Consider the following 115,343-nt stretch of genomic DNA (forward strand, 5'->3'; position numbering starts at 1 on the left):
AGCGTAATACTAACATCACCGGTTTCTTCTGAGACGATAATAGTCAATGCGTCACTGACTTCTGAAATCCCGACAGCCGCTCTATGGCGTGTCCCGAATTCTTTCGGAATCAGCGGACTTTCCGACAATGGCAAGTAGGCACTAGCAACAGCGATCTTATCATCTCTTAAAATGACTGCGCCATCATGAAGCGGTGTATTGGGAATAAAAATATTGATCAGCAATTCACCCGTCACATCCGCATCTAAAGGAATCCCGGTTTCGATATATTCTTCTAATCCCGTCGTCCGCTCGATCGTGATCAACGCACCGATCTTTCGTTTTGCCATATATTGAACAGCTTTGTCTAACGCTTGGACCAAAACTTCATCCCGTCGTTTTTCATTCTTAGAAGTCTTGAAGAAAGAGCTGCGTCCTAGATGCTCTAACCCTCGTCGAATTTCTGGTTGGAAAATAACAATTGCAGCAATCACACCATAAGTGATGACTTGATCCATCAACCAAGATAGCGTCTTTAATCCTACAATACCTGCCAAAAACCTTAGAACAATGAACAGGCCGACTCCTTTGAACAACTGGATCGCTTTTGTGCCTCGCACAAGCTGGATCAGCTTATAAACCAAGTACCAAACAACGATCACGTCTAAAACATTTACTAAAAATGACCAAGAAAATATATCAAATGAGAGCAATTCTCTCCAATAATCTAAATTAAAAAAATCCCTGAAATTTATCAACATAAACAGCCTTCCTTTATTCTTAAGACTTCAGATAATAGTATAACATAGGACTTCTTCAAAGATTTGAAAAAAAACAAATTTATGAAAAAGTTTTGAAAAAATAAAACAGCTCTTTTACTTAGTTTACCATTATCCTGAAATCATTGTTTGTCAAAGGTCTTCGAAGATTTCATCTAAGGAGTCATCGGCACCCATTTCATAGAAAAAAAAACAAACGACCCTGAAAAAACAGCACAAACCGTTTTTCAGGGTCGTTTCTCCGCAATCGATTGATTCCTCAAAGAGCGATTAAAACCACTTAGCTTACTCTTGCTGACGGCGTTTCGCGCGTGCCGCTCGCCGCGCAGCCCTTTCAGCTAACTGTTCTTCGCTTAGGGTCTGTCTTTCTCTACGCACACGAGTCGATTTTACAGCCGTTGTTTGTTCCGGGTGACCACATTCCAATGGGCTATTTTCGTCCGTAACGTCTGTTTTTTCAAGTTTTGCTCGTATTTTTTCTTCTTGACCTGCTAAACGGGCATAGTTATAGAAACGAGTTTTGGCATCTGAAACGGTTTTTTCAAACAATGCTTGCGCCGCATTGGGGTTGGCACTGTGTAAAGATGCAAAACGAACTTGGGTCTGCATAAAGGCGGGCATTTGGTCAAATGCCGGCTTTTTGAAATCAAGGGTCATTGGCTGTTTCCCTTTTTCTGCCAGAAGCGGGTTATAGCGGTAGAGACTCCAATACCCCGATGCAACTGCTTCTTGTGCTTCCTTCAAGGATTGACGCATTCCACCAGCAAGACCATGAGTGATACATGGTGTATAGGCAATAATGATTGACGGCCCAGGGAATCGCTCGGCTTCTTCAAAGGCTTTGATTGTTTGCATTTGATTGGCACCAGATGCGATTTGTGCGACATAAACGTGGCCATAGGTCATCGCCATCATTCCCAAGTCTTTTTTGGAAACAAACTTGCCACTCGCAGCGAATTTAGCAATTGCCGAAGTCGGTGTTGCTTTAGAGACTTGTCCCCCTGTATTAGAATAGACTTCATTATCTAACACGAGAATGTTGACATCTGCACCAGAAGCGAGGACATGATCAATACCACCAAATCCGATATCGTACGCCCAGCCATCCCCGCCAATCATCCATTGGCTTGGCTTAACGAATAAATCTTTCTCCTTCAAGATTGGAGCCAGCTGCGGAGTATCGAAGACTTCCGCTTCTAAGGCGGCGATCAGTTTCGCTGCTCGCTGCTGGGTCCCAGCACTTTCTTCTCGATGAAAGTCCCAATCCTCAATCAAAGCCTGCAATTCTTCTGATACAGCGGCTTTCAATGACTGCAACTGGGCTGCTAATTTCTCCCGTCTGGTTTGATTGGCTAAGAACATGCCGTAGCCATATTCGGCATTGTCTTCAAACAACGAGTTTGACCAAGCTGGACCTTGTCCTAAGTGATTGGTTGTATAAGGGGATACTGGTGAGGTTCCACCCCAAATCGAAGAACAGCCGGTCGCATTGGCGATCATCATGCGATCCCCAAACATTTGGGTCAATAATTTGACATAAGGGGTTTCCCCACAACCCGCACAAGCACCAGAGAACTCCAATAAAGGTTTATTGAATTGGGAGCCTAGGACCGTCCCAGGTTTTGCTGGATTTTCTTTTTGACGTAAAGTCATCGCAAAAGCCCAATTTAAAGCTTGTTCCTTTTGTTCTTCGTAAGGACGCATCGTCAAAGCTTTCCCTTTGGCGGGGCAGGCTTCCACACAAAGACCGCAACCTGTACAATCTTCAACGGAAACTTGAATTCGATATTTTTGCCCATTCGCGCCTCGCATCTCTCTGACGATAAAGCCTTCCGGCGCTTCGGCTAATTCATCTTCATCTGCCAAAAACGGACGGATCGCCGCATGAGGACAGACAAAGGCACACTCATTACACATGGTACAGCGATCTGATAACCACTCGGGGACTTCAACAGCGATCCCCCGCTTCTCAACCGCTGTGGTCCCGACAGGAATCACCCCTTCAGTCATTTGATTCCGTACGAGGGTACCCACGCTTAGTTGATTGCCTTCTTGACGGTTGATGGGTTCCACGATTTCTCGCACAAATTGTGTTGTCGCAGTGGATGTCCTTTCCGGCACTTCGATCGTTGCCCACTTGTTTGGAACAGGGATTTCTTGTAATAATTCGATGGTGCGATCAATGGCTGCTTGGTTTTTTTCAACGATCGCCATCGATTTGTGCCGATAACTTTTCAGCGCCTCTTCTTTTAAAATCGGCAAGATTTCCTCGGTCGGAATGATGTTTGCCAAGTAAAAGAAGGCTGTTTCCATCGCGGTATTGATCCGTCCACCTAAACCAACTTCCATTGCCAACTGCATGGCGTTGATGGTATAAAAACGGATCTCGTTTTCAGCAAGATAACGTTTCATCTTCTTCGGTAGATTTTTAAAGATTTGCTCTTGTGACCAGGTCGTATTTAATAAAAAGGTTCCGCCTTTTTTGAGTCCTTTCAGCAAATCATACGTATGCAAATACGCAGGCGTATGACATGCAACGAAATCCGCGTGTTCGATCAGATAGGTGGAACGAATGGGGGTATCCCCAAATCGCAGATGGGAAACCGTTAGACCACCAGATTTTTTCGAATCATAGTGGAAATAGCCTTGCACATATTTTTCGGTATGGTCACCGATGATTTTGATTGCTGACTTATTCGCCCCGACGGTCCCGTCAGAGCCGAATCCCCAGAATTTCGCTTGGAAGGTTGATGGATCAGTTAGATCTAGCGTTCCCTTTGATGGCAACGACAATTGCGTCACATCATCCGTGATCCCAATAGTGAAGCGTTTCTTTTGACTGGCTTTTGGCTTGAGCAATTCGTCATAGACAGCAACGATTTGATCAGGCGTCACATCTTTTGACCCCAGACCATAGCGTCCACCAATGATCGTCGGCCGCATCGCTGCATCATACATGGCACTTTGCACATCTAAAAGCAAAGACTCGCCATTGGCGCCAGGTTCTTTGCTGCGATCCAATACAGCGATACTTTTGACGGAAGCAGGCAGTTTTTCTAAGAAGACTTCTAATGGGAATGGTCGATACAAATGGATCGACAAGACCCCTACCTTGCGGCCTAAAGCGCACAGATGATCCACCGTTTGCTGGATCGTTTGCGTCGAGGAGCCCATCGAAACGATGACTTCTTCGGCGTCTGAAGCACCATAATAATCCACTAAATCATAGTTGGTCCCTCTTAAAGCATTGATTTTTTTCATGTAAAAACGAACGATCTCAGGCAATGTTTGATAATGCTGATTGATCGTTTCCCGCTGTTGAAAATGGATATCAGGGTTTTGATTCGTTCCACTCGTTGTTGGGTGATTCGGATTCATGGCTTTTTGACGAAAAGCAGCCAATTTTTCATGATTAACCAGTTGTGCGAGTTCTTCATAGTCCAAAACCTCGATTTTTTGAATCTCATGACTGGTTCGGAAACCATCAAAAAAATTTAAAAAAGGTATATTGGCTTCGATAGCTGCTAAATGAGCGACTGGCGCTAAATCCATTACTTCTTGAACACTGCTTTCCGCTAACATAGCAAAGCCTGTTTGTCGGGTGGCCATTACGTCGGTATGATCTCCGAAAATATTCAAGGCGTTGGTCGTCACTGCTCGGCTGGCGACATGAAAGACGCCTGGCAGCATTTCACCAGCAATCTTATACATATTAGGCACCATCAGTAAAAGTCCCTGTGACGCCGTATAGGTTGTCGTTAAGGCACCTGTTTTTAAAGAGCCGTGAACCACTCCAGCAGCCCCTGCTTCGGATTGCATCTCAACAACCTTCACCGGCTGCCCAAAAAGATTATGCTTTCCTTGAGCAGACCACTGATCCACTAATTCGGCCATGGTTGAACTAGGGGTTATCGGATAGATCGCCGCAAGTTCCGTAAAGGCATAGGAAATATAGGCAGCAGCCGTATTGCCATCCATTGTTTTTCTTTTTCTCATCTATATAACTTCCTTTAATCATCATTTTGCACAATAAAACACAATTCATTATAGCTGAAAATTAAGGAATATAAAAGCATTCCCAGTATAATTCTGTTAATTTCGTGAAACGAAATACATAGATTCTCGCTCTTTTTTACTCTCATTTCACAGAGTTTGATGAAAAGACCTGTGGCTTTTCTTTCAATAGAAACTTCGGTAAACTAAGAGAAAAAGGAGGAATTTAAATGGATATTTCAATTATCAAAGCACAAGAAACAAATGCGGTAACAGGGATACATATCGGAGACCCGTCTGCAAAACCAATCGTAGAATTTATGAATTTGCGCTGTCCTTATTGTCGGCAATGGTTTGAGGAATCGTTACCGATCTTAAGTGAAGCTGTCGCAGCTGGGAAACTACGCCGTGTCATCAAATTATTTGACAAAGAAAAAGAATCCTTGCAACGAGGCAATGTGATGCACCGCTTTGTTTCTAGTACAGACCCACAAGCAACGATCGCTGAGATCACAAAAATTTATCAAACACAAGACGAATGGGGTCATTTGTCTTTACCTGAAGTGGCAGAATATGCGAAAAATACCTTAGGGCTAGCTGAACAAAACCATCCTGCGATCGCCGGAGAAATTGTGGAAGAAGCGAAAAACGCCAACATTCAATTTGTGCCAACGATTATCTTAGGTGGGCACATTTTTGATGAATCGATCTCTGCTGAAGAATTAACTGCATTGATCAATGAATAACCTCTAACAAAAAAACAGGAGCTGATTTGACACTAAAATCCATGTCAAATGCAAGCTCCTGCTTTTTTGAATTCATTCACTACTTAGATTAACTCACTTGTTCACGCAAATGATCCGCAAATTCATTGATTTTGCGAATACGATGATTGATCCCTGATTTCGAGATCGCTCCTGATGGAATCATTTCTCCTAGTTCTTTCAAGCTGACCTCGGGATGTTCCAGTCGTAATTCGGCGATTTCTTGCAGCTTTTCAGGTAAAGCTTGCAAGCCAACTCGATCTTGAATAAATTCAATATTGTCGATCTGCTTCGAAGCAGCGTCGATCGTTTTGTTCATATTGGCGGTTTCACAATTCACCAAGCGGTTGACTGAGTTACGCATATCACGCACGATCCGCACGTCCTCAAATTTCAACATGGAATTGGTGGCACCGATCAGGGTCAAAAAATCAGCGATTTTCTCAGCGCCTTTCAAGTAAGAGATATACCCGTTTCTACGCTCTAATGCACGGGCATTCAATCCATATGCGTTTAGCATATCGCAAATATCTTGGTTATGCTCCTCATAGATGGAATAGATCTCTAAGTGATAGCGGCTGGTTTCTGGATTATTGATCGATCCAGATGCCATAAAAGCTCCTCGTAAATAGGAACGCATTTTTTGAGTATTGCCCATGATCTCATCAGAAACATGGCTTTGAAACATCAGCCCGTCCATGATATCTAAGTCCAAAAGCACGCGCTTTGTCTCTTGCTTCAAACGAACGATGTAGACGTTATTCTTTTTTAATTTCATTTTGCGACGGACCAGCAATTCGCTGCGCACGTCGTAATGATCTTTTAGTAAAGAATAGATGCGTCTGGCAATCGCCGCGTTTTCTGTTTGAACGTTTAAAACAAATTGCTGGTTGTTGATACTTAATGACCCATTCATCCGAATCAAAGCTGCCAATTCTGCCTTGGCATGTTCGCGATGAACTTCTAATGCAGTCAATTCTTTTTTCACTTCTGCTGCAAAGGACATAAAAAAATCCCTCCTTTCTTAGATTTTGGCCCCGTAAACGATACGTAGAAGTTCTTCAATCACTTTATCTCCGTCATGAAAAACTCCGCCATCTCTAAGCTCCAGAAAGTCAGCTGAAATGACACGGCTGGCTTCTTCTCGCAATCCTTGGAAATCGTGTTTCACTTGTACAAGATATTCATCATAAATCTCTGGGTCCATATACCCTTCTGGAACTTTCTCGGTATTAACTAACACCGTATCAATAAAGGGTTTGCCTAAATGCTTATGCAGGACCCGCACATGGTCGGCATCACTAAAGTGTTCGGTTTCACCTTTTTGGGTCATAATATTACAAATATAAACGGTTTCCGCTTGGGTTTCCAACATTGCTTGGCCAATCTCGCTGATCATGAGATTGGGCAAAATACTAGTAAAGAGACTACCAGGACCCAAGACGATCATATCTGCCTCCATAATTGAAGAAACAACTTTACGAGCTGCTTTCGGCTCATCATTATTTTCTTGATTACGAACAAAGACTCGATCGATTGTTTTGCGATCGACCGCGATCTTGGACTCGCCTACCGCTTCAGTGCCGTCTTTAAACACTGCATGTAAGACTAACGGCAGATCAGAGGAAGGAAAAACCCGTCCGTCGATATGCATGATTTTCGATAAAATCTGAATGGCTTCGTAGGTGCTGTTGCGCATTTCGGCAATCGCCGCAATAATCAAGTTCCCAAGGGCATGATTGGCTAAAAATTTGTCTTCTGCTTTAAAACGATATTGAAAAATATCGTTATACAGTTGCGGCATATCAGATAGAGCCGCCAAAACATTGCGCAGATCCCCCGGAGGTGAAATCGATGAGACCAAATTGCGGATTTCGCCGCTGCTGCCACCATCATCAGCGACCGTAACGATCGCTGTGATGTCAACACCTTGGTTTCGTAAACTTTTTAAAATGACTGGTAACCCAGTTCCGCCACCCACCACAACGATCTTCGGCTTTCTGATCCGGTATGTTTTCATTTTCATGAGCGATTCACCGTCTCTTTACGCTTATCTTTGTCACGATGGGTAATATTTACACGATAGTCTTCAGACAAAGTTGCCCCGATTCGCTCCGATAAAGCAACCGATCGGTGTTGCCCACCGGTACAACCAATGGCAACCGTCAAGCTGCTTTTTCCTTCCTTGACATACCCTGGCAAAATGGTTTGCAACAGCGTAGTAAATTGCTGATAGAATTCTTCCGTTTCCGGAAAAGACATAACGTAGTCATAAACCGGCTCATCTTTACCAGTTAAAGGACGCAACTCAGGAATGTAATGAGGATTTGGTAAGAAACGCACATCCATAACGATATCAGCATCGATCGGCAAACCGTACTTAAACCCAAAAGATACGATCTCAACACGAAAACCCGTCTCATGGGAAGCCCGAAACTCTTGATTGATTTTTTCTCTCAGTTGCCGTGGAGTTAACGTCGTTGTGTCGATAACGATACTGGCACGAGTCTTCAAATCATCCAAGATCGCACGCTCTTTGCGGATCCCTTCCGTAATTAAGCCATCCATCGCTAAAGGATGAGCTCTTCTCGTTTCTTTGTATCTTGATACCAGTTCATTGTCCGATGCATCTAAAAAGAGCATCCGGGTGTCGATAAAATTCGTATTTTCAATATCGATCAGCATACTCTGGATTTCTTCAAAAAACGATCTAGAGCGCAAATCGACAACTAAGGCAATTTTTGTCACTTTCCCTGATTCTTTGATCAGTTCCCAAAATTTAGGAATCAAGCTTGGGGGCATATTGTCGATACAAAAGTACCCCATATCTTCAAAACTCTGGATAGCGACCGTTTTGCCGGCTCCGCTCATCCCAGTAATAATAACCAATTCTAAATGATCCACTTCAGTCATAGGTAAAACTCCTTTCTGAAACAACTCTATTATATCATGCCGGGCGTATCATTGGAACACCGGCATAAAAAAAGACGTTAGCTCAAAAGATGCCGCTAACGTCGCTATCAGCTTTAGATTGCTTGGCGATCTGCCAATGCTTTTTCGATCGTCCGATCAACCAATATGGATTGAGCATCCACGACTGGATAAGGATTGTCAGTCACAAACTCATCCATCAAGGACAACTCGGTACATCCAAGCACTACGCTTTCACAGCCGATTCGTTCGGTAACTTCTTCCAATATCTCAAAGTAAAGCCCTTGATCAAGATGATCATTTTCTTTGATTCGATCATAGATCAATGTATTGACCTTTTTTTGGATCGCTGGCTCTGGCAGATAGACATCAAGTCCCAACTGGCGCAGTTCTTTCTCATAGATGCCGGCTTTGACACTGCCTTCTGTCCCAAGAAAGGCCACTTTTCCAGTGACGCCTTTTTCAAAAACGACTTTCGCCGCCTCCCGAGGCATATGCAGTATCTCAATCTCAGTGGCTGCTTGTAATTCATCAAAGAAATAATGAGCCGTGTTACAAGTCAGTACAATAAAATTGGGTTTTAATAGATTTTGCTTTTCGATATCATCCATTAAATAAGGAACCGGATTTTCTAACGTATTATCTAAAATATACGCGGTCCGATCTGGAACTGTCGCATGATTGAATAAAACATAGTTCAAATAGTCTTGGTCTTTATGGGTCTGCGTCCGTCGGTTTAAGATGCGAACAAAACTTTCCGTCGCTAACGTTCCCATGCCGCCTAAAATACTAAAAAAATTCTCCATCTTCTAGCCTTCTTTCGTATGGAAATACGTTTTGAATCGTTTGTTGTACAGATGGAACATCCTCTTTAATAGAATCCAACGCTTTAAAGATAAGTCTTCTTTGTAAAAAACAGTCGTTCCCCAACGATCTTCTGCTAATAATTTTTTTGCCCGTTCTTTTGCAGGATTTTCTTTTGCATAGGTCAAGAAGATGTTTTTTGGTACCCCTAGCCATAATTTCGCTTCTGGCGCGTCAGCTTTGCCATAAACCGTTTCTGTGTAAGGTTTTTCGAAGACTAAATCTTCTGTGATAAACTTCGCCAGATTCAATCCGCTTAAGGTAATAAAGAAACTGCTTCTTCCTTGACGCAAGTTGATTTCAAATAATTTGTATTGCCCGTCTCGTGCATCATATTTCAAGTCAAAATTGGCAAATCCAACATATTCGATCTCTTTTAGAAACTTGCGGATCATTTGATAAATTTGCTCATTTTCGTCTGGAATAATCACGACATAGTTCCCAACAGCACCTGGGGTTGGGTCTTCTAGTAACGGATGACCTAAGCCCATCACGCGAACTTCATGATTCTCATCAACATACGCATTTAAAACCCGCATGTTGCTGTCGTCACCAGGAATAAAATCTTGGACGATCATTTCATATTGATACCCCGCTTGATAAATGCGAGAAACGATTTCTTCAAATTCTGCTCGATCATCAATGATGAAAGCTTTTTTGCGACCTTCAAAATCAACCGAAAGCCACGCGACACTATTTGCAGGTTTCAAGGCTACAGGAAAATCAAACGGCAGCTCTCCTTTAAAGGTTCCTTCCGTCAACAGTTCAGGTGTTAAAATGAACGTCTTTGGATAAGGCAAACCATACTCCTCGCAAACTTCGTAAAAACTTACTTTATTGATCAACCGTTTTAATAAGGAATAATCATTGGCGATAAAGGTATAATAAGGTTGCAATTCTTCTTTGTGTTTTGCCAACAGTTCCGCATAGCCATCGCCGCAAGGAATCAACAAATACTTGATTGTAGGATCGTTGTAAGTGTTTTTCCCTAACTCGATCAGCGTCTCAGTGAATCCGGGATCATGCTCAAAACCTTCCACTTGATTGATTTTTACAATTTTACTAAAGCGGGTTGGCGCAAGTTCCGCACCAGCATAGGCAACTGATTGAATGCCATAAGCTTCGTGGAATGCTCTGGCCATACCATAAACATTCATATCGCTTCCTAATAATATGGGAAGAAAATTTTCCTGACTCATCAAAAATCACTCTCTCTTTTGAATACGAAAAACGACCGCTCTCGTTTCGTTTAATTACAATAGCATTATCATACCACAAAGAAAAAAGCAATCAAAGTATCTATCTTTGATTGCTTTCTCCCACTTTGAACGGATAGAACTTATAGGCAGTTTATTCAATGCGAATATACGTATACCTATTGCTATTCTATCAAATAAATTTTTGATTTCAAGCCTTTATCATGAAATTTACAGATATTTCAGGCTTCCTTAAACTTTAGCGAAACCTATTGACAGATAAGTAAAAAAGTGGAAGCTTTCCCTCTTGATCATAGGACTTTTTTCAAATAATGACCGGTATAGCTTTCTGGAACGGCAGCAATTTCTTCTGGTGTACCAGTTGCAATGATCGTTCCACCGCCTTCGCCACCTTCTGGACCTAAGTCAATCACATAATCCGCTGATTTGATGACATCCAAGTTGTGTTCGATCACTAAAACAGTATTGCCTGCGTCAACAAACCGTTCCAAGACTTTCAACAAACGGGCAATATCATCCGTATGCAGACCTGTTGTCGGTTCATCTAAGATATAAAAACTCTTACCATTAGAATTTTTGTGCAGTTCACTTGCAAGTTTCATCCGTTGCGCTTCCCCACCAGACAAAGTAGTGGCTGGTTGTCCCATAGTGACATAACCTAAACCGACATCAACGATCGTTTGCAATTTCCGATGAATTTTTGGAATATGTTGGAAAAATTCCACTGCATCTTCCACGGTCATATCTAAGATCTCAGAAATATTTTTTCCTTTGTAATGAACTTCTAAGGTTTCTGAGTTATAACGTTTGCCATGACAAACCTCACAAGGTACGTAGACATCAGGTAAGAAGTGCATCTCGATCTTGATAATTCCGTCCCCTTTACATGCTTCACAGCGTCCACCTTTTACATTAAAACTAAAGCGGCCTTTTTTATAACCACGGACTTTCGCCTCATTGGTTTTAGCAAATAAATCACGAATGTCATCAAAGACACTGGTATATGTTGCCGGATTGCTTCGAGGCGTCCGACCGATAGGGCTTTGATCGATATCAATCAATTTCTCGATAGCTTCATAACCAGTAATGGTTTTAAAGCGACCAGGTTTGTTCGAATTCCGATTGATTTTTTGCGCTAACGCTTTTTTCAAAATTTCATTGACTAATGTTGATTTACCAGAGCCAGAGACCCCTGTAACTGCGACGAACTTTCCTAGTGGAAAATCGACTGAAATGTTTTTCAAGTTATTCTCAGAAGCACCGGTCACACGAATCTTTTCACCATTGCCTTTGCGGCGTTCTGCCGGTGTTGGGATTTGTCGTTTTCCAGATAAGTATTGGCCTGTTAAAGAAGACGCATTAGCTGCAACTTCATCTGGAGTGCCGGCAGCCACGATCTCACCGCCTGCGTGTCCCGCACCTGGACCAACATCAATCAAGTAGTCCGCTGCCCGCATCGTGTCTTCATCATGCTCAACGACAATCAGGGTATTCCCAAGATCACGCATTTTCCGTAATGAATCGAGCAAACGATCGTTGTCTCGTTGGTGAAGACCGATCGATGGCTCATCAAGAATGTAAAGCACTCCAGACAAATTGGAGCCGATTTGTGTTGCCAAACGAATCCGTTGCGCTTCCCCACCAGAGAGCGTGCCTGACGCACGGCTCAAGGTCAAATAGTCCAATCCGACATTTTTTAAGAAGCTTAAACGATCATCGACTTCTTTCACGATGGGACGTGCGATCATTTGCTCTTGTTCCGTTAGTTTCAATTCTTCGACAAAGTTCAAGGCATTGTTGATGGCCATCTCACTCATTTCACCAATGTGTTTTCCGTTGACTTGCACGCACAGCGCTTGAGGGTTCAAACGATAGCCATGACAAGTTTTACAAGTCAATTCCGTCATATACAAACGCATTTGATCCCGAGTGAAATCAGAGTTGGTTTCATGATAACGGCGTTTGATATTTGGTAAGATCCCTTCAAAAGCGACCTCAACATCACGTACCCCACCAAAATCATTCTCATAATGGAAATGGAAAATTTCTCCATTCGAACCATTCAAAATAATGTCTTTGTGTTCTTCTGGCAGTTCTTCAAAGGGTGTGTCCATATCGATATTAAATTCTTGGCAAGCCTGTTCTAGCATTTGCGGATAATATTGAGAACTGATTGGGTTCCATGGCAATATGGCACCTTCACGTAAGGTTTTGGTTTGATCGGGAATCACTAAGTCTACATCGACTTCGAGCTTCACACCAAGACCATCACAGTCTGGACAAGCACCAAAAGGCGCATTGAATGAAAAGAGCCGTGGTTCTAATTCCCCAACTGTAAAGCCACAATACGGACAAGAATAATGCTCACTGAAAAGCATCTCTTCTTGACCAATCACATCGACTACCGCATAGCCATCCGCTAAACGTAATGCCGCTTCAAAGGAATCAAACAGACGAGAACGGATGCCTTCCTTTACAACGATTCGGTCAATGATGATAGCAATATCATGCTTTTTATTTTTTTCCAATTCAGGCGCTTCGGAGACATCATAGACTTCGCCATCCACCCGCATCCGAACATAACCTTCTCTTTGGATACGTTCGAAGACTTTTTTGTGCTGCCCTTTCTTTTGATAAACGATCGGTGCCAACAATTGGATCTTGGTGCGTTCTGGTAATGCCAAAACTTCATCCACCATCTGCTCAACCGACTGACTAGTAATCTCAATATGATCATTGGGACAAATCGGGTGACCGATTCTGGCGTAAAGAAGCCGCAGATAATCATTGATTTCAGTAACCGTTCCTACTGTTGATCGCGGGTTCTTGCTGGTGGTTTTTTGATCGATAGAAATCGCTGGACTAAGTCCATCAATGCTATCTACGTCGGGTTTATCCATTTGCCCTAAAAACTGACGGGCATACGCCGATAGACTTTCGACATATCGGCGCTGTCCTTCGGCATACAATGTATCAAATGCTAAGGAGCTTTTCCCTGAACCCGAAAGACCAGTTACCACAACGAGCTGGTCTCTGGGAATCGTCACATCGATATTTTTTAAATTATGGGCCCGTGCCCCATGGATCACAATTTTATCATTTGCCATATTGTTTCTCCTTCTAATCAGCAGCCTTCAGCTCAAGAATAGTATCTCTTAAGGTAGCAGCCGTTTCAAAATCCAATGCTTTTGCAGCATCTTTCATTTCTTTTTCTAATTTCAGCAACAAGGTTGCTTTTTCTTCACGACTTAGTTCTTCATAAGATGTCGTAGTGTATTCACCGGTCTCTTCCGCCACTTTCGTGATCGCAATCAGATCGCGAATCTCTTTAATAATAGTTTTCGGTACGATCCCATGTTCTTTATTGTACGCTTCTTGAATACCACGGCGTCTGGCTGTTTCATCGATTGCTCGCTGCATCGAATCCGTCATTTTATCGGCGTACATGATTACTTTTCCTTCTGAGTTACGAGCTGCCCGTCCAATAGTTTGGACTAATGAACGTTCGCTTCGTAGGAAACCTTCTTTATCGGCATCAAGAATCGCAACCAGAGAAACTTCCGGTACGTCAAGACCTTCCCGTAGCAAGTTGATCCCCACTAGTACATCAAATTCACCGAGACGTAGATCGCGAATGATTTCTGTTCGTTCCAACGTTTTGATATCACTGTGTAAATACTTGACTTTGATTCCTAATTCTTTGAAGTAATCCGTCAAATCTTCTGACATTTTTTTCGTCAAGGTCGTAACAAAGACCCGTTCGTTTCGCTCAACGCGCTCATTAATTTCTCCCACGAGATCATCGATTTGACCCATAATAGGTCGTACTTCGATTACCGGATCTAACAGACCAGTTGGACGAATGATTTGTTGAACGACGGTATCGGTTTGATCGTACTCATAAGGACCAGGCGTGGCCGAAACATAGACGATTTGATTGACATGTTTCTCGAATTCTTCCAAACGCAACGGACGGTTATCCAGCGCAGAAGGCAAGCGGAAACCGTAGTCCACTAGCATTTGTTTTCTCGCCCGGTCACCGTTATACATCCCACGAACTTGCGGCATCGTTACGTGTGATTCGTCGATTACTAATAGAAAATCATCTGGGAAGAAATCCAATAACGTATAGGGCGGTTCCCCTTCTTTTCGTCCATCCATGTGGCGAGAGTAGTTTTCGATCCCTGAGGTGTACCCCATTTCCCGCATCATTTCAATATCATAATTGGTTCGCTGCTCTAAACGCTGTGCTTCTAGCAGCTTATTTTCCGCTCGCAAGACTTCCAGTCGGGCATCCAGCTCACTTTGAATCGAGGCGATCGCATGTTCCATATGGTCTTCATTGGTCACAAAGTGGGTTGCCGGAAAGATCGACACATGTTCGGTGTCACTCATGATCTCACCCGTCAAGGCATCGACTTCACGGATCCGATCGATTTCATCCCCAAAAAACTCAATGCGTAATGCTCGCTCGTCACGAGAAGCTGGAAAAATCTCCACAACATCGCCACGCACGCGAAAACGTCCCCGTTGAAAATCGATGTCGTTTCGCTCAAATTGGATCTCGATCAATTCTTTTAATAGTTGGTCTCGAGACTTTTCCATCCCTACTCGTAAAGAAACAACTTGTCTCGCATACTCAATCGGCGAACCTAAACCGAAAATACAGGAGACGGACGCTACAACGATCACATCGTTTCTTTCTAATAAAGAACTGGTTGCCGAATGCCGTAGCTTGTCGATTTCATCATTAATACTGGAGTCTTTTTCAATGTATGTATCACTGGAAGGAACATACGCTTCTGGTTGATAGTAATCATAGTAACTGACAAAGTACTCGACCGCATTATTTGGAAAAAAGTCTTTGAACTCGCCATATAATTGTCCAGCCAATGTTTTATTATGGGCAATGATCAATGTCGGTTTATTGACTTCCTTGATTAGATTAGAAATCGTATAAGTCTTACCAGTACCAGTGGCTCCCAACAAAATCTGTGCTTTTTTACCACCGACCACCCCGTCAACCAACTGACGTATCGCTTCCGGCTGATCACCTGCTGGTTGATATTTTGATACTAAGTCAAATTCATGGGAAGTTGTTCTTTCGATCATCTTCATTCCCCCTCGATTATTCTAAACGACAACAAAAAAAGAAAAACTCGCTGTCGCTTTTCCATAAATAAGTATATCATAGCGAACATACTTTCGCCATCATTTGCTATGAAAGTTTCATGCGATTTAGCATAACTTAACATGTTCGTTTTTCTAACATCCGATGTGAGGTTTGAAGGAATTTGTCACATTTTTAAAGAGAAAGACTTGTGTGTTGAAGAAAAAATCCATATAATTTATAGATACGTTATATCTAAAGGAGGAATTTTCTTGAAAAGAAAACACATGACCTTCGCTATAATCGCGCTGATTGTCAGCTTTTTTACTTTTTCGGTAAAGTCAGCGAATGCGGAGGAAACTACGTATAAGATAGGAACAGATTTAACATTTGCGCCTTTCGAATTTCAAAATGAAAACAATGAATATGTTGGGATCGATATAGATTTATTAAACGCGATCGCTGAAGATCAAGGTTTCGCAGTCGATTTACGTCCTTTAGGTTTTGACGCCTCCATTCAAGGAGTGCAATCAAATCAGCTAGATGGCATGATCGCTGGGATGAGTATTACAGAGGAACGTAAAGAAACCTTTGATTTCTCTGACCCTTATTTTGATAGCGGGATCCAAATGGCTGTAGCTGCAGATAATGACAGCATTACTAGCTATGAAGATCTTGAGGGCGAAACGGTCGGTGCAAAGGTTGGTACCGAAAGTGCCCGCTTTCTAGAAAGCAATAAAGACCAATATGGCTACGACATCAAATTATATGATGACGCTACTGGACTATATGGCGCTGTACGCAATGGTACTGTGGCAGCCGCTTTCGATGATTTTCCAGTGCTTGGCTATGCTATTAACAATGGCGAACCGATGAAACTTGTCGGCGAACCTGAAAAAGGTGCTTCTTACGGATTCGCTGTCAGAAAAGGCCAAAATCAAGAGCTACTTGAAAAATTCAATGCTGGTTTAGCCAATATGAAAGCTTCCGGCAAATACGATGAAATCGTCAATACTTACATCACAACGTCTGATTCAGATGCAGACACTAGCGAAATGGTGAAAGTCGAACCAAAGAAAGATGTTTACCGCATTGCCAGTGACTCCGCTTTTGCCCCATTCGAGTTTCAAAACGAAGACAACGAATATGTGGGAATCGATGTTGATTTAATGAATCGGGCTGCAGAATTGCAAGGATTCAACATTGAATTCAATTTCATCGGTTTTTCAGGAGCTTTGCAAGCGTTGGACGGTAACCAAGCAGATGGGATGATTGCTGGGATGACAATCACTGATGAGCGTCGTCAATCCTATGACTTTTCTGATTCTTACTTTGAAAGTGGTATTCAGATTGCTGTAAAAGAAGGCAATGATTCCATCAAATCTTATGAAGATTTAGATGGGAAAACCGTCGGTGCGAAAGTTGGGACAGAAAGTGCAGACTTCCTGATCGCCAACGAAGAGAAATATGGCTATTCCATCAAATATTATGATGCCGCCGATCAATTATATGCGGCTGTTAACGGTGGGCAAATTGATGCCATGATGGATGATTATCCAGTGATTGGTTATGCCATCAGCCAAGGACAAAAACTAATGACACCGATTGAAAAAGAATCTGGCGGTCAGTACGGATTTGCGGTGAAAAAAGGCCAAAATCCTGAATTGATCCAAATGTTTAATGAAGCATTGAAAGAAATGAAACGTACTGGGGAGTACGATCAAATCATCAACAAATACATTGAAGATGGTTCTGCCACAGAAAAACGAGTAGATGAATCAACGATCACTGGTTTGATCAGCAACAACTATAACGTCTTATTAAAAGGATTATGGAATACCCTTTTACTAGCCTTGATTTCATTTGCTTTAGCATTAGTGATCGGGATCATTTTTGGACTATTTAGTGTCGCACCAATCAAAGCTTTACGGGTTTTTGCTGGAATCTATGTAGATATCATTCGTGGTATCCCAATGATGGTATTGGCTTTCTTCATCTTCTTCGGTCTTTCCGATGCGATTGGTATCACAATTCCGGACTTTGCAGCCGGGGTCATTACATTGACCTTAAATGCCAGTGCTTATATCGCTGAGATCGTTCGTGGCGGGATCAATGCGGTGCCAAAAGGTCAGATGGAAGCTTCTCGAAGTTTGGGGATGACCTACACTCGGACGATGCAGAAAATCATTTTACCGCAAGCGATCAAAATCATGATTCCATCTTTCGTTAACCAATTCGTTATCTCGCTGAAAGATACAACGATCATCTCGGTTATCGGAGTCGTAGAATTATTGCAAACCGGGAAAATCATCGTTGCTCGGACCACGCAAAGTACCTATGTTTACTTGATCATCGCGATTATTTACTTAGTCGTGATCACAGCTTTAACGAAACTTGCAAAAGTTTTAGAAAAGAAGGTGAAATAGCATGAAAGAAAAAATCTTAGTTGAAAATCTTGTGAAAAAATACGGAGACAATACCGTATTGAACAATATCAATGTTTCCATCGCTGAAGGAGAAGTTGTTTGCGTGATCGGTCCTTCAGGATCTGGAAAATCGACGTTCTTACGCTGTTTGAACCGCTTAGAAGAACCAACCAGCGGTGATATTATCATTGATGGCGCGCATCTGATGGATAAAAACACCAACATCAATGCTGTACGACAACATATCGGCATGGTGTTTCAGCATTTCAATCTCTTCCCGCACTTGTCAGTTTTAGAAAACATCATTCTAGCCCCGATGGATCTAAAAAATGCTTCTCGGCAAGAAGCGGAACAAAACGCGATTCGTTTATTAGAGACGGTAGGTCTGGCTGATAAAAAGACATGTACCCTGACAATCTATCTGGAGGACAAAAACAACGGGTGGCGATCGCGAGAGCTTTAGCCATGAATCCCGATGTGATGCTTTTCGATGAACCAACCTCCGCACTCGATCCCGAAATGGTTGGGGATGTACTGAATGTTATGAAAGACCTAGCCAAACAAGGAATGACCATGGTGATCGTCACTCATGAGATGGGCTTTGCCAAAGAAGTAGCGAACCGCGTGATGTTTATTGATGGCGGTAATTTCTTAGAAGACGGCACACCTGAGCAAATTTTTACCAATCCTAAGCATGATCGTACGAAAGATTTCTTAGACAAAGTATTGAATATCTAAAAAAATCCTCTGGAACAGCTCTTTTCTCGGACTGTTGCAGAGGTCTTTTTTCATTGATTTTTTCTTTTTGTTTCTTCTGAGATCCGTTTTTGATTTTCACCTAAAAATACTTTTGTATCGATCGGGTTTGCTTTGTTTGCCCCACCGATGCCGGTATCAACCATCTTTCCCCAACCTTTCAATGGCTCTTTTCCTTGCGCACGAAGCCTCGCATTTTTTAAACGTAACGCTTGTTTTTTCGCTTCTTTTTTCGCTTGATGTTTTGCTTGCCATTGCTTTAAGATGCTCATCTTCTTTTCTTCCTCTCCTTCTTTATTAAAAAAAGATTTGCTTACATACATTCTTGGCAAACCGCGTGCTACTTCCTACCGACCTGGTAAGAGCCACTAGGATTCACCTTTGATATAGCACATTTTTATTGAGTAGTTAATTCTATTATAACATTTCCTTTTCACCCGCGTAAGCTGCAGCTCATAATTTATTAAAACTATCAAATAATATTTGAAATCCAGTGAGCAGATCAGAAGCGACATATTACACTTATTTACTAACGTTCACCCCAAAACTAATACGCCTTACAAAAAGATAACAAAAATGCAGCTTATCACTTTGAAGAACCCCAAATATTGAATCCTCTTCTTATTGCTTAGTCATCAAAAAAAGTGCCCGTGTATACAAACACAGGCACTTTTTTCTATGATCTTTTTCGTTTAGGCAAAAACGGTCGACCAATTGTCACGTTCATCAAGAAATTCTTGCGCTAATTTTTGCGCACCTTCTAAGGTATGGTTCGCCGCCCAACCGCATTGCACTTCATTGCTGGCAGGTACTTCAGTTGCTTGCAAAACATCCTTCATGGTTTTTTCAAGGACTGTCAAAATCTCTTCATAATCGTCATGATTCAAGACAGTCAAATAAAAGCCGGTTTGGCAGCCCATTGGTGACCAATCCACGATATAATCTGCATGATTACGAATCAATTCTGCCGTCAAATGTTCTAAAGAATGCAGACTTGCCATATCCATATGCGCTTGGTTCGGCTGCTTCAAACGGACATCATATTTGATAATGGTATCATTCGTTCCTTGTTTTTTATCGGCAACCCGTACATAAGGTGCTTTGACTTTCGTATGATCCAAATTAAAGCTTTCAACGTTCATTTTCATTGTACTTCTCTCCTACTCTCTTTGTGCTTCCACAAGCCAAACATACTCATTGATTTGCTTAAAACGACTGGTAAACCCCTGTTGGCGAAAGTACCGTTCGATATCCGCAGTAACTGGATAGTACTCCCGTTCCAGATCAGCGGCTAGTCGCTGGTGACCAGCTTGACGCGCTTCGTCGATTAGTTCCATTTTGCGGGCTAAAGAAAGAAACATCGTATCACCGAAAAGCACTTTCCCGCCTTTTGGCAGCATCGCTGCATATTTGCCGATCACCCGTTGTTTTTTCGTCCTCCGTAAGATGATGAAAAACATAGGTAGAAACGATCGTATCAATCGCATCCGTGATCTCAGGAAAAACCTCCATATCACCATCAACAAAAGTCACTTTAGAAAGACTGGGTTTTGACTTGGCGATCCGCCGCATCTCTGGCGATGGCTCGATCGCCAGCACATTTTTTCCTTGATCAAGTAGAGCTTGTGTTAGATTTCCAGTTCCACTACCAAATTCTACCACAGACCGCCCTGCCTTTTCAGCAATTTCTGCTAGTAACTGTTCATATTTTAAAAAAACTGCTCGATATTCTTCATCCTTACCTGCAACTGTTTCATCGTACTCAGCTGCCCAGTCTGAAAAAATTGGAATAAACTCTCTCCCCATCACTAGTTACCTGCCTTTTCAAACGCTTGCTCTAAATCTGCTTGTAGATCCTCACCGTCTTCGATGCCGACCGACAATCGAATCAAGCCATCTTTGATCCCAGATTGCTGGCGAATTTCTTTAGGGATTGAGGCATGGGTCATCACGGCTGGCACTTCTACCAAACTTTCCACGCCACCTAAACTTTCTGCTAAAGTAAAAATCTTTAATGCTTCAACAAAGCCGGCTGTTTTCGTTTCATCGGTTAGTTCAAAAGATATCATACCGCTATACCCAGACATCTGTGATTTGGCGATTTCATGTCCTTCATGGTCAATCAATCCTGGATAATAAACCTTTGCGACAGCTGGATGTGCTTGCAAGTAGTGGGCAATTTTCATCGCGTTGTTTTGATGTGCTTCCATCCGCAAAGCAAGTGTTTTGATGCTTCGTTGAATCAACCAGCTATCATGAGGCCCCAATACACCACCAATGGCGTTTTGTAAAAAAGCAATTCTTTTGGCGATTTGTAGCTCTTTGGCAACCGCTAACCCAGCTACTACATCACTGTGTCCACCGAGATACTTGGTAGCGCTGTGAATCACAATATCTGCGCCTAATTGTAGCGGCTTTTGAAAATATGGCGTCGCAAAGGTATTATCCACGATCGTCAAAATGTCCTGTTTTTTAGCTAGTTGGGCAACGATTGCGATGTCCGTAATCTTCAATAATGGATTCGTCGGTGTTTCTAGAAAAATCGCTTTGGTCTCAGGAAGAATTGCTGCTTCTATAGCAGCTAAATCATCGGTTTTGACTAGCGAATATGTCAACCCGCTTTTTTCTAATACTTGATGAAGCAAACGAAACGTCCCGCCATATACATCATCCCCTAAAATGACGTGATCTCCTGTCTGAAACAATGAGAAGACCGCATGGGTGGCTGCTAATCCAGAGGCAAAAGCAAACCCTTGGGCGCCTTCTTCAAGATCCGCAATCAATTCTTCTACGGCAAAACGAGTTGGATTGCCTGAACGACTGTATTCATATTGCTTTGGCTGACCAAGTGCGTTTTGCTTGTAAGTTGATGTTTGATAGATCGGCACACTGACCGCCCCAGTCGTTTCGTCTTCACTGATACCACCGTGGATTACTTTTGTATTAAAGTGCATTGTATTCTCCTCCTGTAAATGGTGTAATTGTGGATTCGCCAGCATAAATTTGTTTTGATAGATAGCGGTCGCCACCATCGGGAAAAACTGTGACGATCGAGCTGCCCGTTGGCAAAACAAAACTTTCTTTGACGGCTGCTGCCATGGCGGCTCCACTTGAACTCCCAATAAGCAGACCATAGTTTTTTGCCAAGTAACGAGTAAAGGCAAAGCCTTCCGCATCACTGATCGTATAAATTTGATCAATACGTAAATCGTCGAAAAATTGTGGAATGAACTCAACACCGATCCCTTCAATCTCATGGCCGTGGGCAGGACCGCCATTCAAGATTGATCCTTCTGGTTCAACAACAGCAAGACGAGTACTTGATTTTTGTTTCTTTAAGTATGTTGCGACACCTGCGAAGGTTCCCCCGCTACCAGCGCCGGCAACAAAGCTATCAATTTTTCCAGATAGCTCCTGAGAGATCTCTGGGCCTAAGGTTGCTTGGTAGGCTGCAGGGTTGTTTTGATTGTGAAATTGCATTGGCATAAAACTATTTGGCACCTGTTTTGCTAGTTCCTTTGCTTTTTCAATCGCCCCTTGAATGCCTGCTTCAGTGGGCGTATGAACGATGGTCCCGCCTAATGCTTCAATCAATTGCTGCTTTTCAAGGCTGAATTTTTCAGGAATGACAAAAATCATTTTTAAGCCATACTCGATCCCGGCTAAAGCCAAACCAATTCCAGTATTTCCCGCTGTCGGTTCGATAACGGTTGTCTCATGATCGATCACATGCTCACGAAACGCTTCATCGATCAAATATTTCCTAATCGGTCCTTGATACTTCCACCAGGACTTAAATACTCAAGTTTTGCGTAGATGGTACTTCCCTTTTTGCCGCCAAATGCTGCGGCATCAAATTCAAAGAATGGGGTTTGCCCAATCAATGCTTTTATGTTATTAACGATCATCGCTCGACTCCTCGCTCAAGTTTTTGGTACAACTCGTATGCTTCATGTACTCATTTTCGTTTGCAATCATCAGCCGTCGCCAATGAAAGCGGTGAAAAATAGCAAAAGAAAAAGGGGTACTGACTATTACATCAGTACCCCAAGAATGTCGTCTTATCCGGATAGAAGCGAATCACTAAAAAACTCAGCGATCTGCTGCGACAAAGGAACTAATAATAGGCATGACAAATGGGTATGCTGCTTTTTGCACCATACAACAACAACATGTAGTTTGTGTGTTGAAGTTCGTCATGTCTTGTTCCCTCCTTTAATTTGCTTGTTAACAAAATAGCACGACTCTTTTTCATTGTCAAACGTTTTTTTTTAATCAACAAGTATCGATCAATGAACGTTAATAAAATAACATCATAGAGGATAATAAGCGGTCACATAGGCATCCACGGCTTTGATCGCGGCTACAACATCTTCTGCAGATACCGTGAACGGCATATTGTGGATCGTCTCCCCTTCGATGGTTGCTTGTTTGCCGACTTTCATAAGGTCTGCATCACTGACATCCGCAAGATGCATTTCAGCTAATGTCGTTGGTAATTCCAACGCCTGATACAACTCAATATATTGGTCAATTTCATCAGGATCCGCGTTTTCCAGCATCAATTGTGTAAGTGTCCCGTAAGCAACTTTCTCTCCATGAGTCAAATCATGGACGTCTCCTTCAAGGGCTGTCAAGCCATTATGGATCGCATGAGCTGCTGCCAGACCAGCACTTTCAAAACCTAAACCACTTAACAGAGTGTTGGCTTCCACGATTTGTTCAAACGCTTCGGTAACGACTTGTTTTTTATTTGCTTGATAGGCTTTCAGCGCATTCTCAAAAAGGATCTCTTCGCATTTTTCAGCGATCGCCATGCCGGCAATTGGTTGAATGCCGCCAACCATATTCTGACTATGGCTTCGGGCAACGGCGCGTGCTTCGACATAGGTTGCGAGTGCATCCGCAATACCCGCTGCCAATAACTTGGCAGGCGCTTTCGCAATAACAGCTGTATCCACTAAGACAAGTTCAGGATTTTTGTTATAAAAACGATACTTTTCAAAGCGACCTTCATCTGTATAAATAACAGAAAGTGCAGAAGTTGGTGCATCAGTAGAAGCGATCGTTGGCAAAACGGCAATCGGTATGTTTAATTCATCTGCAACAGCTTTCCCAGTATCGATGGCTTTCCCGCCACCTAATGCAGCAATCACTTCAATGGATTCGCTTTTGGCTTTAGAGACGATACGATCGATTTCATTTGCAGAAGCTTCTCCACCAAAAATTTCTTTTACCGGATCTAAATCAGCTGCTTTGAGATTATCAAATAAGTCTTCACCGGCAATTTTCCAAACTGTTTCATCGGTCAAAAGCAGCACTTTCTTCCCTAGATCTTTAATGTGGGATAAACCATCTTTCAATACACCTTTTCCTTGAACGTATCGTGACGGACTCGCAAATATTCTTTCCATTGTATCTCCTCCTTTAATTGGTCTACTTTCATTGTGACATACTAAGCAAGCGATTTCAAAGGAAAAGAAAAAAGATGGACAAGAAGATTCGATTCTCGTCCATACTGCACATTTATATTCTTTCAACCACTCATGCTGATAAAACGGATGGTTTTATCAGGGCATGAATTGGATTATTGACTTGTTATTTCTTTTTCCCACCAAAAGCATCTTTCATTTTATCAAAAAATCCTTCTGGTTGTTGTTCGGTGGTTTCATGTCCACTAGCTTTTGCATAAGCCCGCAATGCTTCTTTTTGTTCCTCATTTAAGTTCTTCGGTGTGATCAGCTTCACTTTGACTTGTTGATCGCCATTGCCGCCTCCCCGTAAGCGAGGGGCTCCTTTACCGCGTAAGCGGAAGTTTGTACCTGTTTGGGTCCCAGCTGGGATTTTTAACTTCACATTCCCGTGAACCGTTGGTACATTGACTTCGTCACCTAAAGCAGCTTGGACAAAGTTCAGCGGTAGCTCGTAATAAATCTCAGAACCGTCACGATCAAAAATATCACTTTCTTCCACACGGAAAACAACGTATAAGTCCCCGTAAGGACCACCGTTGGTCCCAGCTTCTCCCTGGCCAGATAAACGCATTTGTTGTCCATCTTCGACACCTGCAGGCACGTTGACTTTTACATTATGTTTTTTCTTTTCATGGCCAGTACCATGACATGTTGTACATGGTTCCTTGATTTCTTTCCCAGTTCCATGACAAACATCACAGGTTTGACGGCTCATCACACGACCAAGTGGTGTTTGACGTTCAACATTGATAGTACCTGCACCATGACATTTATGACAGGTTTCTGGTGAAGTACCTGGTTTTGCCCCGTTCCCACCGCAGGTATGGCAGGTTTCTTCACGATTGTATTGAACAGTTTTTTCCACTCCGAAAATCGCTTCTTCAAAGGAAAGATCGACCGCATATTGCAAGTCCGCTCCTTGTCGAGGTGCATTAGGATTGGCTGCTCTGCCGCCTCCACCCCCGAAAAATGATTCGAAAATGTCTTCAAATCCACCAAAACCGCCTCCGGAGAATCCGCCACTGTTAAAGCCGCCGAATCCACCGCCATAACCGCCTCCGTAGTTCGGATCGGTACCAGCATGACCATACTGATCATAAGCAGCTCTTTTTTGGGAATCACTTAATATTTCATAGGCCTCAGAAATCTCTTTAAACTTTGCTTCTGCATCAGGTTCTTTATTGATGTCTGGATGATATTGTTTTGAAAGCTTACGATAAGCTTTTTTGATTTCGTCATCCGAAGCCCCTTTTTGTAGACCTAAGACCTCATAATAATCTCTTTTGTCTGCCATTGGCTTCCCTCCACTCTATTCTTGCGTCTCTCGTATTTTAGCATATAATTCGCTCTAGAAAAATACGTTTCGCAAATTCATAAGAAAAAGCCAAAGCGGTGACTTTGGCTTTTTCACAAACAGCGATTATTTATCGTCACCGTCTACTTCTTCAAAGTCGGCGTCAACCACATCGTCTGCGCCGCCTTGTGCAGCTTCTGGATTTTCTTGTGCTTGTTGTTGTGCTGCTTGTTCGTATAATTTAACGGTTAAGTTTTGTACGATTTCATTCAAAGCATCACGTTTGGTTTTCATTTCTTCTAAGTTGTTTGCTTCAACCGCAGCTTTCAACTCATCACGAGCTTCTTCCGCTTTTTTGACTTCGTCTGCATCCACTTTGCCTTCAAGCTCTTTCAATGTTTTATCAACAGTGAACAACAATGCATCGACGTCATTGCGTAGATCAACTTCTTCTTTGCGCTGTTTGTCGGCTTCAGCGTTTGCTTCAGCATCTTTTACCATGCGTTCGATTTCTTCATCTGATAAACCTGAAGATGATTTGATCGTGATTTTTTGTTCTTTTTGTGTACCTAAATCTTTTGCAGAAACATTGACGATCCCATTTTTATCGATATCAAATGTTACTTCGATTTGAGGGATGCCACGAGGTGCTGGTGGAATATCCGTCAATTGGAATCTTCCTAATGTTTTGTTGTCAGCAGCCATTGGACGTTCCCCTTGCAAGACATGGATATCAACGGCAGGTTGATTGTCTGCTGCAGTTGAGAAGACTTGTGATTTACTTGTAGGGATCGTTGTGTTACGATCGATCAGTTTTGTAAAGACAGCACCCATCGTTTCGATACCTAATGATAATGGTGTAACGTCTAGTAAGACAACATCTTTCACATCCCCAGTGATCACGCCACCTTGGATCGCAGCACCCATCGCTACCACTTCATCTGGGTTTACTGATTTGTTTGGTTCTTTATTGGTTTCTTTACGTACAGCATCAACTACTGCCGGAATACGAGTTGAACCACCAACTAAGATCACTTCATCGATTTCTGATTGTGATAAGCCAGCATCTTTCAAAGCTTGGCGTACTGGAATTTTTGTACGCTCTACTAAGTCTGCTGTTAATTCATCAAATTTCGCACGAGTCAAGGTCATTTCCAAGTGCAATGGACCAGCATCGCCAGCTGTGATAAACGGTAAGCTGATTTGGGTACTTGTTACACCTGACAAGTCTTTTTTCGCTTTTTCAGCCGCATCTTTCAAACGTTGCAAAGCCATTTTGTCTTTTCCAAGATCAATGCCGTTTTCTTTTTTGAATTCTGCTACCATGTAATCGATGATTTTGTTATCAAAGTCATCCCCACCTAGGTTGTTGTCCCCAGCAGTTGACAATACGTCAAAGACGCCATCGCCTAATTCAAGGATCGATACGTCGAAAGTACCGCCACCTAAGTCAAAGACTAGGATTTTTTCATCTTTATCTGTTTTATCTAACCCATAAGCTAAAGCTGCAGCAGTTGGTTCATTGACGATTCGTTCTACTTCAAGACCGGCAATTTTACCAGCATCTTTAGTTGCTTGACGTTGTGCATCGTTGAAGTATGCAGGAACAGTGATGACTGCTTTTTCAACTTTTTCACCTAAATAGTCTTCAGCAAATCCTTTGATGTATTGAAGAACCATTGCGGAAACTTCTTGTGGTGTATAAGATTTGCCTTCAACTTCTACTTTGTATCCTGCTTCACCCATATGGCGTTTAATAGAAGAAATCGTATTCGGGTTTGTCACTGCTTGGCGTTTTGCAACTTCCCCTACTTGGATCTCACCATTTTTGAATGAAACAACAGAAGGTGTGGTACGGTTTCCTTCTGGATTCGTAATGATTTTTGCTTCGCCGCCTTCAAGGACAGCAACAGCTGAGTTTGTTGTTCCTAAGTCGATACCGATAATTTTACTCATAAGTAATACACTCCCTTTTTTAATTTAAACATCTACTTATAGATAGAAAGAACTATTGTGCAACGATGACCATGCTTGCACGCAAGACACGATCATGCAATTTATACCCTTTTTGCAAGACAGTAACGATTGTGTCTGCCGGTGTTTCATCAGAGGCAGGTACAGTCTGCACCGCTTGATGCAAGTTCGGATCGAACATTGCACCTTCAGCAGGAATCTCTTCGATTCCCTCTTCTTTTAAGGCTTGACGCAGACTTTCAAGAACCATTTCAACGCCTTTTTTCAAATTCGCCGCTTGGTCTTGATCGACATCTGCTGCCATCGCTCGTTCCAAATTGTCGATTGCTGGCAACAGTTTTTTGCCAAGATCTTGCGAGCGGTATTTTTGTAAAAGTTCCCGCTCATTGCGGTTACGTGAAGTGATATTTGCGATCTCTGCACGAGCACGCAGGAATTGATCTTCCAATTCGTTATTCTTTTCTTGCAAAAGTTCCAGTTCGCTTTTTTCCACTGCTTCTTCCTCTGGTTGAGGAGTCTGTGCTTCAGTTTCAGTTGATTCATTTGAAGATTCAGGTGTTTCTGCGGTTTCTTCAGCAGTTTTAGCTAATTCTTCATCTAAACGCTCTTCTTTTTCCGTCACGTTTCAACCATCCCTTCTACGATTTGTTTCATTGCCGCTTATTCATTGGCAGCGTCTAATGCGCGATAATAATCGGCCAATTTTTTTGCTAACTCGCCTCGAAAAACTTCCATCAGTCCAAACATCCGTGAATACGGCATACTTGATGGACCTAATAAAGCGATCGTTCCTTGTCCATGACCTTCGATTTCATAGCTGGCTTGGATCAAACTCATATTTTGTAACAAGTCATTGCCAAGCTCAGAGCCGATTCTGATTTGAATCGCAGAATCTCTTGGCGCCAGCAGCTGTGTCAGCTGATCTGCGTTTTTCATAAATGAATACATCGATTTGAACTGACTAACATCTTGCGTCGGTTCAAAATCCAGAAGATTCATTCGCCCGCCGACGAAGATTTTTTCTTCAAAAATATGGCTCAGCATCGTATCAAAGAGATCAACGATTCCGTCAGTCGTTTGAAAATACTTATGCAGAATCATCGGAATCTCGGTTCTTAATCGATGGTAGACCGTCATTAGAGGTTCACCGATCAATTTGTCGTTGATGATCCTTACCATTTTTTCCAAATCTTCGCTGCTCATCGATTCAGGAAGGGTAAAGACTTGATTTTCGACATTCCCTTTATCCGTCACGATGATCGCGATGATCTGTCGTGCATTCAAAGGGACGATTCGAAAGCCCGTCAATTTCCTTTCCTTCATATCTGGCCCTAGAGACAACGCTGTATAGCTAGTCAAGTTGGACAAGATCGTGGCAGACTGCTGGATGATTTCATTGATTTCATGAAAATCTTTTCCAAAAGAATGACGAATGGTTTGAATTTCGTTTTGGTCAACTTCAGATGGCTTCAATAAGTGATCAACGTAATAGCGATACCCTTTTATTGATGGCACACGCCCTGAAGATGAATGTGTCTTTAATAGAAGTCCAGCTTCTTCCAGCGCCTTCATCTCATTGCGAATGGTGGCAGAGCTAGCTTCAACCCCATCTTCCATCAATCGCTTCGAGCCCGTGGGCTGACCAGTATTCGTATAGTTTTGGATGATGAGGTGTAAAATCATTTGTTGTCTAGGTGTCAACATTTTATCCACTCCTCCGTTAGCACTCATTCCTATTAAGTGCTAACACGATTATAAATATACCATATTTGCTAGGAATGTCAAGTATTTGCATCACTTTTTTAGCACTCTTTCTAAGAGAGTGCTAAAAAAAGAAAGCAAAAAAGAAGCAGCGCGAAATGGCTACTTCTCTTCCTTGTTCTTTCTTATTTTTCTCCATCCAAGAGAAATGCTTCAAACACTTCGTTGCCAATGAACATCCCAGCTTTCGTTAAAAAGACACGATCACCTTGACTAGCCAACCAGCCTTTTTGAATCAACTGTTCGCTAGTTGAACCATAGATTTCCTGAAAAGACTTCCCAAATTTTTCAGCAAAGCGTATTTTTGAAATGCCAGCCTTTTTACGGAGGCCTAAAAAAAGTTCCTCTTCCATTTGATTGCTGGTTGTCAATTCTTCGATTTCGTGGATTGGCAACTGATTTTCCTGCAATGGTTTCAAATAATGCTGGATCGGTCCTTTATTCTTGTAGCGAGACTGTCCAAGATAACCACTAGCGCCTGCCCCAAAGCCAAAATAATGTTCATTGTTCCAATACACTAGATTGTGCAGGGACTCATACCCTGGTCGGGCAAAATTACTGATTTCATATTGGGTCAAGCCAGCTTTGTTCATCGCAGCGATTGCTTCGTCAAACATCTGCGTTTCCGCTTCTTGAGAAGGTAGTGCCATTCTTCCTTGGCGAACCCAGTTCATAAACATGGTTTTGTTTTCTAAGATTAAGGAATACATGGCATAATGAGGCAACCCGAGATCAATCGCTCGCGTCAGCGTATCGCGGAAGCTTTCAATGCTTTGTCCCGGAAGTGCATAAATCAAATCGATCGTCACATTCTGAAAATCATGTTTTTCTAGCAGTTGGATGGTTGAATAAACATCTTCAGCAGTATGCTTGCGACCAATTTTTTTTAGCAAGCGATTATCAAAGGTCTGGACCCCCATAGACAATCGATTGACTTGGTGGTTTTTCAACACCAGCATTTTGTCTTCGCTCAAATCACCAGGATTTGCTTCCACTGTAAACTCTTTCGTTGTGTGAGTCGGCAATAATTCGTGTACGCCTGACAGCAATCGATCCAGCTGGCTTGCCGAAAGCGACGTTGGCGTCCCACCGCCAATGTAAATCGTTTCCGCTTCGCTGACTGGCTGGTGGAAAAGAGTCAACTCAATTTCCTTCAACAGTGCTTCGATGTATTCATCCACTGGCTGGCCTTCTAAAAACACTTTGTTGAAGTCACAGTAGTAGCAAATATGTTCACAGAAAGGGATATGTAGATACGCGGAAATATTTCCTGCGCTTTTTGTAGATGGATCGTTTATTGTTTGACCTTCAAGCATTACTAAGTGATTCTCCTCTATCTTCGTTTTCACTCGCATTGCTGAGAGTATCGGCACTTATTGTAGCACAGATCTGTGAATTCTCCTATCACTTGAAATAGCAATAAGCAAAAAAACACCACTTCAAGAAAGTGATGTTTCAGAACAATCATAGAAAAAAACCAAGAGGACTACTCTTATTAAGTACGGTAAACTACCGTTTTTGTTCTTATGGCAAACAGAAAAATTGCGGTCTGCTACAAGAACTAACACTTCCCCCAAATTGTTAGCGCCACAAAAAATAAGCTGTTGTCGGCGGCTTACTGAATAAGAGTAGCTCTCTTCTTGAAAGACAATCGCTTGCCTTATCTGACTCTAGTATACCTTGATTTAAAAATTAAGTCCTATCATCTTTTTCATCAGTCTATGAAAACAGTGAGGAATGTAAGGACGCTTGATCGATTAAAAAACATGAAGTAAGATGTCGATCAAGTAACGGATCAACCGATAGGCGATAAATAAGAAAAAAATATTTCCTAGCAAAAACTGAAAAACATTTCCGATAGATCCTTTAAAGGAGCGAAAACTGAAATACCGGGACCAACGACTGAACCCATTTTGGCGATTTCGCTTTAATCGATACGCTTCATCATACTTCATCTCTAAGAGGTCATAATAAAAGATCATTAGGGGTTGTCGCACAAAAAACACTTTCTTATACCCTGCCATCAGCGTGTACTGCTTATTATTGGAAGGAAAGTTGCGATTGCCGTTTTTCTTCACGCGCATCGTCGTTCCATCCTTCATGTGGAATGCATAATGATCCTCGAATTCTGTCAGTTGATAAATTTGCGGCACCTGATTTTCTTCTTCGAAAGCAAGTACGACCTCACTCGCTCGCTGATAAAGTGAAACTAACCATGCCATCATCCCTAGCAAAATAACCAACAAAATGATATTTAAAAGCAAACTTTCTTGTAACAAAAATAGGTAACCTAAGATAATCAAAATCGCCACGCCAAGAGCAATCATTCTTCTACGGAAATAACTACGATACATCAACTCAAAAGAGCGCCGATAGTAGGCAAAATCTTCTTTTACAAAATCCATTCTTACCACATCTTTCCAGGTTGAGGTTGCTGCTACTGTATCAAAGATCCCTTTGAAAGTCAATTTACCGAAAAAGTTTCAGCGTCAGATTTGTATCAAATAAGAAAACGTTTTATAATAAATGATGTAACTAAAAAAAGCGACGAAAGTAGGTTGAAATACGTGATATTACAAGAAACATTTACTTTGCAGAACAAACTGACGATTCCTAAGATCGGCCTTGGGACCTGGCAATCTTCGCCAGAAGATGCTTACAATGCAACAAAATTTGCCATCCAAGATGGTTATCGACATGTCGATACAGCTGCTGCTTATAAAAATGAAGAAGCAGTTGGGAAAGCTGTCCGCGATTCAGGCGTTGCTCGTGAAGAGATTTTTGTTACCACGAAAGTACCTGCTGAGTTAAAAACTTATCAAGAAGCGGTTGATAGCATTGATGCTTCTCTAAAAAAACTTGACTTAGGGTATATCGATTTGATTTTGATCCATGCCCCTCGTCCTTGGAAAATCATGGGAAACAATCCAGAAAATAAAGATTTTTATCTTGAAAACATCGATGTTTGGAAAGCATTAGAAGAAGCCTACTTAAGTGGAAAAGTAAAATCGATCGGTGTTTCAAACTTCGATCAAAAAGATTTACAAAATATTTTCGATCATTGCGATGTGAAACCAATGGTCAATCAGTTTATTTACCATATTGGTCGCACAAATGAAGAATTATTGGCATTTTGCAAAGAGCACGAAATTTTAGTGGAAGGCTATTCACCAATCGCTACTGGTCGTTTACTAGACAACGATGCGGTCAAAACGATTGCGGAAGCCTATGGAAAATCGATTCCACAGCTTTCTATTCGTTACCTACTACAAAAAGATATTTTGCCATTGCCAAAATCAGTTCATGAAGAATACATTTCAGATAATGCCAAAGTTGACTTTGAAATTTCTGAAGAAGACATGAAGAAATTAGATGAGCTGCAAGCATAAGAATTCTTGCATTTAAGTGAAAAAAGCAGCCCGATCAAGTCCAGCAAATGCTGGTCATAGATCGGGCTGTTTTTTTGTCTTTTACAACTCTGTTTAGAAAAACAACCGACTCTTAGTCTGCCAGAATTGGCTTCTTTTTACGCTAGTTGCTCAAAGGTACCCCATACTTTCACTTCTTGTTTTTCTACCATCGTTTTGCCTTTTGCTAGAACTGTTTCTACAGCGAATGATTCTTTGTTAAGCAAGCAAATATCAGCATCCATCCCTGCTGCAAGGCGCCCCTTTTGATCAAGCTTCAATACTTTCGCTGGATTGGAAGTGATTGCACGAATGGCGATCTCCAATGGAATCTGCTCTTTTTGGACTGCTTCTTTAATGCCTACCATCAGTGCTCGCGAACTGCCGACACCCAGACCTATGAATTGATTGTTTTCATCAAAGTAAGGGAGACTGCCTTGCCCATCAGAGGTCATGGTAAATTGATCCAGCCCGATCCCTTCTGCTAACAAACGTTTCAATCCTTTACTGAAGCGAACCTCATCGTCTTCTTTTTCCCAGAAATCAGGATCTTCACTCGCCGTAAAATCGATCGTTCCACCCATTTTTGCAAAAGCAATACTCGCTTCGAAAAGCTCACTGGTCCGATTGGCATGTGTAGGTAAAAATTGGCTGATTGGAATCTCTGTCTCTTCGATGGTTCGTAAAAGCAGCTCATATTTTTTCTTCCCTCCACCTAAGTGGACGTTCACGATGCCTGCTTTTCCAGAAAGCATCCCACCGACACGAGCATCCGCAACCGCGCGGGTAAATTCTTCGAAACTTGGTTGTGAAGAACGATGGTCAGAAACGGCTATTTCACCGATACCAATAATTTTATCGATAGTCAAAAAATCTTGGATGATGGAATCCGTGACAGGCGTCAATGGCAATCGATAAGAACCGTCATACAAGTAAGTCGTGATGCCTTCCGCCTCTAGTCCACGGGCCTTACTGATCAAGGCAGTCATATCTCTGCCTACTCCGTCAGTACCTAAACAGCCAACCACTGTCGTTACCCCCGCAGAGGTCAGCTGAGACAATTTCACTTCAGGTGTCCGGTTTTGAAAACCACCTTCCCCGCCACCTCCTAAGATATGAAAGTGACAGTCAATAAAACCGGGCACAGCAAGCAACCCTCTGCCATCGATTTCTTCAAGAGCAACGCCTGAGAATCCTCCTTGAATCGAATCTTGAATGGCAATAATCTTGTCTTCATTTAATAAAATATCTTTTATTCCTAAATAGTCAGGAGCGTAAACCTCCGCTTGTCGTATCACCTTCATGAGTGCTTCCTCCTTGTGCCTAATTACTTCTTATTGCAAGCCGATTGCGACCGCAATAAAGATGAAGATCGTTCCTAATACAAATAAGAACCCTTGCATTTTGATCTGGAATTTCGCCCATTTCACCCATTCGATTCTTGCGACACCCAGGACACCGATTAGACTTGCTGATACTGGCGTGAAGGCATCCATAAAGCCTGAGCCCAATTGGTAAGCCAAGACAGCGATCTGTCTAGATACACCCAAAAGATCGGCTAACGGTGCCATGATCGGCATGGTTAATGCAGCCTGACCTGAATTTGAAGTCACGATCAAATTGAAGAAACTTTGGAAAATGTACATGAACCAAGCCCCAATAAATGCTGGAACATTGCTTAACAAACCGCCGATGCTATGCAAAATCGTATTCAACGCTGACGGCACGTTGGCATCAGAACCGCCGAGAACCAGAAGAATCCCTTTGGCCATCCCTACAACGATTGCAGTTCCTGCCAATTCTGAGGCACCTGATTGAAAAGCACTCGCCACGTCATTCAAGCCCATATTTTCTAATTTGAAGAGAACTGCTATGATTCCTGCCCCTAAGCCCATAACAAAGAATTGGGAAGCAATCTCAGGAATATAATAGCCTTTTTGTGTCACACCCCAAACGATCCAGATCAAGACTGCTAGCATTTCAACCAAGATCAATTTATGACCTAATAGAAAGGGTTTTTGCTCACTAGAGGTTTTCTCAAGATGATTTCTAAAATATGCATCCGATTGATAGGTTAGTGACTTCTCCGGATTCTTGCGGATTCTTTCGGCATAGATCATGAGGTATGCTGCAGATAATGCGGTAACCACGACCCACATGATGATTCGGAACGTTGCCCCTGAAAGAACCGGAATACCTGCGATCCCTTGAGCCACTGCCACACTAAATGGACTCATCCACGAGGTGGCATTCCCAATCTGGGAGGCGACATAGGTGACAGTGACCGCTACGATCGAGTCATACCCTAATGCGATCACGAAAGGCACCATGACCATCGAAAACGGAATGACTTCTTCTGCCATCCCAAAAGTAGCACCCCCAAATGAAAAAGCAAAGAACAATAACGGCAATGCCAAACGTTCTAATCCACGGGTTTTGCTGATAAACGCAAAGATCCCTGCATCGATCGCTCCGGTTTGCATGATAATACCAAATGCACCCCCGACCACTAAGATCAGCGCTGCAATCCCTACTGCTGAGCCGTATTTGTCGCCAGAAACCAACCCTTCAAAAACAAAATTTAAAAAGCCGAAACCGTTAAAGTCATCAGTTCCCCAAACCTTGGCTGTTTTATGCAGTTTTTCAGAAGTATCATAAATTTTTTCCCCGTAAAGACTGTAAAGCGTATCATCGGTTAGTCCCACCTCATCTAATTGACTCTGGGATATCTCTTTAGGACCTTCAGCCAGAACAGCTGCTAAAGCCTCAGGATCGACATCTAATTCTTCCAGCTCTTGTGGATCGTCTTCCAATTGATTCAACTGTTGATAGACGTATTCGTTATCTAACGGGTAGGCATAACGAAACGAATCTTGCATTAAGACCGTTCTGGTACTGATTTCCCCATTTGCATCGGTATACTCGATTTCTTGTGTACTAAATTTCCCAGCGGGAACTAAGAAAGTCAGCAACCATGCCAACAGCACAACCCCAAAGATGATGACATACGTATGCGGCGTTTTCATTTTGGTTAAATCTTTCTTTTCTTTCCCCTTTTTTACTTTTTTTCCAATTGTCACTTTTTCTCTCCCTTTCCCTTTGCAGCGTACTGCATAAATTATCATTTTAGCCTATTTTTTAGTATATCGAAAAACGTTTTTTCCTCATGGGGAAAGCATTAGAATTCAAATAAACTACGTTATAAAAAGAGAGAAAAAGAAAAAGTGAAAAGAAGCCAGAAGCGCTTCTTTTCACTACGAATGATTAGTTTTCTTCTTAAAGGCCATCAAAATAAGCTTCAGTGTCTCGTTCGTCTTGCTTTAATTGTTCGATCAATGCTTGCGCACCATTGAAAGCCACTTGATCACGCAAGAAATGATGCCAGCGGATTGCCACAGTTTCCCCATAGATATCTTGGTGAAAATCGAGAATATAGATTTCAACTGTTAACTGGCGCCCTTGACCAAAGGTGTCATTGTGACCAATCGATCCCATCGATGGATACCACTTGTCACCGACTTTGATTTCCGTCACATAGACACCTTCTTTTGGCAACCGAACAGTGCTCTTCACTTTGATATTCGCGGTTGGAAACCCAAGTTCTCGTCCTCTAGCATCACCGTGAACGACGGTTCCTTCAAATTCATAAATATACCCTAACAAGCGATTGACTTGCGCCATATCGCCATTTTGTAGCGCAGAGCGAATGCGTGTGGAGCTAACCTTTTCTTCATCAAACGATTCTTGCGCGACAGTCACAACTTCAAAACGTCCTTCTGCATAGGTTGGCAACAGCGCCATGTTGGCAATTTCCTTCTTGCCATAGGTATAGTCAAAACCTGCAACAACAACTTTTGCATGCAGTCCGACCATGTATTCATCTACAAATACTTGCGGTGCCAAATTTGCAAAAGCAGAAGTAAATTCAATGATATAAAGAATGTCTACCCCAAGTTGTTCCATATGCGCTTCCTTTTGAGCCAAACTGGTCAGGTATTGCATTTTTTCAGGATCGACTTTTTGAAACACGATCGAGGGATGTTGATTAAAGGTCATCAACGCCAATTTTAACCCTTTTTCCTCTGCAATCTTGCGCCCTGTTTCAATGACTTTCTGATGGCCTAGATGCACGCCATCGAAAAAGCCTAAAACTAAGACGATCTCCTCTTCAGGAATCGTTGCGTGATCATAAGGGTGTCTCATTTCAATGATTTCCATGTTCATTCTCCTATTTCTGTACGGATGACTTTTACCGGTTTCATCATATCGTGGTATTTGTCATGAGCTTTATAAATACTAATTAATTGTTCTTGATAGAAAATCGCCACTAACTCTTCTGGGTGCTCTTGTAATCCAAATGCACGAAACGGCAAACGCATGCCATTTTTTACTTTCTGCCAGAGGTCCGCATCGATCGTCACTTGAACAAACTCCGATACCCCGTATTCTAAAGGTAGTAGTAGTTCCGAAACACGTTGTTCATCGACTGCCTTTTGAACCTCTGCAATCGTGTAAGATTGTTCTTTAGAAAAACCACCGCTTTTTAGGCGAGTCAAATCAGACATATGCGCGGGTACGCCCAGCAATTTCCCTGTGTCGACCGCTAATGTGCGAACATAAGTCCCTTTTCCACAAGAAACTTCAAAACGCCAGCTTTGCGTATTGTCCTCATGAGTAACCGGCTCTGAAATTCGTTCAAAGGAATAAATTTCGGCTTTGCGTTGTGGCCGCTCGACAGTTTCATTGTTGCGGGCATATTCGTAAAGTCGTTTGCCATTGACTTTGACCGCCGAATACATCGGGGGGATCTGGGTAATCGTCCCCGTCAACTGTTTCATTGCCTGATCGATCTCTTCCTTCGTAAAAGGACGAGTTAGTGCTTGTTGTTCAACGATATCCCCCGACCGATCTTCTGTAGTGGTACTGAAGCCCAAAGTGATTTCCCCGGTGTAGACTTTTCCAGAATCAACCAAGTATTCGACGATCTTCGTTCCTTTTCCGATACAAATGGGCAAGACACCATCCACGTCAGGATCTAGTGTGCCGCTGTGTCCGATTTTTTTTGTCTTTAATATTTTTCGTAATTTAAACACGCAGTCGTGACTTGTTTGTCCACGCTCTTTCCATAATGGTAAAATCCCGTCCATCGTATTCCTCCATTTCACTTCAACTTGCTTATTATAACATATAAAAAAAATTCATTGCACGACAAAATCCTTTTCGCACCTTCTCATTACATGATAAACTAAGCATATAAGGAGGTCCTAAAATGGTTGTTTTAACGATAGGGTCATTTATTGGATTTGCCATTTTTTTGATCATGATTCAGCTCGGCACGATGCAGCGTTGGGAAGAAGCGTTTGCTTTGCAGATCATCCAAAGCCGTACGCCCTCTTTGACGCGCATGATGCACTTTTTTACCAATTTAGGAAAAGCCTTTCCGACAGTTGCGATTGCTTTACTGTTGTTTGCCTTTCCATCATCGCGGGCGGATCTTGCACCAAAAACAGCAGTCAGTATCTTCATAGTATCAGCAGCTGCTTACTTGATCAAACGAATCGTCCGACGAGATCGTCCTATTGATCATCGTTTAGTTGAAGAAAAAGATCACAGCTTTCCTAGTGCTCATGCTGCCACATCCGCTGCCATGTATGGAACGATCGCCTTGAATCTTGGACAATTGGTTCCCTCAGCTGTCATCCCGATGACCTTACTGGCAATTTTGCTTAGCTTTATGATTGGCTTTAGCAGAGTCTACTTAGGGATCCACTTTTTAACAGATGTGATCGGTGGTTGGCTCTTAGGGGCAGGTGTTGCTGGACTGGTTACTTTACTGATGAATTCCTGATGCTTTTTCCAAATAAAAAAGAACAGCTTCGACTGGAAGCTGTTCTTTTTTTTATTCTTCTGAGTGCAATGCGCGAATCATTTCATCAATTTTATTCCCGTATTGTACAGATTCATCCAACTCGAATTGGATTTCTGGAACTTTGTAGAGCGTTAGCGCTTGGCCTAGTTCACGACGAACCAACCCAGTTGCTTTTTCCAGTCCTGCTTGGGCTTTTTGCTTATCTGAAGCCAAGTCCGTCAAGGTGCTGTAAAAGATCGTTGCTTGCTGCAAATCTCCAGTTACTCGTACATCTGTGATCGTCACATCTTGCACGCGAGGATCACGAACTTTTTTACGAAGAATTTGATTGACTTCTTTTAAGATTTCTTGTGCCACTCGGCGATCTCGATAATTAGCCATTCAAAAAGCCTCCTTGTATAGTTGTCATTCCGTTATTTTGTTGGTACTTCTTCCATCACATAGCCTTCGATCACGTCATCAACTTTAAGATCGTTGAATTTCTCGATCATCGCGCCACATTCAAACCCTAGCTTCACTTCTTTGACATCGTCTTTGAAGCGTTTCAAGCTGGCAAGTTTGCCTTCATAGATAACGATACCGTCGCGGATCACGCGGACGCCACTGTCACGACGAATGCTGCCTTCCGTCACATAGCAACCAGCAATCGTACCCACTTTAGAAACTTTGTATGTTTCACGAACGATCATTTGACCAGTGATTTTTTCTTCGAATTCAGGATCAAGCATCCCTTTCATCGCAGTTTCGATTTCTTCGATCGCTTTGTAGATGATGCGATGCAAACGAATATCGACTTTTTCCGCTTCCGCTTGCTGTTTGGCTTGCGGTGTTGGACGGACGTTAAATCCGATGATGATGGCATTGCTTGCCGCTGCTAGCGTTACATCACTTTCATTGATGGCGCCAACGGCTGAATGGACGATGTTTACTCGCACACCTTCCACATCGATTTTCTTCAATGACGCAGCTAATGCTTCAGCTGAACCCTGTACGTCTGCTTTGATGATGACATTTACTTCTTTCAGTTCGCCTTCTTTTAGACTTTCAAACAAGTTATCTAATGTCACACGACTACTTGATGCGCGTTGCTCCATTAAAGCACGTTTTGCCCGTTCTTCCCCTGCTGCCCGAGCTGTTTTCTCGTCTTCAAAAGTAACGAAACGATCACCTGCTTGAGGGACATCGTTCAATCCTGTGATTTCGACAGGTGTAGCAGGTCCTGCTGTTTTATCACGACGACCTAAGTCATTCGTCATTACCCGAACACGACCGAAGGTATTCCCTACAACGATTGGATCACCTACATGAAGCGTTCCTTGTTGAACCAATAGGGTAGCCACAGGTCCTTTTCCTTTATCAAGGCGTGCTTCAATGACGGTACCGATTGCCCGTTGGGTAGGATCAGCTTTCAAATCTTCCACTTCTGCTACTAAAAGAATCATTTCAAGCAATTCTTCAATGTTTTGCCCAAATTTCGCTGAGATTTCAACGAAGATCGTATCGCCACCCCAGGCTTCTGGGATCAACTCATGTTCACTTAATTCTTGCATCACGTGTTGTGGGTTGGCACCTGGCTTATCGATTTTGTTTACTGCAACGATGATCGGCACTTTTGCTGCTTTCGCATGGTTGATTGCTTCCACCGTCTGTGGCATCACACCATCATCAGCTGCGACAACTAAAATCGTGATATCGGTGATACTTGCTCCCCGTGCACGCATACTGGTAAAGGCCGCGTGTCCAGGAGTATCTAAGAAAGTGATTGGTTTGCCATTGATGTCGATTTGGTAAGCCCCAATATGCTGGGTGATTCCTCCAGCTTCACCACTCGTCACTCGTGAATGGCGTAAAGTATCAAGCAAGGTTGTCTTCCCATGGTCAACGTGTCCCATGATCGTCACAACAGGTGGTCGTGACACCAAGTTCTCTTCGACTTGTTCTTCTTCTTCAAAGAATTTATCGATGTCTGCGATATCCACTTGGACTTTTTCTTGTGGTTCAATTCCGTAATCAGTAGCAAGCAGTTCAATCGTATCTTTATCTAAAGGTTGGTTTTGATTGACCATAACCCCCATCATAAAGAGTTTCTTGATGATTTCAGCTGGTTCACGGTAGATTTTTTTCGCGATATCCGCTACGTTCATGCCTTCTGTGTATTCCAATACTTCTGGTAACTCACGGAATTTACGTGCTGGAACTGGCGGTTTCTTTTCCGTCTGCTGACGGCCTTTTTTGCCTTTTTTGTTAAATTTGTTGCGATTGTTATTGTTGAAATTGTTATTGCGTCCACCGTAATTTGACTTGCCGCGGTTTTGATTTCCTCCACGGGAATCATTCGATCCTTGCGTACGGTTATTGTTACGGTCTGCCCCTTGCGTATTTCCTGCAGATTGAGCGGCCGGACGGTTTTGCTGCCCTTGATTGTTCGGACGGTTTTGTTGTCCTTGGTTTGTTGGGCGATTTTGTTGCCCTTGATTGTTACGATTCTCTTGGTTATTCACTCGATTATGACTTCCTTGGTTATTTGGTCTGTTACTTCCTTGACTGTTCGTGCGATCTACTTGTCCTTGACCAGCAGGACGGTTATTACTTTGCGCAGTTCGCTGTTGACTTTGATTGTTATGACGGTTTTGGAAGTTAGGATTATTTCTTTGCGTTTTAAATTTCTTTTGTTCTTGTTTTTCCGGCTGGTTGGCTGGTTTCTGATTTGCGGGATTTGAGTTTGCAGATGTTTTACCATTTGGATTGCCGCCTAACGACTGCTGCAATTTCTGCGCCTCTCCATCTGAGATCGCGCCCATATGATTTTTGACATCAAAGCCTAAAGATTGTGCTTTTTCGACAACCTCTTTGCTCGATTTGTTCCATTCTTTTGCAAGTTCATAAATTCTTTTTTTCCCCATGCAATCACCTTCCTAACCTAATATTAATTCCTGCACCTTCCTTGCAAATCCTTGATCTAAGATGCCAATGACCATTCTTGGTTTCCCAATGGCCGCACTGATTTCATCAGCAGAAAATGCATCTAGGAGCGGAATTTCGTAATAAGAACTTTTGTCCTTAATTTTCTTTTGTGTATTTTTACCAGCATCACTGGCGACAATGACCAAAGCAGCTTTCTCATTGCGAATCTCTTTTAAGGTCATTTCTTCACCAGTCACTAATTTCCCAGCACGCATGGCTAGTCCTAACATATTTAATGCTTTGGTTTTATTCATTTGCAAATAACTCTTTTCGCGCTTTTTGGTGCGTTACATAGTCCAATAGTTCTTGGTAAAATTCATCTGTCAATTTCGTTTCCAACACTCGATCTAAAATACGTTTATCCCAAGCTTTCTGGGCTTCAGCCGGTTCGATCGCTATATAGGCACCACGACCAGGCATTTTTCCGGTTGGATCAATAGAAACAACGCCTTCTTTTGAACGAGTGATACGAAGCATTTCTTTCTTAGGCAACATTTCACCTGAAATCACTGATTTTCGTAAAGGAATTTTTCGTTTTTTCATCACGATCTCACCTCAACTATTTCTCGTCAAACTCAACATTTTCGTAATCATCTGCAGTCATGTCTGATGAAAGGATTGCTTCATCGAGCGTTTCTGTAGATTCCGTTGCTTCTGTGCTGATTTCTTCAGCAGCTTCTGAAGCATTTGCATCATACTCATCGATATAGTCGCCTTCATCCAACTTCGCATAAAACTCTTCCATATCTGTTTCTGATTTGATATCGATTTTGAAGCCAGTCAATTTCGCTGCCAGGCGGGCATTTTGTCCCCGTTTACCGATCGCCAATGACAATTGGTAATCAGGCACGACAACGGTACAAGACTTCGGATTATCAACATCGAAAATAACGTCGCTAACTTCCGCCGGATTCAATGCATTGGCAATGAAGATCGCTGGATCTTCATTCCATTCCACGATGTCCATGTTTTCGCCTTTTAGTTCATTGACGATTGCTTGAACCCGTTGCCCTTTAGGACCTACACAAGTGCCGACAGGATCAACGTTAGCATCAAAAGAACGAACAGCCACTTTGGCACGATCCCCTGCTTCACGAGCGATACTTACGATCTCTACAGTACCATCATATACTTCTGGCACTTCTTGTTCAAATAATCGGCGTAGCAAATCTGGATGGCTACGGCTAACAAATACTTGAGGCCCTTTAGACGTATTTTCAACACGAGAAACGAATACTTTGATCCGATCATGGGGTTGATAAAACTCATTTGGCATTTGGTCTTGTTTTGAAAGCACTGCTTCAATTTTACCTAAGTTCACATAAATATAACGATTGTCTTGACGCTCTACGATTCCTTGTAGAATGTCTTTTTCATAAGCACTAAATTCGTTATAGATAATGTTTCTTTCCGCTTCACGGACCCGTTGCAAAATGACTTGTTTGGCCGTTTGCGCCGCAATACGACCAAAGTCTTTAGGTGTTACTTCAAAGCGGATTTTGTCGCCGATTTCATAAGCGGGGTTGATTGTCATCGCTTCTTTTAATGAAACCTCTAGTTGCGAGTCCATGACTTCTTCTGTCACTTCTTTGACTGCATATACGTGGATGTTGCCTTTTTTCTGATCAAATTCCACTTCCACATTTTGTGCTTGCCCGTAATGACGTTTGTACGCTGAAACCAATGCCGCTTCCAAGGCATCGATGACAATCTCTTTTGAAATGCCTTTCTCTGCTTCTAATGCATCCAATGCATTCAACATTTCTTTACTCATGATTCTTTCATTCCTCCGTGTTTAAAATTGAATGGCTAAACGAGCTTTGGCAATATTTTTCCGGTCGATCGTTCGTTCTTTTTCTCTGGTTTTGATTCGGGTCTTCATAACTAGCTGATTTTCGTCGAATGACTGTAAAAAGCCTTCGAACTGTTTTTCTCCATCAATCGGTTGATATAAAGAAACATGAATGTACTCGCCGACTGCCCGTTGATAATCTGCTTCTTTCTTCAATGGACGCTCGGCGCCAGGGGAAGAAACTTCCAAGAAATAGGCTTGTGGAATAGGATCAGGATCGCATTGGTCTAATTGTTCACTAAGTTGTTCACTGACAAAGGCACATTCCTCGATATCGATTCCGCCTTCTTTATCGATGAACACACGAAGAAACCAATTTTTCCCTTCCTTCACGAATTCTACTTCAACTAATTCAAATTTTTGCGCATCCAGAATAGGGGTCACTATATCTGTAACAGTTTCCACTACTGTACTCACAACATCGCCTCCTTTATTTCTCAACGAAACGAACTTCATTCCATTAAAAAGAGTGAGCGAAAAAACCGCTCACTCACTCTAAGTATCATTACATTGTAAATATAACACAATTTTCATAAAGATTCAACTACTGTCGCATGTTCCCTTCGCTTTCAGAAAAAAACAAAGCATTTTCTTAATGTTTTTTAATGCTTGGGTGAATGGATGTTAGTGAATCACTTGACCAATCCGACGTAGTAGTTGTGGGAAAATACTTTCTGGATCAAAGTCCATGGGCGCTTCATGTGGGAAATGAAGCCAGAGCCGACCGCCATAAACCACTAGTACTAAAAGTGTCAATGTCACCCACAGGTTTTGACTGTGGTAAAGTTTGCCGATTTTCGGATTTTTTTTGAATAAAACGATCCCGAATACGATCGGCACTAACCAAAACAAGGGATGAAAATGTAGCGCGCCTTGAAGATCGCCTTGGAATAAATGTAAATATGCGCGCGTCATGCCACAACCTGGACAAGGAACCCCCGTTATCCATTTAAACGGACAGATCAATAATCGACCCAATCATCTGAATCAAACGGATCATTTGAAGCATCAGATGATGTCATAGTATTTTGATCAGCTGCTTCCCACATTTGGTTCATGTCTCCTTGTAAAATCGCCATATTGATAAAATCAAAATTAAAGAGGCTTAAGACAACAAATAGAATTTTGTTGTCACTCAAACGAGGCATTTTCGCTCGTTGTTGCGCACTCATAAAGATATCCGCGATTCGATACCACCAATAAATTTGATACAACCCACAAGTAAGGATCGTTAATAAAATCGACGTCTCTGGTGAAAGACGATTGTCCCCACTGTACTCTGCTAGTTCTTTGGTTGTTTGGTACATCCAAAAGAATGTATAAATGCCACAAGTAATAAATGTTAATAGAATGACCGATACAACCGATTTTTTTCTTACTCCATAATTATAGTTCATCACATACCCCTTCTATTTTTCTCCTTGTTGCTACCTGTTAATTATATATGATTTTATTCACAAAAACAAAATTTTCTGCATTTTCCACAGTTTTTATAGAACAAAAATAGATAAACAGCACCTGCTAAAAAGCAGGTGCATATACTATAAGACAATTATCTTCTTTGTAACAAAAACTATGCGCGGCTATAATTTTTCACTTCTGCAGCCATAGCATCAACAAAAAGATTCAACTCTTCCACTTGAGTTTCTTTGCTGCCATAGCGACGGATATTGACTGTTGCGTCATTGACTTCTTGATCCCCAACAACGATTTGGTAAGGAATTTTTTGTGTTTGCGACGCACGGATCTTGTACCCCATTTTTTCATTGCGATCATCTACTTCCACTCGCAGACCTTGCGCTTGCAAACGTTCTTTGATTTCGTAGGCATAGTCGCTGTGGGCTTCGACTGAGACCGGAATGATCGATGCTTGGATTGGTGCCAACCAAGTTGGGAATGCGCCTTTATAGACTTCTGTCAAATAAGCCACAAAACGTTCCATCGTTGAAACGATCCCGCGGTGGATCACCACTGGACGGTGGTTGTTTTCGCCATCTTCACCAACGTATGTCAAATCAAAACGTTCTGGCAATAAGAAATCCAATTGGATCGTTGACAATGTTTCTTCCATACCTAAAGCTGTTTTCACTTGGACATCTAGTTTAGGTCCGTAGAAAGCTGCTTCACCGTCAGCTTCAAAATAATCCAATTCTAATTCATCCATGGCTGCTTTTAGCATTGTTTGCGCATTTTCCCACATCGCATCGTCATCAAAATATTTGTCTTTATTTTGTGGATCGCGATAGCTTAAACGGAAACGATAGTCAGTAATATTAAAGTCTTCGTAAACGCCCACCATAAGATCCAGTGTCCGTTTGAATTCTTCTTTGATTTGATCAGGACGAACGAATGTATGACCGTCATTTAAGGTCATTTCACGAACCCGTTGCAACCCTGATAGCGCGCCAGATTTTTCGTAGCGATGCATCATCCCTAATTCAGCGATTCGAATTGGTAGTTCACGATACGAATGGATGTCATTTTTGTAAACCATCATGTGATGCGGGCAATTCATTGGTCGTAGAACCAGCATTTCGCCATCACCCATATCCATTGGTGGGAACATGTCCTCGTGGTAATGATCCCAATGCCCTGATGTTTTGTATAAGTCCACGTTTGCCATGATTGGTGTGTATACGTGTTGGTACCCAAGGCTAACTTCTTTATCAACGATATAACGTTCGATCGTACGACGGATCGTTGCTCCTTTTGGCAGCCAGAAAGGCAGACCAGCGCCGACTTCAGGAGACAACATAAACAATTCTAATTCTTTCCCTAGTTTACGATGATCGCGTTCTTTTGCTTCTTCCCGTAAACGGATAAATTCCTTCAAGTCTTTTTTATCGAAAAAGGCTGTTCCGTATACTCGTTGCATCATCTGGTTATCAGAGCTTCCACGCCAGTAAGCACCTGCCACTGATAACAATTTGTATACTTGGATACGGCCAGTTGATGGGACGTGGGGACCGCGGCAAAGATCGACAAATTCACCTTGCTGATAGGCAGTAATCGTTTCGTCATCTGGTAATTCAGTGATCAACTCTACTTTGTATGGATCTTCGGCAAAAAGGGCCAACGCTTCTTCTTTTGTTAATACACGTCGTTCGATTGGCAGATTTTCTTTGATGATCTTCATCATTTCTGCTTCGATTGCCGGTAGATCTTCCGCAGTTACTGGGTTTTCCCCATTATCTGTGTCATAGTAAAAACCAGAATCAATTGCAGGTCCTACCCCAAAATGGATCGATGGATAGAGTCTGCGCATAGCTTGAGCCATTAAATGAGCTGTCGAATGACGAAGTAAGCCTAAGGCGTCTTCGTGATCGGGTGTCACGATCTCAATCGTTGCATCTTCTTCGATCGGACGTGAAAGATCGATCAGTTGTCCATTGACTTTTCCAGCTAAGGCTTTTTTTGCAAGACTTTTCGAGATACTTTCAGCAATCTCTTTGGTTGTTACCCCAACAGCAAATTCTTTTTTTGCGCCATCAGGAAATGTAATAAATAATGACATATGAATGTCCTCCTTTGAATGATTTCAATCAATAAAAAAAGTCCTAGTATCGGTTACGATACTAGGACGATCACTCGTGGTTCCACCTATTGTTTAAAAACAGAAAAAGTCTGTTTTCCTCTTCATGAGATAACGGTTCAACCGCCTCTGTTTCGACAGAGGTCTTAAAAAAGTGGTCATCCTTTGGTTTTCTTCTAGGAAATTTTCAGCCAAGATTTCCCTCTCTTATCGAAGACTCTCAAATTCAGGTGTCTTTTTTATTGATCGATTATGGCTCAATTAAACCACTACCTACAAGAAAAAGCAAGAGAATTATTTCCAATCGCCATTCACAGCATAGGTTCCTTGCTTCATTTCATTGATGATAACGTGGATATGCTCCTTAGGGGCACCCGTATTTTTATGGACTGCCTCAGTGATTTCTTTCATCATATTCGTCAGTTGTTCTTGTGAACGCCCTTCAACTAGTTCGACATGGATAAATGGCATACGATTTCCTCCTTTGTTTGCTTTTGATTATACACCTTTTTCAAAAAGACAAAAGCGATTGTCGCGCTTTTCATTGAAAATCATGGCCTTCATCTTCTTGATACACAACAGAAAACTTCTCGCAAACACACAGCATTTGAGCATGAAAAGACAAACCCGCTGAGGCATAAGCTCGTCGAAAAAAAGCTTCATGAACACGGCGCCAATAAGCCAAAGTGCGATCTCCTTCCCCTTCTAAAAAGGCGAACGCTGCTGTCACCTCATCAAAAGGCACGATCGACACTGACTCTAAATAAAGAACAGCTCTTGGGACATCCGAACCATCTAAAAGAACACTATACGTTCCTGATTGCGGCAATGCTTCTTGCTCGATTTCATAGAGCGCAGCGGCAGATGTCGTTGCCGTCTTTTTGCCAGCTAAAACCAGTGCTGCCAGTTCATCGGCCATTTGTGGGGTATCACCAAAGGACCAAGCATCTTCATAGGTCAGAGCAGATTGGTTTCTTGAGTTTACTTTTAAAAATCGTTGCCAAAAAGCCTGAATCTGACTGTCTTTTATTTTTGGTTCTCTGGACTCATCTGCCAATTTTTTTCACTCCAATACTTCGTATATGTTTGGACATTCTCAGCTTCTTGCCAATCATAAGCCAATCCCAATTTCTCGCTGATTTTCTTTGCTTGGTCATCAAAACGTTTTTGCATCTTCAAAAGTGACTGACCGCAAGCAGTGATCGTGGAAAAATCAAGCAATGAGGTCAATTCCCGCCACTCCTTTTCCGTGAGAAACGACTGCAGGTATTTATGATTTTTTCCAGTACTCACCTGAAATTGCTGAGTGTGGGCAACAAACAAATCTTCAATCCATAACAATTCTTGCCAACAAATGGTGTATAAATGATCCGCAGCATAAATCAGCTGCTTTCGAAGCAGCCCTTTCACGACATACGTGCTTACCCACCAAAATTCGTTGCAATGTTCCCGAAAAGCGGCTTGGGTCGGACGCTTGATCCAGTAATGCGAATGATTTGCTTGATTAGTAAAACTTAGTAATTGGTCTGGATCAAGCAGCGGCTGCAAGCCTGGTTCGTTAGCCAGCCGATCGACCAGTGCAAGAGGACAAAGCATGAGATCGATTCTTACTCCGTCTAAAAAATGCATCAAGTACGTAAAACAACCACCCAGACTGGGCGGATAGATGGTGCTAGCTTCCGGTGTTTGCCTGATCATGAGCGGTCCAAAGGCTTCTAACCATGAAGGATCATCGACCAAGGGCTGAATATCATCCATTACATAAACCACATCAAAGTCTTGCAAAAAATCTTTTGGCGCCTGCGGATCGGTCCGTGAACCAGATAAACCGATGGCACGTGCCCCAACACCTTCGCCCACCGATTGGATCAGTCGGAGTAGTTCTGCTTCTTCCCTCACTCTTTCCACCTCTAATTCGACTAATTTTTGAATTACTATGCTCTTTCTATAAATATTAGCATAGTTTCTTTTTTTCCACGACATTCGCAGGGAAAATATGCTATAATTTTATGTCGCAATTTTTTTAAGGAGGATCCTTCGTGAACGAACGTCAAAAAGAACAACAACATGTTAATGAAACCATTGCTCTGATCCACAGAGAACAAGCGATCCTTTCGCAGCAAAAACAAGAATTAGCCGCTAAAATGGATGATCAATTAAAAGAAATCGCCGATAAGAAAATTCGCGGGGGCGACAGTGAAGCCTTTTATGAATCAGTTATCGAGTACCAGCAGCATGAACAAGAATTGCTGATAAAATACCAAACCGCAGAATCGCAAGAAAAACGCGTCAAAACCTTAACAACGATGGCGGGCAATCCGTATTTTGCTCGAATCGATTTCAAAGAAGAACAAGAGACCGAGACCCTCTATTTGGGGATCGCTTCATTGCGAGACAAAGATGAAGAAACGATCGTCATTGACTGGCGCGCACCGATCGCCAATCTTTACTATGAAGGAGAGCTTGGTGAGACCTTCTACGAAACAGACACTGATCGGTTTACGGTAGAATTGCTTTTGAAACGCCAATTTAAAATTCAAAATGGTGAAATCTTGTCGATGGTCGATACTTCGGAGATCATCAATGACGAATTTTTGTTGGAAATTTTGGATGAAGCCTCTTCTTCTCAAATGCGTAACATCGTTTCAACGATCCAAAAAGCGCAGAACCAAATCATTCGTGATACCACCAATAAATTCTTACTGATCGAAGGGATTGCTGGAAGTGGGAAAACCTCTGCTTTGTTGCAGCGGGTCGCCTTTTTACTTTACCGTAATCGCAAATGGCTGGATGAAAAACAAGTCTTGCTGTTTTCACCCAATCATTTGTTTTCTGATTATATTTCCATGGTCCTGCCTTCTTTAGGGGAAAGTGAAGTGCCCACAAGAACCTTCCACCACTTTATCCAATTGATTCTGACTGGCTATGAAGTGACGAAAGAAACCCAACAAGAAGAAACCTTTTTAAGCGGAGACGACGACGCCATTGAAAAAATCAAAAGCAGTCTTTTCTTGGTGGAAAAAATCAACCGTTATGTCCGTTCCATCGCACCGATTGGTCCCTTGTTCCGCGATCTAAAAAACCAAGGGCAAACCTATTTGACAAAAGAACAAATTCGCCGCTGGTATCAAGAAACCAATAATGAACTGCCGATTTACCAAAGAACCCAACTGCTTCAAACGAAATTATTAAAAAAAATCGGCGGCTTGGAAAAAGATGAAGCCAAAAAAGACTGGGTCAAAGAAGCGACCGAAGAACAATTGCAACAAGTATTCGCCAACGATCCTCATCAAGAATACAGCGAAGAAAACGAACGCCGTTTGCGGAAGAAGCTCAGACAGCAAATCGTCCGCAAGAAGTTCCGTTCCTTGACGCGGGGAGTGAAAAACTTTCAGTTTATCAACCAAGCCAAACAATACTTACACTTTCTACAATCGGTTGAGTCTGCTGCAGTCAAGGAAACTGGCATCGAGGCTGCGGCTTGGCAGCAAAGTATTGCCGACATTCGTCAAGGTATGCGCCAAAGACAGATCAAACAAGAAGACGCCGTTTTGTTTTTCTTACTGATTAAACAGCTCTATCCTGTTCACGTCGAAGAAAAAGCTCGGTTTATCTTTATTGATGAAATGCAAGATTTCCCACCTGCCCAAGTGGCATTGCTGCGTCAGCTTTATCCAAAGGCTGGTATCACCCTTTGCGGCGATTTGAATCAAAAAGTGTATGGCAATGAAACGATCGTCGGGGCATTAGCAGAATTATTCCCTCACGAAAGTGTGAAACGTTATCAATTGAAAACCAGCTATCGTTCGACTAAGGAAATCACAGATTTCGCCAATCAATTTTTAGTGGGCAGTGATCAAGTGGAATTGACGGCTCGTAAAGGGGCGGTACCAGTAATTACTAAAGGAACTGCAACTGAAAATCTGGCTTTCCTAGAAACTAGTATTCGTGACGCAGCTGAGAATCAGCGTTGGCGCACCGCGATCATTTGTAAAACCGCAAAGGATTGCCAACAATTATATGATCAATTGGCAGAAACAATGCAGGATCAAGTGCAGTTGATTACTTCTGAAGAAGACTTCATGAAACGCAATGTGATGATCTTCCCCGCCTTTTTAGCAAAAGGGCTAGAGTTTGACCAAGTCTTTGTCTGGACGCTGGGGGCCGCTTTTGAGACCGAACAAGACCAATTGATTTTCTATACGATGGCGACACGGGCCATGCATCAGTTGACAATTCTTACAAACGAAGAATTGCCGCTTTTAGCAAAAGCCAATCCTGCCACTTATCAGTTCCAAGAAGCATCAAAGATTGACTAAAAAACTAACAAAAAAACATCACGATCGGCTTGTTTCTTTTGAAGAAACAGTCGAAAGTGATGTTTTTTAGCCTTTTAATTCGCCGATAAACAAGCGGGTTTCTGGATAACGCATCCCGACGATGGTTAAAATCATTTGCAGCTCAGAAACGTGTTCTGGATCTTCTGGAACGAATAATTTTGTATGTCGGCCGATACTGCCGTTATCGATCAAGCGATGGGTACGATTCCATTGACTGAATTCCTCAATCGTCGTAAAGCGACTAAGAGGGAAGCCAGCCCCATCAAGAATTTCTGTCAATCGAAAAAGTACATATGAACTATCGATAACAAATTCTTTTCTGTGAGGCAAAGCACGCGTTCGTTTATAATCAATAATTGCTTTTTCTGGTCGGTGCTCTAAAAGCCAATCCAACAGCAAGAAGAACCCTTCCATTCGGTACTCATCGATAAAAAGTCGTTCAGAGTATTCCGACATGCGAAAGACTAATGGAATCAAAAAACGCTCTTTATAAATCAATAATGGTGCGCGATCAACCACGACGTTTAAATAACGATTTAAGTAGGAAGAACCACGATAATCGCCCAAACGATACCCCTCTACCCCATACTTTTTATATTTTCGGCAAAGGGCCGAACAGTCAGAAATCGATACAGACACTTCTGCTAGCTTCTCAAAACCACTTAAGATTCGATTAAATGGCTCTAAAACGATTTTTTCTTCCATGTCTGCCCCCCTAACGAGTTGTTTGCTTATGTAGTAAATCATAACATATAAAATGCCTAGAAACCAACTGAAAAGATAATGAATCTGGAAGAATTTTCAAGAGAAGTGCTTCTCGCTCTCTTGTTTTTTCACTTGGCTAAGCAGCGGAAAACCCATTGAAAAAAAACACCAAAAAATGGCAGCCAGATTACCTCTAGGCTGCCAAGTGCGTTTTATTCTTCGGCGTCTGCCACATTGTGATAGACGTTTTGTACGTCTTCAAGATCTTCTAACACATCGATCATTTTTTCGAATTTTTCTAGATCGTCACCCGTCAAGGTTACTTCATTTTGAGGAATCATTTGCATTTCTGCAATTGAGAATTCAGTGATACCTTTTTCTTTCAAGGCTTCCTGGATGGCATGAAAGTCACTTGGTTCACCGTGAACGATGATTTGTCCATCTTCTTCAACAACATCACGAACATCGATCTCTTTGTCCATCAAGTATTCTAAGATCTCATCCGCATCGTCACCGGCAAAGCCAAATAATGCTGTGTTATCAAACATATAAGCAACTGCACCTGAAACGCCCATGTTTCCGCCGTTTTTACCAAACGCGGCCCGAACATCAGCTGCAGTCCGATTGACGTTGTTTGTCAACGTGTCGACGATCACCATAGATCCGTTTGGTCCAAATCCTTCATATCGAAGTTCTGAGTATTGTTCATCGCCAGAACCTTTGGCTTTTTCAATCGCACGGTCAATAATGTGTTTTGGCACATTGTAGGTTTTCGCACGTTCGATAACAAAGCGTAATTTTTGGTTCGCGTGCGGATCAGGATCACCCGATTTTGCTGCTGCGTAGATTTCGATTCCAAATTTTGCATAAACTCGGCTATTGTTTGCATCTTTAGCAGTTTTCTTCGCTACGATATTTGCCCATTTACGACCCATGATTTCACTTCGCTTTCTTGTTTTTAAAAATCCTTATTCATTATACTTGTCAAATGGCTTTCTGTGAAGTAATTTTCACTTATTTATCAATAAAAAGCGGAATTCTTCGAAAATTTTGTTCTGTGATTTGAGCATTCCCTTGTTGATAGATCTGGTCGATCCGCAATGACAAGCCATAGCGCTGTGCTTCTTGCTTACCGAACTTAGCAATCAGCGGCAGGGTCAGCTCTTTTTTGACCTCTTTTAAATAGTGCTGCCCTTGCTTCGTATACCCTAAAACCCGAATAAAGGAATGTTCTTGGGCTTCCTTCATTTCAGCTTTTGTCACTTGGAACAATACATAACAAGCAAGACGCTGCAGCCGCGTTTGGGTATAACGTTTCGTCTTTAACAACTTGATAAAATCTGCAAAAGAATCCGCCGCCGTCACATATTGTTTTAGTCGATACTCTAATCCTTCTTCCATCTGGTAAATAGCCGCTAATTTTTCGATTGGGGCAGAGATGATCTGGTATTGAAGATACGGCCAAAAGGCTTCCCAGTCAACTGTTGCTTGTGAAAGAAAATTTTGTGTGGCTTCAGGAACAAAATCCGCAACAGCTGCACCTTGTTTGATTGCTTGGCGAATGGCTGTTGCACTGGCGATCGTGGGATGATTGAATTGTTCTGAATGATAGGACGCCGCAACACGTTGGATGGGGACCAAACGCATTGGTTTTTCATAATGTAACACTTCCCGTGCATACGCCATACCTAACAGATGATTCGGCTGATCTTTTTCTACATGGTACTTAGGATAAAGCTCACTGAGGACCGCACTCATATTTTGACTATAGGTAGCATTTTGCCTAGCTATGCGTTGGAATGCGTCATCGATCATCCGCTGATTTTCTTTTTCAAACTGAGCGAACTTTGCATAGTCAAAGGGTTGTTTCGCATCAGTTCCAAAACACAAAGAGTCACATTGCAGATCTTGTAAGATCTTAATCGCTCCCGCTGCAAAAAAATCAGCAGACTGGACGGCCCAAGCGGATGGCAGTTCAACGACCAAATCGACGCCATTTTGCAATGCCGCTTGGGCTCGCTGCCATTTATCGATGATTGCCGGTTCACCACGCTGTAAAAAATTTCCACTCATCACGGCTACAATAACCTCGGCGTTGGTTTCTTGCCGGGCTTTGTCCACGTGGTATTGGTGTCCATGGTGAAAAGGATTATATTCTACGACTAGTCCGCAAGCCTTCATCGACATCCCTCCTGTTTTACATAACGGTTACTTATGGCAGACAAAAAACCAGCGACGGCTTTTTTCATTTGGTTTCGTATCGATAAAATCGGCGTAGCATTCAACATTAGCAAAACCAGCATTTTCTAACATTCTTAAATAGCTTTCGAGAGGATAGGTTCTTTCTTGATGAAGCTCATCTAAGCGTTCAAACAAGCCACTCTCTTGTGCAACAAAAAAGGTCAAGAAGTGTTCAATGCTATGGTCTTTTTCGCCTTGATAGCTTTCCCAAAGAAAGGCAAATTCATCGGTTTGGTAATGATAGCTATAATCAGGAAAGACTTCATCGATTTGATATAAAGAATGCACATCAAATAAAAACACGCCATCTTCTTCTAAACAACTGTAAACACCATCAAAAACTTGCTGCACACTCTGCTCGTCTTCCATGTAGCAAAGGGAGTCAGAATAACAGGTAATTGCTTGATAGGTGCCAACATCTACGAGATCCAGCATGTCACCCGCAACAAACTGCACAATTGCCGCTTCTTTTTCAGCCCGTTGACTAGCGATCATCAGCATCTCTTCTGAAAGATCCAACCCAGTCACATCAAAACCAGCCTTGGCAAATTCAACGGCTAACGCACCGGTTCCACAAGCCAATTCTAACAGCTGTTTTCTTTCTCCTAAATGACGACAAGAAAAATCCAGCCACTTTTTATAGAGACTGGAATCCATTACTTCGTCATAGACAAATGCGAAGGTTTCGTAAGCCATTACGCCACGACCCATTCATTAAGATCCACAAGCGGCGCATCAGACCATAATTTTTCTAGGTTGTAAAAAGCACGTTCTGAGGCACTGAATACGTGAACGATCACGTCACCTAAGTCGATCAAGACCCATTTTCCACCATCTTTTCCTTCGACACGACGAACAGATACTTGATTTTCTTCTTCTTTATCGATGACTTCATCAATGATCGCATTGATTTGACGTTCGCTATTTCCTGAACAGATCACAAAGTAATCTGCTAGCAAAGAGATTTCCCGCACATCTAATGCCATAATATCTTCGGCATGTTTTGAATCGGCGGCTTTTACAGCAATTTCTAATATTTTCTGACTATCTATGGTAATTCCCTCCTATATTTGGCTACCCAAAAATTGTAGGTTTCGATCGTTTTTGGGTAAATAACTGCTTCTGTTTCGATCAAATGAAGCAAGGTATGTTTCGTTTCGTAAGCAACAGCGGCATCTAAGTCAATCATTGCGATCTCTCTGGCTTCAACGACTCCAGGAAACGTACGTCCGGGTTCGATATAATCTGCCACATAGATGATTTTATCTAACAGGCTCATCTTAGCAGCTCCGGTGGTGTGCAAACGGATCGCTTGTAAGATTTCTTCGTCATCGATCTCTAATTCTCGTTGAACGAAATCAGCACCGACAAGTCCATGCCAGATGGCATTGTTCCAGTTCAAGAGATCCAAGTCGAATCCGTCTCTACGAATGACTAATTGAAATTCTTCATCGCTGCGTTCTTTCGCATAATCATGCGTCAAGGCGGCGATGCTGGCTTTGACCGGTGAAGCGCCATATTTTTCCGCAAGGGCAACGGCCGTTTTTCGACACCTAACACATGCTCAAAGCGCTTTTGACTCATCTGCATTTGGACCTTTTGCATCAAAAGTTCCCGTTCTGCTTGTGTGTAGTGTTCACTCTTCATCCAAGTACAACCCCTTTTCTTGAATATAGTGTAACACATTATCTGGCAATAAGTAGCGAACGGAACAACCTTGTTGTACTTTTTTACGAATTGTCGTTGAGCTGACATCCATTAGCGGGATATCGATCCAAATAATCGGGTATGGGCTATCGATCGGCACTTCTGGACGACGAACCCCCACAAACGTTACCAATTCCATCAGCTCATCGATTTGATGCCATTTTGGTAAATAGTTCACCATATCCCCGCCAATGATAAAATAATAATTAGTATCTGGATTCTTAGCTGTCAATTCCCGCATCGTATCAACCGTATAACTCTTCCCTTTTCGTTCCAACTCAATGGTCTCTACAGCAAATCGCGGATTATCGGCAATCGCCAACTCCAACATCGCTAAACGATGCTCAGCAGGGATCGTCTTTTTCTCATCAACATGAGGCGGTAAATACTCAGGCATGAAATAAACTTTATCCAGCCCTAATGCTTGCCCTACTTGCTCACCCATGACCAGATGTGCGTAGTGTACTGGATTAAAATTTCCACCAAGAATGCCCACTTGCTTTTTCGGTACCAGTTCTTGTGTTTGTGTTTCTAAAACCGTTTGTACCTTGCCAAATGTTTGTCCTTGCATGCCTTTTCCCTCCTAAATTGAACGAACTTTGCTTGAAATTGTTTGGTATTTTTCTTTGCTTGACGGTTTGAATAAAACGATCACTCGTCCGATGATCTGTACCACTTCACAGCCGACTTTCTCACGGATCGTTTCAGCTGCTTCGTCAGCAACCTCATCGGTATTTTGGAGCAATGAGACTTTGATCAATTCTCGTTTTTCTAGTGCTTCTTCAATTTGCGCCATCATTGCGTCATTCAAGCCGCCTTTGCCGATTTGAAAAATCGGGTTTAAATGGTGCGCTTCACTTCGTAAAAATCTTTTTTGTTTTCCTCGTAAGTCCATACTCTTCCTTCTTCCTTATACTAATGCTTTACGTCTAAGCACATCGACACCCTTTGGTGCCCACCCGGCGATGACACACGGTTTGGTGATCGTGATCCAGCCAAGGCCAGCAAAAACGATATCGGTTTTTTCTTTGATTGAAAATTCAAAACGGACGAGTTCAGGAAAATCCTCCACTTCATCTGCTCGTGGCGGCTGCAGCAGCCCACCAACATGTTTCTCATAAAATTCATCGGCTTTCGTTAATTTGGTCCGATGGATCGCCACATCATTTGCTACATAAGCAATAAATGAACTGCGTTCTCCTTGAATGAAATCAAACCGGGCAAGTCCTCCTAAGAACAAGGTTTGTTCTGGATTCAACTGATACACCTTTGGTTTGATCTCTTTGGCTGGTGCCACGATTTTTAGATCTTTTTTACCTAAATAATGCGCCATTTGATGACGATGAATGATTCCTGGTGTGTCGATCAAGAAGTGTCCGTCATCCAAGGGAATCTCGATTTTATCCAATGTGGTTCCTGGGAAACGCGAAGTCGTGATCAATTCGTTGATCCCCGCTGTTTGTTTGATGATTTGATTGATCAATGTCGATTTCCCAACATTTGTCACACCAACCACATACACATCGCGTCCTTCACGATACGTTTCGATTGATTGCAGTAAAGCTTCCGTTTCACCTGGTTTCTTGGCGCTCGTCAATAATACATCGACGGGTCTTAAGCCAGCTTCATGGGCACGTTCCTTCATCCACTGGGTCATCTTCGATTTTTTCAAAGATTTCGGTAAAATATCCACCTTGTTGCCCACTAATAAGACAGGATTATTCCCAACAAAGCGGTGTAGTCCTGGGATCAATGAACCATTAAAATCAAAAATATCGACGACATTAACGATCAAGGCATCTTTTTCTCCGATTTCATTCAGTAAACGCAGAAAATCATCGTCTGTCAGCGAAACATCTTGAATCTCATTGTAATGGCGCAAGCGGAAACAACGTTGACAATAGACTTCTCCTGATTCAATTCCTTTTTCTAATGCAGATTGCGGGGTGTACCCCAATTCGTTAGGGTTTGTTGTTTGAATCAATGCCCCGCAGCCGATACAGTGAATTTCTTCGATTCCTTCTGTCATATTAAATTCCTCCACGCCATTTTAACTCTGGGTTATGTTTCAATAGATAGTTCATGATTTTTCTTTCTGCCGCTCGATTAAACTGGGTTTTCCAAGAATCCGTTGGGATCACTGGTTTCACTAAAATACTGCGAACACCGGCACGATTGGCACCTCGTACATCCGTCATGATTTGATCGCCGATCATGACGACCTCTTCTTTTTTCAAACCTAATTGCTGATACCCTTGTTTGATGCCTCTTGAAAAAGGTTTTAGTGCGCGGTGTACGTACTTTAAGCCAAAGGGGGCAACTGCCCGTGCCACTCGTTCACTATTGTTGTTAGAAACCACTATCACCGGTATGCCAGCGTTTTTCATTTCCAATAACCAGTTTTTTAATTCTTCGGTTCCATCAGGATTGTTCCAAGCAATCAAGGTATTGTCAAGGTCAGTCAAAATCCCCTTGATTCCCTGTGCCTTAAGTTGGCTGGGCGTAATTTTATAAATCGCATCGACCATCCAAGTCGGTTTATAATTTGAAAACATAAAATCTCCTTTGCTGCATGATTTCTTCGCATATTAAAAATCGGCGACTCGTCAACGATCCAAATTGTCGATCCTTAAAAAGAAACAGTCCGATCTGCATAAAATCACGCAGATGGTTTCTATCAAGATCAGACCTCTTCAACCTGTAATTATACAATAGAATCTTTTTGAATACTAGCAAGTGCGCCAGTTTCTGCAGGTTTCTTGTAAAAGAACTGAAAAAGGAACCTGCCAAGACAACCGTTTGTTCTATCACTTCTTCAATGTAGTCATTTTTCCGTCAAAAAAGCATCCTTTTACTGAAAGGATGCTTAGGAAAGGTCCAAATTTATCACTAACAACTGCGAACTTCTCGCAGTTTACAATACTTTACTCAAAAAATCAATGGTTCGTGGATTTTTCGGATGATCAAAGATCTGTTCTGGCGTTCCTTCCTCCATAATGATTCCCTGATCCATAAATAAAATCCGATCCGCGACTTCCTTCGCAAAGCCCATTTCATGAGTGACGATGACCATCGTCATTCCTTGCTGAGCCAAACGCTGCATAACGGACAATACTTCGCCAACCATTTCAGGGTCTAACGCAGAAGTCGGTTCATCAAAGAGCATCACATCCGGTTCCATCGCCAAAGCACGTGCGATTGCGATCCGCTGCATTTGTCCACCAGAAAGACTTTGAGGATAAGCTTTTGCTTTATCTGGTAAACCGACATCATTCAGAAGTTGTTTTGCTAACTGATCCGCTGCCGATTTTGCTACCTTTTTGACTTTCGTCGGGGACAAGGTAATGTTTTCTAAAACCGTCATATTCGGAAAAAGATTAAAATTTTGAAAAACCATACCCATTTTTTCCCGCATCTTATATAAATCATTTTTTGGATCGGTAATATCGGTTCCTTCAAAAAAAATCTTCCCGCTTGTCGGTACTTCTAATAGGTTTAAACAGCGTAAAAACGTACTTTTTCCTGACCCAGATGGCCCAATCACCACCACGACTTCTCCTTGATCAATCGTCGTGGTGATCCCTTTTAGCACTTGATTGCTGCCAAAGGTTTTGTGTAAATCTTGAATATCTAACATCATAGCTTGTCTTCTCCTTTTAACGACGATAGCCTTTGCCTAGTTTCTTTTCCCATAAACTCAATAGTCGCGAAGTCGTAAACGTCAAGATGAAGTAAATGACCGCCGCCACATAAAAAGGCGTTAATGGTTGGAAAGAACTGGTGACAACGATCTGGGCACTGTTCATTAACTCATAGATACCGATCGTTGAAAGCAAAGAGGAATCCTTGATCAAAACGATAAATTCATTGCCTAGTGGCGGCAAAATGTTGCGTAGTGCTTGTGGCAACACGACATAACGCATCGTTTGAAAAGGCCGCAGCCCTAAAGATCCTGCCGCTTCTGTTTGTCCGTAATCAACGGCATTGATCCCCCCTCGGACGATTTCAGCAACGTATGCCCCGGAATTTAGTGATAAGGCAATGATCCCTGGAAAGAGCCGCCCAAAATCAAGACTCAGCACGCCGATTGAGACTGTCGGCAAAGCAAACATTCCTTGCAAAAGACCAAAAGCGATCAAAATTTGCACCAGCATCGGTGTGCCGCGGATGACTTCAATATACGCATTAGCAAACCAGCGCAAAGGCGTCACTTTTGATAATTTCATTAGGGCAAAAATCACCCCAAGAATCGTTCCAAAGATCACGGTGATGATAGAGATCACAATAGTGATCACCACACCAGAAAGAAAATAAGGATAATATATCGCTAAAAAGGATAAATCCATAATTGTGTCTACTCCGTTCTATCTATTGCGCCGCATTTTCATTGGCTAGATCTGTGTTCTTTTGTACATACTCATCGATTGTACCATCTTCAATCAATTCTTTCAAAATACTGTTTAGTTCTTCTTGTAGTTCGGTACTCCCTTTAGGTAAAGCAATTGCATAAGAATCACCTTCAGATGCTTCTAATGCTACATCAGTGATCACGAGGTCATCATTTTGTGCAACATACGATTCAGCAACCGCACTTTCAAGGACCAAACCGTCGATCGAGCCTTGTTTCAATTCATTGACTAGATTGGGAACTTTAGCGATGGAAACTAACTGCGAATCAGCTAATTGGTCTTGGACGATCATTTCTTGGATGGATCCTTTTTGAGCGCCAACCTTTTTACCAGTTAAACTTTCGATTGAATCAAATGCCGACTCGTTATTTTTATTGACAACTAATTTTTGTTCTGGTGTAAAATAGTTGTCGGTGAAATCAAAAGTCTGTTTACGTTCGTCAGTTGCTGAGATGCCTGAAACAGCGATATCGGCTTTTCCTTGTTGCAAAGCAGTCAAAACAGCATTGAAATCAAGGTCCAAAATATTTACTTCAACACCAAGACGATCAGCGATCTCATTGACCATATCGATATCTGCCCCAACGATCGTGTCTTTGCCATCGATCAAGGCATGGAATTCAAAGGGAGCAAAGTCAGCAGAAGTTGCCACATTTAACACACCAGCTGCTTTGATGGCTTCCAATTGATTATCCGCCGAACCGCTGGCACTAGAACTTCCAGTACTCGATGAGCCGCCATTCCCACAAGCTCCTAAAACCAAAATCCCCGTCAATACAACAAGTGCTCCAAATAATTTTTTCATTAAAAACGCTCCTCTTCAAAACAAATATTTATGCAATATAATCTTCTTATATTCAGAATATATACATAGTAGCACAGAATAATTAAATTTTAAACTAAAAACTTTGTCATTTGCACGATTTATTCAATAACACTTTCAATAAAAAAATACTAGGATATCCTTCCTCTAATTAGAGTGGATACCCTAGTTTTTAAAATCGGCGAAAACGCTGATACCTTGCCTCAAGCAATTCTTCTGTTTGTAAGGTAGAAAGTTCAGCAAGTTTCGTTGAGATTGCCGCTTTCATCTGTTCCATCAATTGCTCTTTCGGTAAAAAGGCCTCTTCATTGGTTTCAGCAATCACTTTTTCAATAACACCTAATTCATATAGTTCTTGGGCAGTGATCTTCATCAAACCAGCAGCTTCTTTGGCACGGCTGCCATCTTTCCATAGGATCGAAGCAAAGCCTTCGGGAGATAAAATGGCATAGATCGAATGTTCCATCATCCAAACCTCATCGCCTAATGCCAGTGCTAAGGCACCGCCGCTGCCGCCTTCACCAATGATGATTGCCAAGATCGGCACCGTTAAATCGGACATTTCCATCAAGTTACGGGCAATTGCTTCCCCTTCCCCGCGCTCTTCCGCACCAATACCGCAAAATGCCCCCGCTGTATTGATCAATGTGACCACAGGTCGCTGAAATTTTTCGGCTTGCTTCATTAAGCGTAACGCTTTTCGATAGCCTTCAGGATGTGGCGAGCCAAAGTTTCTGCGTAAGTTTTCAGGCAGATTACGGCCTTTTTGAATACCGATCACGGTCACTGGCTTGCCATCTAAACAAGCGATCCCACCAACGACAGCTTCATCTTCGCCAAACAGACGGTCTCCATGAAACTCTTCAAACTCAGAAAAAATGCCTTCAAAGTAATCCAGTGCCGTCAAACGATCTTTGCTGCGAGCGAGTTCAACGATTTCGTGGGCTGCTCTAGTCATTGCGATCCCATCCTTTCCGCGTATGCAAAGAAATCAAATGGTGGATTTTCTCCCGCAAGTTCGTCCGTGGAACGATTTGATCGACAAAGCCATGATCTAGCAAGAACTCTGCTTTTTGAAAATCTTCAGGTAATTCCTGACGAATGGTTTGTTCAATCACTCGTCGTCCAGCAAAACCAATCAAGGCTTGCGGTTCTGCTAGAATGATATCCCCTTCCATCGCAAAGCTAGCGGTGACGCCACCGGTGGTCGGGTCCGTTAAAACCGTTAGATAAAACAAGCCAGCTTTACTGTGGCGTTTTACCGCCGCAGAGATTTTTGCCATTTGCATCAGTGACAAAATTCCTTCTTGCATCCGTGCACCACCTGAAGCGGTAAAAAGAACGACTGGTAGCTGTTTTTCGATCGCTCGTTCAAACAAACGGGTGATTTTCTCCCCTACGACCGTTCCCATACTGCCCATGATGAAATTCGCATCCATGACACCGATTGCTAACGACAATCCTTGCACTTTGGCCTCTCCTGTCAGGACAGCCTCATGCAACCCAGTTTTTTCTTGCATTTGTGCGACTTTATCCAGGTACCCTGGGAAATCAAGGGGATCTTTTGTGGTTACATCTGTGTCCCATTCTTCAAAGCTTTTCTCATCAATCGTGATAGCGATCCGTTCCCAGGCACTGATTCGGAAATTATACCCGCAGTGAGGACAGACTTTTTCCGCCCCCATCTCCTTCGTATAAAGCGTTCGTTTGCAACTAGGACATTTCGCCCAAAGATTATCTGGGACGACTGGTTCGTTCGTTGGCAGCTGACCTCGATTAGGATTGATGCGAATGTAGTTTTTTTTCTTAAATAAAGCCACTCAACTTCCCTCCTATTGTTCAGGTGTCCAATTCGGCAAAAATTCCTCTTGTAAAAAGGCGGTAGTATAGTCTCCCGCAATCACTTTCGGGTGACTGATCAAGTCCATTTGGAATTCTGCATTCGTAATGACACCATCGGTCACTAATTCGGCTAACGCCCGCTGCATTTTCATCAATGCTTCAAAACGATTCTCACCGTGAACAATCACTTTAGCGATCATCGAATCATAATAAGGTGGGATCGTGTAACCGGAATACATGGCACTGTCTACACGAACGCCTAGGCCGCCACTTGGTAAAAACAAATTGTTGATCTTACCAGGAGAGGGTGCAAAATTGAAGGCTGGATTTTCTGCATTGATCCGACATTCGATCGCCGCGCCCGTCATCTTGATGTCAGCTTGCGTCAAGCCTAGCGGTTCGCCACTAGCGACTTCAAGTTGTTTTTTGACTAAATCAATGTTTGTCACCATTTCGGTGATGGGGTGTTCCACTTGGATTCGAGTGTTCATTTCCATGAAATAAAACTCCCCAGTGTCCGCCATTAAAAACTCGATCGTGCCAGCATTACGATACCCTACCGCTTGTGCGGCACGTACCGCTGCTTCTCCTAGTTCTGCTCGCTTGCTTTCAGAAATCACCACAGAAGGGGATTCTTCCAACACTTTTTGGTTGTTGCGTTGTAGCGAGCAATCGCGTTCACCAAGGTGGATAATATTACCAAAAGAATCACCTAACACTTGCACTTCTATGTGTCGAGCAGGATAAATGATTTTTTCAATGTACATTTCATCGTTGCCAAATGCCGCTTTCGCCTCTTGCTGTGCGGAAGCAAAATGATGCGGCAATGCTTCTTTATCGGCGACTTTCCGTATCCCTTTACCGCCACCGCCGGCTGCTGCTTTGAGCATGACCGGGTAACCAATCTCTTCAGCGATCGTTAAAGCTTCTTCCACATCAGAAATCGCCCCTTTGCTTCCGGGAATGACCGGTACTTCTGCTTCGATCATCAAGCGTCTTGCATTGATCTTGTTTCCCATTGCATCGATAGTCTCACTCTTTGGCCCAATAAAGACGATATTGCATTCCTCGCACATCGCAGCAAAGCGGCTATTCTCTGAAAGAAAGCCAAATCCAGGATGGATCGCCTCAGCCTTTGTGACGATCGCAGCGCTTAGGATCTGCTGTACATTCAAATAAGAGTCGGCTGCTTTGGCAGGTCCAATACAAATCGCTTCATCGGCAAGCTCTGTATGCAACGCTTCTCTATCTGCTTCTGAATAAACGGCGACCGTTTGAATACCTAATTCGCGACAAGCGCGAATGATACGTACGGCGATTTCGCCACGGTTTGCGATCAATACTTTAGAAAACATGTCTCACCTATCCAATCATGAAAGTCAATTCTGCTTCCGCCACTTTTTTCCCATCAACATAGGCAATTCCTTTGCCGATGCCGGCTGCAGATTTCACTTTGATTATTTCTACTTCTAAGATCAAGGTATCGCCCGGTGTTACTTTTTTTCTGAATTTCGCTTTGTCTAAACCGCCAAAGTAGGCAGTTTTCCCACGAAAATCTTCCAATGATAGCAATGCCACAGCACCTGCTTGCGCCATTGCTTCCACGATCAATACTCCGGGCATCACTGGTTCATGAGGAAAATGACCTTGGAAAAATGGCTCATTGATAGTAACGTTTTTCTTCGCAACGACCCGTTTGCCTTCTTCTAACTCCTCTACCCGATCCACTAAAAGCATCGGATAACGATGAGGGATGATTTCTTTGATTTCTTGAATCGTTAATGCGCTCATTGCTTTACCCTTCTTTCACACGGAATAATGGTTGATTGTATTCAACGATTTGTTCGCTTTCAACCAAGACTTCAACTAATTCGCCATCAACGTCGCTGACGATTTCATTCATGACTTTCATCGCTTCCACGATACAAAGAATATCGCCTTTTTTCACGTGATCGCCGATTTGTTTGAAGTTGTCTTTATCAGGACTTGGTTTCAAATAAACGACACCCACTAATGGAGAGACAACTTCTTTGCCCTCTAAGGCAGGTTTTGCCGTTTCTACTGTGTCAGGTGTTGCTGAGACAGCAGGCGTTGGTGCAACAGGAGTTGGCGCAGCATTCGCTGCAGGAGCAGGCGCAGGTGCAGAGGATGCATTTTGTAGCCCACTTGTCGTATTTTTATTAAAATAAAGTTCAAAGGTCTCTTTTTTTAATTGAAGCTCAGTTAACGTCGATTGATCGAATTGGCTGAGCAGCTCTTTTACCTCATGTGTTTCCAATTACGCTTCCTCCCAACGTTTCAGCAAGATCACTGCATTATGACCGCCAAACCCAAGTGAATTACTCATGGCATAGGTCAAATCTGCTGGTTGGCTTTGATTGATAACAACGTTCAAGTCGATCTCAGGATCTTGTTCTGTCACGTTGATGGTTGGTGGAATAAATTGATGTTGTAATGCTAATAGTGAAGCAATGGCTTCGATTCCACCAGCCGCCCCAAGCAAATGACCAGTCATTGACTTTGTACTGCTGACATATGGTTTTTTATAGTCTTCCCCTAATCCGTATTGGATCGATGTCGCTTCTGCACTGTCATTGGCAGGTGTGCTTGTACCGTGGGCATTGATGTAGCCAACTTCAGCTGGGGTGATCGCCGCTTCTTGCATCGCCAATTTCATTGCTTTTCCAGCACCTGATCCATCAGGGTTTGGTGCAGTCATATGGTAGGCATCACAGTTCGCACCGTACCCCACGACTTCACCTAAAATCGTTGCCCCACGTTTTTGCGCATGCGCCAATGATTCTAAAATGAAGACACCAGCGCCTTCACCCATAACAAACCCACTACGATTTTTATCAAACGGAACGGAAGCTTTGTCAGGGTCTGATTCAGTGGTTAACGCCGTCAGAGACGCAAAACCAGCGATACCGATTTCACAGATCGTCGCTTCTGAACCACCAGCGATCATAACATCTGCATAGCCATGCTTGATGTTCCGAAAAGCTTCACCGATTGAATGGGTACCAGAAGCACAGGCGGAAACAGTCGTCGTACAAATGCCTTTCGCACCTACCCGTAACGCAATGTTGCCGGCAACCATATTTACAATCGACATCGGTACGAACATTGGTGATACTCGATTTGCTCCTTTGTCATGCATCCGAATCACTTGGTCTTGAATCGTTGGCAAGCCGCCGATCCCTGAACCAACCATCACGCCAAAACGATCCACATCAATGGTTTCTGTATCTAACTTCGCCATTTCCATCGCTTCTAACGCCGCATAAATTCCATAAATGGAAAAAAGATCCATCCGCTTCGTATCTTTTTTAACGAAGTACTTTTCTAACGGAAAATCTTTGACTTCAGCGGCAACTGAGATCCCTGTTGCTTCTGCGTCAAATTTTGTAATCGGGCCGATGCCGTTGGTCCCGTTTTGTAAACTTGCTAAAAATGTTTCTGGGTCATTTCCGATTGGAGAAGTGACGCCGTATCCTGTAACTACTACTCGATTCATCTATTCTTCCTCCTACCCTTGCATTGCCATCCCGCCGTCTACACTGATCACCTGACCAGTGATGTATGGGCTTTTTGCTAAAAAGACTGCTGTTTGCGCAACATCCTGTGTGGAACCAAAACGCTGTAATGGAATATTTGCCAATGATTGTTCTTTGACTTTATCCGACAGCACTTCAGTCATCTCTGTTTCGATAAATCCTGGGGCAATCGCATTGCAGGTGATCCCCCGAGCGGCACCTTCACGAGCGGCAGATTTCGTAAAACCGATCACGCCAGCTTTACTTGCCGCATAGTTGGCTTGCCCGATATTTCCCGTCAAGCCGACCACACTCGTCAAATTGATGATGCGGCCTTCTCGCAGCTTCATCATTTTTTTCAACGCGTGTTGCGTCATATTAAAGGTACCAGTCAAATTGATTTTGATCACTGAATCAAAATCTTCCGGTTTCATTCTCAACAATAATTTGTCATTCGTGATCCCGGCATTATTGACTAAAATGTGGATCGGTCCGACTGCCGCTTCTGCTTCCGAGAGCATGGCTGCCGCTTGATCAAAATCAGAAATGTCCCCATTGATCGCTACACATTTCACGCCGTAGCTGGTGATGCGATCGATCAGTGACTGGGGAATTTCTTTTCGTCCATTTAAAACGATATTCGCTCCTTCTTTGGCAAAGGCTTCCGCGATGGTAAAACCGATCCCTCGCGAGCTACCAGTTACAAAGACGTTTTTATTTTGCAGATCCATAAATTCCTCCTAGTTGAATCGGGCTAGTGTATCTGCCAACGTTTGGCTATCTTCTACACGCGCAGTCTGGATTTCTTTGTCTATTTTCTTCATAAAACCGCTCAATACTTTTCCTGGTCCGATCTCGATGACTTGTTGGATGCCAAGCTGCTTTAGTGTCGCAATGCTTTCGTAAAAACGCACTGGCGATTTCACTTGCAGCGTCAACAGTTCCTTGATTTGGTCTTGCTGCATTGGCTGCGCGGTCGTATTGCTGATGACAGGTACTTGCAACTCATCAAAGGTGATTTGAGCTAATTCCTGCGCTAATTGCTGCGATGCGGGTTCCAACAAAGCAGTATGGAAAGGACCACTGACATTTAAAGGAATCACCCGTTTGGTTCCAGCAGCTTGTAACAATTCCACCGCTTTATCCACTGCCGGCGCTTCACCGCCAATGACGATCTGCTGCGGCGTATTGTAATTGGCTGGTGTCACGATCCCGACTTGACTTGCTTCTTTACAGATTTCTTCAATCGTTTCAGCGGGTGTGTTCATCACAGCGACCATTTTCCCAACACCTGCTGGCGCCGCATTTGCCATATACCGACCGCGTTTTTGCACCAATGCGACTGCGGTCTGGAAATCAAGCGCACCACTAGCGACTAAGGCTGTATATTCACCTAAACTCAAGCCAGCAACAGCATCTGCTTTGATTTCTTGCGCATCCAAAAGTCGCCAAAAAGCCGTGCTTACTGTTAAAATGGCAGGCTGTGTATATTCCGTCTGGTTTAAACGTTCGTTTTCAGTAAAGCATAACTCGGCCATATCATATCCTAGAATCGTGCTGGCTTGTTCAAACGTCTCACGAACGATCGCTTCTTGGTGATAGAGCTCTTCCCCCATTTTTGGGTACTGTGCACCTTGACCGCTAAATAAAAAGGCTGTCTTCATTTTGCACTCCTTCATTACTTTGATGGTTATCGTTGGAGAACATGGCTTCTTGCAGTTCGTCTATGAATCAGCAAAAACACGTTCTTAAAAAGGAAAGGCTAGGCTGTCTGCCTAGCCTTTGTTTTATGCTTGTTGTTTTTCTACATATTTAACTAGATCTTCAACGGTTGTGATACCATCTTCTGTTTCGATCTTCACATCGAATTCATCTTCGATCTCGTTAATGATTTGGAAAAGATCCAAGCTATCTGCTTCTAAATCTTCTTGGATGTTCGTGTTCAATTTGATTTCTTCTTTTTCTTTTCCTAATTCTTCTGCTACGATTTCTTGAATTTTTTCGAATACCATGTGTATATTCCTCCAATGTGTTTTTCAATAGTAATTTTGTTTCGTGAACAAGTTATAAGGTGGCTAACATAGTTCCCCATGTCAATCCGCCGCCAAAACCTGAGAACACCACTTTTTGACCACTGCCAAGAGACAGTGTACCTCGTTTGATTTCTTCATCTAGCAATAACGGAATCGAGGCTGCCGAAGTATTGCCATAATCTTGCATATTTTGCAAAAATTTCTCACGGGGCTGCTTCAGCTTGCGAGCAACTTTGTCTAAAATACGAGAATTTGCTTGGTGAAGCAAAAAATAATCGATTGCTTCATCTTGTGTCAGATCATTGATCGAGGCGACCACATCACGCGTCGCAAAATCAAAGATTTCTCGTCCAATCATTTGCATACAAGCACTATACGCCGGAGCGTTTTGTGAAAAAGGATTCTCATTCGTGCGAAAACCAGATGTCAAGGACATGCCTCGCGTCCCATCTGCTTTTAAAGACTCTTTGAGTAAATGCTGCTCTGAAGATGCTTCCAGCAATAGTCCACCGGCACCATCTCCGAATAAAACAGCCGTCGAACGGTCGTTCCAATCCAAGACTTTTGAAAGTACTTCTCCACCGATGACCAATCCTTTTTTAGCGCCTGTTCGAATCAGTTTTTCAGCCATAGACAATGCATAAACGAAACCAGCACATGCTGCACTGATATCAAAAGCAAAGGCATTGACTGCCCCAATCGCTCCTTGGACTTGGCAAGCAACCGCCGGTGTATTGAAATCCGGTGTGATCGTCGCTACCAAGATAAAATCCAGACTTTCTGCTGAAAGCTGAGCATCTTGCAAGAGCGTTTGAGCGACGCGAATACAAAGGTCAGAAGTGTTTTCGCCAACAGCGACTCTTCTTCGTTTGATTCCCGTACGAGAATGAATCCATTCATCTGAAGTATCCATCAAATTTGATAGATCATCATTTGTTACGATTTTTTCTGGAACATAACTTGCAGTCGCGGTAATTTTTCCAAACATATTCATCCATTATTCTCACTTATAATCTTGTAAAAAGTCATGCAGATTTTTCAGTGCTTTCAACAGTGCCTGTTCCTCTTCAGGAGACATCTGACTCAAGACACCCTTCACCATCTCACGATGAAAATGCTGATGAACACGATAAAGGAGTTTTCCTTTCTTCGTCAAACCTAGTTTGACGACTCGCCGATCATCTTCACTGCGAATCCGTTCTACATATTCTTTTTTCACCAAACGATTGATCGCGATGGTCAAAGTCCCAACAGTGATCGAAAGCTCTTTGGCAACTTCAGTCGTGGTCTTTTTTTTGTACATCCCGATGGCTTCGATAGTATGCATTTCGGTAATTGAAAGGTCTTTGAATTGAGATTTTTTCAATTCAGATTCTTCAATCACTAAGATGTCATTAAAGACGCTGACTAAGTAGTCATTAACTGTTTCTAAATTGGGTTCCATAACCTTCACCATCCGAATACTTTGATAATCAAATCATTTGATAGTCAAACTATATCGGAAGTTATTGAGAAATGCAAGAATTTTTTCGAACTTTTTTTATTTTTAAGCGCATTTTTATTTAAGAATTGATTTTCTAAGATTTTAAAAGCTGCGAGTTGACAAAATAATCCGTTTCCGTTATAGAGAAATTTCCTTTGAATGTCAAAGTTTATCATTGCGTTGGCTCCACTCTATTTCTAATTTTTTCTTGTCAATGGCCAGCAAACGTTGCTCTCTTACGCTTCATCTGCTAATCTTTGGAGGAAGGAGAGGAACGATCGATGAATCCGAACAAAGAGTTTCTAAAAAACAAAGCAAATGCACTGCCTGAAAAGCCTGGTGTTTATCTAATGAAAGATCAGCACAACGAAGTCTTGTATGTAGGAAAAGCCAAATCATTGAAACAGCGTGTCGTTTCCTACTTCCGAAAAAACCAGCAGCATGCAAATAAGGTGCTTCGACTTGTTTATAATGTCGTTGATTTTGAAACGATCGAAACAGATACAGAATTGGATGCACTATTACTTGAATGTCGTTTGATCCAAGCTTTTCATCCTATCTACAACCGACAAATGAACCATTCAGCCAACTACTGCTTTGTTAACTTGACGAATCATACCTTCACGATCACTCAAACACCACAAATTGGCAGTTATGGCCCCTTTCGGCAAACAAAAAAATTGCCGATGTTGTTTCAATTATTGTCAGAAACCTATCAATTGCCGACTGTCAACGAACTGACGCTATTGACCTTACGTAAGCAACTCCCTCAAATGGAGGCGTATCCCTTGGAAGAGAAGTGGCGAGAGATCGGCTGTTTTTTTGCAGGAAAGAAGACCGACTGTTTTTCACTCCTTAAAAAACGCTTAGCATACCTGATTGATCACTTATTGTTTGAGCAAGCTAGTGTACTGCAGCGCGAGATCCATTTAGCGCAAAGCTTTTACCAAGAAATCGTGAGGGTCAATCAGTTTATTCAAGAACCAGAAGTGATTTTTTCTATACCCCTTGACTTAGAGGAGCCAGGATCACAGACGACTAAAATCAAATACTATCAAGTTAGCTTTGGCAAGTTGATCCAAACAAACATTCTTTCTCCTGAAGAAACATTCCAGCCACTTCCGCCAGCAAGCGCTGCGCTTCCTTTAGCCCCGAAAGATCTCGATCCATTAGGGATCATCCTCAATCACCTGTATCGCCAAGAAAAAGCAGCAGATAAATAAAAAACAGCAAGCCCCAGTAGGCTTGCTGTATAGAAATGAGAAAGCGACGACGAACGTCTCACTCATTCTTATTGGATCAAATCATAGATTTCCATGGCTACAATATCAACGTTATCAAATTGATAAGATTGACTTGATTCTGCTTCCGTTAATTCAAACGTTTCTGTCGAATTGTCATAAGTAACGGTACATTTTTCGACGCCTTCTTTTTCAAAACGACGTACTTGAACTTCATTGTCTTGCGCTTCGACCATCGCTTCTAAACGTTTGATGATAGCGACTAATTGCGAACTTTTCATTCGTAAGCCTCCTTTTTCTGTCCGTTATATTGTATCAAAACATCCTCTATCTTGCATTGATTTTTCGTATTTTTTTTGTCATTTTAAGATTTTTTTCCATCTTGCCACCAAAGTTTAATCAGCGCCTGCGTTCCGTCATTTTCGAAGCCTTTTTCAGCCAACTGATCATACAATTTTTTAGCTAAAGTGGTGCTCGGCAAATCCAATCCCATCTTCTTGGCCTCATCCAAAGCGATTCCCAAATCTTTGATGAAATGTTTGACAAAAAAGCCTGGTGAATAATCCTCTTTTAGGATACGAGGACTGTAATTCGTCATGGACCAATTGGCTGCCCCACCACCAGAAAGCGTGTCAATCACTCGTGGTAAATCAAGACCCGCTTGGTTCGCATAGACCAGCATTTCTGTCATCCCCGTCATCGTCCCGGCAATCATGATCTGATTGGCCATTTTCGTATGCTGCCCCTTCCCTGCCCCTCCTTGAAGTTGAAACGTCTTTCCTAATACTTCAAAAAGTGGTTTTACTTGTTGGTAAGCTTCTTCATCGCCACCAACCATAATCGTTAGCGTGGCGTTTCTCGCACCAAGATCACCACCAGAAACTGGCGCATCAATACTCGCTGCTCCTTTTTCCTTCGCTGTCTGGTAGATGCGTTCTGCCAAATCAGGGGTGCTGGTGGTAAAATCCACCAATGTTTTGCCCGTCACAGCTGTTTGAAAAATCCCTTGAGGCCCATAGTAAACCTCTTCAACATCGGATGGATAACCAACCATTGTAAAGATGATTTCACTTTCCGATGCAACTTCTGTTGGGGTGTCACACCAAATTGCTCCATTCGCAACGAGTTCATCTGTTTTTGCTTTCGTCCGATTGTAAACATTCACTGTATGTCCTGCAGCTAAGAGATGACCAACCATCGCTTGACCCATGACACCAGTACCGATAAATCCTAATTTCATGCAGATCCCTCCAAAATAAAAAAGTTCATGTCTTTAGTATACGCTAAAAACATGAACTTGCGAAAATTTTCTGTTTAATCAATCGTTCGGCGAAATGCTTTCAATTTAACTTTGAATTTTTCTAACGTCTGCTCGGTTTCTTTTTCGATGCGTTCTGTTTCATAATAAGCGACCATGTCATGGTAGAAAGACAGCATCGACTCACCAAAACGTAGTGCCGAAATCTCATACATCTTCCTAGCAAGAACTTCGGGATCAGCAGGAATCTTTCGTTCATAATAATCAATAAATGCTTTTGCGAAATCCCGATCACTCTCATAGGTGACACCTAAAGACGGATCGTCGATCAAAGTATTTAAGTAGTCATTGCCTTCAACGACTAACGGTGTTCCAGCAGCCATTGCTTCCGTGTAAGTCAAACCTTGTGTTTCTGAGGTGGAGGCACTGACGAAGTAATCGGCAGCATGGTAATAGATCGCTACCTTATCATTCGCCACTTCACCGACAAATTGAACATGGTCAGATAAAGCCATATCCACCACTTTTTCTTCTAATTTTTCTTTATGCGGCCCTTTCCCAACGATCACTAATTGCGCATCAGGAATCTTCGTTAAAATTTCTGGCATCCCGTCGATGATTGCTTGAATATTCTTTTCATAAGAAATACGACTGAGGGAAAGCAGCATGGGTTGATTCTCAGTGATGCCCAATTTCTCCCGCAATTCTTTTTTCATGTCAGTTGTAATGTCCGGTCGGCGAAACTTCTCAACTTCGATCCCTGTGGGGATGATCCGCATCGGTGAAACCACACCATACCCTCTCAGCGTATCGATGACTCGTTCACTTGGACAAACAACACCTGTCGAGTGGTTGGCAAAGAGCCGTGAAAGATATTTCACGTGAGATGGCCGCAAGACCTTTCCGTTGGCAATGTAGTGCAAGTAGTCTTCATACATCGTATGGTAGGTATGGATCACAGGAATCTGCAATTTCCGCCCCACCATTTTCCCCAACATCCCAGAGCCAAACTCGGTATGGGTATGGATCAATTCCAACTCTAATTCTTTGGCGATCAAATAGGCATACAACATGCCGCGCACTACGATTCGCCGGTCTTTGAAGGACACAAACGGGACACTTGGCATGCGAATGATATCTTCTTCGTCCAGATCAGCATTTGGATCGGTCGTAGTAAAGATATAGACTTTATGGCCTTTTTTCTCAAGCTCTTCTTTCAATGTCTTGATCGATGTCGCCACACCACTTACCTGGGGGAAGTAGGTGTCTGTAAAAAATCCGATTTTCAAAACGGTCCCTCCAAACTTTCCATTAGTTTCTTCATTCCGTATTCATCACTTTTGTATAAACTTCTTTTAGTTCATATCCGATTTCATCAATACTTTTTTGCTTGGCCGTTTCATAGCCGGCTTCACTCAACTGTGGCAACGTGCCTTCCACGATTCCTTTGATTTTCTCAATAAATCCTTGATTGTTTTTTTCCATGTATGCATTGTGCCCATTGCTTAGCCAACCTTTATAAACAGGAATATCCCGAACAAGCACATTTTGGTGGCTGGCTAACGCCTCAAGGACCACAATTCCTTCTGTTTCTTCATAGGAAGGAAAGAAGAACAGATCAGCCGCTGAATATGCCCCTTCGATGATGTCTCCTTTGATATAGCCGGGAAACAGCACGTTTTCTGGATGGTCTTCATTGACAAGGTCGCGGATCTGTTTAGGAATCGTCATCATTGGTGTATGACCAAACCAGATAAATGTATACTCAGGCAATTGTCTAGCTATCTCTACAAAATCAAGAATGCCTTTTCGTTCAAAAAACAAACCAACCGATATAATCACTTTTTGATCAGGTAAAAGCTGAAAATACTCACGAAAGGCTTTTTCTTTCTCATGATCAGGCTGATATTTGTCAAGATCGATCCCGTTCGAGATTGCTTCGATCGGCACTTGGATACCATACCCTTCCAAAAGTTCTTTCGAATAAGGGGTCGGGGTGATCAACTGATCGGCTCTAGAATAAAGATTGATCAAATATTTTTTATATAATGGCGAAAGCTGATTTGAGCCGATAAATGAATTCCGAAAATCCTCTTCTGTAGAATGGGCATGGTAAATCACTTTTTTCCTTTGTCTTTTGGCTTTATTGACCATATGCATACTATTGATTCCATACGTGTTGATGTGAAGAATGTCATAATCCTCATCATTTTTATCAAGAGTAAAAGGAATCCCGACAGATGTCAGCGCTCGCTGCTGATGAGCAAATGCGCGACCGATACCTGATTTAGCTAATAATTTTTCTCCTTCAAAATAAAGAAGTACTTTCAAAGATGATTCCTCCTTGGAAATGCTTATATCTGATATTAGTATACCATAGGCGATCGCAGACATACTCCTACCATGGTCCTAGATTTTGTTCCCCATTTAACCATGATACGGGAAAAACTCAGGGAATCATAGCTTAATTCCAAGATATGACAAAACTGTTCGTTTTCTGAAAAAAGTAGTAAGTTGTTGCAAGTCAAATCAAACAAAATGTCTTCTTAAAACAAAAAAGGCAACAAGCAAAAATTGCTTGTTGCCTAGAAATGATTAGTTTACATACTGTTCGATTAACTCTACAACTTCTTCCATTGTATCGCAATCTTCTAAAGCACGTTTTGCTAATTCTTGCATGTCAGTCGTTGACAAGCGTTTCATTAAGCTACGTGTTTTCAGAACAGATGTTGCACTCATTGAGAACTCATCTAAGCCCATACCTACAAGAAGTGGCACAGCAGTTTGATCGCCGGCCATTTCTCCACACATACCAGCCCATTTTCCTTCAGCATGCGCTGAGTCGATCACGTTTTTGATTAAACGTAATATTGATGGGTTGTATGGTTGGTACAAGTAAGACACGCGCTCATTCATGCGGTCTGCAGCCATTGTGTATTGGATCAAGTCATTGGTACCAATACTGAAGAAGTCAACTTCCTTGGCGAACTTGTCTGCTAAGACAGCTGCTGCTGGAATTTCGATCATGATTCCGACTTGGATCTCGTTAGAAATCTCAACGCCTTCGTCAATCAATTTTTGACGCTCTTCTTCATACATTTTCTTCGCTGTACGGAACTCTTTCAATGTTGCCACCATTGGGAACATGATACGCAAGTTGCCGTGAGCAGAAGCACGTAACAACGCACGAAGTTGGGTACGGAACATGTCGTCCCCAAGTTCAGATAAGCTGATACGCAATGCACGATAGCCTAAGAAAGGATTCATTTCGTGAGGCAATTTTAGGTAAGGAAGTTCTTTATCGCCACCGATATCCATTGTACGGACAACCACTGGTTTGCCAGCCATTCCTTCTAAAACTGCTTTGTATGCTTTGTATTGGTCTTCTTCTGTTGGGAAATCAGGAGAATCCATGTACAAGAATTCAGTCCGGTATAAACCGACTGCTTCTGCACCATTGTTGTGGACACCTTCTAAATCTTTTGGCGTTCCAATGTTTGCAGCCAATTCAAAGTGCTTGCCATCAGCCGTAACTGTTTCAGCATCTTTCAATTTTTCCCATTCTGCTTTTTGTTCTGCGTAGGCTTTCCCAGCTTCAACAAATTCAGCTGCTTGGTCATCTGTCGGGTTGACGATAACGTCACCGATAATGCCGTTAACAGCTAAGATGTCGCCCGCTTTCACTTTTGCAGTGATCTCCATCGTTCCAACGATTGCTGGGATTTCAAGAGAACGTGCCATGATTGCGGAATGAGAAGTACGTCCACCGATATCTGTTACAAAAGCTTTTACAAAGTTGCGGTCTAATTGTGCAGTATCACTTGGTGTCAAGTCATGCGCAACAACGACTACTTCTTCGTTGATCATTGAAGGATTAGGCAAAGTCACATTCAACAAATGCGCCAAGATACGTTTCGCAACATCTTTGATGTCAGCTGCCCGTTCTTGCATGTAAGCATTGTCATCCATTGCTTCAAACATACCAATATACATGTCAGTAACTTCTTTCAACGCAGCTTCTGCATTGACTTTGTTATCTGTCACGTTTTGTTTGATTTGACCGATCATCTCAGGATCTGAAAGAACCATTAAATGAGCATCAAATACTTGTGCTTCTGCTTCACCTAAAGTTTGTGCTGCTTTGTCACGGATTTGTTGTAATTCCGCTGTTGACTTCGCTAGCGCATCATCTAAGCGTGCTTCCTCTGCTGCAGTATCTTCAACTGATACTTTTGAAAAAGATAAATCAGGTTGTACTAACAGGTAGGCTTTCGCAACGGCTACACCATCACTAGCAGCAATTCCTTTTAGCATCTCAACCATTATTCAGACAAACCTTCTTTTTTCATTGTTTCTACGATTGCAGCGATTGCATCTGCTTCGTCAGCACCTTCAGCAGTGATAGTAACATCAGAACCTTGGCCAACACCTAATGACATTACGCCCATGATTGATTTAAGGTTTACTGATTTACCTTTGTACTCTAAGTTGATATCAGAGTTAAATTTGCTTGCTGTTTGAACCAATAATGTAGCTGGACGTGCGTGAATCCCTGTCTCAGCAACTACGTGAAAATCTTTCTTTTCCATATTGATCAATCTCCTTTATGATACGTTTTTTTGTGTGAAGGCAAAATTTCCATGCATGCAATGACACCCGAAAAAAATCGCCCTTTCAACTGTTAAGATTACCATTTTTTTCATCGATAGACAACCGTTTTCTCTTAAATAAACGATTGAAATAAATGTCCTATTTATTTTCTTGTACATAACGGTAGATGATCTTCCCGTTTAACCCCGCTTCTCCGACAAAAGAAGACCGATCTTCCAGCTGGAGCCAGACATCTCTAAATGCCAGAAATTCCGGCTGTTGAACAATCAATTCTTTGATCTCTCCATTGCGTAAACGCACTACTTCTACAGCAAAATCTCTGTTCTCCATCGTCCATTCTCACCTCTTTCTTTCTATTATAATTGAATTGATTTCTATTTAAAAGACGCTTTTGTAGATGAAAGAGCAGCGAGAACTTTTCAGAGTAAAATTCTTGCAGTCTGACAAAAAGTTAGTATAATAGAATTATGGTCAGTAAAGGTCAATAATACATTACCTCGAAGGTGACCGTTTCTTTGCCCACAGCCCCTTTTCTTTTACAAGCGATCAAAAGCGCCGTAAAATAGGGTTGTTGGAACAAATATGAAAGGTCGTGAATCTATGCTTTGTCAAAATTGCGGCAAAAATGAAGCTTCAATTCATTTATATGCCAATGTCAATGGTCAAAGAAAACAACTCGATTATTGTCAAAGTTGTTACCAAAAATTAAAAGCTCAATCTGGGAATGCTGCAGCTGCAATGGCGCAAGATCCTTTTGGATTTGGCAATCTTGATGATCTATTCCGTCAAATGTCTCGTCAAATGCAGCAAGGAAATACCCCTTATGAACAAACTCCACCGACACAAACCGGCGGTAACGGTTTTGTCGGCGGTCAGCCTCCACGCAATAACCAAGCACCTGCAGGTCTGTTAGGAGAATACGGCATCAATATTACCCAAATGGCTCGTGATGGCGAAGTCGATCCAGTCGTTGGTCGTGATTCAGAGATCAAACGAGTGATCGAGATCCTTAATCGCCGAACCAAAAATAACCCTGTTCTTATTGGTGAACCCGGAGTTGGGAAAACTGCCGTCGTTGAAGGGTTAGCCCAAAAAATCGTTGATGGCGATGTGCCACAAAAACTGATGGACAAAGAAGTCATTCGCCTAGACGTTGCCTCTCTTGTGCAAGGTACAGGTATTCGTGGCCAATTTGAAGAACGCATCCAAAAATTGATTGAAGAAATCAAGCAAGCAGAAAACGTGATTTTGTTTATTGATGAAGTCCATGAAATCGTTGGCGCTGGTGCAGCTGGCGACGGAAATATGGATGCTGGAAACATCTTAAAACCAGCGCTTGCCCGTGGAGAACTACAAATGGTCGGAGCAACGACGTTAAATGAATACCGCATTATCGAAAAAGATGCTGCTTTAGAACGCCGTTTGCAACCAGTGCGTGTGGATGAACCTTCTGTTGAAGAAACCATTCGTATTTTAAAAGGCCTGCAACCACGCTATGAAGATTATCATCATGTGAAATACACGGATGAAGCGATCGCAGCTGCCGCTACCCTTTCTAACCGTTACATCCAAGACCGATTCTTGCCTGATAAAGCGATCGATCTGCTAGATGAAACAGGTTCGAAGAAAAACTTGACGATCCAAATCGTTGATCCAAAAACGATCGAAAAGAAATTGCAAGAAGCAGAAGAACAAAAGCAAGCAGCCTCTCGAGAAGAAGATTTTGAAAAAGCTGCTTACTATCGCGATCAAATCAACAAACTGCAAAAAATGAAAGAACGTCAAATCAGCGAAGAAGAAACGCCAGTCATTACTGAAAAAGACATGGAACAAATCGTTGAAGAACGGACGAATATTCCAGTTGGCGAATTGAAAGAAAAAGAACAAACCCAATTAAAAAATCTCGCGGATGACTTGAAAGCAAAAGTTATCGGACAAGATGAAGCGATCGACAAAGTAGCCAAAGCGATCCGCAGAAATCGGGTCGGTTTAGGCAAACAAAATCGTCCAATCGGCTCTTTCCTTTTCGTCGGTCCAACCGGTGTCGGGAAAACGGAATTAGCCAAACAATTAGCTTATGAAATGTTTGGCTCCGAAGAAGCAATGATTCGTTTCGACATGTCAGAATACATGGAAAAACACAGTGTATCAAAATTGATCGGCTCTCCTCCTGGCTATGTTGGCTATGAAGAAGCAGGTCAATTGACTGAAAAAGTTCGTCGGAATCCTTACAGCTTGATTCTATTGGATGAAGTGGAAAAAGCCCATCCTGATGTATTGCATATGTTCTTGCAAATTCTCGATGATGGTCGTTTGACGGATGCCCAAGGACGTACGGTCAGCTTTAAAGATACCCTGATCATCATGACAAGTAATGCCGGAACCGGCAAAGTTGAAGCCAACGTTGGCTTTGGTGCCGCACGTGAAGGCATCACTCGTTCCGTGTTAAATCAATTGAACAATTACTTTACGCCAGAATTTCTCAACCGCTTTGACGGGATCATCGAATTCAAGGCACTAAGCAAGGAAAACTTGTTATCGATCGTGTCCCTTATGCTGCATGATGTCAATCAAACCCTTAGTCATCAAAAACTGCATATCGATGTTCCGCAAGACGTGCAAGAAAAATTGGTGGATCTTGGTTACAGTGCAACGATGGGTGCTCGCCCGCTGCGTAGAACGATCCAAGATCAAATCGAAGATGGGATTGCAGAATTCTATTTGGAGCATCCGCAAGTGCGTCAGTTAAAAGCCCAATTGGAAGATTCAGATAAGATCATTGTAACTTCCGCTGAATCCCCTGCACCTTCTTCAGAAGCCGACACGACTGAAGAAGAATCTTCGGAAACTAACGATTAACAAGCTTTAAAAACGTGTCTTGAACCGTTTCCTTTGCCAGACAACCATGTTTTGCCAAAAAATTGGGTAATTCCGAGTTGTCTGGCTTTTCTTTTGAAAAAAAACGCCCTATAATGTTATTAATAAATACATAGAATGTGAGGTGAGTCTGGTGAAATTAATCAATGTTACGAACAGCCATTCTCGACTAGTATTGAATCAACTTGAAAATACCGACGCAGAACTTGTAAAGGTTTACACAGCCGGAGATACGACCGTGATCTTTACCTCAGCGCCGAACCACAATGAAATTCTGCTGATCAATAAAAAACGAAATATTCGCCCGACAGAAGTAGAAGAAATCAAAAATTACTTTCTAAAAAAATTACCTGATGGCTCGTATGATCCTTCAACCATCTCTGTGATCCAAATGCCTGAAGTGGTTGAAATCTCCATCAAAAAATCCTTATCCTCATCCCATTAGTTTAGCCTAATTACGTCTTAAAAAAATATCTATAAAAGATGACTGTCGCAGCCTTCTTTTATAGATATCTTTTTTGTTTGAATGTAACCAAGAATTTACTTAGCCTTTTAATCAAAACTGTACTCTTTCCGCTAATACTAGCTGATTTTTTCTATCGTATCTGATCGAATTCGTCCTTCAATAATCTTGCTATTGATAAACTCCCCTAATCTTTTCCATGTCTCAATATTATGGATATCTTCAAGAAAGAAAAAATACTGATTTTCTTTCGACTCAACGAACCGATCAGAAATAACAAGATCTGCATCTGCAAAATTTCCTACCATGGTAACTGTCTCTGGTTTGTATACACCTGTTATATAATTTTTCACTAACACGGCATAGTTGGCATGGTACGTAATATGGATCATTACATGCAAGGGTTTTGCCATGACATGTCCAACATAAGAATAGAGCAGCTCAGTTAACTGGGTACTAAATATATCTAAATCTCGCTCTGATATACTTTCTTTGTAAACAGATTTTAACATCTCTTTTATGGTTAAAAATTTATCATTCATCAGTAATTTTTTGTCTTCAAGATAAAAGAAAGAGCTTAAGCTTAGTTTATCTGTGATTAAAGAGCGATAGACCAGCTGGAAGACAAACGTGCGATGAAGATTATCAGGAATGCTATAACTTTCTTCCATTTTTTCTAATGCTTCAACCGCTCTATCCACGATAGGATTTTTTGTTAGTCTCATTAACCCTTCCCCTAAACGCTCACAAATCTCAGGAGTTAAGTATTCTGGAAAGAAATATACAGCAAAGAGATAGTAAAGAAATTTTTCTGATTGAAAAGCAGCATCATTTATTTTTTTATTTAAAGGATAAAACGCTTGGGAAAAGCTTAAATGAAGCTCTTCGTACAAGCACAAACCAATAGACATCTCTTGATCTGAGATCACATCGGTATAGTGGCCCATCTTGTGCGCATCTAAAAAAATTCTAGTTATTCTAGAAAGTTTGTCCCGTTGAATCTTAGTAGGACTCTTTTCGTTTCTATAAAGATAATTGTTGTCTTCTGCAAATGTCGTAGAATGGCTATTCAAGATATATGAAAGCATTCTGATTTGACTCTCCCTTCCTTCCACAATCAAATAATTCATTCTCTTACTGATCTGACACTCTATCCCCATAGATCGTATGATATCGTTTGCCCTATTGACTAATTTATAACAATAAGACTGACTATAATTAAAATGAGTGGATAGTTTGATCATCCCCACTTTTCGATGCCTAAGAAAGTAAATCAAGACTTGGAAAACGGCACTTTGCTTAATATACGTTATTTTCAAATTTGAATACAGCGAAGGATAAGTTCCTGATGCTTTCAACGTGGATATCCGAAATAATCGATTTTCGAATCTGATCAGTGCGTCTGTCGTGCTTGTGTTTTCTATGTAATCTTCGTTTATCTGCATGATTAATGATTTCACATTGCGGTTCGTAAGTGAATGCTTACAAGCTAATTCATCGATTGATGCTTCCGTCCTTGAAATAATATCCTCTAATAAATTCAATTTTTGTTCTTGCCGCTCCGTTAGAAACAACTTCCATAAATCCATGGTAATCTCCTTCTTAACGATAGTTACTTCTGTGATGTTAGTTAACTCATAGTTAACAAGAAAACATATAACATTAGTTATTAATAAAAAAGAATATCTCTTTTATGCTAAAATCTGCTGCTTTTTAATAATAAAAAGCAAAAAGAAATGATCCTGCCGTTCATAAAAAACTACTGCAAGGATCATCAATTACTCAAAGGACCAATGAAGCCAACCGATTTGTAAAGTCCTTTAACGATTTACCACCGAACCTTTTCCCTGATCAAAGTGAAAAAAACTATAGAAAATAAGCAAGTACAAAATAAAAACAGCTTTTTTCGAGACAGTCCTGTGGGAGAGCAAAATCAGCGGCCGCCCAACGGTCTGTTAAAGGATTAAGAAAGATTTTACGCAACAAGAAAAGTCTAGGGGTAACGATCTCCCCTAAACTTCTCTTATTTTTTTAGCAATTTTACAAGCGTTAAAATAAGCAAAACGGAAACGAGTGATAAGGCGATGACCAACCAAAGATTGGCTTTTGATTGAACAGTAATTGTATTGCTAGAATCAGCAGCCTCCTCAATAAACTGGTCGACCTCTTCCTTTGTGTAATGAAAATATGTTGTCGTTTCGTCGTTGCCATCTGATCGTATAAATTGATACTCCCCAGACATCAATTCGGCCCCATCCAACAATGGGACATTAAAGAGCGTTTTTATATAGGGTGAAAGAACAATCTGTTCCGACTCTATCTTCCCTTCAGCGATAATCTCCTGATTGGGATTGATCACACGATAGGTGCCACCCTCAGCATAGGTCACAAGCGGATCATTATTATATAGATAATAAGAAAGAGTCGTTGTGTCTCCAGTAATCGTAAATTCAAAATCCCCGATAGTCTGTTTTGTTCCTTTAGCCAGTTCATTCAGTTTTAGGCGAACGACGATTACTTTCTGATAGACTTGCTGAATATCTACAGAATCTTTATTTTCTTGTATGCCGATTACCTGAGAAAAATTGATCCCACCTAATACTTCCCCATGAATCCTTTTATTTACATTAATGATGATTTGAACATCTCGACTTTGCTTTGCATCTAATTGCAAAAAACCATCAACGAAATTCCCATCTTGCGGTTGGATTTTTACATAATTTTTTAAAACATAATCTTGGTTCAGTAAATTTTCTGTTTCCGCTACATAAGTCATCGAATTCCTCGTGGAAACAGCGATACTTGGAAAAACCGAGACTTCAATGGCATAGTTTTCAAGATTGGTAACAGTTGCCGCATAACGATATTCCTGATTCAATTGAGGTGCAAATTGAATATCCTTTACCTGACTTGTCTCATCATCAGCTTGGATCGAAACATTAAATGAAGAGCTGATCTGTTCTTCCGCTGCTACACTTTCAGTGTAAAAGAACATTCCTAAGAACAGGCAAAAAAAGACCACCTTAAAAAAACCGTATTTCTTCTCGCAGTCAGAACTAGACATGAAATTAAGGTGTAACGTCCGTAGCTTCTGATGCAGTCAAAGTGATTAGATAATCTGCTTTTTTGGTACTGTCAAATGTTGCTGGATCGATCGTATAGTCAAAAGTACCTGTTTGAGTTGCTTCGTATCCTTGCTCTGCTTCCACACTGAATACTTCACTTGTAGCAACGGTTAGACCAGGTGCAATCGTTTCTCCCGGCACTTGTGCTGTGATCACCACTTTTTTTGCACCAAAGGATTTATTCGCTAATGTTCCCGATAGTGAGAAAGTACCTGATAGCGGATCTGCTTTTGCATCCGTAAAACTAATCTCTGCAAAGTCAACCGTTTTTGTTTCAGCAGGTGTTTCTAACGTAAATGTTGCTGTTCCTTCGTTAACAGTTACAGCAACTTCCTCTGCTGCTACAGGTACGGACACACCAATAGAGAGAGCAAATAATAATGCTGTTGCTAAGATAACCTTTTTCATTGATTTCATTCCTCCTTATATATTTTTTTGTAAGAATCGAGCTTACAAAAAAACTATACACTATTTTTTTTGGCAAACTTCTCTTCTTTTTGCAATTTTTTTCACCAAAAGAATAAAGGTTTTTTTAATCTTATCTCGCGAAATTTTCATTTTCCTCCATCAAAACTGGTGGCAGTTAACGAAAATAAATAGACATGAAAAGTGAAATTTTTTCAGATAACAGTCGTAACGCTTATTACTTTGACCCATTCTCTCTAGCAAACAAGGAAAAGCAAAGCCGCTATTTGTTTATTCCGGCATAAAGGAAGTATCAGTCGTTTCCATTTCTTCCATCAGAGAAGAACGTTCACTACTCTGCAAGAGACTCTCTGTGGAAAAGGTTGTCTCTGTTGAAGAGGTGCTTGTCGTAGCTGATTCCTCTACACTCTCGTCACTCTCGACGATGGATCCATGTTCTTCTTGCTTATTACTTGACGGTAAAAGTGAAGACGACAAATTTTGATTCGTCGCTACAGAAGAGAGTTCCGTGATGGTAAAAATTACTTTATAGTTACCTTGATCTGCCGTCAGAAATTTTTTAGGATCTAATGTAACGTAAAAATGGTGGTCATCCATCGTTTCTGTTGCCACCATTTCTGCCGCATTTTCAAAAGCAGCGCTCAAACCACTGCCATTTGAAGAGATCTCCAAGTGATAAGCCGTTGTCACATCACTGGCAGAACTTTCAACTTTTAGACCACCTTCATAACTCAGTAATTCATTGCTAAAATCAATCTCCTGAAAATCAAAAATGATTGGTTCTTCCACCGTTAGCGAAAAACTCGCTTCTTCAGCATAAATTCGTTCCGTATACAATAAAGAAAAACACGAAACCATTAAAAGACAGCTTGCTTTAATCCGTTTCATCATTCTAGTTCTCCTTGAGTAAAAATACCTATCTGTTTTAAGGCAAGACACGATTCACTATTACCAAACAAATGACATCCTTCCCTTTTTTTGCGGTATCCCTCCGCTTAGAAAGATGGCCTCTACTCGACAAAGGTAAAAAACTGATCGTAAAAAGAGGTTCATATTCCCTTACGCACATTCCCTTCAGTCAGTTATCGTCAATAACTCCCTCAACAGCCATTCATCCAGTCAAAAAAATAGTTATTGATTTTGGTCTTGTGAATCCTTCTCCGCTTAAATCATAGCATAAATGGAAAACCCTCAATTCTCCTCAAAACACCGATATTTACAGTCTAGGGAGAATTGATTTCCTCAATGATGCAAAATGACGCAACAGTTTATTTGTTTTAAGTCAGAGCTATTCTTCTATATAGCCAAAGGAACTTTCACTTTTATGGTTTCACCACCCAAGCCTCATCATAGTAATCGATCGTAAATTCAGTATTTGGAAATTCAGTCTTCACAAATTGCTTTATTGCCGCCAACTCTGTTTCAACATTTGTAATCAAAGTGATATATTCTACCTTGTTTGTGTCCTTCAACTCGACTATGTATTGTTCTGCATCTGTCCAATGGGCATCAATAAATGTGAAAGCTACCTCTTCAGAGGCATGTTTAAACCCATCCATTATCAAAACGTTAGTGGAATCAACGATTTTCAACGTGTCTTTCAGGATATTCAAAGAATCAACGATATATTTTTCTACTTGATCTAGCCCAAAGTTTATCGGAAACACGCAATTTCGATAGAAATGATCGTATCTTTTGTTAGCAAAACGTATGGAATACATTCTTTCACTTAAGCGTATATTTTCTATTACTTCCATCATCTTCAAATCACCTTCAGGTTTATTTATTACAAATAAAATTGCTATAGTTAAAATACCGCAATTCCGACTATTTTATTTATCTTTTTTTGTCAAAAATTTGCACATTATTTAGCAATTTTTTTTAATGCGGTCTCAAGCAACTCAAAGTAAGCGGTTCTTTCTCAAACAAGAAAAGCACCTGAGGCCAATTTCCATTTCGCTTTTTAGCACTCATCTGCCAGCAACCCAAAACAAATTTTGAAACGACTCAAAAAAAGAGAGCGCCAGCTGCGCTCTGCTTTATGTATATTTCGCCAAGATCGCTGATTGGATCATGGCATTCAAATTATCCCAATCTCTTGTATTATGAACATTGCCAAAAAATGCAAATTTTTGTGACGCATTATGGATCAGCACACCATCTGAAACCAAAATATCAGAGTCAGCTAGATTGGCATTAAACTTGATAACTTTCTCATTATAGATTTTCAATAGCGTATTTTTGATAACAGGGATATATTCCGGATGATTCAAAAGAGAGATACCAATATTTATTTGATCTTCTTTTTGGATAGGTAGGTAGGAAGTAACGATTTGGGAAAGCTTACGAATAAAAAGCGGCTCTCTCTCGATCCATCCCCGATGATTATTAAGGACCCGATCTATGATAACCTCCACTTCAACCAGTCGATCATTTGTATAATCAATCTCCCCGATTGACAAAAAATTATCTAGATACAGATGGATATAGCCCCAAGTATTGATCACTACTTCATAGATAAAAACTGATGAAGCCTGCTTTGTTAGAGCATATTTCTTTGAAAGTTGTTCAAGAATCTGAGAAGCAAAATCCACATAATCATTGTTTTCAAGCATGAGGAATTTTTCCCCGATCACCTTTTTTCAGACTCTCTCACTGTTTCTGGGATGAAAAGCACCCGCCAAAAATAATAGTAGACAAGTTCTTTTTCCACATCAGATTGATTGCGAATAGGAAAAAGATTTGCCAGCTGTTGATCATTTTCTTTCTTTAAACAATGATAAAGCGCTAATGTTGACGCATCAACTCCAGGAACAATATTCCCTCGGAGAATGGCATTTTCAATAATAGAAAAAACGATCGCATGCTTGACCTTTGTCGTACGCAACGTCTCATAATCTTTGGCGATCCACTCCACACTAGAACGGATGGGATGTTCTGTATAAACATTACAGGCCATGACTTCGACGAGATAATGATACATGCGAATACATGATTCTTCCCCTGTTAATTGAATCGAATCACTGCTATTACTGATTTTTATCGGTACATTTTGGACCGCGAACATTTTTTTTAAATAACTAAGCAGTTTATAACAATAGGAAACACTAAAAATCAGCTCTTCTGAAATATCCACCATTCGTGTTTTTCGTTTTCTTAATAAATAGATAAGGAGTTTGTAATAGGGAGATTCCAAAAAATACTTTTTTTTGAGGTTTACAAAAATATACAGACTTTGTTCTTGATTTAAATCATCAGACAGATGAAGTGTTCTTTTTTCAAGAAAAAAAAGGAGTCCTCCAGCGTTGAAATACCGGCTAGATCATCATCGATCTCAGTTAAGAGGATTTTCACCTGATAAAGTGACTTACTGAGGGATTCTCCAATCGCATCTAAAGAAAGTTGTTTTTCAACAACGAGATTTCTTACAATTGTTAGTTTATCAACTTGTTTCTTGGTTAAGTAAAACCTATACAATTTTTCTATATAATCCAATTTTTTAACCGCCTTAATAAAAAAAATATCCCAGCTTCCAATTATAATAAAAAAACTTTAAGTAACTGCCAAATCATTCACAAAACGGTCATTTTTAATCATTTCTTCAACTTTAACTCATTTTAAGATTTTTCTCTTAATCTGAAAAGTATTCTGACTGAGCGTAGTATTCACTGTTATGATACCCATTTTGATATTGTAGCTCTGACTTGATCGATCTGCTTTTGGTATCAAAAATGAATCTACATACGAAGCTTGTTCTTCAAACTCCGCAAATATGTGAAGAAAAAAAGCCTTTCTACACTTTCTGCTACTAACTGATTCACAAAAAAAAACGCTTGATCCAGCAGCGCATCATTTATAGAAAAACTAAGCTTGCTCACTAAGATCCTTTCTACTGGCTAGGAGTGTCAGTCATTAGAAAGGGAAAATCAGCAGTCACATTGATGGTTCACTCTGTTCATGGAATCAAAGTTCTTTCGTCCATTGTAAAAAAAAGCAAGCTGGCTTCTACAGGAATAGTTGATTTGTAGCCTCTCGCCTATTCGATTGGCCAATGGCTCTCCTAGGGGGCTGAGAAAGCTTGCTATTAATGTCTCAGAAATTGACTGCTAGCTTTGTCGTTCTATCCACTTGCCGAAGACAATCTAAAGCTACTCCCTTTTACTAAGGCATAAAAAAGCACGGTAAAATGTCAGAATATTCAAACATAAATCCCGATAGAAAAGGACGAACTTCTAGAAAGAAGGATCAAGTTCCTTTTAGAGTACTGCGTTCTCGTTTTATCCAGCAATCTTTGTATTCATAGATATTCAAAATGACCAAGTCATCCGTCAATTCATTAAATGCGTCAATCAATTCTTTATCCCCAGCATCAACATTTCCTACTACCTTAAAGTCATAATAGTTGCCCGATTTGTCTACACATTCGATCACATAACAAATAACATCTCCCCAAAAATGCTCTAGTCGATGGTGACAACCGGCTTGATCTAAGCGTGCATGTTCCGCGATACAAAACACATGCTGGATCGTGTGGGTAAGGATGTTGATCTCCCCTAAAGAATCTTCCAAATATGCTAGCGTTTCAGCGATATCTGCTTTTTGATCAACAATCAGATTTCGCTCTAAAATCGAATTTACTTTATTACTGAAAAAACGAACGCTTATCATCAAAGCCTTTTGCTGTTCAATATTTTTTTCTTTAGACTGCAGCATATTTTCACACTCCTAAAAAGAACTTTAATCCTCTTTAATAAGCATATAGCATCTTCTTTTTTAATTTTATCGTCTTTTGATGAAAAAAACTAAAAAAAAATAATCATTTATTATAATAAGAAGAATTTGCCAGTTACAGAAAAAAATGAGTGTTGAATTTTTTTAAACGAAGCTCTGTCCTGAAAGTCAAAGGCTACCCCAAGAGTTTGCTAATTCCCTTCACGATCCATCCTGATAAAATAGGAGGCATCCTGTTTTGAATTGACAGTTCTCATGAATTGCACTTTCAAACAATGGGTTCTATTGAACATTCCATTACATCAGAAACCCTAACTCTGTTAGCTTTCTTCACCATGCCCCTGCTGGTCATTCCTAAAAATGATTCCGCTGAAATCCCTCTTTTCTTTGTAAGAATTTCAGATCGCTAGCACTCCTTCAACCGTCATCACAATAAACATAATTCTACCTATACTTTTTGGGACTGTTCAATCATAAATGATTTCTCAGCCCCAATTGATATAAAATAAAAAAGCCGATCTTTCTCAAATAAAACCTTAACCTGACACAAGAAAACAACAGAGAAAGTGAAATGCTCTACGAGGTCATTCTACCAAGAAATCCCCACGATTAACAGATAAAAACGCACATTCTATAGTTTATTCCAATATTTTTGACAATATTCACCGATATCTTTATTCTATGTCAATTTTTGTATTACTTAAAAAGATTCCTGAGAATGCAGGCAAAAGCAATCTTAAGGACAATTGTAGAGAATAAAAGCGATCACTTAAATAAAGCCCTCAGAAAACTTGTTCTGTATTTCAGTGAATCTTGGATTTTTAAGAGACTAAATCAAAGGGTTGAAGTCAAGTCTTTTTTTGACTTCTGCCCTTCATCTAGCCTACCTGAAAAACCTCCACAAAATAGTGGCTGACGTTTACGCTGGGCATACTACTTTGCTTATGAACGAAACCGACTCAGATAAAGAAAATGACCTATGATCTTCATAGAGAAACGCCAATGCCAACAAACCAAGAGGATTGTGTTACTACAATTTTGACCGACAAATCACAGCAATTACTCCGAATAGCATCGGAAAAGTGCTTTTTTACCAATAGATCATGCATCACAAAATGGAGAGATGCCCTGGATGCCACCAGTTTGAAGCAATGGTTTCATTTGTTGTTCGTTTAATAGGCTATTTTTGCTTTACTCCTTCGTTTTAATTATACAGGGACTTCCATAGGAAAAACAACCTATCCCTCCTTCAAAAATCCCCAGCAAAAACAAATAACCCTACTTTTTATCAATTTTCTACACTATTTGTTGTTATTTTGCAAAAATATAGATAATATCCACGATAATTTCCCTTTATACTTTTTATATTCAGAAAAACATCTGAAAATCTAGAACGAGGTTTAAAAATGAAAAAAACTTTCTTAAGTATCACTCTCGGAGCCACAATCTTACTAACGGGTGGAGTCAATGCGACCGCCTTAAGCGTCAGCAATCCTAATAGCGAACCCCTCAAAGTTACCATCTTAGATGGAAATTCTGCTTTCGCTTTTCACAACGAAATGCGTTTAACGAATGGGGGAAGGTTTACTATCGGAGATGCCTTTTTCGAAAACAGCCCCCTTTCTGCGCGAGGAGGAATTTCAAATGTGGGCGGCGCACTATTTAATTACACTCGCTCACCCATTGAGGTAATCGTTGAAGTCAAAGCGCCCGAACAAAGCGGCATCCAAATCACTGATAACCCAACAGTGACGATCAAAGCCGAGGCTATTTCTCGTGGAGAAAACACGATCAACTCCACCTATTCCGTTAGCCGTGAGACTGCTTTCTTAACAGAGCCACCAATAATTACTGTTACAGCCAGACTTTCAGGGGAAAGTGAAAACTTTTCTTGTGTATCACTATAAGCAAAAAAGATCGCCAATTTTTGTACACAATCGAATCATCCGAATCTTTTCTATAAAACGAAAGAGACTTATTTATCAAGTCTCTATCGTTTTCATTTTATAAACAAAAACCGACGCAGTAGTTTGCAGATCGTTGCTGCCAGCTTCAAATGAACAAATGATAATCGCAATAACAAATTTTAACCACAATAAAATATTCAACCGTATATATTTTATATATTTTCAAAAAAAATAGCACTAAATCGGATAATCGCTACCATAAATTGTATATTATAATTCATTTAAGCAGTGCAACAACTGCAATAATTAAAGTGAGGTTTTGAATATGAAAAAAATTGTTCTAGGCAGTACTCTCATTGCATCTTTGTTGTTAGCCGGAGGAGTCAACGCGTTTGCCAATACCATTCCCGCCTCAGAAGAGATTCAGATTGACATTGTTTATGGAGATGCAACATTCGAGTTTAATGGGATCTCTTTGGCAGCACCAGTTATTAGTGAAAGTATATTTGAAGGACCTGTTGAAGGGACTATAAATGTAGGTGGTACTTTGACCAATTTAACTGCTTCTCAAGTAAGTGTTAATTTTGATGTTAAGGCGCCTGATGACTTTGATGGAATCGTTGTCGACGCCAATAATCTTGAATCTTTGACTGCTGCCCCCGTTGATACTGATTCCATTCCTGAAGGAACAGAAATAACTTTTACAATCGATCGAGAATTTGCACAAGAATTTGCTAAATTAGAAGAAGGTGATGAGAAACCTGTAATTACAATAACTGCACAAGAAGGTAATTCGAATAACGGTGACAATCTATCACTATAATTTTTAAAAGGAATAATTTCATGAATCATACATTCAAACACAGAAATTCTTTTCTAAGGATTTCTGTGTTGCTTCTCTTTATAGCATTCATTAGTAATGCAAGTATTCGTCGCGTAAATGCCGATGAAACTGCGAATTCATTAAAACTTACACTTAGTGAAACGGAGTACAAAACTTCTGATAATACCTTGAGTATTTCTCCTGAGATGGAGACGGCGTATATTGTTGAAATTACACTAGAAAATGTTGGATCCGGTGATTCATCCATTGTTGTCACACCTTACACCTCTACTGCTCTTTCACGAGAATCAGCTATCATCTATAGCGATGACCTAAACTTACTGCTAGATGACAAGTATAACTTTTCCAATTATGCATCGATCGAATCAGAGGCATTAGATGACGATAATCAAATTGAGATCCCTCCGAATGAATCCGTTCTGGTGACCGTTACGATTACTCTTCCAGAGGAGCCTGCACGTGAAGGAACCGTGATGGGGGCAATCAATTTTAGTCAGATCATGGGTCTTGAAACAGCAGAAGATTCAATCGGCATCAAATCTGTGTATGAATCACTTATTTTTATCAACTTACTTTTTAGTGAAGTGGAAGAGCTCAAAGACGTCGTTTATGAAGATTTCTCCTTTGTTGCGCTTCAAGATACGGTAAACCTCCAATTTTACGCCCTCAACTATAATCCTATTTTAGGCAACTTGAACAATGCGCTCTACGAACTAATAAACCCAAATGGAGAAATAATTGCCTCTGGGGAGTTAGCAGATTCCGTTCTTTTAACGCCGTTAACCAAATCAAGAATGCAAGTCCCTTTAATAGACAATAGTGAACTTATTGAAGGCGAATACCGTTTGACAATAGAAACAAGTAGAAAAGCAATCACCACTCTTTTTTCTTATGAGAAAGAAGACCTGGATGACTTCAAAAAAGAAAGCATTCCAACAAATACTGTCACTATTCAGTCAGACAATCAATTGTTTATCTGGATCATCCTAATTCTCTTAGCAGCACTTACAGTGGCAGTCATATATATAGTAAGATCAAAAAGAAAAAGAGAGGGCTAGCTCCTCTCTTTTGTGCTGTTTCTGCTTATTCCACTGCTCATCAATTATTGATAGCTTCCTTTTTAAAGTAATGTTGCGTATCTCCTCGCCGAAGTGGGACAAGAAAAACCGCTCATATCAAATAAGCGGTTTTTCCTGATATATGCCTAAATATTTTTTCTTCAATGATCATTTCTTTTGAAAAAAAGGTTGCTGTCTCGTACTGGCTTTTCTCCCCTAAAAAAACTCAGCACTAGCCTCATCCTCGACATCACTGATCGAATCTTCTAGTTTGGTAGAATCATTATCAAGGGAGTCTTCTTCCAAGTTTGCTTGCTCGTCGTAATTAGATTCTGCTTCTTCCTTTTGGCTCTCGGATTCATCTTCGATGCCATTGTCTTCTTGCTTTTCATCGTCTTGGTCTTCATCTGTCAAGTTTTCATCCGGTATCTCTTCTTTTTCCTCATCCGTCTGATTCATTTTTATCTCTTTCGTAAAGGTCTCTGAATCATCAATTGCTGTAAAAGTGACTGATAGGTAGTACTCAGAGTTGGAATCAAGATATTCCTTTATGTTCAATGTTGCAGCTACGTTAAGAATCATTGATGCTTCATCAGCATCCTCAATCTGAATGATCATCTCTTCTGAACCGTTCACGCTGTTTAGTTCTGCTGAAAATGCTTCCCCAACAGCAGTGATCGTTACATCAAAAGCACCTTCACTACCGTTGCTATCGGCGGTCAGCTGAAGATCTTGTGTGGTTCTTAACAAATAATAGTGTTCATCCTTAAAGTTAATCGTGTTTAAATCAAAAATCAAAGTTTCGGAAACGTCATCAGCCATAGCCTCTAATGTTGGAAATAAAATCATCACCGAAAAAATGAATAACAAACTTTTTAGCACTACCTGGTCCCCTTTCTTCTTTCAGAAATCACTTTTATTTAACAAATAATTATTCGCTTTAGCAAAATCGAGACATAGATAACTAGCAGACTAGCAATGAGACTATATCCATTTTGGAGTCACGAAGCCATGGTTCACCAACTGAAAACTTAAGCCATCAGTTAGGAGTACTCCAAATGAAGTTTCAAGGTTTATAACCAAATCCTGCTCAGATATCTTCACTTATCTTCACTAGTAGCATCTGACAAAAAGAAGATGTCCCTCAATCAATGAATTAAATGCCCTCAAACACTGGCAATCTCTTCTCTGCTTTTCCTCTACTTTCAAACAAGAAGAAAATTTCCTGAATCATTAAATGTTGCCTAGGCTATTTTTCTATTCATTTCAAATGCAATTCCTTGCTGTCATCTTTAATACTACGCTCTTTTCCCGACTCAATTTTATCTTCTTTTAAAAGAATGTTTATGAATTAAGATAATTTTTTGCGAATCCTTCAATCAGTGAATCATTAACAACTTATCCCACATTTCATTCTGCATCAAAAAGCACCCTGGCAGCACAAAAAAGCCCCTTCTTATCCATTTTGATAAGAAAGGACCTTTACCCTAAAAAAGATTCACGCTACCCACAAAGTTGCGCATACCTAAACAGTCTAGCGGGAAACGGCTTTTACATCAAGCTTTTCAATTCGACATCTGGGTACTTGTCAGCGAACCAACGCATTGCAAATTGATTTTCAAATAAGAACAATGGTTGATCGAAACGATCTTTCGCTAAAATATTACGGCTTGAGCTCATGCGCTCATCTAAGTCTTTCGGATCGATCCAGCGAGCGATCTTGTGGCCCATTGGGGTCATAATGACTTCTGCATTGTACTCATTCATCATGCGGTATTGGAAGACTTCAAATTGCAGCTGCCCGACAGCACCAATGATATACTCATCACTAAGATACGTCTTGTACAACTGGATGGCTCCTTCTTGGACCAACTGATAGATTCCTTTGTGGAATGATTTTTGCTTCATCACATTTTTTGCAGTGACTTTCATAAAGAGTTCCGGAGTAAACGATGGTAGCTCTTCGTAAGCAACTTTGAGTTTTCCCTCATAAATCGTATCACCGATTTGATAATTTCCCGTATCATAAACCCCGATGATATCTCCAGCGACTGCTTCTTCAATATTTTCTCGGGTATCTGCCATAAATTGTGTCACATTGCTGAGTTTCATTTTTTTACCGGTACGCTCTAGTGTCACGTCCATGCCTCGTTCAAAGGTTCCTGAACAAATACGGACAAAGGCGATCCGATCACGATGGGCAGGATTCATATTTGCTTGGATCTTGAACACAAACCCGGACATTTCTGGTTCATAAGGACTGACTTCATCACCGGCCAAAGTTTTGTGACCATAAGGTGCTGGTGCAAAGGACAAGAATGTTTCCAAAAAGGTCTGTACACCGAAATTCGTAAGGGCAGAACCAAAGAACACGGGTGTTTGATCGCCACGAGCGATTTTTTCTGTGTCAAAGGCATCGCCAGCTTCTTGCAGCAATTCCACTTCTTCTAAAACTTGTTGGAACAGCCCATCTTCGGCAAATGGATGGTCTGCAGGAAATTGTCCATTTTCATCTAGGGCAACTAAACGTTCCCCACCGTGATTGTCTGGACGGTAAAATTCGACCCGTTGGTTATGGATATCATACAGCCCTTCTAAGCCTTTCCCCATGCCGATCGGCCAATTCATTGGAAATGATTCGATCTCTAAAAGATCTTCTAGCTCTTCTAGTAATTCTAATGGTTCACGGCCATCACGGTCGAGTTTATTGATGAAGGTAAAAATTGGAATGCCGCGTTTTTTAACCACTTGGAAAAGTTTTTTCGTTTGCGCTTCGATCCCTTTTGCGCTATCGATCACCATAACCGCACTGTCCACCGCCATCAAGGTACGGTAGGTATCTTCAGAAAAGTCCTCATGCCCAGGAGTATCTAAAATATTGACCCGTTTGCCTTGGTAATCAAACTGCATAACGGAACTGGTAACGGAGATCCCCCGTTGTTTTTCAATTTCCATCCAGTCGGACTTTGCGAAATTGCCAGTCTTTTTTCCTTTGACCGTACCGGCTTGGCGAATCGCACCACCGAATAGTAATAATTGTTCTGTAATGGTTGTTTTCCCCGCATCCGGGTGGGAAATAATCGCAAAGGTACGGCGACTATCAACTTGTTGTTTTAATTTTGGATTATCCATTGATTCTATTGCTCCATTTCTTGTATTTACAATGCGAACAGTGACCATTTTAGACTGTCGCTAGTTTTCTGACCAAATCAGTATATCATGGATAAGGGTGATAAAAAAGCAAAAAAAGACAAGAAATCCCTTTGACTGGTCTCTTTTACAGAGTTAGGCAAAGGGCGTTCTTTCCATTTGATAGAAACAAATTAAAATGCTGGCAATAACGTATCACTATGCTCGTTTTCTAAAAACTCACGAACTTTATCGCTAGTCATGGCACGGCGCAATACAGCGATTTTTTCAGAATCTTGATTGTCTTCTCGAGCAACCAATGAGATAGCAAAGCGATCATCGATGGTCTTTTCTAAGAAAAGGGCATCTGCTGGTTTCAAACCGATTTTCGCAATATAGGTTGGGTAATTGTATACCAAAGATACATTTGGCTCATCATAGGCTTCCGCAAGATTCAGTAGATCGACAGATAACCATTCAAAGTTTTTCGGATTTTCTGTAACGTCTTTAAGTGTTCCATTGACACCAACGCCATCTTTGAGAGTGATCAACCCTTCTTCTGCTAAAATCGCTAACGCTCGACCTTCATTGGACACATCATTCGGCAATGCGACTTTCGTTCCCTCTGGAATATCATTGATATCCGTATACTCTTTGGAATAAAAGCCAACTTTTGCGTTGTAGATTTTATCTAATGCCACTAGGTTCGCATCTTTTTCTTCATTATACATTTGCATATATGGTTCATGTTGCGCAAAGTTGGCATCGACCTCGTCATTATTCAGCAACTCGTTGTACTGGATATTGTCATTGACTTGAACCAATTGGATCTCCCAACCATCTTCGACCGCTTCAGCAGCAACTTTTACGACATCGGTCATTGGTGTCGTTTGTGAAGCGACTTTGATGATTTTCTCTTCGCTCGCCTCATCAGAGCTGGAACCGCAAGCCCCCAATACACCTAATGCCAATACACTCAATCCTAAAACAAATCCTTTTTTCACTTTCATTCCTCCTATTTTCGTTTATCAAGTTTTCTTGCTGCTTGATTGCCAATCCCTTGCAGGATAAAGACCAAAAGAATCATGATGATAATTGCAAAATACATGACGCCATATTCATAGCGTTGATAGCCATAGCGGATCGCAAAATCGCCGATCCCGCCGCCGCCAACGATCCCCATCACCGTCGAATAAGAAACCATGCTGACTGCTGTCGTCGTCAAGGATAAAATCAAGCCACTTCTGGCTTCTACTAGTAAAAATGACCAAACATACTGCCATTGACTGACGCCCAAGGATTTTGCCAAATAAGAAACTTCTTCTGGGACATCCAGCAGTACTTGCTCCGTCAAGCGAGCAAAAATACTCATAGCAACGATGCTCAAAGGAAAACTGGCGGGGATCGGTCCAAATGAGCTACCTAAAAGCATCCGCGTCAACGGGATCAAGGCTACGACAAATAATAGAAATGGAAACGAGCGAATGATCGTCACGATTAAATTCAGACACTCATAAAGAAATGAGATTTTTTTCCCACGACTGCGACTGAGAAAAAGCCACACGCCTAACGGCAGGCCTAAGGCAACGGCTGCAAGCATCGAAATGCCCATCATGATCGCTGTTTCTTTCAAAGATTCCAGCAATTCAGGCAGATAATACAAAATACTCTCACTGATCGTCATGCAGCAAACTCCTCTCCACTTTGTTCACATAAGAGCTTTCAATGCGGACAATTGGCTGTGGCTGATTGGCAAATTCCGCCGCAAAGACGGCATCTTCCAATACAAACACACGTTGACAAATTTGTCGGACGGCCGATAGCTCATGACTGACAAAAACGACTGCTGGCTGGAACGTCTGTTGAACTTTTTGCAGCAAAGCAAGTACATCCGCTTTGGTGTCTTCATCCAGCGCACTGGTGGGTTCGTCACACAATAAAATTTTCGGCTCACGGATCAATGCTCGTGCAATAGCCACTCGTTGTTTCTCCCCACCGCTCAACTTGGCTGGGTAGATGTGGGCTTTGTCTTCCATCCCAACAAACGAAAGCATCTCCAACACCTTCTCCGATGATTTCCCCATTAATTTCAAAGGCAAATAGACGTTTTCAAAAACGGTTCGATTGTGTAACAGATTGTAATTTTGAAAAATCATGCCGATTTCTTGTTGCGCATGTAGCAGCTGCTTTTTTGTTCGATGCATCGATTTTTTGCCATCAAAAAGTAATTCCCCGCTGTCTGGGGTTTCAATCAAGTTTAAAAGCCGAAGCAACGTCGATTTTCCTGAGCCGCTTTTGCCTACGACCCCAACGATTTCCCCTGCCTGAACCGAAAAAGACAAACCATCGAGAACCTTTCGATCGTAACGCTTTGTGAGATTGATCGCTTCTAACATCTTTTTCCTCCTAATCAAACAGCAATGCTAAAAATTCAGAAGTGGTCAGCTGATGAATAAATTGCTCGATGGCGATTCCCTCTAGCAAGCGGCTGATGGTACTTTGTTCAAAATCAACCCCTTGCAACATTGCTTCCAGTTCACTGATCTCTTTTTGCCCAAAAAAGTCACCCGTGATTTGGAGTGCTGCGATCTTGCCTTTGTTCACAGTAAAATCGACTTCAACGATCCCTACTTGTTCAAACCGCTTTCTTTTTTGCCATTCAAATGCTGGGGCTTCATTGAAAATCCACTCATTATTCGCATACCGCTCTTCAAACAACGTTTGGATCGCTTGTCGATCGGTTTCCGTCAAGACGATCTCTTGATCACTGATTTCATCGATGGTGGCTACTTCGTAGATATGGCAAAGGAGTGTATCTCGAAATTCCTTGGTATCCATTGATTGGTATTGCTCTGCCAAATAAGGTTTGATATTCGTCACACTTTTCCGCACGGATTTCGTTGCTTTAGAAGCAATTTTTTCTTGGGCAACGTGTAGAACGTTCGTCAATTCTTCCAGGTTCACATCATACATCAATGTGCCATGAGAATACGTCCGGCCTTTTTTTGTATACATCGCATTGCCAGAAAACTTTTTCCCATCAATGAACAAATCATTGCGACCGTGTACTTCAATATCCTTGGCTCCCATTGCTGCTAACCCCTTCATGATAGGTTGCGTCGCACTTTGATAATCGCCAAAACTTGTGGCATCTTTTTTAGTGACAAAACTAAAACTCATGTTGCCTAGATCGTCATAAACCGCTCCACCACCAGATGTCCTGCGAGTCAAAACGATATTACGGCTTCGCAAATACTCAAAATCGATCTCTTGATACGCATTTTGATTTCTACCGATTATAACACATGGTTTTTGTATGTATAACAGAAGACAAGGTTCTGAAACATCTATGTTATCCATCAAGTACTCTTCAGTTGCCAAATTGTAACGGATATCTTCACTAAGCATACGATAAAATTTCATTATAAGCCCCTCGTTCTCATTAGATTTCTATGGACATTCTCGCTTTTCTTTCGAAAAAATGCAATCAAATTGCTTGAAGATAAGATACACATGTTTTTTTATCTGTTTTTAAACTGTATTATTGATTAGATTTATCGTAACCGTTTCTTACAAACAAATCAAGGGGAATAAGTAAAAAAGGAACAAAAAAGACCAAAGCAAATGCCTTGGTCTTCCTCACTTCATTTATACGGAGCTTTAACGGCGCGGCTCGTCTTCATCAAAATCTTTGCGGAAATAGCGGCGTTCTTCCTCCGGTTCCACTTCGCCGTCTTCAGGGTCGTGGAAGATCACCCGAATCTTCAAGACCCGTGAGCCTTCCATTTCTTCAGAGATCAGCTTTACGTTGTCCACTTCAAAGGAAAGTTTTTCTCCTTCATCAGGGATCAATCCTAAAGCAGTGATCAAATATCCCGCCATCGTATCCACATCACTCATATGCAAGCTCATGTTGAAGGCTTCATTAAAATCATCGATCAACATGCGGCCTTGAATGACATATTCTTTATCAGAGATTTTCTCATAAAGCTCTTCGACTTCATCTGATTCATCATCGATCTCGCCGACGATTTCTTCTAGCAAGTCTTCTAGTGTAACCAACCCAACGACGCCGCCATATTCATCAAGCAAAATCGCCATTTGGTTTTGGGTTTTCTTTAATTCATAAAGCAAATCATCGATAAAGACCGTTTCTGGCACAAACAATGGTTCTTGTAGAATTTGTTTGATGTCCATCGTATCAAAGCCGTATTTGTACGCACACTTCAAAAGATTTTTGGTATGTAGAATCCCTACGACTTTATCTTTATCTTCATTATATACAGGAATACGAGAATAATTTTCTGCTAAAATTTCAGTCAAAATTTCTTCTACTGAGTCATTGATGTCCACCATAAAGGCTGAGGTTCTAGGAACCATGACTTCCCGGGCGACTTTCGTGTCTAATGAAAAGATCCCTTGCAGCATCTCTAATTCATCTTCTTCAAAGACCCCTTCTGTTTCCAACATATACCGCATTTCATCACGGGTCATCTTCGTGTCTTCATCGTCAAATTCCATTGGAGTGATGCGCGCCAATAAACTTGTCGAAGCAGATAAGAACCAGACGAAAGGTTTGGCAATAATCCCGATCGTTCGAATGACACCAGAAGTGAACTGGGCAACTTCTTCTGATTTGTTCATGGCGATCCGTTTTGGATACAACTCACCGAAAACGATCGACACATACGTCAAGATCGCTAAAACGATAATATTCGCTAAGCTTTTAGCCGCCGTCCCTCCACCTAATAAAGGTGCCAAACGGGTCGACAAGGTATCTGCCAGAGATGCCCCAGATAAAATATTCACCAAGGTAATCCCAACTTGGATCGTTGACAAGAAATTTGTTGGATTATCAATGATTTTCAATAATTTTTGTGATTTGACATTTCCTTCTTCCGCTTTTTGCTCCACACGGTTTTTGTTGACTGAGACGACTGCGATCTCAGAGGCCGCTAGAAAAGCGTTGATCAATGTCAAAACGATCAATAATAAAATTTGCGCTAGAAGCGACTGACTCTCGGGGTCAGCATTCATAATAGCATTCTCTCCTTATTTTTTCATTTTCTAAAAAAAATCGTGGGCTTAGCCCACGATAAAATCCTATCACAAAGTTTTTTTCTTTGCAATAAAAAACACCAGTCATTGATTATTCAATCAACCGTTCCTGATTTTTCTTAATTTTGTCATCTTTGATTAGGCGAACAATAAAGACGACGATCGTTCGGCAAATCGCATAAAATGGCACACCTAAGAAAATTCCTAATAAGCCAGCTAGATTACCAGCAACTAATAAGACCAAAATGATCGTTAACGGATGGATCGCCAATGATTTTCCGATCACATTCGGGTAAATAACATTTCCGTCTAATTGTTGGACGATCAGAACCACGATACAGCATAGTAGCGCTCGGAAAGGTTCATCAAAGACCGTCACTAATACCGCCGGAATCAAGCCAAGATAAGGACCTAAATATGGGATCAAGTTCGTAACCCCTGCGATCACACCGAATAAAAAGGCATAATTGACGCCAATCATCCAGTAACCGATGAAGGTGAAGGTACCAACAAAGATACATTCGATCGCTTGCCCACTGATGTAGTTGGACAATGTTTTGTTTAGGTCGCCCAGCAAGCCAACGATCTGCTCTCGTCTTCTTTCTGGAAAGACAGTTTTCAGATTAGGAACCAGCTTTTCCCCATCCTTCAGCATGTAAAACAAGATAAAAGGTACGGTCACTATGATCATTGTTGCGGAAGCGATCGTACTGACGATCGATCCTAAACTGGTGGATAATCCACTAAGAAACTGCTGTAGCAATGAGCCGTATGAAAGATTTAGGTTTTCTAATTGCTGGGCGATATCGATTTGTTTGAAGAATGGATCATCTGCGATTCTTGAGATCCAGCTCTCCATATTCTTGGCAAATGTTGGAATATTTTCTGCCAATGAAGAAATCTGACTCACCAAATTAGGAATAACACTGACGAAAATCAAGATGATGGCTGCTACTAATAACAACAGAACGAGTATGACAGCGAACAGCCGTTTTATTTTGGTGGTCTTCATCAAAAATAAGACGATTGGATTTAGCAGATAATAGAGAAAGCCAGCAATCAATACTGGTGCAAATAAAGTAGAAAAAAACGTGCCGATCGGTGCAAATAGAAAATTGACTTTACTTAACACAAATACAAGTGTCACTAAAACCAATGCTTCCAAAGACCAAAAGAACAGTTTTGATTGTTTAAATTTGTCGAACAAAAGATTCCCTCCCTTTTTTATAACATTATAGATGATTTTGAAAAAAAAAAGCTTGCGACTTTAGCCGCAAACAAAAGAAATTTGTAAAAAAAGTGGTATACTATTAAAAATAACGGAGAAATATTAGCTGAGGTGAGTTTTTTATGCATATCGCACAAACAAAAGATACGCTAAGTGACATTTATTTGGCGTCATTGAAAATACGAAATCAAGTGTTCGTGAAAGAGCAAGGTGTTCCATTAGCATTGGAAGTAGATGAAAATGAAGCGTTGGCAGTCCACTTCGTCTTATATGACGATGATAATGAAGCAGTCGCAACCTTGCGTTTCTTACCTATCTCTGATCATGAAGTGAAGTTGCAGCGAATGGCAGTCCCCGCTGCTCATCGTGGTTCAGGTTACGGCAGACAACTGATCGAAGGTGCGGAAGCCTTCATTCAAAAACAAGGAATCAAAAAGGTCACTTTAGGCGCTCAATTAACCGCCAAAGAGTTTTACTTGAAGTTAGGCTATCAGCCTGAAGGCGATGTCTTTTTAGACGCGGACATGCCCCATATCAAAATGAGCAAAACCTTTAACGAGAAGTGATTACTTAAAACAGCGACCATAAAACAGATCCTTCCTCTGTTTTGTGGTCGCTGTTTTTTTATTCCTCTGCTTCCACGATCTCTTTAATCGCTGCCAGCAACGCTTGCGCCACCTTTTGATCATAGCCGTCACTCGTGATCACTGACAGATCGGTGTCACTGTTCAAATAGCCTAACTCCAATAAAACTGCTGGAATATATTGTTCTCGCAACACATAATAGTTACCAAAACGGGTACCGTTGGAACTCAATGCCACCGAGGAACTCAAATTGGCAGTGATCGTTTCTGCCATCTCTTTTGCCCCAGTATAGTAATAGTATGTTGTCAGTCCTTGATTGCTGTTTGGTATTTCTGAATTATCGTAATGAATGCTGATAAATAGATCTGGTTCTTCTGAAAGCGAAGCAGCGGTAATATCTGACAGCGAGAGATAACGATCTTCGGTGCGTGTATAACTGACTTGAATACCTGCTTTGGTCAGTGCTTCGCCGATTGTTTGGACTGTTGCTAACGTCAAATCTTTTTCCATGATCGTTTGATCCGTCGAAAGTGCCCCAGAATCTTCGCCGCCGTGACCTGCATCAAGGACGACTTTGAAGTTCGATAAATCTTTTGATACTGCCGAAAGCGTGACTTCTTGAATCGATGCTGATTGCTTTTCAATGTAACCTGTTACCCCATCATCTGTTTGAATTTCAACCATCTCTTCTGTTTGACTGATGAAGGTTGCCCAACTTCCCCGATGGATTTTCCCAATGACGGTCTCTTGACTTGTTGTCTGATAGATCGATACATAATCGTTCTCACTTTCAACCGCTGCATCGTATTCTGAGGGATCTACATAAATTTGGACCATACTGACAGTCTGAGCGGTCTCTTCTGTTTGAGCGTTAGGCTCAGTTTGAGAAGTACTTTCTTGACTCTCATCACGAGCGGATTGGTCATTTCTCAACACAGCAAACCCCGCTGCAAAAAGCAGAATCATGGTGGTCCCGATAACAAGCTTCCCTTTTTTCTTCATGTGCTTCCCCCACTTATTTTCTTAGTCTCTTTATCATGGGACTATCAGCTTAAACGGAACTTAAAACCTGCTGATGGAAGCATTCCTTTAGAGACACAAAAAAACTCCAACCAATTTGGTTGAAGTTTCTTGGGAAAAATGAGCGATCCGACCCATTTTACTTATTTTTGAGACAACTGCTTGTAGCGATCATACCAAATGTCCACATACCCTTGCGAAAAGGGTCCTTTGCCATTATTGATCCAATCTACTAAAATTTTGACATTTTCTTTCAAGATAAAATCAATGTCTTGCGGATATTGCATAATCTTACTGTGCAATTCATACTCATCCACATCTAGTAAACGTTTCTCGCCATCAGGAAATACTTTGATATCAAGGTCATAATCGATATATTTCAATGCCTCTTCATCAAGTAAATACGGTGAAGCAAGATTACAATAATAGGAAACCCCCTTCTCTCGAATCATTGCAATAACATTAAACCAGTATTTTTTATGAAAATATACAATTGCTGGTTCACGGGTAACCCAGCGTCTTCCATCTGATTCGGTCACTAGTGTATGATCGTTGACCCCTATCACTGAGAATTCACTGGTCTTTAAGACCATCGTATCCCGCCACGTTCGATGCAAATTGCCGTCATGTTTGTAGCTTTGAATGCTGACAAACTCTCCTTCTTTTGGAACTCGCATAGCAACCCTTCCCTCAGCAAGAAAACTTGCGTTTTGTTTGGGTGTTCATTACACCGACATCGTTAATATTATAGCAATAAAAGAAAGCTTTGCCTAGAAATCTTTATCGAGTTTCTGATATTTCTTTAATTGCTCGACTAATTTCTGCTGAGGTTTTGGAAAAGCATAGTTTTGAAAGGACTCTTTTGCAGCCCATTGACTGTCTTGTAACGTGAGCTCTCCCCGTTTTCTGCCATAAAATAAAAGGACATGCCATTTCAAATGACTAAAAATATGCGTGATCTCGCCAAAATGTCGTTTTTGCCAAACCACAGGCAGATCAGGAAAAATCTCGAGTGCATCCTCTTCGGCAATCAAATCCAACTGCAACTGCTCCTCTTTTGCCCATGTCCGCTGCAAAGCCTCATATTGTTCTTTCGTTACTTCTACCAACGGGAAATGCCACATAGAGGCCAATAAGCCTGTTTCAGGTCGCTGCACAAGTAGAAACGAGCCTTGATCTTCGATGGCGCCTGCGATGTAGTAAACATCCTTGGGCTTGGCTTTTTTCGATTTCACTGGAAAGTCTGTTTGTCGATTCTCTGCATAAGCAAGACAGTACTGGCTGATTGGACACTCTTCACATTTCGGTGTGGTGGGTGTACAGATTCGTGAGCCAAGATCCATCAAGGCTTGATTAAACTCACCGGGTTCATCGGGGGAAATGATCGTTCTCATCGCCTCGTCGAATGGTCTTCGGCTGCTAGCTTTCGCAATATCTGCTTCGATACAAAATAACCGACTGACGACCCGCATCACATTTCCATCGATCGCCGGTTCTGGTAAGCCAAAAGCAATACTGCCGATAGCACCAGCTGTATAGGGACCAATTCCTTTTAGTGAACGAATCTCCTCAATTGAATTGGGCATTTTCCCGTCGAAATCTGCCACGATTTGCTGGGCAGCCGCCTTCAGATTGCGGGCACGAGAGTAATAACCTAGACCTTCCCAAACCTTTAACAGCTTTTGTTCTTCGGCTGCCGCCAAGTCTTGGATCGTTGGGAATTGTTCCATAAAACGGTAAAAATAGCCAATCACTGTTTCCACTCGTGTTTGTTGAAGCATGATCTCTGAGATCCAGATTGCATACGGATCGTTGGTCGCCCGCCAAGGCAGATTGCGTTTTTCTTTATGATACCAAGTTAAAAATGTTTCTTGGAACGTCTCGATTTTTTCTTCATCCCAAGTTTCCCATTGCTTACTCATCCATTACTTCCTCATCTAAGAATCGTTGTATATCATCGATGGCAAACCCTTTTTGATAAAGACCTTGCTTGATTTTCATTTTTCGTTTCATCAAGGGCAAACGTTGATGCCGCCGCATAAGTCGGGCACCTTCTCTTTGGAGCGCTTCATTTTCTTGGTCTTCATCTTTTTCCATCGGTAATTCATCCAAAATCATTTGAATGACTCCTTGATGAAAACCTTTTTGCATCAAATGCATTTTTATCTTTTGGATCATTTCTTTATGGCTTTTATTGTGAAAACGACGCATCGCTTTTTCAGCCGTATGATAACCGACTTCAAATTGCATTTCCTCGGTATACAAAGGCAGTACTTCTTGAATCACGGGATCTTTCAAGCCTTTTTTTCTCAATTGCTGACTGATGACCACGGGTCCTTTATCACTCATACGGACTTGGGTGCGAATGTAGCTCTCTCCGTAGTTTTTGTCATCGATCAAATTCAGCTCTTTCAGACGTTCAACGACTAAGTCTCGGTCTTGTTTTTCGATTTCTTTGTCTTTCAAATAGGTACGGACTTCCATTTCAGAACGCAGCTGATAGCTGATATAGTTCATGGCTTGCTGCAATCCTAAATCAAACCCCGCACTTTTTTTGATTTCTTTTAATTCTTCTTCACTCAGTTCCTTGCCTTTTAATAGCCGAAAACGGACCAAAAGATCTTCTGAGACCCGCAGCGTTTCACCTTTTGATGTCGCCACCTCATAAAAGGGTCCTTTTCCTTTATTGATACGAATAATTGTATTCATCTTCTTCACCTCGCGAACGTACATTCTATTTTACCACAACTACAATGAAATTCCTTCTAATCAAGCTGAAAAAATATGGTAAAATGAACTGACTATTTTATTTAAGGAGTTCACATGGCAAATACACAAGTCCAGCTTGGACAAAAACTACAACTAACGATCAAACGCTTAGGGATCAACGGAGAAGGCATCGGTTATTACAAAAAGCTAATTATCTTTGTTCCCCGTGTTCTGCCGGGAGAACAGGTCATTGCCGAAGTCACCAAAGCCTCTCCCCGCTTTGCTGAAGCCAAGATGACCAAAATCGTCAAGCCAAGCAGCGATCGCATCCAACCACCGTGCAAGTTTTATGACCGATGCGGCGGCTGCCAATTGCAGCATTTAGTCTACGATAAACAATTAGATTTCAAAAAAGACCTCTTGAAACAAGCACTTGAAAAATTTAAGCCAAATGGCTACCAACAGTTTGAACTAAGGGATACTTTAGGCATGGATGTTCCTTGGCATTACCGCAACAAAGCGCAATTTCAATTGCGTTCCAACAGTCAAACCAAACGTATCGAAGCAGGTTTATACGAAATGGAGTCCCATCGCTTAGTCGCCATTGATGATTGCCTCGTACAAGAACAAGATACGCAAAAAGTGATCAACGGCATCGTCCAGTTGTTGAATAAATACCAGATCCCCATTTACGATGAACGCAAAAACAGCGGCATTCTACGAACATTGATGGTTCGGATCGGGATCGCGACTGGCGAAGTCCAAGTCGTTTTCATTACCAATTCTGTCAAACTGCCGCAAAAAAATGCGCTGATTCGCGAAATCAATCAGCGCTTGCCGCAAGTCGTTTCCATCATGCAAAATGTGCAAAACAAAAAAAACATCAGTCGTCATGGGAGAGGAAACGATTCATCTTTGGGGCAAAGAAGCAATCGAAGAACGGTTGAATGAACTGACCTTCGACTTGTCCGCCCGCGCATTCTTCCAGCTGAATCCGCAGCAAACCAGCGTCTTGTATCAAGAAGGGTTAAAAGCCCTTGACTTGAGCAAAAATGAAACAGTCGTTGATGCCTACTGCGGCGTGGGAACGATTGGGTTGAGCGTGGCTCCTTATGCCAAAGAAGTCCGCGGTATGGACATTATTCCTCAAGCAATTGAAAATGCCCAAGAAAATGCGCGCCGCATTGGTGCCCAAAATACCCATTATGAAACGGGTACTGCGGAGGAGCTCTTACCAAAATGGTTCAATGAAGGCTTCAAACCTGATAGCATCATTGTTGATCCGCCAAGGACAGGCTTGGATGAACGATTATTGAAAGCTTTGCTGAAACAGCCACCGAAGAAGATGGTCTATATATCTTGTAATGTTTCTACTTTAGCAAGAGACTTAGTCCAACTAGCCAAAGTGTTTCACGTAGAATATCTGCAATCAGTAGATATGTTTCCACAAACCGCCCGCTGTGAAGTGGTAGTAAAATTGACCCGCAAATAGACATTCGCCTGACATATCATCTTATGATCTGTCAGGCTGTTTTATTGCACCTATCGTTTCTCTGTATAATGAGTATCTATGTATCAATAGAAGCATCATCAAATCCTCAATCATAAAAGCTAAACAATCATTGGATTCCCTGAAAAGAAATGGCAAATAAATTTTTTGGTTATTAACAATATATCGTCACTAGAATACAACTTTGAATACAAGCAAATCGAGAAACATAGAAAAAAGCCAGAACTGATTCTGCTGGGCTCCCCGTCAAGTGGACAATGAAATAGAATAAAATTATTTTGACGACTGTCTACCGAAATTCGGTAGGCAGTTTTTATGTTTTTTACTTTGTTTAACCTCAACTTTGCTCGACTGGCCTCCTTCTTGGTTAAGCGGATTTATTCTATTCGCTTGTCCAAGAGGGGGAGTGATTAAGCTGCCATTAATAATTCTTGATGAACTTGGATCGGTGTTTTGCTCTTCAAACATCGTTGATAGCGACCATTGTTGTAATAGTTCATGTATTTCTCGATCATTTCAACGAGACTTTCTCTACTGATAAACTTTCGCCGATAATATTTTTCTCGCTTAAGCATTCCCCAGAAGCCTTCCATTGGACCATTATCGGTACAACGGGCGACACGAGACAAACTCTGCTTCATTTTCGCTTTCTTTAGCTTTGTGCAAAAAACTTTACTTGTATATTGAAATCCGCGATCGCTATGAAATAGCGGATGAGCGGTTGGTTCGGCGGCGACTGCTTGATCGAAGGTATCAAAGACTAATTTATTGTCATTTTTGTCGCTGATGACAAATGAAACAATGCGACGATCGGCGAGATCAAGAATAGCGCTCAAATAGATTTTCTTCACTTCGGCCCCTTCATAATACTTGAATTCACTCACATCTGTTAGCCATTTTTGATTCGGTTGATCCGCATTGAACTTTCGATTCAAATAATTTTTCGCAATATGATACGGAGTCTTGGATGCCTTAGTGATACTATTGCCTGAATGCTTGATGGTTGATTGGATTTGAAGTTTGCGACAGATTCGAAGAATGCGCTTGTCATTCACTTGAAAGCCATAATCATTCACGAGATCTTCACAGATTCTGCGATATCCTTTATCGTTGTCTGCTTCATAAATATAACGAACAAGGTCAGCCAACTGTTCATTCAATACCACTTCAGGCAGTTTGGGATTTTTTAACCAACGATAATAGGCCGATCTTGTGACATGGAGCAGGGTACACATGGTGTTAATTGGATAGCTTTTTGTCTCGTGCAGCTCTTTGATCGATTGGTATTCAAACGTATGACGAACTAATTCAAATCCCGCCTCCTTTCTAACTCGCTGACTTTTTTTAACAGGTCATTTTCCATTTCAAGCAACTTGATCCGTCGTTCTTGTTGAGCCAGTTTATCGCGCATTTCTTCTTCGGGTGTTCTGGCAGGTTTACTTCCCGCTCGTTGCCCTCGATGGTCTTCTAAGCCTTTTTCTCCCATCTCGTCGTATTTCAACACCCAGTTCCGAACTTGTTGGTAAGAGACTTGGTACTGAATCGCGGTTTTCCCATAGTCTCGACCGTTGATAATACAGTCATGCACAATTTTAATTCGTTCATTCAATGTTGTTTTTCTGGATTTACTCATTCTACTTCCACCACTTTCTGATTTGAAGTTTCTATGAGTATTATATATCTTTAACCAGTCTTCTAATTGTTTTTTGTTACGAAGCCCGTATTTCTTGGCGACAGCTCTTAAGCTACCATGTGTTCCAGCTAAATAATCATGGACCGCATTCAGTTTCAACTCTGTTGAGTATGATTGATTCCTTTTGTAGGGAGTAAACCTGTGGGTCCTTCATTCTCATAAAGAGTGATCCACCTTTCTATCGTACTGAAACTTACTTGTGCTTCTTTGGCCAGGCTGTTTATGCTAGCTTCATTTTTTAAAGCTCTTTCTACAAAAGCTAGCCGTTTTTCTGAGCTTAATTTCATTTTTCCTCTAGACATACAAACTCCCCCTATATAAGCCACTTTATATTTCAGTGTCCTATATAGGGGGAGCATATCATTCTTTCAGTTCCAGCTTTTTTTATTTAGAAACCTGCAACTGCAAGCTTCCTTTTTATTTCGTAATCAAAGCATCTAAACTAGCAACCGCCAGACTCATCTTCGCGATTTTATCCAACAAGGCAAAACGATTGCGGCGAATATTTTCATCTTCAACCATGACCATTGTTTGATCAAAAAAAGCTTCGATCAATGGGCGCAGTGCTACTAAGCTTTGGTAGTTTTCTTCCATCGTTTGATGTGGGAACTTGTCCTCTACTGTTAAGACCGCTTCATACAAGGCAGTTTCAGAGTCGTTTTCAAACAAGGCAGGATCAATGGCTGCTTGTTCCAATTCGGCTTTTTTCGCTAAATTGATGACTCGAGTCAAGGCTTCCATTGATGGTTTGAAGTCGGTGTCTTGCAGATGTTCTCTTAACATCTGAGCCGTTTCAAATAACGTACTGATATCTGCTTGACGAGCGCCTAAAACAGCTTCAATAACATCATGACGCGTATTTTTGCTGAGTAAGAATTGACGCAGACGGCCTTTCACAAAATCAGTCACTTGTTCTTGACCTGCGGCAAGTTGAATCCCAAAAACTTCCGGTTGGGCATTAATGGCTTCGCGAATCTCTTCTTGTAACTGAGCAAATGGGAAATACCAGCGTTTTTCAGCTAGGATGCGGATAATCCCGTAGGTTTGACGACGTAAAGCATAAGGATCGTTTGAACCGCTTGGAACCATATCAACAGCGAAGAAAGCAAGTAAGCTGTCTAATTTATCCGCAATCGCTAAAACAGCCCCGATTTTTGATTGTGGCAGCTCGCCTTCTGCTGAGATCGGCATGTAGTGTTCACGAATCGCTTGGGCAACTGCTGGTTTCTCTCCTTGGATCAGGGCATATTTTTCCCCCATGATCCCTTGCAACTCAGGGAATTCCCCTACCATATTGGTCACTAAATCAAATTTATAGATTTGAGCTGCCCTTTGAAGGTCGGTCAGTTCTTCTTCTGTTAAACCAACCGTCTTCCCGATGATTTGTGCAGCTAATCCAACACGCTGCATTTTTTCATACAAACTGCCGATTTTTTCGTGGAACGTGACTTGCTTAAGCTTTTCCACACAATGGTCGATGGTTAGCTTTTTGTCCTCATTGTAGAAAAACTCAGCATCTTCTAAACGGGCGGTCAGTACTTTTTGGTTTCCTTTGATAACATTATCGATTTTCACAGCATCCCCGTTGCGGGCAGAGATGAAATGCGGCAGCAATTCTCCATCAAGGGTGCGGACATCGAAGTAGCGTTGATGTTCTTTCATAGAAGTAACTAACACTTCTTCAGGGACAGAAAGATATTTTTCTTCAAAGTCCCCTACAAACGCTGTTGGGTATTCAACCAGATTTGTCACTTCTTCTAGTAAGTCTTCATCTAAATCGATCCGCCAGTTGTTTTCTTGAGCGATCGCATTGATTTGTGCGGTAATCATTTGTTGACGTTCGCTTGGATCAGCGATGACAAATTGATGCTTCATTTTTTCCAAATAGTCATCCGCATGATCAAACGTGACCGCCTCACCTAAGAAACGATGACCTTTTGACTCGCGACCGGTAACAATATCAAGGATTTGGAAAGGAATGACTTGCTCACCAAAGAGTGCAACGATCCAATGAATGGGTCGGATGTATTCAAAATCGTAATCTGCCCAGTGCATCGTTACTGGGAACGTCAAACTTGTGATTACTTCCTGCAATCCTTTCAATACCTCAACGGTTGCTTGACCTTGGGTATGTTTCGTTACATAGACATACTCAACCCCTTTTAATTCACGGAAGGTGATGTCATCGGTTGTCAATCCTTGTCCCCGAACAAATCCTTGAGCTGCTTTCGACCAGTTGCCAGCTTCGTCTAAGGCGATTTTTTTCGCTGGTCCTTTGACGTCTTCTTGTGTATCGGCTTGTTTTTCAGGAATACCGGTGACATAAACTGCCAAGCGGCGAGGTGTTGAATAGGCTTCGATCGTTGTATAAGGCAATGCATGAGCATCTAAGAAAGCTGCCGTTTTTTCTTGTAATTGTTTCATACTTGGGGTTACGACATGCGCAGGTAATTCCTCTAAGCCGATTTCTAATAATAGGTTTTGTGCCATCTTATTTTCCCTCCTCAATCAGTTTTTGCGCCACTTCTGGATCAAGCAATGGATAACCGAGGTTTTCCCGTTCTGCTACAAATAGTTTTGCTACTTGACGCGCCATATTACGGATTCGTGCGAGGTACCCAGCACGTTCAGTGACGGAGACTGCGCCACGAGCATCCAACAGGTTGAAGGTATGGCTGCATTTTAAGATATAGTCGTAAGCTGGATGAACTAACCGTTCATCGATACAACGTTTTGCTTCTTGTTCAAAACGATCGAAGTTCCCTAAAAGCAAGTCTTGGTCACTGACTTCAAAGGAGTATTTTGAATGTTCATATTCAGGTTGGCGGAAAATCTCACCATATTTGACACCTGCAGACCATTCAAGATCGTAGACACTTTCAACTTCTTGAATATAAGACGCTAACCGTTCTAAGCCGTAAGTGATCTCTGATGTCACTGGCTTACATGCTAAGCCGCCTACTTGTTGGAAGTACGTAAACTGAGTGATCTCCATCCCATCTAACCAAACTTCCCAACCAAGACCAGCACAACCCATTGAGGGATTTTCCCAGTTATCTTCGACAAAACGAATATCATGTTCTAAGGGATCGATCCCTAAAAGACGCAGGCTTTCTAAATAAAGCTCTTGGATATTTTCAGGAGAAGGCTTCATCACGACTTGGAACTGGTGATGCTGATACAAACGATTTGGGTTTTCCCCGTAGCGGCCATCAGCTGGACGGCGAGAAGGTTCTACGTAAGCAGCGTTCCATGGTTCTGGACCGATTGCACGTAAAAACGTGTATGGGCTCATGGTTCCAGCCCCTTTTTCTGTATCATAGGCCTGCATCAGCATACAGCCGTTTTCGGACCAGAATTTTTGCAGGGTCAAAATCATCTCTTGCACAGTTAGTTTACTCATCTTTTTCTTCCTTTCTTATAACGCATTGACGACAGGATAAAATTCGACAACTGATCCAGGGATCAATTTCACTTCGACCACGACATCTGCTTCTAAAACATCCGATAAGTCGTAAAGCATTTGGTCTGGACTCGTTGTAAATTCATGTAAAAGCTGTTCATCCTTTAAAAGGCGAACCTGCAATGGAATACTTGCTAATACTTTGAGCTTTTTTTCGGTAAACGCACTTGCTGGAATCGTCATATCAAATAACATAAAAACCCTCCTTTGTTTTTGGCTATTCTTGGTGTGAAACATAAAAAAGTCCCTATATCTATACAAAGTGTATAGATATAGGGACGATACATTCGCGGTTCCACCCTACTTCCGACAAGTCGGCAGCTTCATTGATCATGCTCACGGACGCCTGCGAAATAAGGTTCCAACTTGGCTTTCACTCTCCCAAGTTCGCTTCATGGAATGGTCTTCTTTCTTTCTTCCGATCATAGCACGGATTCGATTACCCTTATGATAGTAGTTGAAGCTAGGGTTTGTCAATGATTAATTTGAACTTTTATGCTTCTGGGCCTAAATCCGCCTGATCATGAAAGACGATCTCATCAGCGATTTTCCCATCACTTTCAAAAACGATGATCTCATTCCTTCCGATTTTTAAAAACGGTGCTGGGACGTACAAGCGCTGCTGCGGTCCTTTTCCCCAAAAACGGCCGATCGTATGACCATTGACTTGGACAAACCCTTTACCCCAGCCTGGCAATTCGATAAAGGTATCTGCACATTCATCAAAAACACATTCAAAGCGTGAGAAACTTGGTTGTCCTTTTTGCCATTTTCCTTGGAAATCAATGGCATGCAAATTATCCATCGGTAAGGGATAGATTTCCCAGTTGCTTTGGAAGGCGCCATTGATGATCACACCTTCTTTGATGCCTTTGTGCTGATGGTTCATTTTTACAGAATAATTGACCCGCCCCATATTCTCCACCAAGATCCCCAACTCGTTTTCTGATTCTGATAAATCGAAACTGTAGGTTTGACCGATTTCTTGATCGTAATCGATGCGCAAAAGTTCCTGGTTGATAAACGTATGGGCACGATCCATCGTATTGATCAGACGGTAGTCGGCAATCTTCCGAGCAGGCCCAATCAGTGAGCGATAATAGATATATCCTGTCGCTTGATTGCAGGCTTCCATCGATAAGGGGTAATTACATATGATCGGTTGACTGATTGTGTCGATCGTCGAAAACAAGGAGACTCGTTCTTTCACTGAGAATGTTCCATAAGCTTTTCGCTCAATTTTCATACTCAAGGGAAACTCAGGAATTTCCGTATAGTCAGCAATCACCTTTTTGAAGGCTTGGTATTTGGCAGTAGGTTCTCCCCATTCTGTCAACAAGGCATCGTAATCATAGCTAGTGACATCCGGCGCTAAGCGTTCATAATAGTTTGACCCGTTCATAAAGCCAAAGTTGGTCCCGCCATGAAACATATAGATATTGACAGAACCTAATGCTAAACAATCCTGCAATTCCTTTACTGCATCTTGTGTTGAGGTCGTATGGTGCTGGTCGTCACCCCAGGCATCAAACCAGCCGATCCAAAATTCCATGACCATCAGTGGCCGTTTTTCTCCGTGAAATTTTCGAAGTTTTTCAAAATTTTCCTTGATGTTGGAGCCGCAGTTGATCGTAGGCAATGCCAAGTCTTTGATACTGCCGTTTTCTAGCATATCGTGCCAAGGTCCGTCAGAGGTCACTAACGGCGTTTCTACACCATGCTGCCGCATCGCAGCCACCATTTTTCGCAAATACTCTTTGTCATTGGCGTAGCTGCCGTATTCATTTTCTACTTGCATCATTAAAATCGGACCACCTTGGGTGATCTGCAGATCCCGCACTTGTGGAAACAAATGGGCGAAATATCGAGTGATTTTTTCCATAAATGGTGGATAATCAAACCGAAGCTTCATCATAGGATCTTGCAATAGCCAATAAGGCAACCCACCAAATTCCCACTCCGCACAAATATAAGGTGCTGGTCGCAAAATCACATAAAGCCCTACTTCTTGTGCCGTTTGGATAAATCGCCGCAAATCAAGGATTCCCTCAAACTGATAGACACCTTCTTGTGCTTCATGGAGATTCCAAGGAACATAGGTTTCCACGGTATTACAGCCCATCAAGCGTAGCTTCTCTAAACGATCTTGCCAATATTCAGGAACGACACGAAAATAGTGGATTGCTCCAGAGATCACTTTAAACGGCTTGTTGTCTAAATAAAAGTCATCTTCAATAGCAAAAGTTCGCATCAGTTACGCTCCTCTTTGACGATATAGGTGGTGTACTGTGCCAGTTTCGTTTCTGAAGAAAGAACCTCACCCGTCAGGAGATCCGTTTCTC

At 41.6% G+C, this 115,343-nt stretch carries 106 protein-coding genes and 5 pseudogenes (2 of these 111 cut by a window edge); 14 read left to right on the top strand and 97 right to left on the bottom strand.

The window, feature by feature from the left end; translation table 11 throughout:
* Positions 1-740: the 5' portion of a diadenylate cyclase CdaA gene (gene cdaA / locus FJU10_RS00260; RefSeq protein WP_005235688.1), read on the bottom strand. The gene continues 142 nt to the left of window position 1, outside the view; the window shows 740 of its 882 coding nt (coding positions 1-740); it begins with the start codon at positions 738-740; its stop codon lies off the left edge, out of view.
* Positions 741-1,043: 303 nt separating this feature from the next.
* On the bottom strand, positions 1,044-4,754 hold the full coding sequence (gene nifJ, locus FJU10_RS00265; RefSeq protein WP_140964827.1) for a pyruvate:ferredoxin (flavodoxin) oxidoreductase: 3,711 nt from the start codon (positions 4,752-4,754) through the stop codon (positions 1,044-1,046).
* Between the two features lie 227 nt (positions 4,755-4,981).
* On the opposite strand from nifJ, the gene FJU10_RS00270 reads away from it, so the two are divergent.
* The gene (locus FJU10_RS00270; protein WP_077454411.1) at positions 4,982-5,497 is read left to right on the top strand and encodes a DsbA family protein; all 516 of its coding nucleotides are present in this window, start codon (positions 4,982-4,984) and stop codon (positions 5,495-5,497) included.
* 88 nt (positions 5,498-5,585) lie between these two features.
* Here FJU10_RS00270 and whiA read toward each other — a convergent pair whose 3' ends face one another.
* From whiA to uvrB, 7 genes are all read right to left on the bottom strand, one after another.
* Positions 5,586-6,521, bottom strand: a complete 936-nt coding sequence (gene whiA, locus FJU10_RS00275; protein WP_005235679.1) for a DNA-binding protein WhiA — start codon at positions 6,519-6,521, stop codon at positions 5,586-5,588.
* 18 nt (positions 6,522-6,539) lie between these two features.
* On the bottom strand, positions 6,540-7,541 hold the full coding sequence (locus FJU10_RS00280; RefSeq protein WP_077454412.1) for a gluconeogenesis factor YvcK family protein: 1,002 nt from the start codon (positions 7,539-7,541) through the stop codon (positions 6,540-6,542).
* Positions 7,538-8,428, bottom strand: coding sequence for an RNase adapter RapZ (gene rapZ / locus FJU10_RS00285; protein ID WP_077454413.1), 891 nt, complete (start codon positions 8,426-8,428; stop codon positions 7,538-7,540). Before rapZ ends, FJU10_RS00280 begins: the two co-directional genes overlap by 4 nt.
* 113 nt (positions 8,429-8,541) lie before the next feature.
* Positions 8,542-9,252, bottom strand: coding sequence for an amino acid racemase (locus FJU10_RS00290; RefSeq protein ID WP_077454414.1), 711 nt, complete (start codon positions 9,250-9,252; stop codon positions 8,542-8,544).
* 3 nt (positions 9,253-9,255) lie between these two features.
* On the bottom strand, positions 9,256-10,509 hold the full coding sequence (locus tag FJU10_RS00295; protein WP_081118607.1) for a carboxylate--amine ligase: 1,254 nt from the start codon (positions 10,507-10,509) through the stop codon (positions 9,256-9,258).
* Positions 10,510-10,817: 308 nt separating this feature from the next.
* Positions 10,818-13,634 carry an excinuclease ABC subunit UvrA gene (gene uvrA, locus FJU10_RS00300; protein WP_140964829.1) on the bottom strand — a complete coding sequence of 939 codons (2,817 nt, stop codon included), beginning with the start codon at positions 13,632-13,634 and terminating at the stop codon, positions 10,818-10,820.
* 13 nt (positions 13,635-13,647) lie between these two features.
* A complete protein-coding gene (uvrB, locus tag FJU10_RS00305) occupies positions 13,648-15,639 on the bottom strand; it encodes an excinuclease ABC subunit UvrB (RefSeq protein WP_140964831.1) in 1,992 nt (663 codons plus the stop codon).
* Positions 15,640-15,909: 270 nt separating this feature from the next.
* Between uvrB and FJU10_RS00310 the strand changes: the two genes are divergently transcribed.
* Complete coding sequence (locus tag FJU10_RS00310) at positions 15,910-18,063, top strand: amino acid ABC transporter substrate-binding protein/permease (protein WP_096742780.1); 2,154 nt, start codon at positions 15,910-15,912, stop codon at positions 18,061-18,063.
* A 1-nt stretch (position 18,064) separates the two neighbouring features.
* Positions 18,065-18,801 (top strand): annotated as a pseudogene (locus FJU10_RS00315) (amino acid ABC transporter ATP-binding protein).
* Positions 18,802-18,851: 50 nt separating this feature from the next.
* Here FJU10_RS00315 and FJU10_RS00320 read toward each other — a convergent pair.
* The 12 genes and pseudogenes from FJU10_RS00320 to FJU10_RS00375 all read right to left on the bottom strand — a co-directional run bounded on the left by FJU10_RS00320 (position 18,852) and on the right by FJU10_RS00375 (position 31,727).
* Entirely contained in the window at positions 18,852-19,091 is a 240-nt protein-coding gene (locus FJU10_RS00320) for a hypothetical protein (RefSeq protein ID WP_140964833.1), read from the bottom strand.
* A gap of 420 nt (positions 19,092-19,511) precedes the next feature.
* Positions 19,512-19,967: an S-ribosylhomocysteine lyase gene (locus FJU10_RS00325; protein ID WP_008382180.1), complete on the bottom strand. Its 456-nt coding sequence runs from the start codon at positions 19,965-19,967 to the stop codon at positions 19,512-19,514.
* 12 nt (positions 19,968-19,979) lie between these two features.
* Positions 19,980-20,625 (bottom strand): annotated as a pseudogene (locus FJU10_RS00330) (class I SAM-dependent DNA methyltransferase).
* Positions 20,626-20,627: 2 nt separating this feature from the next.
* Entirely contained in the window at positions 20,628-21,773 is a 1,146-nt protein-coding gene (locus FJU10_RS00335) for a cystathionine gamma-synthase (protein WP_081118613.1), read from the bottom strand.
* A pseudogene (locus tag FJU10_RS00340) lies at positions 21,763-22,727 on the bottom strand (PLP-dependent cysteine synthase family protein). Before FJU10_RS00340 ends, FJU10_RS00335 begins: the two are co-directional and overlap by 11 nt.
* A gap of 405 nt (positions 22,728-23,132) precedes the next feature.
* Entirely contained in the window at positions 23,133-24,233 is a 1,101-nt protein-coding gene (locus FJU10_RS00345) for a glycerol dehydrogenase (RefSeq protein ID WP_140964835.1), read from the bottom strand.
* 184 nt (positions 24,234-24,417) lie between these two features.
* Positions 24,418-25,587, bottom strand: coding sequence for a molecular chaperone DnaJ (gene dnaJ / locus FJU10_RS00350; RefSeq protein ID WP_005235650.1), 1,170 nt, complete (start codon positions 25,585-25,587; stop codon positions 24,418-24,420).
* Between the two features lie 126 nt (positions 25,588-25,713).
* Positions 25,714-27,543 carry a molecular chaperone DnaK gene (gene dnaK, locus FJU10_RS00355; RefSeq protein WP_140964837.1) on the bottom strand — a complete coding sequence of 610 codons (1,830 nt, stop codon included), beginning with the start codon at positions 27,541-27,543 and terminating at the stop codon, positions 25,714-25,716.
* A gap of 52 nt (positions 27,544-27,595) precedes the next feature.
* The gene (grpE, locus tag FJU10_RS00360) at positions 27,596-28,183 is read right to left on the bottom strand and encodes a nucleotide exchange factor GrpE (protein WP_077454424.1); all 588 of its coding nucleotides are present in this window, start codon (positions 28,181-28,183) and stop codon (positions 27,596-27,598) included.
* A gap of 38 nt (positions 28,184-28,221) precedes the next feature.
* A complete protein-coding gene (hrcA, locus tag FJU10_RS00365; RefSeq protein WP_005225934.1) occupies positions 28,222-29,265 on the bottom strand; it encodes a heat-inducible transcriptional repressor HrcA in 1,044 nt (347 codons plus the stop codon).
* Positions 29,266-29,447: 182 nt separating this feature from the next.
* On the bottom strand, positions 29,448-30,638 hold the full coding sequence (gene hemW / locus FJU10_RS00370; RefSeq protein WP_096742783.1) for a radical SAM family heme chaperone HemW: 1,191 nt from the start codon (positions 30,636-30,638) through the stop codon (positions 29,448-29,450).
* Positions 30,639-31,079: 441 nt separating this feature from the next.
* Positions 31,080-31,727, bottom strand: coding sequence for a hypothetical protein (locus FJU10_RS00375; RefSeq protein ID WP_077454426.1), 648 nt, complete (start codon positions 31,725-31,727; stop codon positions 31,080-31,082).
* 162 nt (positions 31,728-31,889) lie between these two features.
* Here FJU10_RS00375 and FJU10_RS00380 point away from each other — a divergent pair, with 162 nt between their 5' ends.
* Positions 31,890-32,711 carry an aldo/keto reductase gene (locus FJU10_RS00380; protein ID WP_077454427.1) on the top strand — a complete coding sequence of 274 codons (822 nt, stop codon included), beginning with the start codon at positions 31,890-31,892 and terminating at the stop codon, positions 32,709-32,711.
* Between the two features lie 137 nt (positions 32,712-32,848).
* Here FJU10_RS00380 and iadA read toward each other — a convergent pair whose 3' ends face one another.
* The 4 genes from iadA to truB all read right to left on the bottom strand — a co-directional run bounded on the left by iadA (position 32,849) and on the right by truB (position 37,876).
* The gene (gene iadA, locus FJU10_RS00385) at positions 32,849-34,033 is read right to left on the bottom strand and encodes a beta-aspartyl-peptidase (RefSeq protein ID WP_140964839.1); all 1,185 of its coding nucleotides are present in this window, start codon (positions 34,031-34,033) and stop codon (positions 32,849-32,851) included.
* Between the two features lie 30 nt (positions 34,034-34,063).
* A complete protein-coding gene (yfcC, locus tag FJU10_RS00390; protein ID WP_189372211.1) occupies positions 34,064-35,755 on the bottom strand; it encodes a putative basic amino acid antiporter YfcC in 1,692 nt (563 codons plus the stop codon).
* Between the two features lie 250 nt (positions 35,756-36,005).
* On the bottom strand, positions 36,006-36,947 hold the full coding sequence (ribF, locus tag FJU10_RS00395) for a riboflavin biosynthesis protein RibF (RefSeq protein WP_189372195.1): 942 nt from the start codon (positions 36,945-36,947) through the stop codon (positions 36,006-36,008).
* Between the two features lie 2 nt (positions 36,948-36,949).
* Entirely contained in the window at positions 36,950-37,876 is a 927-nt protein-coding gene (truB, locus tag FJU10_RS00400) for a tRNA pseudouridine(55) synthase TruB (RefSeq protein ID WP_140964845.1), read from the bottom strand.
* A gap of 122 nt (positions 37,877-37,998) precedes the next feature.
* Here truB and FJU10_RS00405 point away from each other — a divergent pair, with 122 nt between their 5' ends.
* Positions 37,999-38,577, top strand: coding sequence for a phosphatase PAP2 family protein (locus FJU10_RS00405; protein ID WP_015509588.1), 579 nt, complete (start codon positions 37,999-38,001; stop codon positions 38,575-38,577).
* Positions 38,578-38,628: 51 nt separating this feature from the next.
* Here FJU10_RS00405 and rbfA read toward each other — a convergent pair whose 3' ends face one another.
* The 12 genes from rbfA to FJU10_RS00470 all read right to left on the bottom strand — a co-directional run bounded on the left by rbfA (position 38,629) and on the right by FJU10_RS00470 (position 48,845).
* Positions 38,629-38,979 (bottom strand): 30S ribosome-binding factor RbfA, encoded by a 351-nt coding sequence (rbfA, locus tag FJU10_RS00410; RefSeq protein ID WP_005225925.1) that lies wholly within the window; start codon positions 38,977-38,979, stop codon positions 38,629-38,631.
* A gap of 32 nt (positions 38,980-39,011) precedes the next feature.
* Entirely contained in the window at positions 39,012-41,501 is a 2,490-nt protein-coding gene (gene infB, locus FJU10_RS00415; RefSeq protein ID WP_140964846.1) for a translation initiation factor IF-2, read from the bottom strand.
* A 12-nt stretch (positions 41,502-41,513) separates the two neighbouring features.
* Entirely contained in the window at positions 41,514-41,816 is a 303-nt protein-coding gene (locus tag FJU10_RS00420) for a YlxQ-related RNA-binding protein (protein WP_015509584.1), read from the bottom strand.
* The gene (gene rnpM, locus FJU10_RS00425) at positions 41,809-42,105 is read right to left on the bottom strand and encodes an RNase P modulator RnpM (protein ID WP_005225922.1); all 297 of its coding nucleotides are present in this window, start codon (positions 42,103-42,105) and stop codon (positions 41,809-41,811) included. The genes FJU10_RS00420 and rnpM overlap by 8 nt, the downstream gene beginning before the upstream one ends.
* A gap of 16 nt (positions 42,106-42,121) precedes the next feature.
* Positions 42,122-43,336 (bottom strand): transcription termination factor NusA, encoded by a 1,215-nt coding sequence (nusA, locus tag FJU10_RS00430; protein ID WP_077454434.1) that lies wholly within the window; start codon positions 43,334-43,336, stop codon positions 42,122-42,124.
* Positions 43,337-43,357: 21 nt separating this feature from the next.
* Positions 43,358-43,831, bottom strand: a complete 474-nt coding sequence (gene rimP, locus FJU10_RS00435; RefSeq protein ID WP_077454435.1) for a ribosome maturation factor RimP — start codon at positions 43,829-43,831, stop codon at positions 43,358-43,360.
* A gap of 207 nt (positions 43,832-44,038) precedes the next feature.
* On the bottom strand, positions 44,039-44,377 hold the full coding sequence (locus tag FJU10_RS00440) for a DUF2752 domain-containing protein (protein ID WP_170920140.1): 339 nt from the start codon (positions 44,375-44,377) through the stop codon (positions 44,039-44,041).
* Positions 44,377-44,811 (bottom strand): DUF4234 domain-containing protein, encoded by a 435-nt coding sequence (locus tag FJU10_RS00445; protein ID WP_086292276.1) that lies wholly within the window; start codon positions 44,809-44,811, stop codon positions 44,377-44,379. Before FJU10_RS00445 ends, FJU10_RS00440 begins: the two co-directional genes overlap by 1 nt.
* 176 nt (positions 44,812-44,987) lie before the next feature.
* Positions 44,988-46,928, bottom strand: a complete 1,941-nt coding sequence (thrS, locus tag FJU10_RS00450; RefSeq protein WP_005235617.1) for a threonine--tRNA ligase — start codon at positions 46,926-46,928, stop codon at positions 44,988-44,990.
* Between the two features lie 312 nt (positions 46,929-47,240).
* Entirely contained in the window at positions 47,241-47,417 is a 177-nt protein-coding gene (locus FJU10_RS00460; protein ID WP_005225916.1) for a 2-hydroxymuconate tautomerase, read from the bottom strand.
* Positions 47,418-47,487: 70 nt separating this feature from the next.
* Positions 47,488-48,003: an ASCH domain-containing protein gene (locus FJU10_RS00465; RefSeq protein WP_140964848.1), complete on the bottom strand. Its 516-nt coding sequence runs from the start codon at positions 48,001-48,003 to the stop codon at positions 47,488-47,490.
* Positions 47,973-48,845, bottom strand: coding sequence for an aminoglycoside 6-adenylyltransferase (locus FJU10_RS00470; RefSeq protein ID WP_140964850.1), 873 nt, complete (start codon positions 48,843-48,845; stop codon positions 47,973-47,975). Before FJU10_RS00470 ends, FJU10_RS00465 begins: the two co-directional genes overlap by 31 nt.
* Before the next feature lie 140 nt (positions 48,846-48,985).
* Between FJU10_RS00470 and helD the strand changes: the two genes are divergently transcribed.
* On the top strand, positions 48,986-51,265 hold the full coding sequence (gene helD / locus FJU10_RS00475) for an RNA polymerase recycling motor HelD (RefSeq protein ID WP_140964852.1): 2,280 nt from the start codon (positions 48,986-48,988) through the stop codon (positions 51,263-51,265).
* Positions 51,266-51,331: 66 nt separating this feature from the next.
* Here helD and FJU10_RS00480 read toward each other — a convergent pair whose 3' ends face one another.
* From FJU10_RS00480 to FJU10_RS00600, 24 genes and pseudogenes are all read right to left on the bottom strand, one after another.
* Positions 51,332-51,991: a hypothetical protein gene (locus FJU10_RS00480; RefSeq protein ID WP_077454441.1), complete on the bottom strand. Its 660-nt coding sequence runs from the start codon at positions 51,989-51,991 to the stop codon at positions 51,332-51,334.
* Between the two features lie 212 nt (positions 51,992-52,203).
* On the bottom strand, positions 52,204-52,926 hold the full coding sequence (locus tag FJU10_RS00485; RefSeq protein WP_005225911.1) for a YebC/PmpR family DNA-binding transcriptional regulator: 723 nt from the start codon (positions 52,924-52,926) through the stop codon (positions 52,204-52,206).
* A gap of 79 nt (positions 52,927-53,005) precedes the next feature.
* On the bottom strand, positions 53,006-54,172 hold the full coding sequence (locus tag FJU10_RS00490; protein ID WP_140964853.1) for a nucleotidyltransferase: 1,167 nt from the start codon (positions 54,170-54,172) through the stop codon (positions 53,006-53,008).
* 27 nt (positions 54,173-54,199) lie between these two features.
* Positions 54,200-54,928, bottom strand: a complete 729-nt coding sequence (locus FJU10_RS00495) for a class I SAM-dependent DNA methyltransferase (protein ID WP_140965084.1) — start codon at positions 54,926-54,928, stop codon at positions 54,200-54,202.
* Positions 54,928-55,269 carry a ribosome silencing factor gene (gene rsfS, locus FJU10_RS00500; protein ID WP_034695537.1) on the bottom strand — a complete coding sequence of 114 codons (342 nt, stop codon included), beginning with the start codon at positions 55,267-55,269 and terminating at the stop codon, positions 54,928-54,930. Before rsfS ends, FJU10_RS00495 begins: the two co-directional genes overlap by 1 nt.
* An 11-nt stretch (positions 55,270-55,280) precedes the next feature.
* Positions 55,281-55,879 (bottom strand): annotated as a pseudogene (gene yqeK, locus FJU10_RS00505) (bis(5'-nucleosyl)-tetraphosphatase (symmetrical) YqeK).
* On the bottom strand, positions 55,869-56,510 hold the full coding sequence (locus FJU10_RS00510; protein ID WP_005225906.1) for a nicotinate-nucleotide adenylyltransferase: 642 nt from the start codon (positions 56,508-56,510) through the stop codon (positions 55,869-55,871). The pseudogene yqeK and the gene FJU10_RS00510 overlap by 11 nt, the downstream one beginning before the upstream one ends.
* Before the next feature lie 12 nt (positions 56,511-56,522).
* Positions 56,523-56,834: a ribosome assembly RNA-binding protein YhbY gene (yhbY, locus tag FJU10_RS00515; RefSeq protein ID WP_005225905.1), complete on the bottom strand. Its 312-nt coding sequence runs from the start codon at positions 56,832-56,834 to the stop codon at positions 56,523-56,525.
* 15 nt (positions 56,835-56,849) lie between these two features.
* Complete coding sequence (yqeH, locus tag FJU10_RS00520; RefSeq protein WP_140964855.1) at positions 56,850-57,968, bottom strand: ribosome biogenesis GTPase YqeH; 1,119 nt, start codon at positions 57,966-57,968, stop codon at positions 56,850-56,852.
* 1 nt (position 57,969) lies between these two features.
* On the bottom strand, positions 57,970-58,494 hold the full coding sequence (locus FJU10_RS00525) for a YqeG family HAD IIIA-type phosphatase (RefSeq protein WP_008378174.1): 525 nt from the start codon (positions 58,492-58,494) through the stop codon (positions 57,970-57,972).
* A 359-nt stretch (positions 58,495-58,853) separates the two neighbouring features.
* Positions 58,854-59,579 carry an amino acid ABC transporter ATP-binding protein gene (locus FJU10_RS00535; RefSeq protein ID WP_005225901.1) on the bottom strand — a complete coding sequence of 242 codons (726 nt, stop codon included), beginning with the start codon at positions 59,577-59,579 and terminating at the stop codon, positions 58,854-58,856.
* A 16-nt stretch (positions 59,580-59,595) separates the two neighbouring features.
* On the bottom strand, positions 59,596-60,285 hold the full coding sequence (locus tag FJU10_RS00540; RefSeq protein ID WP_005225900.1) for an amino acid ABC transporter permease: 690 nt from the start codon (positions 60,283-60,285) through the stop codon (positions 59,596-59,598).
* Between the two features lie 22 nt (positions 60,286-60,307).
* Entirely contained in the window at positions 60,308-61,153 is an 846-nt protein-coding gene (locus FJU10_RS00545; RefSeq protein ID WP_077454371.1) for a transporter substrate-binding domain-containing protein, read from the bottom strand.
* 190 nt (positions 61,154-61,343) lie between these two features.
* Complete coding sequence (locus FJU10_RS00550; protein ID WP_077454372.1) at positions 61,344-62,129, bottom strand: acetyl-CoA carboxylase carboxyl transferase subunit alpha; 786 nt, start codon at positions 62,127-62,129, stop codon at positions 61,344-61,346.
* Positions 62,122-62,991 carry an acetyl-CoA carboxylase, carboxyltransferase subunit beta gene (gene accD, locus FJU10_RS00555; RefSeq protein WP_140964857.1) on the bottom strand — a complete coding sequence of 290 codons (870 nt, stop codon included), beginning with the start codon at positions 62,989-62,991 and terminating at the stop codon, positions 62,122-62,124. Before accD ends, FJU10_RS00550 begins: the two co-directional genes overlap by 8 nt.
* A gap of 12 nt (positions 62,992-63,003) precedes the next feature.
* Positions 63,004-64,368 carry an acetyl-CoA carboxylase biotin carboxylase subunit gene (locus FJU10_RS00560; RefSeq protein WP_077454373.1) on the bottom strand — a complete coding sequence of 455 codons (1,365 nt, stop codon included), beginning with the start codon at positions 64,366-64,368 and terminating at the stop codon, positions 63,004-63,006.
* A 7-nt stretch (positions 64,369-64,375) separates the two neighbouring features.
* The gene (gene fabZ / locus FJU10_RS00565) at positions 64,376-64,804 is read right to left on the bottom strand and encodes a 3-hydroxyacyl-ACP dehydratase FabZ (protein WP_005225895.1); all 429 of its coding nucleotides are present in this window, start codon (positions 64,802-64,804) and stop codon (positions 64,376-64,378) included.
* Positions 64,805-64,808: 4 nt separating this feature from the next.
* Positions 64,809-65,291 (bottom strand): acetyl-CoA carboxylase biotin carboxyl carrier protein, encoded by a 483-nt coding sequence (accB, locus tag FJU10_RS00570; RefSeq protein WP_077454374.1) that lies wholly within the window; start codon positions 65,289-65,291, stop codon positions 64,809-64,811.
* Positions 65,292-66,530, bottom strand: a complete 1,239-nt coding sequence (gene fabF, locus FJU10_RS00575; RefSeq protein ID WP_008378187.1) for a beta-ketoacyl-ACP synthase II — start codon at positions 66,528-66,530, stop codon at positions 65,292-65,294.
* A gap of 12 nt (positions 66,531-66,542) precedes the next feature.
* On the bottom strand, positions 66,543-67,280 hold the full coding sequence (gene fabG, locus FJU10_RS00580; RefSeq protein WP_139960290.1) for a 3-oxoacyl-[acyl-carrier-protein] reductase: 738 nt from the start codon (positions 67,278-67,280) through the stop codon (positions 66,543-66,545).
* Positions 67,281-67,289: 9 nt separating this feature from the next.
* Positions 67,290-68,213, bottom strand: coding sequence for an ACP S-malonyltransferase (gene fabD / locus FJU10_RS00585; RefSeq protein ID WP_140964859.1), 924 nt, complete (start codon positions 68,211-68,213; stop codon positions 67,290-67,292).
* A gap of 123 nt (positions 68,214-68,336) precedes the next feature.
* A complete protein-coding gene (locus FJU10_RS00590; protein ID WP_005225890.1) occupies positions 68,337-68,561 on the bottom strand; it encodes an acyl carrier protein in 225 nt (74 codons plus the stop codon).
* Positions 68,562-68,613: 52 nt separating this feature from the next.
* Positions 68,614-69,576: a beta-ketoacyl-ACP synthase III gene (locus FJU10_RS00595; RefSeq protein ID WP_005225889.1), complete on the bottom strand. Its 963-nt coding sequence runs from the start codon at positions 69,574-69,576 to the stop codon at positions 68,614-68,616.
* Positions 69,577-69,585: 9 nt separating this feature from the next.
* Complete coding sequence (locus FJU10_RS00600) at positions 69,586-70,026, bottom strand: MarR family winged helix-turn-helix transcriptional regulator (protein ID WP_008378199.1); 441 nt, start codon at positions 70,024-70,026, stop codon at positions 69,586-69,588.
* A gap of 320 nt (positions 70,027-70,346) precedes the next feature.
* Here FJU10_RS00600 and FJU10_RS00605 point away from each other — a divergent pair, with 320 nt between their 5' ends.
* The gene (locus tag FJU10_RS00605) at positions 70,347-71,288 is read left to right on the top strand and encodes a GIY-YIG nuclease family protein (protein WP_140964861.1); all 942 of its coding nucleotides are present in this window, start codon (positions 70,347-70,349) and stop codon (positions 71,286-71,288) included.
* Positions 71,289-71,356: 68 nt separating this feature from the next.
* Here FJU10_RS00605 and FJU10_RS00610 read toward each other — a convergent pair whose 3' ends face one another.
* The 7 genes from FJU10_RS00610 to FJU10_RS00640 all read right to left on the bottom strand — a co-directional run bounded on the left by FJU10_RS00610 (position 71,357) and on the right by FJU10_RS00640 (position 77,505).
* Positions 71,357-71,587 carry a YkuJ family protein gene (locus tag FJU10_RS00610; protein WP_005225886.1) on the bottom strand — a complete coding sequence of 77 codons (231 nt, stop codon included), beginning with the start codon at positions 71,585-71,587 and terminating at the stop codon, positions 71,357-71,359.
* A gap of 83 nt (positions 71,588-71,670) precedes the next feature.
* A complete protein-coding gene (locus FJU10_RS00615) occupies positions 71,671-72,546 on the bottom strand; it encodes an NAD(P)-dependent oxidoreductase (protein WP_140964863.1) in 876 nt (291 codons plus the stop codon).
* A 74-nt stretch (positions 72,547-72,620) separates the two neighbouring features.
* Positions 72,621-73,853 carry a glycosyltransferase family 4 protein gene (locus tag FJU10_RS00620; protein WP_005225884.1) on the bottom strand — a complete coding sequence of 411 codons (1,233 nt, stop codon included), beginning with the start codon at positions 73,851-73,853 and terminating at the stop codon, positions 72,621-72,623.
* A gap of 31 nt (positions 73,854-73,884) precedes the next feature.
* The gene (locus FJU10_RS00625) at positions 73,885-74,895 is read right to left on the bottom strand and encodes a glycosyltransferase (RefSeq protein WP_140964865.1); all 1,011 of its coding nucleotides are present in this window, start codon (positions 74,893-74,895) and stop codon (positions 73,885-73,887) included.
* Between the two features lie 264 nt (positions 74,896-75,159).
* Positions 75,160-76,887: a phosphoenolpyruvate--protein phosphotransferase gene (ptsP, locus tag FJU10_RS00630; protein WP_140964866.1), complete on the bottom strand. Its 1,728-nt coding sequence runs from the start codon at positions 76,885-76,887 to the stop codon at positions 75,160-75,162.
* A complete protein-coding gene (locus FJU10_RS00635) occupies positions 76,887-77,153 on the bottom strand; it encodes a phosphocarrier protein HPr (protein WP_003126335.1) in 267 nt (88 codons plus the stop codon). The genes ptsP and FJU10_RS00635 overlap by 1 nt, the downstream gene beginning before the upstream one ends.
* 160 nt (positions 77,154-77,313) lie before the next feature.
* On the bottom strand, positions 77,314-77,505 hold the full coding sequence (locus FJU10_RS00640; protein ID WP_077454381.1) for a hypothetical protein: 192 nt from the start codon (positions 77,503-77,505) through the stop codon (positions 77,314-77,316).
* A gap of 270 nt (positions 77,506-77,775) precedes the next feature.
* Between FJU10_RS00640 and FJU10_RS00645 the strand changes: the two genes are divergently transcribed.
* Entirely contained in the window at positions 77,776-80,034 is a 2,259-nt protein-coding gene (locus FJU10_RS00645) for an ATP-dependent Clp protease ATP-binding subunit (RefSeq protein ID WP_189372214.1), read from the top strand.
* 151 nt (positions 80,035-80,185) lie between these two features.
* Positions 80,186-80,497, top strand: coding sequence for a DUF1827 family protein (locus FJU10_RS00650; RefSeq protein ID WP_077454383.1), 312 nt, complete (start codon positions 80,186-80,188; stop codon positions 80,495-80,497).
* 137 nt (positions 80,498-80,634) lie between these two features.
* Here FJU10_RS00650 and FJU10_RS00655 read toward each other — a convergent pair whose 3' ends face one another.
* The 9 genes from FJU10_RS00655 to FJU10_RS00685 all read right to left on the bottom strand — a co-directional run bounded on the left by FJU10_RS00655 (position 80,635) and on the right by FJU10_RS00685 (position 88,779).
* The gene (locus FJU10_RS00655) at positions 80,635-82,104 is read right to left on the bottom strand and encodes a helix-turn-helix domain-containing protein (protein ID WP_140964869.1); all 1,470 of its coding nucleotides are present in this window, start codon (positions 82,102-82,104) and stop codon (positions 80,635-80,637) included.
* 434 nt (positions 82,105-82,538) lie between these two features.
* Complete coding sequence (locus FJU10_RS00660; RefSeq protein ID WP_140964871.1) at positions 82,539-83,537, bottom strand: DUF916 domain-containing protein; 999 nt, start codon at positions 83,535-83,537, stop codon at positions 82,539-82,541.
* A 46-nt stretch (positions 83,538-83,583) separates the two neighbouring features.
* The gene (locus FJU10_RS19145) at positions 83,584-84,048 is read right to left on the bottom strand and encodes a hypothetical protein (RefSeq protein ID WP_223272933.1); all 465 of its coding nucleotides are present in this window, start codon (positions 84,046-84,048) and stop codon (positions 83,584-83,586) included.
* A gap of 288 nt (positions 84,049-84,336) precedes the next feature.
* Entirely contained in the window at positions 84,337-84,957 is a 621-nt protein-coding gene (locus tag FJU10_RS00670; RefSeq protein WP_189372196.1) for a hypothetical protein, read from the bottom strand.
* A gap of 431 nt (positions 84,958-85,388) precedes the next feature.
* Positions 85,389-85,826, bottom strand: coding sequence for a hypothetical protein (locus FJU10_RS00675; protein WP_140964874.1), 438 nt, complete (start codon positions 85,824-85,826; stop codon positions 85,389-85,391).
* 279 nt (positions 85,827-86,105) lie between these two features.
* Complete coding sequence (locus FJU10_RS19150; protein WP_223272934.1) at positions 86,106-86,681, bottom strand: hypothetical protein; 576 nt, start codon at positions 86,679-86,681, stop codon at positions 86,106-86,108.
* Between the two features lie 17 nt (positions 86,682-86,698).
* Positions 86,699-87,262: a helix-turn-helix domain-containing protein gene (locus tag FJU10_RS19155; RefSeq protein WP_232845903.1), complete on the bottom strand. Its 564-nt coding sequence runs from the start codon at positions 87,260-87,262 to the stop codon at positions 86,699-86,701.
* A gap of 50 nt (positions 87,263-87,312) precedes the next feature.
* Entirely contained in the window at positions 87,313-87,561 is a 249-nt protein-coding gene (locus FJU10_RS19160) for a hypothetical protein (RefSeq protein WP_223272935.1), read from the bottom strand.
* Between the two features lie 750 nt (positions 87,562-88,311).
* A complete protein-coding gene (locus FJU10_RS00685; protein WP_077454389.1) occupies positions 88,312-88,779 on the bottom strand; it encodes a hypothetical protein in 468 nt (155 codons plus the stop codon).
* A gap of 1,424 nt (positions 88,780-90,203) precedes the next feature.
* Here FJU10_RS00685 and FJU10_RS00690 point away from each other — a divergent pair.
* The 3 genes from FJU10_RS00690 to FJU10_RS00700 all read left to right on the top strand — a co-directional run bounded on the left by FJU10_RS00690 (position 90,204) and on the right by FJU10_RS00700 (position 92,606).
* Positions 90,204-90,704 carry a hypothetical protein gene (locus tag FJU10_RS00690; protein ID WP_140964876.1) on the top strand — a complete coding sequence of 167 codons (501 nt, stop codon included), beginning with the start codon at positions 90,204-90,206 and terminating at the stop codon, positions 90,702-90,704.
* A gap of 325 nt (positions 90,705-91,029) precedes the next feature.
* Entirely contained in the window at positions 91,030-91,527 is a 498-nt protein-coding gene (locus FJU10_RS00695; RefSeq protein ID WP_140964877.1) for a hypothetical protein, read from the top strand.
* Between the two features lie 20 nt (positions 91,528-91,547).
* Positions 91,548-92,606 carry a DUF916 domain-containing protein gene (locus tag FJU10_RS00700; RefSeq protein ID WP_077454392.1) on the top strand — a complete coding sequence of 353 codons (1,059 nt, stop codon included), beginning with the start codon at positions 91,548-91,550 and terminating at the stop codon, positions 92,604-92,606.
* A 216-nt stretch (positions 92,607-92,822) separates the two neighbouring features.
* On the opposite strand, the gene FJU10_RS00705 is transcribed toward FJU10_RS00700, so the two are convergent.
* From FJU10_RS00705 to FJU10_RS00740, 8 genes are all read right to left on the bottom strand, one after another.
* Positions 92,823-93,488: a hypothetical protein gene (locus FJU10_RS00705; RefSeq protein ID WP_223272936.1), complete on the bottom strand. Its 666-nt coding sequence runs from the start codon at positions 93,486-93,488 to the stop codon at positions 92,823-92,825.
* 669 nt (positions 93,489-94,157) lie between these two features.
* Positions 94,158-95,738, bottom strand: a complete 1,581-nt coding sequence (locus FJU10_RS00710; RefSeq protein WP_005225872.1) for a peptide chain release factor 3 — start codon at positions 95,736-95,738, stop codon at positions 94,158-94,160.
* 191 nt (positions 95,739-95,929) lie between these two features.
* A complete protein-coding gene (locus FJU10_RS00715; RefSeq protein WP_096742818.1) occupies positions 95,930-96,745 on the bottom strand; it encodes a MetQ/NlpA family ABC transporter substrate-binding protein in 816 nt (271 codons plus the stop codon).
* Between the two features lie 5 nt (positions 96,746-96,750).
* Positions 96,751-97,419 carry a methionine ABC transporter permease gene (locus tag FJU10_RS00720; protein WP_081118122.1) on the bottom strand — a complete coding sequence of 223 codons (669 nt, stop codon included), beginning with the start codon at positions 97,417-97,419 and terminating at the stop codon, positions 96,751-96,753.
* A complete protein-coding gene (locus tag FJU10_RS00725; protein WP_140964878.1) occupies positions 97,406-98,131 on the bottom strand; it encodes a methionine ABC transporter ATP-binding protein in 726 nt (241 codons plus the stop codon). The genes FJU10_RS00720 and FJU10_RS00725 overlap by 14 nt, the downstream gene beginning before the upstream one ends.
* 10 nt (positions 98,132-98,141) lie before the next feature.
* A complete protein-coding gene (locus FJU10_RS00730; RefSeq protein ID WP_140964880.1) occupies positions 98,142-99,158 on the bottom strand; it encodes a lipoate--protein ligase in 1,017 nt (338 codons plus the stop codon).
* Positions 99,159-99,395: 237 nt separating this feature from the next.
* Positions 99,396-100,772 carry a hemolysin family protein gene (locus FJU10_RS00735; protein WP_096742822.1) on the bottom strand — a complete coding sequence of 459 codons (1,377 nt, stop codon included), beginning with the start codon at positions 100,770-100,772 and terminating at the stop codon, positions 99,396-99,398.
* A 112-nt stretch (positions 100,773-100,884) separates the two neighbouring features.
* Positions 100,885-102,000 carry an AI-2E family transporter gene (locus FJU10_RS00740; RefSeq protein ID WP_077454400.1) on the bottom strand — a complete coding sequence of 372 codons (1,116 nt, stop codon included), beginning with the start codon at positions 101,998-102,000 and terminating at the stop codon, positions 100,885-100,887.
* A 143-nt stretch (positions 102,001-102,143) separates the two neighbouring features.
* Between FJU10_RS00740 and FJU10_RS00745 the strand changes: the two genes are divergently transcribed.
* The gene (locus tag FJU10_RS00745) at positions 102,144-102,587 is read left to right on the top strand and encodes a GNAT family N-acetyltransferase (protein WP_077454401.1); all 444 of its coding nucleotides are present in this window, start codon (positions 102,144-102,146) and stop codon (positions 102,585-102,587) included.
* A 58-nt stretch (positions 102,588-102,645) separates the two neighbouring features.
* Here the strand turns inward: FJU10_RS00745 and FJU10_RS00750 are convergent, their stop codons facing one another.
* The 4 genes from FJU10_RS00750 to recX all read right to left on the bottom strand — a co-directional run bounded on the left by FJU10_RS00750 (position 102,646) and on the right by recX (position 106,335).
* Positions 102,646-103,608 carry an N-acetylmuramoyl-L-alanine amidase family protein gene (locus FJU10_RS00750; protein WP_140964881.1) on the bottom strand — a complete coding sequence of 321 codons (963 nt, stop codon included), beginning with the start codon at positions 103,606-103,608 and terminating at the stop codon, positions 102,646-102,648.
* A gap of 161 nt (positions 103,609-103,769) precedes the next feature.
* Positions 103,770-104,303 carry a DUF402 domain-containing protein gene (locus FJU10_RS00755; protein ID WP_005225863.1) on the bottom strand — a complete coding sequence of 178 codons (534 nt, stop codon included), beginning with the start codon at positions 104,301-104,303 and terminating at the stop codon, positions 103,770-103,772.
* Positions 104,304-104,396: 93 nt separating this feature from the next.
* On the bottom strand, positions 104,397-105,548 hold the full coding sequence (gene mutY / locus FJU10_RS00760; RefSeq protein WP_140964883.1) for an A/G-specific adenine glycosylase: 1,152 nt from the start codon (positions 105,546-105,548) through the stop codon (positions 104,397-104,399).
* Positions 105,541-106,335: a recombination regulator RecX gene (gene recX / locus FJU10_RS00765; RefSeq protein WP_175632083.1), complete on the bottom strand. Its 795-nt coding sequence runs from the start codon at positions 106,333-106,335 to the stop codon at positions 105,541-105,543. Before recX ends, mutY begins: the two co-directional genes overlap by 8 nt.
* Positions 106,336-106,449: 114 nt before the next feature.
* Between recX and rlmD the strand changes: the two are divergent.
* Positions 106,450-107,827, top strand: a pseudogene (gene rlmD, locus FJU10_RS00770) (23S rRNA (uracil(1939)-C(5))-methyltransferase RlmD).
* Between the two features lie 428 nt (positions 107,828-108,255).
* Here the strand turns inward: rlmD and FJU10_RS19165 are convergent.
* The 8 genes from FJU10_RS19165 to FJU10_RS00800 all read right to left on the bottom strand — a co-directional run.
* The gene (locus FJU10_RS19165) at positions 108,256-109,122 is read right to left on the bottom strand and encodes an IS3 family transposase (RefSeq protein ID WP_223272954.1); all 867 of its coding nucleotides are present in this window, start codon (positions 109,120-109,122) and stop codon (positions 108,256-108,258) included.
* A 26-nt stretch (positions 109,123-109,148) separates the two neighbouring features.
* The gene (locus FJU10_RS19170) at positions 109,149-109,478 is read right to left on the bottom strand and encodes a helix-turn-helix domain-containing protein (RefSeq protein WP_223272955.1); all 330 of its coding nucleotides are present in this window, start codon (positions 109,476-109,478) and stop codon (positions 109,149-109,151) included.
* Positions 109,479-109,633: 155 nt separating this feature from the next.
* Positions 109,634-109,840 carry a helix-turn-helix domain-containing protein gene (locus tag FJU10_RS19180; RefSeq protein WP_223272937.1) on the bottom strand — a complete coding sequence of 69 codons (207 nt, stop codon included), beginning with the start codon at positions 109,838-109,840 and terminating at the stop codon, positions 109,634-109,636.
* A gap of 115 nt (positions 109,841-109,955) precedes the next feature.
* On the bottom strand, positions 109,956-112,028 hold the full coding sequence (glyS, locus tag FJU10_RS00780) for a glycine--tRNA ligase subunit beta (protein ID WP_140964885.1): 2,073 nt from the start codon (positions 112,026-112,028) through the stop codon (positions 109,956-109,958).
* A 1-nt stretch (position 112,029) separates the two neighbouring features.
* Positions 112,030-112,941, bottom strand: a complete 912-nt coding sequence (gene glyQ / locus FJU10_RS00785) for a glycine--tRNA ligase subunit alpha (protein ID WP_077454407.1) — start codon at positions 112,939-112,941, stop codon at positions 112,030-112,032.
* Positions 112,942-112,956: 15 nt separating this feature from the next.
* A complete protein-coding gene (locus FJU10_RS00790; RefSeq protein ID WP_015509542.1) occupies positions 112,957-113,196 on the bottom strand; it encodes a hypothetical protein in 240 nt (79 codons plus the stop codon).
* Positions 113,197-113,494: 298 nt separating this feature from the next.
* Complete coding sequence (locus tag FJU10_RS00795; RefSeq protein WP_140964886.1) at positions 113,495-115,252, bottom strand: glycoside hydrolase family 35 protein; 1,758 nt, start codon at positions 115,250-115,252, stop codon at positions 113,495-113,497.
* A protein-coding gene (locus FJU10_RS00800; protein WP_140964887.1) for a beta-galactosidase crosses the window boundary here: on the bottom strand, positions 115,252-115,343 show its final stretch. The gene runs 1,921 nt beyond the window's last position; 92 of the gene's 2,013 nt are visible here — the last part of the coding sequence; the start codon falls outside the window, past its right edge; the stop codon is at positions 115,252-115,254. Before FJU10_RS00800 ends, FJU10_RS00795 begins: the two co-directional genes overlap by 1 nt.

This window comes from Enterococcus sp. OL5, assembly GCF_006491895.1.
In the GTDB taxonomy this organism is placed as follows: domain Bacteria; phylum Bacillota; class Bacilli; order Lactobacillales; family Enterococcaceae; genus Enterococcus_D; species Enterococcus_D innesii.

What these genes read in the sequence shown, in the direction of transcription:
- nifJ (WP_140964827.1), bottom strand. Translation starts at nt 4,754, where the DNA reads ATGAGAAAAAGAAAAACAATGGATGGCAATACGGCTGCTGCCTATATT.
- FJU10_RS00270 (WP_077454411.1), top strand. Translation starts at nt 4,982, where the DNA reads ATGGATATTTCAATTATCAAAGCACAAGAAACAAATGCGGTAACAGGG.
- whiA (WP_005235679.1), bottom strand. Translation starts at nt 6,521, where the DNA reads ATGTCCTTTGCAGCAGAAGTGAAAAAAGAATTGACTGCATTAGAAGTT.
- FJU10_RS00280 (WP_077454412.1), bottom strand. Translation starts at nt 7,541, where the DNA reads ATGAAAATGAAAACATACCGGATCAGAAAGCCGAAGATCGTTGTGGTG.
- rapZ (WP_077454413.1), bottom strand. Translation starts at nt 8,428, where the DNA reads ATGACTGAAGTGGATCATTTAGAATTGGTTATTATTACTGGGATGAGC.
- FJU10_RS00290 (WP_077454414.1), bottom strand. Translation starts at nt 9,252, where the DNA reads ATGGAGAATTTTTTTAGTATTTTAGGCGGCATGGGAACGTTAGCGACG.
- FJU10_RS00295 (WP_081118607.1), bottom strand. Translation starts at nt 10,509, where the DNA reads ATGAGTCAGGAAAATTTTCTTCCCATATTATTAGGAAGCGATATGAAT.
- uvrA (WP_140964829.1), bottom strand. Translation starts at nt 13,634, where the DNA reads ATGGCAAATGATAAAATTGTGATCCATGGGGCACGGGCCCATAATTTA.
- uvrB (WP_140964831.1), bottom strand. Translation starts at nt 15,639, where the DNA reads ATGATCGAAAGAACAACTTCCCATGAATTTGACTTAGTATCAAAATAT.
- FJU10_RS00320 (WP_140964833.1), bottom strand. Translation starts at nt 19,091, where the DNA reads ATGAGCATCTTAAAGCAATGGCAAGCAAAACATCAAGCGAAAAAAGAA.
- FJU10_RS00325 (WP_008382180.1), bottom strand. Translation starts at nt 19,967, where the DNA reads ATGAAAATGAACGTTGAAAGCTTTAATTTGGATCATACGAAAGTCAAA.
- FJU10_RS00335 (WP_081118613.1), bottom strand. Translation starts at nt 21,773, where the DNA reads ATGCACTTTAATACAAAAGTAATCCACGGTGGTATCAGTGAAGACGAA.
- FJU10_RS00345 (WP_140964835.1), bottom strand. Translation starts at nt 24,233, where the DNA reads ATGGAAAGAATATTTGCGAGTCCGTCACGATACGTTCAAGGAAAAGGT.
- dnaJ (WP_005235650.1), bottom strand. Translation starts at nt 25,587, where the DNA reads ATGGCAGACAAAAGAGATTATTATGAGGTCTTAGGTCTACAAAAAGGG.
- dnaK (WP_140964837.1), bottom strand. Translation starts at nt 27,543, where the DNA reads ATGAGTAAAATTATCGGTATCGACTTAGGAACAACAAACTCAGCTGTT.
- hrcA (WP_005225934.1), bottom strand. Translation starts at nt 29,265, where the DNA reads ATGTTGACACCTAGACAACAAATGATTTTACACCTCATCATCCAAAAC.
- hemW (WP_096742783.1), bottom strand. Translation starts at nt 30,638, where the DNA reads ATGCTTGAAGGTCAAACAATAAACGATCCATCTACAAAAAGCGCAGGA.
- FJU10_RS00375 (WP_077454426.1), bottom strand. Translation starts at nt 31,727, where the DNA reads ATGGATTTTGTAAAAGAAGATTTTGCCTACTATCGGCGCTCTTTTGAG.
- iadA (WP_140964839.1), bottom strand. Translation starts at nt 34,033, where the DNA reads ATGAAGGTGATACGACAAGCGGAGGTTTACGCTCCTGACTATTTAGGA.
- yfcC (WP_189372211.1), bottom strand. Translation starts at nt 35,755, where the DNA reads ATGAAAACGCCGCATACGTATGTCATCATCTTTGGGGTTGTGCTGTTG.
- ribF (WP_189372195.1), bottom strand. Translation starts at nt 36,947, where the DNA reads ATGGAAATCATTGAAATGAGACACCCTTATGATCACGCAACGATTCCT.
- truB (WP_140964845.1), bottom strand. Translation starts at nt 37,876, where the DNA reads ATGGACGGGATTTTACCATTATGGAAAGAGCGTGGACAAACAAGTCAC.
- FJU10_RS00405 (WP_015509588.1), top strand. Translation starts at nt 37,999, where the DNA reads ATGGTTGTTTTAACGATAGGGTCATTTATTGGATTTGCCATTTTTTTG.
- rbfA (WP_005225925.1), bottom strand. Translation starts at nt 38,979, where the DNA reads ATGGCTAATTATCGAGATCGCCGAGTGGCACAAGAAATCTTAAAAGAA.
- infB (WP_140964846.1), bottom strand. Translation starts at nt 41,501, where the DNA reads ATGGGGAAAAAAAGAATTTATGAACTTGCAAAAGAATGGAACAAATCG.
- FJU10_RS00420 (WP_015509584.1), bottom strand. Translation starts at nt 41,816, where the DNA reads ATGAATAAAACCAAAGCATTAAATATGTTAGGACTAGCCATGCGTGCT.
- rnpM (WP_005225922.1), bottom strand. Translation starts at nt 42,105, where the DNA reads ATGAAAAAACGAAAAATTCCTTTACGAAAATCAGTGATTTCAGGTGAA.
- nusA (WP_077454434.1), bottom strand. Translation starts at nt 43,336, where the DNA reads ATGAGTAAAGAAATGTTGAATGCATTGGATGCATTAGAAGCAGAGAAA.
- FJU10_RS00445 (WP_086292276.1), bottom strand. Translation starts at nt 44,811, where the DNA reads ATGAACTATAATTATGGAGTAAGAAAAAAATCGGTTGTATCGGTCATT.
- thrS (WP_005235617.1), bottom strand. Translation starts at nt 46,928, where the DNA reads ATGTCATTATTTATTACATTTCCTGATGGCGCAAAAAAAGAATTTGCT.
- FJU10_RS00460 (WP_005225916.1), bottom strand. Translation starts at nt 47,417, where the DNA reads ATGCCATTTATCCATGTCGAACTAGTTGAAGGGCGTTCACAAGAACAA.
- FJU10_RS00480 (WP_077454441.1), bottom strand. Translation starts at nt 51,991, where the DNA reads ATGGAAGAAAAAATCGTTTTAGAGCCATTTAATCGAATCTTAAGTGGT.
- FJU10_RS00485 (WP_005225911.1), bottom strand. Translation starts at nt 52,926, where the DNA reads ATGGGTCGTAAATGGGCAAATATCGTAGCGAAGAAAACTGCTAAAGAT.
- FJU10_RS00490 (WP_140964853.1), bottom strand. Translation starts at nt 54,172, where the DNA reads ATGAAGGCTTGCGGACTAGTCGTAGAATATAATCCTTTTCACCATGGA.
- FJU10_RS00495 (WP_140965084.1), bottom strand. Translation starts at nt 54,928, where the DNA reads ATGGCTTACGAAACCTTCGCATTTGTCTATGACGAAGTAATGGATTCC.
- FJU10_RS00510 (WP_005225906.1), bottom strand. Translation starts at nt 56,510, where the DNA reads ATGCAAGGACAAACATTTGGCAAGGTACAAACGGTTTTAGAAACACAA.
- yhbY (WP_005225905.1), bottom strand. Translation starts at nt 56,834, where the DNA reads ATGGACTTACGAGGAAAACAAAAAAGATTTTTACGAAGTGAAGCGCAC.
- yqeH (WP_140964855.1), bottom strand. Translation starts at nt 57,968, where the DNA reads ATGACAGAAGGAATCGAAGAAATTCACTGTATCGGCTGCGGGGCATTG.
- FJU10_RS00525 (WP_008378174.1), bottom strand. Translation starts at nt 58,494, where the DNA reads ATGTTTTCAAATTATAAACCGACTTGGATGGTCGATGCGATTTATAAA.
- FJU10_RS00535 (WP_005225901.1), bottom strand. Translation starts at nt 59,579, where the DNA reads ATGATGTTAGATATTCAAGATTTACACAAAACCTTTGGCAGCAATCAA.
- FJU10_RS00540 (WP_005225900.1), bottom strand. Translation starts at nt 60,285, where the DNA reads ATGGATTTATCCTTTTTAGCGATATATTATCCTTATTTTCTTTCTGGT.
- FJU10_RS00545 (WP_077454371.1), bottom strand. Translation starts at nt 61,153, where the DNA reads ATGAAAAAATTATTTGGAGCACTTGTTGTATTGACGGGGATTTTGGTT.
- FJU10_RS00550 (WP_077454372.1), bottom strand. Translation starts at nt 62,129, where the DNA reads ATGACTAGAGCAGCCCACGAAATCGTTGAACTCGCTCGCAGCAAAGAT.
- FJU10_RS00560 (WP_077454373.1), bottom strand. Translation starts at nt 64,368, where the DNA reads ATGTTTTCTAAAGTATTGATCGCAAACCGTGGCGAAATCGCCGTACGT.
- fabZ (WP_005225895.1), bottom strand. Translation starts at nt 64,804, where the DNA reads ATGAGCGCATTAACGATTCAAGAAATCAAAGAAATCATCCCTCATCGT.
- fabF (WP_008378187.1), bottom strand. Translation starts at nt 66,530, where the DNA reads ATGAATCGAGTAGTAGTTACAGGATACGGCGTCACTTCTCCAATCGGA.
- fabG (WP_139960290.1), bottom strand. Translation starts at nt 67,280, where the DNA reads ATGGATCTGCAAAATAAAAACGTCTTTGTAACTGGTAGCTCGCGAGGG.
- fabD (WP_140964859.1), bottom strand. Translation starts at nt 68,213, where the DNA reads ATGAAGACAGCCTTTTTATTTAGCGGTCAAGGTGCACAGTACCCAAAA.
- FJU10_RS00590 (WP_005225890.1), bottom strand. Translation starts at nt 68,561, where the DNA reads ATGGTATTCGAAAAAATTCAAGAAATCGTAGCAGAAGAATTAGGAAAA.
- FJU10_RS00595 (WP_005225889.1), bottom strand. Translation starts at nt 69,576, where the DNA reads ATGAATATGTTTGGAAAAATTACCGCGACTGCAAGTTATGTTCCAGAA.
- FJU10_RS00600 (WP_008378199.1), bottom strand. Translation starts at nt 70,026, where the DNA reads ATGGAACCCAATTTAGAAACAGTTAATGACTACTTAGTCAGCGTCTTT.
- FJU10_RS00605 (WP_140964861.1), top strand. Translation starts at nt 70,347, where the DNA reads ATGAATCCGAACAAAGAGTTTCTAAAAAACAAAGCAAATGCACTGCCT.
- FJU10_RS00610 (WP_005225886.1), bottom strand. Translation starts at nt 71,587, where the DNA reads ATGAAAAGTTCGCAATTAGTCGCTATCATCAAACGTTTAGAAGCGATG.
- FJU10_RS00615 (WP_140964863.1), bottom strand. Translation starts at nt 72,546, where the DNA reads ATGAAATTAGGATTTATCGGTACTGGTGTCATGGGTCAAGCGATGGTT.
- ptsP (WP_140964866.1), bottom strand. Translation starts at nt 76,887, where the DNA reads ATGGTTGAGATGCTAAAAGGAATTGCTGCTAGTGATGGTGTAGCCGTT.
- FJU10_RS00635 (WP_003126335.1), bottom strand. Translation starts at nt 77,153, where the DNA reads ATGGAAAAGAAAGATTTTCACGTAGTTGCTGAGACAGGGATTCACGCA.
- FJU10_RS00640 (WP_077454381.1), bottom strand. Translation starts at nt 77,505, where the DNA reads ATGGAGAACAGAGATTTTGCTGTAGAAGTAGTGCGTTTACGCAATGGA.
- FJU10_RS00645 (WP_189372214.1), top strand. Translation starts at nt 77,776, where the DNA reads ATGCTTTGTCAAAATTGCGGCAAAAATGAAGCTTCAATTCATTTATAT.
- FJU10_RS00655 (WP_140964869.1), bottom strand. Translation starts at nt 82,104, where the DNA reads ATGGATTTATGGAAGTTGTTTCTAACGGAGCGGCAAGAACAAAAATTG.
- FJU10_RS19145 (WP_223272933.1), bottom strand. Translation starts at nt 84,048, where the DNA reads ATGAAAAAGGTTATCTTAGCAACAGCATTATTATTTGCTCTCTCTATT.
- FJU10_RS00670 (WP_189372196.1), bottom strand. Translation starts at nt 84,957, where the DNA reads ATGATGAAACGGATTAAAGCAAGCTGTCTTTTAATGGTTTCGTGTTTT.
- FJU10_RS00675 (WP_140964874.1), bottom strand. Translation starts at nt 85,826, where the DNA reads ATGATGGAAGTAATAGAAAATATACGCTTAAGTGAAAGAATGTATTCC.
- FJU10_RS19150 (WP_223272934.1), bottom strand. Translation starts at nt 86,681, where the DNA reads ATGCTTGAAAACAATGATTATGTGGATTTTGCTTCTCAGATTCTTGAA.
- FJU10_RS00685 (WP_077454389.1), bottom strand. Translation starts at nt 88,779, where the DNA reads ATGCTGCAGTCTAAAGAAAAAAATATTGAACAGCAAAAGGCTTTGATG.
- FJU10_RS00690 (WP_140964876.1), top strand. Translation starts at nt 90,204, where the DNA reads ATGAAAAAAACTTTCTTAAGTATCACTCTCGGAGCCACAATCTTACTA.
- FJU10_RS00695 (WP_140964877.1), top strand. Translation starts at nt 91,030, where the DNA reads ATGAAAAAAATTGTTCTAGGCAGTACTCTCATTGCATCTTTGTTGTTA.
- FJU10_RS00700 (WP_077454392.1), top strand. Translation starts at nt 91,548, where the DNA reads ATGAATCATACATTCAAACACAGAAATTCTTTTCTAAGGATTTCTGTG.
- FJU10_RS00710 (WP_005225872.1), bottom strand. Translation starts at nt 95,738, where the DNA reads ATGGATAATCCAAAATTAAAACAACAAGTTGATAGTCGCCGTACCTTT.
- FJU10_RS00715 (WP_096742818.1), bottom strand. Translation starts at nt 96,745, where the DNA reads ATGAAAGTGAAAAAAGGATTTGTTTTAGGATTGAGTGTATTGGCATTA.
- FJU10_RS00720 (WP_081118122.1), bottom strand. Translation starts at nt 97,419, where the DNA reads ATGACGATCAGTGAGAGTATTTTGTATTATCTGCCTGAATTGCTGGAA.
- FJU10_RS00725 (WP_140964878.1), bottom strand. Translation starts at nt 98,131, where the DNA reads ATGTTAGAAGCGATCAATCTCACAAAGCGTTACGATCGAAAGGTTCTC.
- FJU10_RS00730 (WP_140964880.1), bottom strand. Translation starts at nt 99,158, where the DNA reads ATGAAATTTTATCGTATGCTTAGTGAAGATATCCGTTACAATTTGGCA.
- FJU10_RS00735 (WP_096742822.1), bottom strand. Translation starts at nt 100,772, where the DNA reads ATGAATGCTGACCCCGAGAGTCAGTCGCTTCTAGCGCAAATTTTATTA.
- FJU10_RS00745 (WP_077454401.1), top strand. Translation starts at nt 102,144, where the DNA reads ATGCATATCGCACAAACAAAAGATACGCTAAGTGACATTTATTTGGCG.
- FJU10_RS00750 (WP_140964881.1), bottom strand. Translation starts at nt 103,608, where the DNA reads ATGAAGAAAAAAGGGAAGCTTGTTATCGGGACCACCATGATTCTGCTT.
- FJU10_RS00755 (WP_005225863.1), bottom strand. Translation starts at nt 104,303, where the DNA reads ATGCGAGTTCCAAAAGAAGGAGAGTTTGTCAGCATTCAAAGCTACAAA.
- mutY (WP_140964883.1), bottom strand. Translation starts at nt 105,548, where the DNA reads ATGAGTAAGCAATGGGAAACTTGGGATGAAGAAAAAATCGAGACGTTC.
- recX (WP_175632083.1), bottom strand. Translation starts at nt 106,335, where the DNA reads ATGAATACAATTATTCGTATCAATAAAGGAAAAGGACCCTTTTATGAG.
- FJU10_RS19170 (WP_223272955.1), bottom strand. Translation starts at nt 109,478, where the DNA reads ATGAGTAAATCCAGAAAAACAACATTGAATGAACGAATTAAAATTGTG.
- FJU10_RS19180 (WP_223272937.1), bottom strand. Translation starts at nt 109,840, where the DNA reads ATGTCTAGAGGAAAAATGAAATTAAGCTCAGAAAAACGGCTAGCTTTT.
- glyS (WP_140964885.1), bottom strand. Translation starts at nt 112,028, where the DNA reads ATGGCACAAAACCTATTATTAGAAATCGGCTTAGAGGAATTACCTGCG.
- glyQ (WP_077454407.1), bottom strand. Translation starts at nt 112,941, where the DNA reads ATGAGTAAACTAACTGTGCAAGAGATGATTTTGACCCTGCAAAAATTC.
- FJU10_RS00790 (WP_015509542.1), bottom strand. Translation starts at nt 113,196, where the DNA reads ATGTTATTTGATATGACGATTCCAGCAAGTGCGTTTACCGAAAAAAAG.
- FJU10_RS00795 (WP_140964886.1), bottom strand. Translation starts at nt 115,252, where the DNA reads ATGCGAACTTTTGCTATTGAAGATGACTTTTATTTAGACAACAAGCCG.